General features: G+C 72.0%; 103 protein-coding genes (1 of these 103 only partly in view). 64 read left to right on the forward strand and 39 right to left on the reverse strand.

Annotation, left to right across the window (positions count from 1 at the left end; all coding sequences use genetic code 11):
• From JK363_RS22200 to JK363_RS22235, 8 genes are all read left to right on the forward strand, one after another.
• A partial coding sequence (locus tag JK363_RS22200) for a DNA-directed RNA polymerase subunit alpha C-terminal domain-containing protein (protein ID WP_307821825.1) occupies positions 1-361 on the forward strand: 361 nt, incomplete at its 5' end.
• A gap of 112 nt (positions 362-473) precedes the next feature.
• A complete protein-coding gene (gene rplQ, locus JK363_RS22205; protein WP_201876753.1) occupies positions 474-977 on the forward strand; it encodes a 50S ribosomal protein L17 in 504 nt (167 codons plus the stop codon).
• Positions 978-1,064: 87 nt separating this feature from the next.
• The gene (gene truA, locus JK363_RS22210; protein WP_201876754.1) at positions 1,065-1,940 is read left to right on the forward strand and encodes a tRNA pseudouridine(38-40) synthase TruA; all 876 of its coding nucleotides are present in this window, start codon (positions 1,065-1,067) and stop codon (positions 1,938-1,940) included.
• Between the two features lie 226 nt (positions 1,941-2,166).
• A complete protein-coding gene (locus tag JK363_RS22215) occupies positions 2,167-3,045 on the forward strand; it encodes an STAS domain-containing protein (protein WP_201876755.1) in 879 nt (292 codons plus the stop codon).
• Complete coding sequence (locus JK363_RS22220; protein WP_201876756.1) at positions 3,042-3,452, forward strand: STAS domain-containing protein; 411 nt, start codon at positions 3,042-3,044, stop codon at positions 3,450-3,452. The genes JK363_RS22215 and JK363_RS22220 overlap by 4 nt, the downstream gene beginning before the upstream one ends.
• The gene (locus JK363_RS22225) at positions 3,436-3,909 is read left to right on the forward strand and encodes an anti-sigma regulatory factor (protein WP_201876757.1); all 474 of its coding nucleotides are present in this window, start codon (positions 3,436-3,438) and stop codon (positions 3,907-3,909) included. The genes JK363_RS22220 and JK363_RS22225 overlap by 17 nt, the downstream gene beginning before the upstream one ends.
• Positions 3,906-4,931 carry a SpoIIE family protein phosphatase gene (locus JK363_RS22230; protein ID WP_307821826.1) on the forward strand — a complete coding sequence of 342 codons (1,026 nt, stop codon included), beginning with the start codon at positions 3,906-3,908 and terminating at the stop codon, positions 4,929-4,931. Before JK363_RS22225 ends, JK363_RS22230 begins: the two co-directional genes overlap by 4 nt.
• Positions 4,928-6,232, forward strand: a complete 1,305-nt coding sequence (locus JK363_RS22235; RefSeq protein WP_201876758.1) for a PP2C family protein-serine/threonine phosphatase — start codon at positions 4,928-4,930, stop codon at positions 6,230-6,232. The genes JK363_RS22230 and JK363_RS22235 overlap by 4 nt, the downstream gene beginning before the upstream one ends.
• Here JK363_RS22235 and JK363_RS22240 read toward each other — a convergent pair whose 3' ends face one another.
• Positions 6,233-6,889, reverse strand: a complete 657-nt coding sequence (locus JK363_RS22240; protein ID WP_201876759.1) for a hypothetical protein — start codon at positions 6,887-6,889, stop codon at positions 6,233-6,235.
• Positions 6,890-6,986: 97 nt separating this feature from the next.
• Entirely contained in the window at positions 6,987-9,101 is a 2,115-nt protein-coding gene (locus JK363_RS43865; protein ID WP_201876760.1) for a glycosyltransferase, read from the reverse strand.
• A gap of 240 nt (positions 9,102-9,341) precedes the next feature.
• On the opposite strand from JK363_RS43865, the gene JK363_RS22250 reads away from it, so the two are divergent.
• A complete protein-coding gene (locus JK363_RS22250) occupies positions 9,342-10,118 on the forward strand; it encodes a hypothetical protein (RefSeq protein WP_236076017.1) in 777 nt (258 codons plus the stop codon).
• A 14-nt stretch (positions 10,119-10,132) separates the two neighbouring features.
• Here JK363_RS22250 and JK363_RS22255 read toward each other — a convergent pair whose 3' ends face one another.
• On the reverse strand, positions 10,133-10,981 hold the full coding sequence (locus JK363_RS22255) for a hypothetical protein (RefSeq protein WP_201876761.1): 849 nt from the start codon (positions 10,979-10,981) through the stop codon (positions 10,133-10,135).
• A gap of 71 nt (positions 10,982-11,052) precedes the next feature.
• Between JK363_RS22255 and JK363_RS22260 the strand changes: the two genes are divergently transcribed.
• The 4 genes from JK363_RS22260 (at position 11,053) to glmM (ending at position 15,449) form a co-directional block, all read left to right on the forward strand.
• A complete protein-coding gene (locus JK363_RS22260) occupies positions 11,053-12,672 on the forward strand; it encodes an ABC-F family ATP-binding cassette domain-containing protein (protein WP_201876762.1) in 1,620 nt (539 codons plus the stop codon).
• Between the two features lie 277 nt (positions 12,673-12,949).
• Positions 12,950-13,393 carry a 50S ribosomal protein L13 gene (gene rplM / locus JK363_RS22265; protein ID WP_060945206.1) on the forward strand — a complete coding sequence of 148 codons (444 nt, stop codon included), beginning with the start codon at positions 12,950-12,952 and terminating at the stop codon, positions 13,391-13,393.
• Between the two features lie 41 nt (positions 13,394-13,434).
• Positions 13,435-13,938 carry a 30S ribosomal protein S9 gene (rpsI, locus tag JK363_RS22270; protein WP_201876763.1) on the forward strand — a complete coding sequence of 168 codons (504 nt, stop codon included), beginning with the start codon at positions 13,435-13,437 and terminating at the stop codon, positions 13,936-13,938.
• 152 nt (positions 13,939-14,090) lie between these two features.
• Positions 14,091-15,449 (forward strand): phosphoglucosamine mutase, encoded by a 1,359-nt coding sequence (glmM, locus tag JK363_RS22275; protein ID WP_201876764.1) that lies wholly within the window; start codon positions 14,091-14,093, stop codon positions 15,447-15,449.
• Positions 15,450-15,512: 63 nt separating this feature from the next.
• Here glmM and coaA read toward each other — a convergent pair whose 3' ends face one another.
• Positions 15,513-16,520, reverse strand: a complete 1,008-nt coding sequence (coaA, locus tag JK363_RS22280) for a type I pantothenate kinase (RefSeq protein ID WP_201876765.1) — start codon at positions 16,518-16,520, stop codon at positions 15,513-15,515.
• Between the two features lie 213 nt (positions 16,521-16,733).
• Between coaA and glmS the strand changes: the two genes are divergently transcribed.
• The gene (gene glmS / locus JK363_RS22285; RefSeq protein ID WP_201876766.1) at positions 16,734-18,581 is read left to right on the forward strand and encodes a glutamine--fructose-6-phosphate transaminase (isomerizing); all 1,848 of its coding nucleotides are present in this window, start codon (positions 16,734-16,736) and stop codon (positions 18,579-18,581) included.
• A 10-nt stretch (positions 18,582-18,591) separates the two neighbouring features.
• On the forward strand, positions 18,592-18,960 hold the full coding sequence (locus JK363_RS22290; RefSeq protein ID WP_201876767.1) for a holo-ACP synthase: 369 nt from the start codon (positions 18,592-18,594) through the stop codon (positions 18,958-18,960).
• A gap of 45 nt (positions 18,961-19,005) precedes the next feature.
• On the opposite strand, the gene bla is transcribed toward JK363_RS22290, so the two are convergent.
• A complete protein-coding gene (gene bla, locus JK363_RS22295; RefSeq protein WP_201876768.1) occupies positions 19,006-19,923 on the reverse strand; it encodes a class A beta-lactamase in 918 nt (305 codons plus the stop codon).
• A 183-nt stretch (positions 19,924-20,106) separates the two neighbouring features.
• Here bla and JK363_RS22300 point away from each other — a divergent pair, with 183 nt between their 5' ends.
• Complete coding sequence (locus tag JK363_RS22300; protein WP_372444826.1) at positions 20,107-20,970, forward strand: LysR family transcriptional regulator; 864 nt, start codon at positions 20,107-20,109, stop codon at positions 20,968-20,970.
• Complete coding sequence (locus JK363_RS22305; RefSeq protein WP_201876769.1) at positions 20,967-21,866, forward strand: serine hydrolase; 900 nt, start codon at positions 20,967-20,969, stop codon at positions 21,864-21,866. Before JK363_RS22300 ends, JK363_RS22305 begins: the two co-directional genes overlap by 4 nt.
• Positions 21,867-22,034: 168 nt before the next feature.
• On the opposite strand, the gene JK363_RS22310 is transcribed toward JK363_RS22305, so the two are convergent.
• Both JK363_RS22310 and JK363_RS22315 read right to left on the reverse strand, forming a co-directional pair.
• Positions 22,035-22,802 (reverse strand): maleylpyruvate isomerase family mycothiol-dependent enzyme, encoded by a 768-nt coding sequence (locus JK363_RS22310; RefSeq protein WP_201876770.1) that lies wholly within the window; start codon positions 22,800-22,802, stop codon positions 22,035-22,037.
• 253 nt (positions 22,803-23,055) lie between these two features.
• A complete protein-coding gene (locus tag JK363_RS22315) occupies positions 23,056-24,501 on the reverse strand; it encodes an NAD(P)H-hydrate dehydratase (protein ID WP_201876771.1) in 1,446 nt (481 codons plus the stop codon).
• An 83-nt stretch (positions 24,502-24,584) separates the two neighbouring features.
• Here JK363_RS22315 and alr point away from each other — a divergent pair, with 83 nt between their 5' ends.
• The 4 genes from alr (at position 24,585) to JK363_RS22335 (ending at position 27,884) form a co-directional block, all read left to right on the forward strand.
• A complete protein-coding gene (alr, locus tag JK363_RS22320; RefSeq protein WP_201876772.1) occupies positions 24,585-25,721 on the forward strand; it encodes an alanine racemase in 1,137 nt (378 codons plus the stop codon).
• Between the two features lie 20 nt (positions 25,722-25,741).
• Entirely contained in the window at positions 25,742-26,956 is a 1,215-nt protein-coding gene (locus tag JK363_RS22325; RefSeq protein WP_201876773.1) for an alpha/beta fold hydrolase, read from the forward strand.
• A gap of 15 nt (positions 26,957-26,971) precedes the next feature.
• A complete protein-coding gene (tsaE, locus tag JK363_RS22330; protein ID WP_201876774.1) occupies positions 26,972-27,472 on the forward strand; it encodes a tRNA (adenosine(37)-N6)-threonylcarbamoyltransferase complex ATPase subunit type 1 TsaE in 501 nt (166 codons plus the stop codon).
• A 217-nt stretch (positions 27,473-27,689) separates the two neighbouring features.
• Entirely contained in the window at positions 27,690-27,884 is a 195-nt protein-coding gene (locus tag JK363_RS22335) for a hypothetical protein (RefSeq protein WP_201876775.1), read from the forward strand.
• 28 nt (positions 27,885-27,912) lie between these two features.
• Here the strand turns inward: JK363_RS22335 and JK363_RS22340 are convergent, their stop codons facing one another.
• A complete protein-coding gene (locus tag JK363_RS22340) occupies positions 27,913-28,470 on the reverse strand; it encodes a hypothetical protein (RefSeq protein ID WP_201876776.1) in 558 nt (185 codons plus the stop codon).
• A 223-nt stretch (positions 28,471-28,693) separates the two neighbouring features.
• Here JK363_RS22340 and tsaB point away from each other — a divergent pair, with 223 nt between their 5' ends.
• From tsaB to JK363_RS22365, 5 genes are all read left to right on the forward strand, one after another.
• Complete coding sequence (gene tsaB, locus JK363_RS22345) at positions 28,694-29,368, forward strand: tRNA (adenosine(37)-N6)-threonylcarbamoyltransferase complex dimerization subunit type 1 TsaB (RefSeq protein WP_201876777.1); 675 nt, start codon at positions 28,694-28,696, stop codon at positions 29,366-29,368.
• 26 nt (positions 29,369-29,394) lie between these two features.
• The gene (gene rimI, locus JK363_RS22350) at positions 29,395-29,937 is read left to right on the forward strand and encodes a ribosomal protein S18-alanine N-acetyltransferase (protein ID WP_201876921.1); all 543 of its coding nucleotides are present in this window, start codon (positions 29,395-29,397) and stop codon (positions 29,935-29,937) included.
• Entirely contained in the window at positions 29,930-31,075 is a 1,146-nt protein-coding gene (gene tsaD / locus JK363_RS22355; RefSeq protein WP_201876778.1) for a tRNA (adenosine(37)-N6)-threonylcarbamoyltransferase complex transferase subunit TsaD, read from the forward strand. Before rimI ends, tsaD begins: the two co-directional genes overlap by 8 nt.
• A complete protein-coding gene (locus JK363_RS22360) occupies positions 31,072-31,335 on the forward strand; it encodes a hypothetical protein (RefSeq protein ID WP_201876779.1) in 264 nt (87 codons plus the stop codon). Before tsaD ends, JK363_RS22360 begins: the two co-directional genes overlap by 4 nt.
• Before the next feature lie 150 nt (positions 31,336-31,485).
• A complete protein-coding gene (locus tag JK363_RS22365) occupies positions 31,486-32,070 on the forward strand; it encodes a hypothetical protein (protein WP_236076018.1) in 585 nt (194 codons plus the stop codon).
• Positions 32,071-32,122: 52 nt separating this feature from the next.
• On the opposite strand, the gene JK363_RS22370 is transcribed toward JK363_RS22365, so the two are convergent.
• From JK363_RS22370 to JK363_RS22380, 3 genes are all read right to left on the reverse strand, one after another.
• Positions 32,123-32,464 (reverse strand): WXG100 family type VII secretion target, encoded by a 342-nt coding sequence (locus JK363_RS22370; RefSeq protein ID WP_201876780.1) that lies wholly within the window; start codon positions 32,462-32,464, stop codon positions 32,123-32,125.
• Between the two features lie 132 nt (positions 32,465-32,596).
• The gene (locus JK363_RS22375; protein WP_201876781.1) at positions 32,597-33,445 is read right to left on the reverse strand and encodes an arylamine N-acetyltransferase family protein; all 849 of its coding nucleotides are present in this window, start codon (positions 33,443-33,445) and stop codon (positions 32,597-32,599) included.
• Positions 33,446-33,560: 115 nt separating this feature from the next.
• A complete protein-coding gene (locus tag JK363_RS22380) occupies positions 33,561-34,304 on the reverse strand; it encodes a TetR/AcrR family transcriptional regulator (protein WP_201876782.1) in 744 nt (247 codons plus the stop codon).
• 77 nt (positions 34,305-34,381) lie between these two features.
• Between JK363_RS22380 and JK363_RS22385 the strand changes: the two genes are divergently transcribed.
• On the forward strand, positions 34,382-35,860 hold the full coding sequence (locus tag JK363_RS22385; RefSeq protein ID WP_201876783.1) for an MFS transporter: 1,479 nt from the start codon (positions 34,382-34,384) through the stop codon (positions 35,858-35,860).
• On the opposite strand, the gene JK363_RS22390 is transcribed toward JK363_RS22385, so the two are convergent.
• Both JK363_RS22390 and JK363_RS22395 read right to left on the reverse strand, forming a co-directional pair.
• Entirely contained in the window at positions 35,823-36,029 is a 207-nt protein-coding gene (locus tag JK363_RS22390; RefSeq protein WP_201876784.1) for a DUF397 domain-containing protein, read from the reverse strand. The genes JK363_RS22385 and JK363_RS22390 overlap by 38 nt on opposite strands.
• Positions 36,030-36,078: 49 nt before the next feature.
• A complete protein-coding gene (locus JK363_RS22395) occupies positions 36,079-36,930 on the reverse strand; it encodes a Scr1 family TA system antitoxin-like transcriptional regulator (protein WP_201876785.1) in 852 nt (283 codons plus the stop codon).
• A gap of 166 nt (positions 36,931-37,096) precedes the next feature.
• Here JK363_RS22395 and JK363_RS22400 point away from each other — a divergent pair, with 166 nt between their 5' ends.
• Entirely contained in the window at positions 37,097-37,618 is a 522-nt protein-coding gene (locus JK363_RS22400; RefSeq protein ID WP_201876786.1) for an ATP-binding protein, read from the forward strand.
• On the opposite strand, the gene JK363_RS22405 is transcribed toward JK363_RS22400, so the two are convergent.
• Positions 37,608-38,807 carry a class I SAM-dependent methyltransferase gene (locus JK363_RS22405; RefSeq protein ID WP_201876787.1) on the reverse strand — a complete coding sequence of 400 codons (1,200 nt, stop codon included), beginning with the start codon at positions 38,805-38,807 and terminating at the stop codon, positions 37,608-37,610. The genes JK363_RS22400 and JK363_RS22405 overlap by 11 nt on opposite strands.
• 77 nt (positions 38,808-38,884) lie before the next feature.
• On the opposite strand from JK363_RS22405, the gene JK363_RS22410 reads away from it, so the two are divergent.
• From JK363_RS22410 to groL, 3 genes are all read left to right on the forward strand, one after another.
• On the forward strand, positions 38,885-39,814 hold the full coding sequence (locus JK363_RS22410; RefSeq protein WP_201876788.1) for a polysaccharide deacetylase family protein: 930 nt from the start codon (positions 38,885-38,887) through the stop codon (positions 39,812-39,814).
• Between the two features lie 242 nt (positions 39,815-40,056).
• On the forward strand, positions 40,057-40,365 hold the full coding sequence (gene groES, locus JK363_RS22415) for a co-chaperone GroES (RefSeq protein WP_201876789.1): 309 nt from the start codon (positions 40,057-40,059) through the stop codon (positions 40,363-40,365).
• Positions 40,366-40,459: 94 nt separating this feature from the next.
• Positions 40,460-42,085 carry a chaperonin GroEL gene (groL, locus tag JK363_RS22420; protein ID WP_201876790.1) on the forward strand — a complete coding sequence of 542 codons (1,626 nt, stop codon included), beginning with the start codon at positions 40,460-40,462 and terminating at the stop codon, positions 42,083-42,085.
• 137 nt (positions 42,086-42,222) lie between these two features.
• On the opposite strand, the gene JK363_RS22425 is transcribed toward groL, so the two are convergent.
• Both JK363_RS22425 and JK363_RS22430 read right to left on the reverse strand, forming a co-directional pair.
• The gene (locus JK363_RS22425) at positions 42,223-42,996 is read right to left on the reverse strand and encodes an SDR family NAD(P)-dependent oxidoreductase (RefSeq protein ID WP_201876791.1); all 774 of its coding nucleotides are present in this window, start codon (positions 42,994-42,996) and stop codon (positions 42,223-42,225) included.
• Positions 42,997-43,205: 209 nt separating this feature from the next.
• Positions 43,206-43,907 (reverse strand): MOSC domain-containing protein, encoded by a 702-nt coding sequence (locus tag JK363_RS22430; RefSeq protein ID WP_201876792.1) that lies wholly within the window; start codon positions 43,905-43,907, stop codon positions 43,206-43,208.
• An 80-nt stretch (positions 43,908-43,987) separates the two neighbouring features.
• Here JK363_RS22430 and JK363_RS22435 point away from each other — a divergent pair, with 80 nt between their 5' ends.
• Entirely contained in the window at positions 43,988-44,896 is a 909-nt protein-coding gene (locus JK363_RS22435) for a LysR family transcriptional regulator (RefSeq protein WP_201876793.1), read from the forward strand.
• A 142-nt stretch (positions 44,897-45,038) separates the two neighbouring features.
• On the opposite strand, the gene JK363_RS22440 is transcribed toward JK363_RS22435, so the two are convergent.
• Complete coding sequence (locus JK363_RS22440; RefSeq protein ID WP_176181258.1) at positions 45,039-45,356, reverse strand: WhiB family transcriptional regulator; 318 nt, start codon at positions 45,354-45,356, stop codon at positions 45,039-45,041.
• Positions 45,357-45,764: 408 nt separating this feature from the next.
• Between JK363_RS22440 and JK363_RS22445 the strand changes: the two genes are divergently transcribed.
• The 4 genes from JK363_RS22445 to JK363_RS22460 all read left to right on the forward strand — a co-directional run bounded on the left by JK363_RS22445 (position 45,765) and on the right by JK363_RS22460 (position 50,124).
• The gene (locus JK363_RS22445; protein ID WP_003948568.1) at positions 45,765-46,376 is read left to right on the forward strand and encodes a response regulator transcription factor; all 612 of its coding nucleotides are present in this window, start codon (positions 45,765-45,767) and stop codon (positions 46,374-46,376) included.
• Positions 46,377-46,665: 289 nt separating this feature from the next.
• A complete protein-coding gene (locus JK363_RS22450; protein WP_215911180.1) occupies positions 46,666-47,277 on the forward strand; it encodes a sigma-70 family RNA polymerase sigma factor in 612 nt (203 codons plus the stop codon).
• 126 nt (positions 47,278-47,403) lie between these two features.
• Positions 47,404-48,906: an IMP dehydrogenase gene (guaB, locus tag JK363_RS22455; protein ID WP_201876795.1), complete on the forward strand. Its 1,503-nt coding sequence runs from the start codon at positions 47,404-47,406 to the stop codon at positions 48,904-48,906.
• A gap of 90 nt (positions 48,907-48,996) precedes the next feature.
• On the forward strand, positions 48,997-50,124 hold the full coding sequence (locus tag JK363_RS22460; protein ID WP_201876796.1) for a GuaB3 family IMP dehydrogenase-related protein: 1,128 nt from the start codon (positions 48,997-48,999) through the stop codon (positions 50,122-50,124).
• An 86-nt stretch (positions 50,125-50,210) separates the two neighbouring features.
• Here JK363_RS22460 and JK363_RS22465 read toward each other — a convergent pair whose 3' ends face one another.
• Entirely contained in the window at positions 50,211-50,864 is a 654-nt protein-coding gene (locus tag JK363_RS22465; RefSeq protein WP_201876797.1) for a hypothetical protein, read from the reverse strand.
• A 632-nt stretch (positions 50,865-51,496) separates the two neighbouring features.
• Here JK363_RS22465 and JK363_RS22470 point away from each other — a divergent pair.
• Together JK363_RS22470 and JK363_RS22475 are read left to right on the forward strand one after the other, a co-directional pair.
• A complete protein-coding gene (locus JK363_RS22470; RefSeq protein ID WP_201876798.1) occupies positions 51,497-52,654 on the forward strand; it encodes a rod shape-determining protein in 1,158 nt (385 codons plus the stop codon).
• 223 nt (positions 52,655-52,877) lie between these two features.
• Positions 52,878-55,097, forward strand: coding sequence for a DUF6049 family protein (locus JK363_RS22475; RefSeq protein ID WP_201876799.1), 2,220 nt, complete (start codon positions 52,878-52,880; stop codon positions 55,095-55,097).
• A 34-nt stretch (positions 55,098-55,131) separates the two neighbouring features.
• On the opposite strand, the gene JK363_RS22480 is transcribed toward JK363_RS22475, so the two are convergent.
• Complete coding sequence (locus tag JK363_RS22480; RefSeq protein WP_201876800.1) at positions 55,132-56,403, reverse strand: nucleotide sugar dehydrogenase; 1,272 nt, start codon at positions 56,401-56,403, stop codon at positions 55,132-55,134.
• Between the two features lie 200 nt (positions 56,404-56,603).
• On the opposite strand from JK363_RS22480, the gene JK363_RS22485 reads away from it, so the two are divergent.
• Complete coding sequence (locus JK363_RS22485) at positions 56,604-58,310, forward strand: glycerol-3-phosphate dehydrogenase/oxidase (protein WP_201876801.1); 1,707 nt, start codon at positions 56,604-56,606, stop codon at positions 58,308-58,310.
• A 14-nt stretch (positions 58,311-58,324) separates the two neighbouring features.
• Here JK363_RS22485 and JK363_RS22490 read toward each other — a convergent pair whose 3' ends face one another.
• Positions 58,325-59,479: a serine hydrolase domain-containing protein gene (locus JK363_RS22490; protein ID WP_236076019.1), complete on the reverse strand. Its 1,155-nt coding sequence runs from the start codon at positions 59,477-59,479 to the stop codon at positions 58,325-58,327.
• A gap of 200 nt (positions 59,480-59,679) precedes the next feature.
• Between JK363_RS22490 and JK363_RS22495 the strand changes: the two genes are divergently transcribed.
• Complete coding sequence (locus JK363_RS22495; RefSeq protein WP_201876803.1) at positions 59,680-61,770, forward strand: serine/threonine-protein kinase; 2,091 nt, start codon at positions 59,680-59,682, stop codon at positions 61,768-61,770.
• A gap of 145 nt (positions 61,771-61,915) precedes the next feature.
• Positions 61,916-64,426, forward strand: coding sequence for a serine/threonine kinase C-terminal domain-containing protein (locus tag JK363_RS22500; protein ID WP_201876804.1), 2,511 nt, complete (start codon positions 61,916-61,918; stop codon positions 64,424-64,426).
• Here JK363_RS22500 and JK363_RS22505 read toward each other — a convergent pair.
• Positions 64,423-65,979, reverse strand: a complete 1,557-nt coding sequence (locus tag JK363_RS22505) for an AMP-binding protein (protein WP_201876805.1) — start codon at positions 65,977-65,979, stop codon at positions 64,423-64,425. The genes JK363_RS22500 and JK363_RS22505 overlap by 4 nt on opposite strands.
• Before the next feature lie 160 nt (positions 65,980-66,139).
• On the opposite strand from JK363_RS22505, the gene JK363_RS22510 reads away from it, so the two are divergent.
• The 3 genes from JK363_RS22510 to JK363_RS22520 all read left to right on the forward strand — a co-directional run bounded on the left by JK363_RS22510 (position 66,140) and on the right by JK363_RS22520 (position 69,415).
• Entirely contained in the window at positions 66,140-67,303 is a 1,164-nt protein-coding gene (locus JK363_RS22510) for an acyl-CoA dehydrogenase family protein (RefSeq protein WP_201876806.1), read from the forward strand.
• Positions 67,304-67,310: 7 nt separating this feature from the next.
• Positions 67,311-68,369 carry an acyl-CoA dehydrogenase family protein gene (locus JK363_RS22515; RefSeq protein WP_201876807.1) on the forward strand — a complete coding sequence of 353 codons (1,059 nt, stop codon included), beginning with the start codon at positions 67,311-67,313 and terminating at the stop codon, positions 68,367-68,369.
• A 464-nt stretch (positions 68,370-68,833) separates the two neighbouring features.
• Complete coding sequence (locus tag JK363_RS22520) at positions 68,834-69,415, forward strand: ATP-binding protein (protein WP_215911196.1); 582 nt, start codon at positions 68,834-68,836, stop codon at positions 69,413-69,415.
• Between the two features lie 279 nt (positions 69,416-69,694).
• Here the strand turns inward: JK363_RS22520 and JK363_RS22525 are convergent, their stop codons facing one another.
• Positions 69,695-70,621 carry a cyclase family protein gene (locus JK363_RS22525; RefSeq protein WP_201876809.1) on the reverse strand — a complete coding sequence of 309 codons (927 nt, stop codon included), beginning with the start codon at positions 70,619-70,621 and terminating at the stop codon, positions 69,695-69,697.
• 97 nt (positions 70,622-70,718) lie between these two features.
• On the opposite strand from JK363_RS22525, the gene JK363_RS22530 reads away from it, so the two are divergent.
• The 4 genes from JK363_RS22530 to JK363_RS22545 all read left to right on the forward strand — a co-directional run bounded on the left by JK363_RS22530 (position 70,719) and on the right by JK363_RS22545 (position 75,571).
• Complete coding sequence (locus JK363_RS22530) at positions 70,719-71,645, forward strand: SDR family oxidoreductase (protein WP_201876810.1); 927 nt, start codon at positions 70,719-70,721, stop codon at positions 71,643-71,645.
• Positions 71,646-71,701: 56 nt separating this feature from the next.
• The gene (locus JK363_RS22535; RefSeq protein ID WP_201876811.1) at positions 71,702-72,901 is read left to right on the forward strand and encodes an acyl-CoA dehydrogenase family protein; all 1,200 of its coding nucleotides are present in this window, start codon (positions 71,702-71,704) and stop codon (positions 72,899-72,901) included.
• A complete protein-coding gene (locus JK363_RS22540; RefSeq protein ID WP_201876812.1) occupies positions 72,898-74,376 on the forward strand; it encodes an aldehyde dehydrogenase family protein in 1,479 nt (492 codons plus the stop codon). Before JK363_RS22535 ends, JK363_RS22540 begins: the two co-directional genes overlap by 4 nt.
• 142 nt (positions 74,377-74,518) lie before the next feature.
• Positions 74,519-75,571 (forward strand): Zn-dependent alcohol dehydrogenase, encoded by a 1,053-nt coding sequence (locus JK363_RS22545; protein WP_201876922.1) that lies wholly within the window; start codon positions 74,519-74,521, stop codon positions 75,569-75,571.
• Here JK363_RS22545 and JK363_RS22550 read toward each other — a convergent pair.
• The gene (locus JK363_RS22550; RefSeq protein WP_201876813.1) at positions 75,561-76,589 is read right to left on the reverse strand and encodes a GlxA family transcriptional regulator; all 1,029 of its coding nucleotides are present in this window, start codon (positions 76,587-76,589) and stop codon (positions 75,561-75,563) included. The two genes, JK363_RS22545 and JK363_RS22550, sit on opposite strands and share 11 nt — an antisense overlap.
• A 111-nt stretch (positions 76,590-76,700) precedes the next feature.
• Between JK363_RS22550 and JK363_RS22555 the strand changes: the two genes are divergently transcribed.
• On the forward strand, positions 76,701-78,059 hold the full coding sequence (locus JK363_RS22555; RefSeq protein ID WP_372444827.1) for an MFS transporter: 1,359 nt from the start codon (positions 76,701-76,703) through the stop codon (positions 78,057-78,059).
• Positions 78,060-78,083: 24 nt separating this feature from the next.
• On the opposite strand, the gene JK363_RS22560 is transcribed toward JK363_RS22555, so the two are convergent.
• From JK363_RS22560 to JK363_RS22575, 4 genes are all read right to left on the reverse strand, one after another.
• A complete protein-coding gene (locus tag JK363_RS22560; RefSeq protein WP_236076020.1) occupies positions 78,084-78,719 on the reverse strand; it encodes a flavin reductase family protein in 636 nt (211 codons plus the stop codon).
• A gap of 127 nt (positions 78,720-78,846) precedes the next feature.
• Positions 78,847-79,719: an enoyl-CoA hydratase/isomerase family protein gene (locus JK363_RS22565; protein WP_201876815.1), complete on the reverse strand. Its 873-nt coding sequence runs from the start codon at positions 79,717-79,719 to the stop codon at positions 78,847-78,849.
• Between the two features lie 88 nt (positions 79,720-79,807).
• Positions 79,808-82,057, reverse strand: coding sequence for an acetate--CoA ligase family protein (locus JK363_RS22570; protein ID WP_201876816.1), 2,250 nt, complete (start codon positions 82,055-82,057; stop codon positions 79,808-79,810).
• A 189-nt stretch (positions 82,058-82,246) separates the two neighbouring features.
• Positions 82,247-83,404, reverse strand: coding sequence for a flavin-containing monooxygenase (locus JK363_RS22575; RefSeq protein ID WP_201876817.1), 1,158 nt, complete (start codon positions 83,402-83,404; stop codon positions 82,247-82,249).
• A 178-nt stretch (positions 83,405-83,582) separates the two neighbouring features.
• On the opposite strand from JK363_RS22575, the gene JK363_RS22580 reads away from it, so the two are divergent.
• Genes JK363_RS22580 through JK363_RS22590 form a run of 3 tightly spaced genes read left to right on the forward strand, consistent with a single transcriptional unit; the run spans position 83,583 to position 85,115 of the window.
• Entirely contained in the window at positions 83,583-84,035 is a 453-nt protein-coding gene (locus JK363_RS22580; RefSeq protein WP_201876818.1) for a DoxX family protein, read from the forward strand.
• A gap of 41 nt (positions 84,036-84,076) precedes the next feature.
• Positions 84,077-84,559 carry a Zn-ribbon domain-containing OB-fold protein gene (locus JK363_RS22585; RefSeq protein ID WP_201876925.1) on the forward strand — a complete coding sequence of 161 codons (483 nt, stop codon included), beginning with the start codon at positions 84,077-84,079 and terminating at the stop codon, positions 84,557-84,559.
• A gap of 4 nt (positions 84,560-84,563) precedes the next feature.
• Complete coding sequence (locus tag JK363_RS22590) at positions 84,564-85,115, forward strand: GNAT family N-acetyltransferase (RefSeq protein WP_307821828.1); 552 nt, start codon at positions 84,564-84,566, stop codon at positions 85,113-85,115.
• Positions 85,116-85,165: 50 nt separating this feature from the next.
• Here JK363_RS22590 and JK363_RS22595 read toward each other — a convergent pair whose 3' ends face one another.
• The 3 genes from JK363_RS22595 to JK363_RS43870 form a co-directional block, all read right to left on the reverse strand.
• Positions 85,166-85,963, reverse strand: coding sequence for a pyridoxine/pyridoxamine 5'-phosphate oxidase (locus JK363_RS22595; RefSeq protein ID WP_201876820.1), 798 nt, complete (start codon positions 85,961-85,963; stop codon positions 85,166-85,168).
• 107 nt (positions 85,964-86,070) lie between these two features.
• Positions 86,071-87,246, reverse strand: a complete 1,176-nt coding sequence (locus JK363_RS22600; RefSeq protein WP_201876821.1) for a thiolase C-terminal domain-containing protein — start codon at positions 87,244-87,246, stop codon at positions 86,071-86,073.
• A 192-nt stretch (positions 87,247-87,438) separates the two neighbouring features.
• Entirely contained in the window at positions 87,439-87,564 is a 126-nt protein-coding gene (locus JK363_RS43870) for a hypothetical protein (protein WP_268981073.1), read from the reverse strand.
• A gap of 201 nt (positions 87,565-87,765) precedes the next feature.
• Here JK363_RS43870 and JK363_RS22605 point away from each other — a divergent pair, with 201 nt between their 5' ends.
• Together JK363_RS22605 and JK363_RS22610 are read left to right on the forward strand one after the other, a co-directional pair.
• On the forward strand, positions 87,766-89,058 hold the full coding sequence (locus tag JK363_RS22605; RefSeq protein ID WP_201876822.1) for an acyl-CoA dehydrogenase family protein: 1,293 nt from the start codon (positions 87,766-87,768) through the stop codon (positions 89,056-89,058).
• On the forward strand, positions 89,058-89,540 hold the full coding sequence (locus JK363_RS22610) for a nitroreductase family deazaflavin-dependent oxidoreductase (RefSeq protein WP_201876823.1): 483 nt from the start codon (positions 89,058-89,060) through the stop codon (positions 89,538-89,540). Before JK363_RS22605 ends, JK363_RS22610 begins: the two co-directional genes overlap by 1 nt.
• Positions 89,541-89,702: 162 nt before the next feature.
• On the opposite strand, the gene JK363_RS22615 is transcribed toward JK363_RS22610, so the two are convergent.
• A complete protein-coding gene (locus tag JK363_RS22615) occupies positions 89,703-90,350 on the reverse strand; it encodes a TetR family transcriptional regulator (protein WP_201876824.1) in 648 nt (215 codons plus the stop codon).
• 344 nt (positions 90,351-90,694) lie between these two features.
• Here JK363_RS22615 and JK363_RS22620 point away from each other — a divergent pair, with 344 nt between their 5' ends.
• From JK363_RS22620 to JK363_RS22630, 3 genes are all read left to right on the forward strand, one after another.
• Complete coding sequence (locus tag JK363_RS22620) at positions 90,695-91,552, forward strand: VOC family protein (RefSeq protein ID WP_201876825.1); 858 nt, start codon at positions 90,695-90,697, stop codon at positions 91,550-91,552.
• 197 nt (positions 91,553-91,749) lie between these two features.
• Positions 91,750-94,437 (forward strand): protein serine/threonine kinase AfsK, encoded by a 2,688-nt coding sequence (gene afsK / locus JK363_RS22625; RefSeq protein ID WP_201876826.1) that lies wholly within the window; start codon positions 91,750-91,752, stop codon positions 94,435-94,437.
• Positions 94,438-94,825: 388 nt separating this feature from the next.
• Positions 94,826-95,383 (forward strand): hypothetical protein, encoded by a 558-nt coding sequence (locus JK363_RS22630; protein ID WP_201876827.1) that lies wholly within the window; start codon positions 94,826-94,828, stop codon positions 95,381-95,383.
• A 100-nt stretch (positions 95,384-95,483) separates the two neighbouring features.
• Here the strand turns inward: JK363_RS22630 and JK363_RS22635 are convergent, their stop codons facing one another.
• Genes JK363_RS22635 through JK363_RS22645 form a run of 3 tightly spaced genes read right to left on the reverse strand, consistent with a single transcriptional unit; the run spans position 95,484 to position 97,850 of the window.
• Positions 95,484-96,251, reverse strand: a complete 768-nt coding sequence (locus tag JK363_RS22635) for an enoyl-CoA hydratase/isomerase family protein (protein ID WP_201876828.1) — start codon at positions 96,249-96,251, stop codon at positions 95,484-95,486.
• Complete coding sequence (locus tag JK363_RS22640) at positions 96,248-96,688, reverse strand: Zn-ribbon domain-containing OB-fold protein (RefSeq protein ID WP_201876829.1); 441 nt, start codon at positions 96,686-96,688, stop codon at positions 96,248-96,250. Before JK363_RS22640 ends, JK363_RS22635 begins: the two co-directional genes overlap by 4 nt.
• A gap of 10 nt (positions 96,689-96,698) precedes the next feature.
• Complete coding sequence (locus tag JK363_RS22645; RefSeq protein WP_201876830.1) at positions 96,699-97,850, reverse strand: lipid-transfer protein; 1,152 nt, start codon at positions 97,848-97,850, stop codon at positions 96,699-96,701.
• A gap of 127 nt (positions 97,851-97,977) precedes the next feature.
• Between JK363_RS22645 and JK363_RS22650 the strand changes: the two genes are divergently transcribed.
• The gene (locus JK363_RS22650; protein ID WP_201876831.1) at positions 97,978-99,564 is read left to right on the forward strand and encodes a FadD3 family acyl-CoA ligase; all 1,587 of its coding nucleotides are present in this window, start codon (positions 97,978-97,980) and stop codon (positions 99,562-99,564) included.
• Here JK363_RS22650 and JK363_RS22655 read toward each other — a convergent pair.
• The 5 genes from JK363_RS22655 to JK363_RS22675 all read right to left on the reverse strand — a co-directional run bounded on the left by JK363_RS22655 (position 99,539) and on the right by JK363_RS22675 (position 106,731).
• Complete coding sequence (locus JK363_RS22655) at positions 99,539-99,904, reverse strand: LLM class oxidoreductase (RefSeq protein WP_201876832.1); 366 nt, start codon at positions 99,902-99,904, stop codon at positions 99,539-99,541. The two genes, JK363_RS22650 and JK363_RS22655, sit on opposite strands and share 26 nt — an antisense overlap.
• A 295-nt stretch (positions 99,905-100,199) precedes the next feature.
• Positions 100,200-100,382 (reverse strand): hypothetical protein, encoded by a 183-nt coding sequence (locus tag JK363_RS22660; protein ID WP_201876833.1) that lies wholly within the window; start codon positions 100,380-100,382, stop codon positions 100,200-100,202.
• Between the two features lie 211 nt (positions 100,383-100,593).
• The gene (locus JK363_RS22665) at positions 100,594-100,869 is read right to left on the reverse strand and encodes a hypothetical protein (RefSeq protein WP_201876834.1); all 276 of its coding nucleotides are present in this window, start codon (positions 100,867-100,869) and stop codon (positions 100,594-100,596) included.
• Positions 100,870-101,079: 210 nt separating this feature from the next.
• On the reverse strand, positions 101,080-104,013 hold the full coding sequence (afsR, locus tag JK363_RS22670; protein ID WP_201876835.1) for an SARP-family global regulator AfsR: 2,934 nt from the start codon (positions 104,011-104,013) through the stop codon (positions 101,080-101,082).
• A 111-nt stretch (positions 104,014-104,124) separates the two neighbouring features.
• Positions 104,125-106,731, reverse strand: a complete 2,607-nt coding sequence (locus JK363_RS22675) for an ATP-binding protein (RefSeq protein WP_201876836.1) — start codon at positions 106,729-106,731, stop codon at positions 104,125-104,127.
• A 147-nt stretch (positions 106,732-106,878) separates the two neighbouring features.
• Here JK363_RS22675 and JK363_RS22680 point away from each other — a divergent pair, with 147 nt between their 5' ends.
• From JK363_RS22680 to JK363_RS22705, 6 genes are all read left to right on the forward strand, one after another.
• Positions 106,879-108,105 carry an amidohydrolase family protein gene (locus tag JK363_RS22680; RefSeq protein ID WP_201876837.1) on the forward strand — a complete coding sequence of 409 codons (1,227 nt, stop codon included), beginning with the start codon at positions 106,879-106,881 and terminating at the stop codon, positions 108,103-108,105.
• A gap of 85 nt (positions 108,106-108,190) precedes the next feature.
• Entirely contained in the window at positions 108,191-108,817 is a 627-nt protein-coding gene (locus JK363_RS22685) for a hypothetical protein (protein WP_201876838.1), read from the forward strand.
• Positions 108,818-108,946: 129 nt separating this feature from the next.
• A complete protein-coding gene (locus JK363_RS22690) occupies positions 108,947-109,909 on the forward strand; it encodes a TIGR03619 family F420-dependent LLM class oxidoreductase (RefSeq protein WP_201876839.1) in 963 nt (320 codons plus the stop codon).
• Between the two features lie 13 nt (positions 109,910-109,922).
• Positions 109,923-110,708, forward strand: a complete 786-nt coding sequence (locus JK363_RS22695) for an SDR family NAD(P)-dependent oxidoreductase (protein ID WP_201876840.1) — start codon at positions 109,923-109,925, stop codon at positions 110,706-110,708.
• Between the two features lie 101 nt (positions 110,709-110,809).
• Positions 110,810-111,937 (forward strand): LLM class flavin-dependent oxidoreductase, encoded by a 1,128-nt coding sequence (locus tag JK363_RS22700; RefSeq protein ID WP_201876841.1) that lies wholly within the window; start codon positions 110,810-110,812, stop codon positions 111,935-111,937.
• Positions 111,938-111,999: 62 nt separating this feature from the next.
• Positions 112,000-112,056 carry the 5' portion of an N-acyl-D-amino-acid deacylase family protein gene (locus tag JK363_RS22705; RefSeq protein ID WP_201876842.1) on the forward strand. The gene runs 1,686 nt beyond the window's last position, so 57 of the gene's 1,743 nt are visible here — the first part of the coding sequence; it begins with the start codon at positions 112,000-112,002; its stop codon lies off the right edge, out of view.

A 112,056-nucleotide genomic window follows, 5' to 3' on the forward strand; every position in this document is an offset into this window, starting at 1 on the left:
GGCCCGCGAGCTGAACGTGGACGCCGAGGGCATCGACATGGGCCCGTCCCCGACGGATGCCGCCCTGGCCGCCGATCTGGCGCTGCCGATCGAGGAGCTCGAGCTCACCGTCCGCTCGTACAACTGCCTCAAGCGCGAGGGCATCCACTCGGTGGGCGAGCTGGTGGCCCGCTCCGAGGCGGACCTGCTGGACATCCGCAACTTCGGCGCCAAGTCGATCGACGAGGTCAAGGCGAAGCTGGCCGGGATGGGCCTGGCGCTCAAGGACAGCCCGCCCGGGTTCGACCCGACCGCCGCGGCTGACGCCTTCGGCGCCGATGACGACGCGGACGCCGGTTTCGTGGAGACCGAGCAGTACTAGAACCTGCCGGTCCACTGTGGCTGAGGTCTTGTCCTCAATCGCCGGACGGGCTGGATTTTGTTCACTGACACCGGTACCTGACACGGCCGGTGCAGACACCTAGGAGAAACACATGCCGAAGCCCACCAAGGGCGCCCGTCTGGGCGGCAGCGCTGCGCACGAGCGGCTCATGCTGGCGAACCTCGCCACCGCGCTGTTCGAGCACGGCCGGATCACCACCACCGAGGCAAAGGCCCGCCGCCTGCGCCCGGTCGCGGAGAAGCTGGTCACCAAGGCGAAGAAGGGCGACCTTCACAACCGCCGTCTGGTGCTCCAGACCATCCGTGACAAGGGCGTTGTGCACACTCTCTTCACCGAGATCGCGCCGCGCTACGAGAACCGGCCGGGTGGCTACACCCGTATCACCAAGATCGGTAACCGTCGTGGCGACAACGCCCCGATGGCGGTCATCGAGCTGGTCGAGGCGCTGACCGTGCAGCAGGAGGCTGTCGGCGAGGCCGAGGCCGCCACCCAGCGCTCCGCCAAGGACGCTGCCGGTGACCAGGCGATCGCGGACCTGAAGAAGGACGAGGCCGAGGCCACCGAGGCTCCGGCCGAGGAGTCCAAGGACGCCTGAGCCGTCTGACGGCCATGGACGGGCCCGCCCCCAGCGACATCGGGGGCGGGCCCGTCCCGCATGTCCCGCGTATCGAGAGGAACTGTGGTGAGTGACGAGGCGGCGCCCGGCTTCGTACGGGTCCGGCTGGACCTGAGCTATGACGGCGCGGACTTCTCGGGCTGGGCGAAACAGCGGGAACGGCGCACCGTCCAGGGCGAGTTGGAGAGCGCGCTGCGTACGGTCACCCGCTCGTCCGAGACCTATGAGCTGACCGTCGCGGGCCGTACCGACGCGGGGGTGCACGCCCGTGGGCAGGTCGCCCATGTCGATCTGCCGGAGCCGCTGTGGGCCGAGCACCGGGACAAACTGCTGCGCCGCCTCGCGGGCCGGCTGCCGCACGATGTCCGCGTCTGGCGCGTCACCGAGGCACCCGCCGGTTTCAACGCCCGCTTCTCCGCGATCTGGCGCCGCTACGCCTATCGCGTCATCGACCACCCCGGCGGTGTCGATCCGCTGCTGCGCGGCCATGTGCTCTGGCACGACTGGCCGCTGGACGTCGACGCGATGAACGCCGCCTCGACACGGCTGCTGGGCGAACACGACTTCGCGGCGTACTGCAAGCGCCGCGACGGCGCCACCACCATCCGCACCCTTCAGCGGCTGAGCTGGGAGCGCGGCGCGGACGGCGTCATCACCGCCACGGTGCGCGCCGACGCCTTCTGCCACAACATGGTGCGCTCGCTGGTCGGCGCGCTGCTCTTCGTCGGCGACGGCCACCGCCCCCCGGACTGGCCCGGCACGGTGCTGGCCGCGGGTGTGCGCGACTCCGCCGTCCATGTCGTCCGCCCCCATGGACTGACCCTCGAAGAGGTCGGCTACCCCGCCGATGACCACCTCGCGGCGCGCAACCGCGCCTCCCGCAACAAGCGTTCCCTCCCGGGCGCGGCCACCGCGGTGGACCTGAACGCGGGGTGCTGCTGAATCCCCTTCCACCGCGGGCGGGTGTGAGCCGCGCGCAGGGGGGTACTCGGCGCCGCGTATGGCGTCGGGAGTCGGCTGAGCGCCGCGGCGGAAGGCGACGGAAGGCGGGGGAAAGCGGCGGGATGGGGACGGTGGGATGGGCGGGAATCGTCTTCCGGGGTATCTGGAAGATCGATAGCATTTGCCGTCCGACAACTGAGCGCAGGCTGCCGCGAAAGGGATGCGCGTGAGTACCAGTGAGGCCGCCGTACGGGAACGCCTGACCAGGGCTCTGCGTGAGCGGGACGCGGAAATCGCCGACCGCTGGGTGGAGTTGCAGCTGGAACAGGCGCTGCTGGGGACGGACATCAGTGAGGCCGAACTCCGCGAAGAGGCCGATGCGTTGATCGACGCGCTGGTGCCCGGGCTGGAGAGCGGGGCACCGGTGGACCGGGTCGTCACCTCCAACTCCGGTCTCCAGGAAGCGGTGGTGCGGCTGTCGATGCGCCGGGCGCGGGGCGGGGCCACCCCGACGGTGACCTCGCTCGCGGTGCTCGCGCTCAAGGAGGCGCTGCTCAAGGCGGTGCAGCGGGAGACCCGGGACGCCGAGGAGCTGTTCGCGTCGGCGGTGTTCATCAACCGGCTGCTGGATGTGGCCGGAGCGCTGTCGTTCGAGACCTATGTCGAGGGCCGCGAGGAGATCATCCGGCGGCAGAGCCAGCAGTTGATGGAGCTGTCGACGCCGGTGGTGCGGCTGTGGCGGCAGGTGCTGGCGGTGCCGCTGATCGGCACCCTGGACACCGCCCGGACACAGGTGGTGATGGAGAATCTGCTCCAGGCCATACAGGACCACGAGGCGCTGGTCGCGATCGTGGACATCACGGGTGTGCCCACGGTGGACACCGCGGTCGCCCAGCATCTGATGCAGACCGTCAACGCGGTACGGCTGATGGGCGCGGACTGTGTGATCAGCGGGGTCCGGCCGTCGATCGCGCAGACCATCGCCCAGCTCGGTATCGATCTGTCCGCCATCCTCACCCGGGCGACGCTGGCCGACGCGCTGGCAGCCGCGATCAAGCTCATCGACGGTCCGGGCCCCGACGGGGACGACGGAGAGGGCCGGTGACCGCGCCCCGCCCGGCGGGCGTGCCGATTCTGCGGCTGGGTGATGTGCTGGTCACCGGGCTGCTCAATGAGCTGGACGACGGGGCCGCCATCGCCTTCACCGAGGAGCTGACCGAGCGCATCTCGGCGGAGGGCGCCCGCGGGGTGCTCATCGACATCTCACGGCTGGAGATCATCGACTCCTTCGTGGCGCGCACCCTGATGGAACTGACCACGGTGGCGCGGCTGCTGGGCGCGCGGGTCATCGTGGCGGGGATGCGGCCGCCGGTGGCGATCACGCTGGTCGAGCTGGGGATCGAACTGGTCGGGGTGGAGACCGCGCTCAACCCCGAGCAGGGGCTGGCCGCGCTGGGGTGGCGGCAGGCCCAGCAGTCCGTGGAAGGGTCCCGGCGTGGCGCTGCCCGGTGAGTCCGCCCTGGCGTCGTGGGGGAGGGCGGTCCCCACGTCCGCGGAGGAGGGTGCTCCCGCACCGTCGGCCCATGTGGTGCGGACCGAGGAGGATCTGCTGACGGTCCGGCACGCGGTGCGCGCGGCCACGGTGGAGGTCGGCTTCGGCCTGGTGGACCAGACCCGGGTGGTCACGGCGGCGAGCGAGCTGGCCCGTAACGCGTATGTCCACGGCGGCGGCGGCACCGTCACCATCGAGTATCCGCGGCGGCCGGGCGCCCGGGGGCTGCGGCTGGTGGTCAAGGACGACGGGCCGGGTATCGCGGATCTGGACGCGGCGCTGACCGACGGCTTCACCACGGGCTCGGGCCTGGGCCATGGACTGGGCGGTGCCCGGCGGCTGATGGACGAGTTTACGGTGCAGACCGGGCCGGGTGAGGGCACCGTGGTGACCGCCACCCGCTGGACGGCCCGGTGATCCGTCACCGCGCGACCCCCACCGCCGCCGTACGGGTGGACCACCACAGCGCGGTGCAACTGGCCGCGGTGACCGCGCGCGGTGTGGCGCGGGACTGCGGACTGCCGGGCGCGCTGCCCGACCAGGCGGCGGTGATCGCCTCGGAGCTGGCGAGCAATCTCGACAAGCACGCCAGCGACGGCACGCTCTACATCCAGCCGACCCCGCTCGGCGCCGGAGTGGAGATCCTGGCCGCCGACCGCGGCCCGGGGATGCCGGAGCTGGAGCGCTGTCTGACCGATGGCTACACCACGGCCGGCACGCTGGGGGTGGGGCTGGGCGCGGTGAGCCGGATGGCCACCCACTTCACCATCCGCACCGGGACCGACGCCGGTGGCGGGACGTGGGCATGCGCCCGGCTCACCCCGCCCGGCGACCGCGAGACCGCGCTCCAGGACGTGGGCTCGGTGTGTCTGGCGGTGGAGGGGGAGGAGGACTGCGGTGACGCCCGCGCGGTGGTGCAGACCGGTGAGACCCGCACCGCCGCCGTCCTGGACGGGCTGGGCCACGGCTCGCGGGCGGCCGAGGCGGCCCAGGTGGCCCTGCGGTCCTTCCTCGCCGACCCCGGTCGGCCGCTGCCCGATCTGCTCACCGCGATGAACCGCGCCCTGCGCCGCACCCGGGGGGCCGCCGTCGGGCTGCTGCGGCTGCGCCCGGAGAGCGCCGACTACTGCGGTATCGGCAACGTCCGCGCGCTGACCCTCTCCCACACGGGGGTGCACCACCGGCTGACCGGGCAGCCCGGGGTGGTCGGCTGGAGCATGCCGACACCGCGCACCCACGGCTTTCCGGTGCCGCCGGGGGCCACCGTGGTGCTGTACAGCGACGGTATCGACTGCCGGTGGGCGCGTGAGCCGTCGCCGTCCCTGCTGCGCCTGCCCCCGTCCCTGCTGTCCGCGGCGCTCGCCCACGGCCACCGTCGCCTCCGTGACGACGCGACGGTCCTCGCGTCCAGATCCCCACAGACACCGAGGCTGCCATGACGACCCGGACCGCTGGATGCGCCACCAAGGCGGAGCTGTGCCGGGCCGTACGACGGCTGGCCCATGACCACGGCCTGGATCCCGCGCTCCGGGGCCGGCTGGTGCTGTCGGCGGCCGAGGTCGCGGCGGAGGCCGTACGTACCGCCGAGGGCACCAGCGTGACCTGGTCGTTCGAGCCGGACCGCAATGCGCGGGGCAGTGGTCTGGGCGTGCTCACGGTCACGCTGCGCACGGCCCGGCCCCCGGCCCCGCGGTCGGTGACGGAGCTGCCGCTGCCCGCGGACGCGGTGCACGGCCTGGATGTGGTGTGGCGGCTCCCGGCCCGCGCGGCGGCGACCGGACCGGTCGGGAACGGCGGCCCAGCAGGCGGCTCCGTCAACGGTGGCGGTTCGTCCGACGACGCCGCGCTCGCCGACGAGGAGTTGCGCGCCGTGATGGCCCGTGCCGACGCGCTCACCGCCGAGCACCGCAGGCTGAAGGACGAACTGGAGGAGACCAACAGCGGGGTTCTCGCCCTCTACGTCCAGCTCGACGAGCGCGACGAGCAGTTGCGCACCGCCCACGGCCAGACCCTGCGGGAACTCGAGGACGCGCTGCGCCCCTCCCCGCTGGAGGTCGAGGGGCTCGAACTGGCCGTCCACTACGCGCCGGCGGGCACCGACGCCCCCACCGGCGGGGATCTCTACGACTGGTTCGTCCTGCCCGACGGCACCGTCCACATCACCATCGTGGACGCCCTCGGACACGGCGTGACCAGTACGCGCAGCGCGCTCAATGTCACCCACGCCGTGCGCACCCTGACCCTGGAGGGGCATCACCTGGAGTCGATCGTGGCGCGGACCGACGAGATCCTGCTGCCCTTCGACCGGAGCGTGATGGCCACCGTGCTGCTGGCCCGGGTGAATCCGGCCTCCGGTGAGCTGCGGGTGGCCAACGGCAGCCATCCTCCCGCGCTGCTGCTGCGGGAGGACGGAACGGCCCGTTATCTGGAGGCCCGTGGGCGCGGGATCGGCTTTCCGATGCCCGGAAGCGACCGGCTGGTCGGCGAGCGGCTGGCCCCGGGCGACCTTCTGCTGCTCTACACCGACGGCCTCACCGAGAGCCGGAGGGACCCGATCGAGGGCGAGAAGCGGCTGATGGAGGCCGCGCGGAGCCACCGGGGCCGCCCGACGGAGGACATCCCCGGCGCGATCGCACGGGATATGCACACCGTGATCCTCCACCCGGACGACACCCTCGCCCTGGCTGTCCGGTTCATCGACGGCCGATCGCCGGATCGGCCGCCGACGGCTGACGGGTGATCACCGGGCGGGACCCAGCCGCTGCCCCGGGATCCGGCCGGGGCGCTGTCCGCCCCGGCTCTGCTGCGGCAGCACCGGCCGCCGCGAGGGGTGCCGACGGCGTAGGCCCCTGTCCTGGGGCTGGGCGCGGACCAGCTCCTCGAACAGGGAGCGGGCGGAGACCAGTGCCTCACGCATCCGCTCGGTCTCGACCTCGCCGCCACCTCGGGTCTGCGCGGCCATCAGATGCAGTCGGCGGTAGCCGTCGACGGTGTAGGCGTGGCGGACGGACATCGCGTCCATCTGCTCCTCGTGGGACGCCGAGGCGTAACCGCGCTCGACGGCCAACTCACCGAGCAGCCGGTCGGCTTCCCGCACCGCGTGGGCCGGGGCGTCGACGAACTGCTCCTGAAGGCCCGCCCACCGTGCCGCGTAGCTCTCACGGGCCTCCGGTGACAGGCGCTGTACCGGCAGATTGCCGTAGTGACGGACCCGCTCGCTCAGCTCCCACAGCGCGGCTTTCTCATCGCCGTTGTGCCGGGAGACGGCCCGGTCGTACTCGGGGCCGAACCGGTTCATGAGTCCGCCGCGGCCGCTCTGGCGGACCGACGGGGCGAACACCAGCGCCGCCATGGCCCCCAGGGCCGCCACCAGGATGATGAGCGCAACTGTTGACATCGTTATGCCTTCCGCAGAGGTTTCCTCGCTCGAGGCTGATATCACCGAGTGTTACCGAAGTCGCCCGGGCCAAACACACTCCGTTGGCTTCGGGGTCTCAATTCACCGTGGTGGGGCATGCGATGGCCAGGTCACCGGCCCGGGTGAGATACGGGCGCACCCCGTGGCCGACCGGGTGGAGATCGGTCCGGTCGCGGTCGAGGATGTCGCCGATGATCCGTCCGAGGGTGATCGGGGCGGTGGAATCGGGGGACTTACGGAGCGTCAGCTCCCACCGGGCGGATCCGGAGCGGCCGTCGCGGGCGGCGTGGATGCGCTCGTAGGGCAGGGTGAAGCGGAACCGTCCGCCGTCCAGGACGGCGACGTCCGCGTACAGGGCGCGGCAGGCGCCGCGCGGCGTGGCGACGGCCCGCGGGGAGGTGCCGGGTCCGAAGCGCACACCGTGCAGGGTGCCTTCGACGGTGATTCCGTCGTCGCCCGCATGGATCTCCCGGGCCTCGGCGTGGGACGGGCGGTGCCAGGTGCGCAGCGCGAGATGGCCGTCGACGGTGGGATAGGGGATCCACCAGCAGAACGGGGAGCCGGGCAGCGGCTCCAGGCCGAGCAGTCCGCGTCCTTCGGCGTAGCGGCTGAGGACACGGCGGCGGGCGCCGTCGGAGGGGCGTACGACATGCAGGTCCCAGCGGCCCTCGGCGAGGTCCAGGACGCCGCGGTCGAGGGTGGCCGTCCAGGGTCCGGCGGGCGCGGTCGGCGGGAGGAGCGGCACCCGGACCGGTTCGCTGCCGTCGTCGGCGTGGCGGCGGGTGAGGGTGAGCGCGAGTCCGCTGCCGTGCACGCCGTCGGGCTCGATCAGGAGCGACAGCCGGCCGTCGGGGGTGACCCGGCAGTCGGCGACGGGGCGCAGGGGTTTGCGGATCAGCGCTCTGACCGCGCCCTTGAGGGAGGCCAGCGGGGTGCCGGCCGGGTGTCCCGCCGCTCCCTGCCGTGGGATGCCCGGCATGAAGGCGCCGGTGCCATACCGGGTGGCGGCGGCAGCGGGGGGCGGGGTGCCGCGTGCGGCGTAGAGTTCGGCGAACAGTTCCTCGTACGCGGCGGCCACCCGCTCCGGTGCGTAACGCCGGGCGGACTCACGGGCCGCGGCGGCCATGGTGCGGCGCAGCGCGTTGTCCTCGATCAGGGTGAGCAGTCCCTTGGCGATGCCGTCGGCGTCACCGGGCGGGACGAGCAGACCGTCCCGGCCGTTGGTGATGATCTCGCCGGGACCGTGCGGGCAGTCGGTGGCGACGACGGGCACTCCGCAGTGCATGGCCTCCACGATCGTCATGCCGAAGGACTCCTCACGGGAGGTGACGGCGGCGATCGCGCCCTTGGCCCATTCGGTCTCGATGGGCGAGTGGGCGCCCATGAGGGTGATCCGCGCGGTCAGGCCGAGGTCGTCGATCTGGCGGCGCAGCGCGGGCTGTTGCGGACCGCGGCCGTAGATCCGCAGCCGCCAGTCGGGGTGTTCGGCCGCGACCGTCGCCCAGGCGCCGACCAGCAGGTCGTACCGTTTGACCGGGATCAGCCGCCCGGCGGCCACCACCAGTTTGGCCCGGCCGTCGGAGGGCTCGACGCCGGTGGCGGGCACGGCGTTGGGCAGGGCGGTCAGCCGCCGGGTGGGGATCCCGGGCAGCCGGGCGCGGTGGGTGGCCGCGTCCGCCTCGGAGACGGCGGTGTGCGCGTCGAGGCGGGCGATCGCGGTGTCGCAGGCGGCGCGGATCTCGGCCCGGTGGGTGCCGTAGAGCCGGTGCTCCTGGCCGATCCGCAGATAGCGGCCCTCCCGGCCCAGGGCCGCGAGAGCGATGACGAGGCCGGGGCGGGTGGCGATGACCACATCCGCGTCGGTGCCGTGGAGATGGGCGGCGATGCGTTCGTCGGTGAGGGCGTTGAAGTTGACCGTGCCCTGCGCCTCCGCGGCGGGGACATGGGCGCTGGGCCGCTCCAGCAGCGGATGGCCGAGGTCGGTCGATCTGCCCTCGGCGGCGGGGCGTTGGTCGATCAGAGGGCTGAGCCGGACGGCGGGGTGGAGGGGCAGACTCGGGGAGTCCACGGTACGGATGACGGAGACGATCTCCACGGTGTGCCGTGCCGCGAGAGCACCGGCCACATTGAAGGTCGACCGGATGGTGCCGCCGATCCCGTAGGCGTTGTGCAGCAGAAAAGAAATCTTCACGGTGATCGCCGTGCGGCCCGGTCCGGCCGCCGCGACTGCCCCCTTTCCGGATGCGCTCCGGTCGGTCAGTCGGTAAGACAGGCGCCGGTCGGAAAAGTTGCTTGTGCCTGTCGTCAAGGGACATGCGCCACAATGCGGGCGCGCCGTGCAACTGTCGGACGCTCCCGGCGGTCCGCGCATGGGGGGCGATACCGGATCGTGAGGGAAATCCCTTGGTGTGCCGCGCCCCACCGTTGTTGGATGACCTCGGACAAGAGGGCGGGGCATCGATCAGAGATGGACGGAATCGTGATGAAGTCTGGTACGCGTGTTGTCGTCGCGGCGGCAGTGGCCGCGACGCTCGGTCTGCTGACCGGGTGCGGCGGCGACAGTGACGATGCCAAGGGCAAGGGGGGCGGCGTCAAGGACGAGCGGACCGCGGCCGCCGCGCCGCTGTCCGCGGCGCAGTTGGAGAAGGCCGCCGTGACCAAGGCCGATGTCAAGGGCTTTGAGATCGAGAAGATGTCGGAGAAGGAGTTCTCCGACGGCGGGTCCGCCAAGGCCGAGAAGGCCGCATGCCAGCCGATCGCCCAGCTGATGGGGTCCTCGTTCGACCCCGCGCCGAAGGCGTCCGTCTACCGGACGTACGCCCAGTCCAAGGGCGGGAAGCTGGGCGGCTCCGGCTTGATCCGGCTCTCCACGTACGGCGGCGGTGACGCCGAGCGCACGGTCAAGGACCTGCGCGGCGCCGTGTCGGCCTGTCAGGGCGGGTTCGCCGCCAAGGACGGCTCCGGGAAGAAGTCCGATGTCGCCAAGGTGACTCCGCAGGCCGACCCCGGGCTGGGCGATGAGTCGCTGTCCTTCAGCCTGCTGGACGCGAGCAAGGACAAGGCCGTGGTGAAGTTCGCCGTGGTGCGCGCCGGTTCCCAGCTGAGCGTGTTCTTCGGGGTGAACCTCATGGACGCAAGCAAGTCCGATGTTCCGGCGGAGCTGTTGAAGGCGCAGACCACCAAGCTCGAGAAGGCGAACGCCTCCTGAGGACGGCGCGGGCGTCAGTCGGTGGCCGAGGCCGCCGCTGACGCCTGGGTGTTGCCGCGGGCCAGGATGCGGCGGAAGGCGTAGTCCGCGAGGTCGCGTCCGGCCCCCAGCGCCTTGGTGTCCGACGTGGTCACCGACTTTCCCGAGGTGTAGCCGGATATCGTGAAGTAGGCGTAGCGGCCGATGGCGTTGGTGGATCTGCGGCACACCGGGCCGTGGCAGAAGTTCACACCGCCCCCGGTCAGGGCCGCGACCCCGCCCTCGGCCTGCTTCTTCGCCTTCTCCGCCGCGGCCTTGGTGTCGAAGACGGCGACGCCGACGGTGACCGCGACCCCGTTCCGGGAGTAGGTCGCGCGGAACAGCTTGCGGCAGCCGTTGCCGCTGAGCGCCGGGGCGAGCCCGCCCTGAGCCACCGAGGCGCAGTTGGAGGCGGTGGACGTCGCCGCCTTCGTATAGCCGCGCCCCTGGGTGACCGCCTTCTTCTCCGGGAACAGGGTTCCCGCACTGAGCGGCGCCTTGTCCCGCTTCGCGCTGGAGATGATGTCCAGCGGCTTCGGCGGCGCCGGTGGGGCCACATTGGAGAAGGTGGGCTCGGGGGTGGATGAGCCGCTCGGCAGATCCTGCGGTGTGGGCAGCCGGCTCGCCGACGCGTTGGAGCCCGAGCCCTTGTTGTCGCCGCTGGTCACCGCGATGGCCACGATCGCGGCCACGGCGCCCGTCGCGAGCAGTCCACCACCGGCCAGCAGCCATGTGCGGCGCCTGCCGCGCGCGGCGGTGTCGTCCGCCAGCGCGTTCCAGTCCGGTGTCGGCGGCTGAGGCGCCCCACCCCCGGGCCCGTACGGTCCCCCTTGCCCAAAGCTCATGGCCCGCATCTTAATCCGCCCAGCTCATAAACCGGTTGGCCTGCCCGTGGCCACGAGGTCACAATCCGGGCATGGGTCATCTGGAGGCGGCACACCTGGAGTACTACCTGCCCGATGGACGGGCCTTGCTCGGCGATGTGTCGTTCCGGGTCGGGGAGGGCGCCGCGGTCGCACTCGTCGGGGCCAACGGCGCGGGCAAGACCACCCTGCTGAGGCTGATCGCGGGAGAACTCCAGCCGCACGGCGGATCGGTGACGGCTGGTGGCGGTCTCGGGGTGATGCCGCAGTTCGTGGGGTCCGTACGGGATGAGCGGACCGTGCGCGACCTGCTGGTCTCCGTCGCCCGGCCGCGGATCCGCCAGGCCGCGAAGGCCGTGGACGACGCCGAGTACGCGATCATGACGCGGGACGACGAGCCCGCCCAGATGGCCTACGCCCAGGCGCTCAGCGACTGGGCCGAGGCCGGTGGCTATGAGACCGAGACCGTGTGGGACATGTGCACCGCGGCCGCGCTCGGCGTCCCCTATGACCGCGCCCAGTGGCGCGAGGTGCGCACCCTCTCCGGCGGTGAGCAGAAGCGCCTGGTCCTGGAGTCGCTGCTGCGCGGCACCGACGAGGTGCTGCTGCTGGACGAGCCGGACAACTATCTGGACGTCCCCGGCAAGCGCTGGCTGGAGGAGCGGCTGCGGGAGACCAAGAAGACCGTGCTGTTCGTCTCCCACGACCGGGAGCTGCTGGCCCGCGCCGCCGAGAAGATCATCAGCGTTGAGCCGGGTCCGGCGGGCAGTGACGTCTGGGTGCACGGCGGCGGCTTCGCCACCTACCACCAGGCCCGCAAGGAGCGCTTCGCCCGTTTCGAGGAGCTGCGCCGCCGCTGGGACGAGGAGCACGCCAAGCTGCGCCGCCTGATGCTCACCTTCAAGCAGAAGGCGGCGTACAACTCGGACATGGCCGGGCGCTACCAGGCCGCCAAGACCCGGCTGCGGAAGTTCGAGGAGGCGGGCCCGCCGCAGGAGCCGCCGCGCGAGCAGGACATCCGGATGCGGCTGAAGGGCGGCCGCACCGGGGTGCGCGCCGTCACCTGCCGGGGGCTGGAGCTCACCGGGCTGATGCGCCCCTTCGACCTGGAGGTCTTCTACGGCGAGCGGGTCGCGGTGCTCGGCAGCAACGGCTCCGGGAAGTCCCACTTCCTGCGGCTGCTGGCGGGTGAGGACGTGGCGCACACCGGGGAGTGGAAGCTGGGCGCCCGGGTCGTCCCCGGCCACTTCGCCCAGACCCACGCCCACCCCGAGCTGGCCGGGCGCACCCTGGTGGACATCCTGTGGACCGAGCACGCCCGGGACCGGGGTGCCGCGATGAGCGCGCTGCGCCGCTACGAGCTGGAGCGCCAGGGCGACCAGCCCTTCGACAAGCTCTCCGGCGGACAGCAGGCCCGCTTCCAGATCCTGCTGCTGGAGCTGACCGGGACCACCGCCCTGCTGCTGGACGAGCCGACGGACAACCTGGACCTGGAGAGCGCGGAGGCGCTCCAGGAGGGGCTGGAGCGTTACGACGGCACGGTGCTGGCCGTCACCCACGACCGCTGGTTCGCCCGCTCCTTCGACCGCTTCCTGGTCTTCGGCGCGGACGGACGGGTCCGTGAGGTCACCGAGCCGGTCTGGGACGAGGCCCGGGTGGCGCGTAAACGCTGAGTGGCCGGGGTGTGCCCGAGTGGTGCCGGGTGTGTTTTGACCCGTCCGGGGGCGGACCGGTATTCTGCCAGTTCGTTATGCGTATTGGCTTGCTCGTTCTCACGTGAGAGGCCGTTACGCCGGTCCACCGGGCCGATGACCAGCGGCAATGCACCCGGATGCGTCACCGAGGTGCGGCCAGGGCTGTCGTGATCGTCCGGGTGGCCTTGTAAGGACCCGTCCCCTCGGTCCTAGCGGACCTGGGGAGACCCCACACTGAGAAGCGAAGGCTACGACCGTGCGTACGTACAGCCCCAAGCCCGGCGACGTCCAGCGTCAGTGGCACGTCATCGACGCCACCGACGTCGTTCTCGGCCGCCTGGCCTCCCAGGCTGCCACCCTCCTGCGGGGCAAGCACAAGCCCGTATACGCGCCGCATGTCGACGCTGGTGACTTCGTCATCATCATCAACGCCGACAAGGTGCACCTCTCCGGCAACAAGCGGACCCAGAAGATGGCGTACCGCCACTCCGGCTACCCGGGTGGTCTGCGTTCCATCCGCTACGACGAGCTGCTGGAGAAGAACCCGGAGAAGGCCGTCGAGAAGGCCATCAAGGGCATGCTCCCCAAGAACACCCTGGGCCGTCAGATGCTCTCGAAGCTGAAGGTGTACTCGGGTGACCAGCACCCGCACGCCGCTCAGCAGCCGGTCCCGTTCGAGATCACCCAGGTCGCGCAGTAGTCCCGGCCACCCCCTAAGACGAAAAGAATCTGAGGAGCATCGTGGCCGAGACCACCGCCGAGACCCCCCTCGAGGTCGAGGAGTACACCACCGAGAGCGTTGAGACGGTCGAGTCGGAGTACACCTCCGAGTCGCTCGCTTCCCGCTTCGGCGAGCCGCAGCCGGCCGCCGGCACCGGGCGCCGCAAGAACGCCGTGGCGCGTGTCCGCATCGTGCCGGGCAGCGGCCAGTGGAAGATCAACGGGCGCACCCTTGAGGAGTACTTCCCCAACAAGGTGCACCAGCAGGAAGTCAACGAGCCCTTCAAGGTGCTCGAGCTGGACGACCGCTACGACGTCATCGCCCGCATCTCGGGCGGCGGCGTCTCCGGACAGGCCGGTGCGCTGCGCCTGGGCATCGCCCGCGCGCTGAACGAGGCGGACGTGGACAACAACCGCGGCCCGCTGAAGAAGGCCGGCTTCCTGACGCGTGACGACCGCGCCACCGAGCGTAAGAAGGCCGGTCTGAAGAAGGCCCGCAAGGCGCCGCAGTACAGCAAGCGCTAATCCGCCCGAGCCCATCGGCCCAGCGGAATCGCTGTTCATTCGAACGCCCCGGCGGCACCACCAGTGCCCCGGGGCGTTCGGCTATCGCCGCCAGGGGGCGTATACCTACAAGCAAGCTCCTGCCCCCCAGCTCGCAATCTCGGAGGACACCAGTGGGACGACTCTTCGGTACGGATGGTGTGCGCGGTGTCGCGAACGCCGACCTGACAGCTGAGATGGCGCTCGGCCTGTCGGTCGCGGCAGCGCATGTGCTCGCCGAAGCGGGAACCTTCGAGGGCCACCGGCCGGTGGCCGTGGTCGGGCGGGATCCGCGCGCGTCCGGGGAGTTCCTGGAGGCCGCCGTGGTGGCGGGGCTGGCCAGTGCTGGGGTGGACGTGCTGCGGGTGGGCGTGCTGCCGACGCCCGCGGTCGCCCATCTCACCGGCGCGCTCGACGCGGACCTCGGGGTGATGCTCTCCGCCAGCCACAACCCGATGCCCGACAACGGCATCAAGTTCTTCGCCCGCGGCGGCCACAAGCTGGCCGACGAGCTGGAGGACCGGATCGAGACCACCTACCGCGCCCATGCCTCGGGCGAGCCGTGGGACCGGCCGACCGGCGCCGGGGTGGGCCGGGTCCGCGACTACGAGGAGGGCTTCGACAACTACGTCGCCCACCTGGTCGCCGCGCTGCCGGGCCGGCTCGACGGGCTCAAGGTCGTCGTCGACGGTGCCCACGGCGCTGCCTCCCGGGTCTCCCCGGAGGCGTTCGCCCGGGCCGGGGCCGAGGTCGTCACCATCGGCGCCGAGCCGGACGGGCTCAACATCAACGACGGCCACGGCTCCACCCATCTGGCGAAACTCCAGGCCGCCGTGGTCGAGCAGCACGCCGACCTCGGTGTGGCCCACGACGGCGACGCCGACCGCTGTCTGGCCGTGGATGCCACCGGCCGGGAGGTCGACGGCGACCAGATCCTCGCCGTCCTCGCGCTGGCGATGCGCGAGGCGGGCACCCTGCGCAACAACACGGTGGTCGGCACCGTGATGTCCAACCTCGGCTTCAAGCTCGCCATGCAGCGGGAGGGCCTGGAGCTGGTCCAGACGGCGGTCGGTGACCGCTATGTGCTGGAGGAGATGAAGAGCCGCGACTACGCGCTCGGCGGCGAGCAGTCCGGCCATGTGATCGTCCTCGACCACGCCACCACTGGTGACGGCACCCTCACCGGTCTGCTGCTGGCCGCCCGCTGCGCCGCCACCGGCCGCACCCTGGCCGACCTCGCGGCCGTCATGGAGCGGCTGCCGCAGGTGCTGATCAACGTCCCGGACGTGGACAAGTCCCGCGTGGCCTCCAGCGCCGACCTCGCCGCCGCGGTCGCCGAGGCCGAGCGCGAGCTCGGCGAGACCGGCCGCGTCCTGCTGCGCCCCTCCGGCACCGAGCCGCTGGTCCGGGTCATGGTCGAGGCCGCCGACATCGACCAGGCCCGCTCCGTGGCCGGCCGCCTGGCCGACGCGGTGAAGTCCGCCCTGGGCTGAGCGCCTGGGCTGAGCGGGAACGCATCGCGGAGGGGCTGCCGTACGCGGCCCCTCCGGCGGACCTCAGAGTTTGCGCAGGGAGAGCCGCTGCACCTTGTGGTCGGGCCCCTTGCGGAGGACGAGCGTGGCACGCCCGCGGGTGGGCTGCACGTTCTGCTGGAGGTTGGGCTTGTTGATGGTCCGCCAGATCATCCGGCCGTAGTCCAGCGCCTCCTCCTCCGAGACCTGGGTGTACTTGCGGAAGTACGAGGACGGGTCCTGGAAGGCGGTCTCGCGCAGCTTCCTGAAGCGGCCGAGGTACCAGCTCTCGATGTCCGCGGTGCGGGCGTCCACGTACACGCTGAAGTCGAAGAAGTCGGCGAGTCCGACCCGGGTCCGCCCGTCCTTCCCCGGCAGCGCCGGTTGCAGCACATTGAGTCCCTCGACGATCAGGATGTCGGGGCGGTGCACCGTGAGCCGCTCGTCCGGGACGATGTCGTAGATCAGATGCGAGTAGACCGGCGCGGAGACCTCCGCCTTGCCCGCCTTCACATCGGCGACGAAACGGGTCAGCGCCCGGCGGTCGTAGGACTCGGGGAACCCCTTGCGGGACATCAGCCCGCGCCGGTGCAGCTCGGTGTTGGGGTAGAGGAAGCCGTCGGTGGTGATCAGCTCGACGCGCGGATGCTCCGGCCAGCGGGCCAGCAGCGCCTGGAGCAGCCGGGCGGTGGTGGACTTGCCGACCGCGACACTGCCCGCCACCCCGATGACGAAGGGGGTGCCGGGCTGGGTGCCGCTGCCCTTCTTGGTGTCCCCGAGGAAGGTGTTGAGGGCGCCGCGCAGCCGTCCGGTGGCCGCGACGTAGAGGTTGAGCAGCCGGGACAGCGGCAGATAGACGTCCCGCACCTCGTCGAGGTCGATGACGTCGCCGAGCCCCCGCAGCCGCTCGACCTCCTCGGCGGTCAGCGGCAGCGGCGTCTTGTCCCGCAGTGCGCTCCACTCCGCGCGCGAGAGATCCACGTACGGGCTGGCCTCGCTCCGCCGCTGCGGTGCGCGCACGGTGCGCGCACCGCGCGCAGTTGACGTGATCACACCTTCATTGTCGGGGCTGGGCCCGGAACTGTGGGGCCCAGGCGGCGTGGAGTCGGTCACCCCCGGGAGCCACCCCCGGGCCACCACCGGGCCATGCCCGGGCCACCACCGGTCATCCCGGCAGGGCGCCGGCGCCGCCCGCGCACGCCGCGCGGCGTGCGCGACGCGCGGGCCGTCGTCCGTCCCCGAGGGGACGGGTCGTACGCTGCCTTCATGTGCGGAATCGTTGGTTATGTGGGAGGGCAGTCCGCCCTCGATGTTGTTCTGGCCGGTCTCAAGCGGCTCGAGTACCGCGGCTATGACTCGGCCGGGGTGGCCGTGCTCGCCGACGGCGGGCTGGCCTCCGCCAAGAAGGCGGGCAAGCTCGCCAACCTGGAGAAGGAGCTGGCCGACCGGCCGCTGCCCAGCGGCGGCACCGGGATCGGCCATACCCGGTGGGCCACCCACGGCGGCCCGACCGACGCCAACGCCCATCCGCACCTGGACAACGCGGGCCGGGTCTCGGTCGTCCACAACGGCATCATCGAGAACTTCGCGGTACTGCGCGCCGAGTTGGCCGAGCGTGGCCATGATCTCGCCTCGGAGACCGACACCGAGGTCGTGGCGCATCTGCTCGCCGAGTCCTTCTCCTCCTGTGGTGACCTGGCCGAGGCGATGCGCCAGGTGTGCCGTCAGCTGGAGGGCGCCTTCACCCTGGTCGCGGTGCACGCGGACGCGCCCGATGTGGTGGTCGGGGCGCGCCGGAACTCGCCGCTGGTGGTCGGGGTCGGCGAGGACGAGGCGTTCCTCGCCTCCGATGTGGCCGCCTTCATCGCGCACACCCGCGAGGCCATCGAGCTGGGCCAGGACCAGGTGGTCGAGGCCCGCCGCGACGTGGTGACGGTCACCGACTTCGACGGGGCGCCCGCCGAGGTCCGTCCGTACCACGTGGACTGGGACGCCTCCGCCGCCGAGAAGGGCGGCTACGACTACTTCATGCTCAAGGAGATCGCCGAGCAGCCGAAGGCGGTCGCGGACACCCTCCTCGGCCGGATCGACCTCTCCGGCAACCTGTGCCTGGACGAGGTCCGTATCCCCGCCTCCGTGCTGCGCGAGGTCAGCAAGGTCGTGATCGTCGCGTGCGGCACCGCGTACCACGCCGGGATGATCGCGAAGTACGCCATCGAGCACTGGACGCGGATCCCCTGCGAGACGGAGCTGGCGAGCGAGTTCCGCTACCGGGACCCGATCCTGGACCAGCGCACCCTGGTGATCGCCATCTCGCAGTCCGGCGAGACCATGGACACCCTGATGGCGCTGCGCCACGCCCGTGAGCAGGGCGCCAAGGTGCTGGCGATCTGCAACACCAACGGCTCGACGATTCCGCGCGAGTCCGACGCGGTGCTCTACACCCACGCCGGTCCCGAGGTCGCGGTCGCCTCGACCAAGGCGTTCCTCACCCAGCTGGTGGCCTGCTATCTGGTGGCGCTGTACCTGGGGCAGGTGCGCGGCACCAAGTGGGGCGACGAGATCATCTCGGTGATCCGCGAGCTGTCGGAGATCGCCACCCAGGTGGAGCAGGTCCTGGAGACGATGGAGCCGGTGCGCGAGCTGGCCCGCACCCTGGCCGACAAGAACACGGTGCTCTTCCTCGGGCGCCATGTGGGCTACCCGGTGGCGCTGGAGGGTGCGCTCAAGCTCAAGGAGCTGGCGTACATGCACGCCGAGGGCTTCGCGGCCGGTGAGCTGAAGCACGGTCCGATCGCGCTGATCGAGCAGGACGTCCCGGTGGTCGTCGTGGTGCCGTCGCCGCGCGGGCGGTCGGTCCTCCACGACAAGATCGTCTCCAATATCCAGGAGATCCGGGCGCGCGGTGCCCGCACGATCGTGATCGCCGAGCGCGGCGACGAGGCGGTGGCGCCCTACGCCGACCACCTGATCGAGATCCCCGCGACCCCGACCCTGCTCCAGCCGCTGGTGGCCACCGTGCCGCTCCAGGTCTTCGCCTGCGAGCTGGCGACCGCGCGCGGCAACGAGGTGGACCAGCCGCGCAACCTGGCCAAGTCGGTGACCGTCGAGTGATCGTGATCCCGTGATCATCGGTGTCGGTATCGATGTGGCCGAGATCGACCGCTTCGCCGATGCCCTGCGGCGTACGCCGGGGCTGGCGGAGCGGCTGTTCGTGGCGGACGAGCTGACGCTGCCGAGCGGCGAGCGGCGCGGGATCGCGTCGCTCGCCGCCCGGTTCGCCGCCAAGGAGGCGCTGGCCAAGTCGCTGGGCGCACCGGGCGGACTGCGCTGGACGGATGCCGAGATCGTGACCGAGGACTCCGGCCGTCCGCGGCTGACCGTCCGCGGCACGGTCGCGCAGCGCGCGGCGGAGCTGGGCGTCCGCGGCTGGCATGTCTCGCTGAGCCATGACGCGGGGGTCGCCTCCGCGGTGGTGATCGCCGAGGGGTGACCCGGCTCCCGGACCCTTGGCCCCTTCCGGACGGTCCCGTACCCGCTACCCGAGGGTGTCGGCCACCACCTCGGCGGCCTGCGCGAGCAGCCGGTCGTCGGGCTTGCCGTCCTCCGCGGTGCGGTTCGTCATGATCGCCACGACGATGGGGTCCGCACCGGGGCGCCACACCACCGCGATGTCGTTGCGGGAGCCGTAGGTGGCGCCGGTGCCGGTCTTGTCGCCGACCGTCCAGTTCTTGGGCATGCCCGCCCGGATGGTGGTCGCGCCCGTGGTGTTCCTCTTCAGCCAGTCGGCGAGCTGTGCGCGTTCGGGCTTCTCGAGCGTGTCACCGAGGACGAAGGAGCGCAGGTCCTTGGCGAACGCCCGGGGAGTGGTGGTGTCCCGGGTGTTCTTGGGGTTCCAGTCGTTCAGACCCGGTTCGTTCCGTTCCATCCGGGTGATGTCGTCGCCCATCTTCTCCAGATCGGCGTCGAGCGACTTGGGGCCGCCGAGTTCTTCGAGGATCAGATTGGCCGCGGTGTTGTCGCTGTAGCGGACGGCGGCGTCGCACAGCTCACCCAGGGTCATTCCGGTGTCCACATGCTTCTCGGTGATCGGGGACCATTCGATCAGATCGTCCTTGGAGTACGTGATCTTCTTGTCCATGCCGTCGAGCGAGCGCTCGCGCAGGATGGCGCCGGCGGCCATGGCCTTGAAGGTGGAGGCGAAGGGGAAGCGTGCGCCGTCGTTGTACGCCACCTCCCGCCCGGTTCCGGTGTCGATGGCGTAGACCCCCAGGCGTGCGTCGAACTTCTTCTCCAGGCCCTTGAACTCGTCGCTGAACGAGCGGGTGGCGGCGGGCTTCGCCGCCATGGAGGACGACGACGGCGGGGAGTCGTCCTGGCCGCAGGCCGCGAGCGGGACGAGGACGAGGGTGGTGAGCGCACCGCGAAGGGCGCGCCGGGCGCGGGTGTGCCGCATGGTCCGGTACCTCCTGATCTGCCCCGTATGACAGGACATACGGGGGATGGGATGCCTTCTGCGCACACCCTTGCCGCGTTCGGCCATACGGTCCAATACACTTCTGAGGGTTTCCATGCGGAAGTGGCATGACAGTGGTGTGGAGTGGCGGTTGTGGATCTGGTGGGAGCGTGTCGCGCGTTCGTGAGCGTGAGTGAGCGCGGCAGTTTCACCGTCGGGGCGGCCGCCGCCCGGATGTCCCAGCCGGTGGCCAGCCGCCGGATCGCCGCGCTGGAGGCGCACTTCGGGGAGCGGCTGTTCGAGCGCACCTCACGGCAGGCCGTTCTCACCCCCTTCGGCCGGGACCTGCTGCCCGCCGCCCGGCAGCTCGTCCTGGCGGCCGATGTGCTGCACCACGAGGCGGAGGCCGCCAAGCACAAGCCGTGGCGGCTGGCGATGCCCGGTATCTGCTCCACCGTCGACCTCGCCCAACTGGTGGCCGACGCGCGGGGGCACGGTGTCACCCTCGACCTCCGGGTCGCGCCGCCGCGCCGGCGGGAGGAGCTGGTCCGCTCCCAACAGGTGCGGGCCGCCCTGCTGCCGGTGCCGCCGGACGAGGCGCTGTGGTCGGTGCCGCTCGGGCTGGCCGGAGCCCGGAACCCCGGGGTGAAGCGCGTCTACCTGGAGACCCTGCGGATGGGCCGGGGCGCCCCCGAACCGCCCCGCCGGATCCGGATCCAGCCGGAGGACGACGTTCCGCACATCCGCGATCCGCTGACCCGGCTGCGGGACGCGCTCGGGCTGCGGCCCGCGCAGCTCGTGGTCGCCGACGACCTCACCACAGCCGCGGCGGACGTCCTGTGCTCCGACGATCTGCTGCTGTGCTCCCCCGCCCAGGCCCGTGAACTGGCCCTGAGCTGGCGGCCCATGGGCGAGCTCACCCTCGCCCGGGGCTACGCCGTCACGGCAGCCGCGGCCGGTAACCCCCGGCACATCCAGGCCCGCCTGGGCGACGCGATAGCGCGCTGCCTCGGCGCCGTACCGTCCACCGAAGGGGGCGTGACATGACCGAGACGCTGCTGCGCGAGATGCGCGGACAGCTGCGCGACGGCGGTCTGCGCGGCTATCTGCTGGTCCGGGATCTGCGTACCGGTGAGGAGCTGGGCATCGAACCGGATGCCCAACTGCCGTCCGCCTCCCTGGTGAAGGTGCCGCTCGCGCTGGCGACGGCCGAGCGCATCCGGCGCGGTGAACTCGACGGGGCGACCACACTGGAGGTGCGGCCCGGGGGGATCACCACCCCCGGCCCGACCGGGCTGAGCCGCTTCCGCCATCCCGCCCGGGTCGCCGTCGACGACCTGGTCTATCTGAGCACCTGCATCAGCGACGGAACCGCCGCCGACGCGCTGTTCGAGCTCACCCCGCCCGACCGGGTCACCCGGATCCTCCATGAACTCGGTCTGCACGGCATCACCGTCCGGCACACCGTGTACGAGCTGTCCGACACCCCCGAGGAACGCTTCGACGGCGCACAGGCCCATCTCGCCCACGCCCTCGCCATCGACGCGGGCACCTCCGGCCGCGGCCACCGGGTGCCGCAGCTCGACACCACCCGCGCCAACACCGGCAGCGCCCGCGCCTGGGCCGATCTGCTGCAAGCCCTGTGGACACCGTCGTCGATCCACTCGGAGGTGGCCGAGCGGGTACGCGGTCTGATGGCCCACAACCTGATGCGGCAACGCCTCGCCCCGGACTTCGCCTCGGACGCCGCCATCTGGTCCTCCAAGACCGGCACCCTCCTCAACCTCCGCCATGAGATCGGTGTCGTGGAGCACGCCGACGGCCAGAGCTTCGCCGTTGCCGTGCTCACCGAGTCCGTGGTGCCCGCCAGCCGCCAGCCCGGCGCCGAGGCGCTGATGGCCCGGGTCGCCCGGACCCTGCGAGACCACCTCCGCCAGCTCTAGGCCCCTTTAAACGACGGGCGTTGGGCCCTGGCCGTCGATCCCCGCGCGGAACCGTCCCGGTGCGTCGCCCCCTCTTCTGGGTGCTGATCGCGATCCTGATGAAGATCAGCGACCGGGCGCGCGGACCCGAGGGCATCGCGGCGGCCGGATAGCCGTACCCGGCCCCCGTCACTGCAACCAGAAGCCGGTCCGCGTCAGCCACAGCTCCAGCAGGGCGGTGTCCCCGAGGACGTCGACGCGGGGCGCGGGCCGCCGGTAGATCAGCAGCAGCAGTTCCGTCAGCGGACCGCGCACCGTCACGGCCGCCTCCTCGTCGGTACGGCACCAGACCGGGGCGGGCCCGGTGAGGTCGACCAGCCACCGCGCCCCGGTGTCCGTGGCCTGGAACCGGAGGGTCCGGCCGGGACCGAGCAGCGTGGGCTCGGACTCATAGGCCTCCGGCACCGTGCCGAAGTCCATCCACTCGTCCAGCGCGTCGGACGCCGGCTCCGCGTCGAGGGTGTACTCCACGCCGACGGCCAGGGCGGCGTCCGCCCGGTGCACGGCCGTCTCGTAGGCCATCCGGCGGGCCCAGAACATCGGGGTGCCGCCCGGCCCCGGCGTCCACACCGGTACGTCGGGCCCTGCCGCGCGCAGGGTCTCCGCCAGCCGGGCGGCACCGTCGGCGAGCTGGGCGTCCAGCGCCTCCGCGCTCTCGCCGTCGATCCGCGGGACGTCGTTGACCAGTTCGTCGGAGACCGGCTCCGTCGACCGGGAGCCGACCGCTCCCTGGGCCCAGCGGTGCGCACCGTTCAGATGGCGCAGCAGCTGGCCGAGGGTCCACTCCGGGCAGCTGGGTACCGGCGCGTGAAGGTCCGCGCCCTTGACGCAGTCCCTCAACCGCTCGGTCTGCGTGACGATTTCGGCGGCGTAGCGGTCCAGGCTCAGGGTGGTCATGCGGGCCAGGCTACGGACCGCCGCGCGGGGTGCCACCGGTTTTGCGCTCAGGCATCACTTCCGGCCACACCGCTGGGCGTTGTCCGGGCGCGCGGCCCTTCGCGAGCCCCGGCGACCGGGGCACGGGCGAAGGCGCGGCCGGGCAGTGGGCTCCCGTCGTGGTGCGGGGTGTTGGCTCGGGGACCGGACGGGGGACGAGGGGGCCACGCGGCCTCCCCTGCCGCCCGCCATCCGGTCAGCGCGCCGCGTGCCGTCAGGCCAGGACGTCCCGCCATGCCTCCGCGAGCGCCGTCGCCACGTCGTACGCCGCGATCGGCGCGCCGTGCGGGCCCGCCGCGCGGCGCGCCGCCAGGCCGTGGAGATAGCCGCCGACCGAGGCCGCGTCGAGGGCGCCGAGGCCCGCCGCCAGCAGGGAGCCGGTCAGCCCGGACAGCACATCGCCGCTGCCCGCCGTGGCCAGCCAGCCGGTGCCGGTGGGGTTCACCCGCACCGGACCCCCCTCGCCCGCGACCAGAGTGGTGGACCCCTTGAGGAGCACCGTGGCGCCATAGCGCCCGGCCAGCTCCCGTACCGCCGCCAGCCGCCCGGACTCCACCTCCTCGCGGGAGACCCCGAGCAGGGCCGCGGCCTCGCCCGCGTGCGGGGTCAGCACCGTGGGCGCCTCGCGCTTGCGCAGATCGCCGGGCGGCAGGAGGCGCAGCCCGTCGGCGTCGACCAGGACGGGGACATCGGAGCGGAGCACGTCCTCCAGCGAGTGCCGGGCCGCCGCGCCGTCGCCGAGGCCGGGGCCGACCACCCACGCCTGGACCCGGCCCGCCTTGGCCGGGGGACCGGAGTGCACCAGCGTCTCGGGGAAGCGCGCGATGACCGTGTCGGCCGCCGGGCCCACATAGCGCACCGCCCCCGCGCCGCCGCGCAGCGCGCCCGCGACGGCCAGCACCGCGGCGCCCGGGTAGCGGGCGGAGCCCGCCACCACACCGACCACCCCGCGCCGGTACTTGTCGCTCTCCGCCGAGGGCCGGGGCAGCAGCGCCGCCACGTCCTCGTGCTGAAGCGCCTCCGCGTCCGGTACGGGCGGCAGATACGGCTCCAGGCCGATGCCGATCAGCCGCAGCGCGCCCGCGTAGGTCCGGGCCGGGTCGATCAGCAGGCCCGGTTTGTACGTACCGAAGGTGATGGTGGCGTCGGCGCGCACCGCGGCGCCCTTGACCTCCCCGGTGTCGGCGTCCACCCCGCTCGGCAGGTCCACGGCGACGACCATGCCGCGCACCGCCCGCGTCAGCCGCTCCGCCTCGGTCCGCAGCCCGCCCTTGCCGCCGATGCCCACGATTCCGTCCACGACCAGTTCGGCGCGGGCCAGGGCCGGTTCGGCGCGGTCGTCATGGGCCGGTACGGCCCGTCCGCCCGCCGCGAGCAGCGCGCGCAGACCCCCCGGATGGGCCCGGTCCGGGGCGAGCAGCACCGCCGTGACCCCGGCGCCGCGCCGGGCCAGCCGGGCGCCCGCGTAGAGCGCGTCGCCCCCGTTGTCCCCGCTTCCCGCCAGCACGGCTACCCGGGCGCCGGACACCCGGCGCAGCAGATCGGCGCAGGCCGCGGCCAGTCCGGCCGCCGCCCGCTGCATGAGCGCTCCGTCCGGCAGCCGCGCCATCAGCTCCCGCTCCGCGGCCCGTACGGTCTCGACGCTGTAGGCAGTCCTCATGGTCACAGTCTCCCGAACGGAGGGCACTCCGTGCGGGAAAGCACACACTCCGGTCGGCCCACGGGCCTGAGAGACTGACCGGGATGGACGAGACACCGATGCGCGCCCGTGCCGTGGTCGATCTGGCCGCCCTGCGGGACAACGTTCGGGCGCTGCGCGCCGCGGCGCCCACCGCCGAGCTGATGACCGTCGTCAAGGCGGACGGCTACGGCCACGGCGCGCTGCCCTGCGCGCGCGCCGCCCGCGAGGCCGGTGCGAGCTGGCTGGGCACCGCCACGCCGGAGGAGGCGCTCGCGCTGCGCGCGGCGGGTGACACCGGCCGGCTGATGTGCTGGCTGTGGACGCCCGGCGACCCCTGGCGGGAGGCGATCGAGGCGGACATCGACGTCTCGGCCAGCGGTCTGTGGGCGCTGCGGGAGGCCGTCACCGCGGCCCGCGCCGCGGGCCGGACCGCCCGGCTCCAGCTGAAGGCCGACACCGGGCTCGGCCGCAGCGGCTGCCAGCCCGCCGACTGGCCGGAGTTGGTCGCCGAGGCCCGTGCCGCGGAGGCGGAGGGCACCGTACGCGTGACGGGTGTGTGGTCCCACTTCGCCTGCGCCGACGAGCCGGGCCACCCCTCCATCGAGGCCCAGCTGACCACCTTCCGCGAGATGGCCGGGCACGCCGAGCGGGCGGGGCTGCGGCCGGAGGTGCGTCATATGGCCAACTCCCCGGCCACCCTGACCCTCCCCGAGTCCCACTTCGACCTCGTCCGGACCGGTATTGCCACCTACGGCATCTCGCCGAGCCCCGAGGTCGGCCTGCCCGCCGATTTCGGGCTGCGGCCGGTGATGACGCTGTCCGCCCGGCTCGCCTCGGTCAAGCGGGTGCCGGGCGGACACGGGGTCTCCTACGGACACCGCTATGTCACCCCCGGCGAAACGACCCTCGCCCTGGTGCCGGTGGGCTACGCGGACGGCATCCCGCGCCATGCCTCGGGGACCGGCCCGGTGCTGGTCGCGGGGAAGTGGCGGACGGTCGCGGGCACGGTGGCCATGGACCAGTTCGTGGTGGACCTCGGCGGCGACAGCGCGGAGGAGGGCGAGGAGGCGGTGCTCTTCGGGCCCGGGGACCGGGGCGAGCCGACGGTCGAGGACTGGGCACGTGCCGTGGGCACGATCGCGTATGAGATCGTCACCCGTGTGGGTTCCCGGGTACCACGCGTTTATGTAGGTCATTAGGGGGGCACAGGGATCTGACCATGGGCGACGACAGCACGGCAGAGACGGCGACACGAGTCGTGGCGGGGGCCACAGCCGTGAGCTGGAGGCGCGGAGCCGGGTTCGCGGGCGCCGCGATCGGTGTCCTCGCGGCCGGAGCGGCGGCGGGCGTTGCCCTGGAGCGCCTCACGGTCGGCCGCGGCGTACGGCGCAAGGCACGGCTCGCGCTGGACGCCGAGGGCCCGTACGGCAGCCTGCGCGGCACCCCCGGCACGGCGGTGGCCGACGACGGCACCGAGCTGTACTACGAGGTCGAAGAGGTCCGGGAGCGCAGCGCGCCCACGCCGTCCCGGCGCAAGCGGCGGTTCGGCCGCAAGGCCGCGGCCGCCCCCGTCACCATGATCTTCAGCCATGGTTACTGCCTCGCCCAGGACTCCTGGCACTTCCAGCGCTCCGCGCTGCGCGAGGTGGTCCGCACCGTCTACTGGGACCAGCGCTGCCACGGCCGCTCGGCGCGCGGCTGTGCCCAGGCCGACGGCGACGCGCTCACCATCGACCAGCTCGGCCGTGATCTGAAGGCGGTCATCGACGCCGCGGCGCCCGAGGGCCCGCTGGTGCTGGTCGGCCACTCCATGGGCGGCATGACGCTGATGGCGCTGGCCGCGCAGTACCCCGAGCTGGTGCGGGAGCGGGTGGTCGGCGTGGCGTTCCTCGGCACCTCGGCGGGCCGTCTCGGCGAGGTCAGCTTCGGCCTGCCGGTCGTCGGGGTGAACGCGGTGCGCAGGGTGCTGCCGGGGCTGCTGAAGGCGCTGGGCTGGCAGGTGGAACTGGTCGAGCGGGGCCGCCGGGCCACCGCCGATCTCTTCGCCGGGCTGATCAAGCGCTATTCGTTCGGCTCGAAGGACGTGGACCCCGGTGTCGCGCGGTTCGCGGAGCGGCTGATCGAGGCCACCCCGATCGATGTGGTCGCGGAGTTCTATCCGGCGTTCCTCGCCCATGACAAGGCCGCGGCGCTGCCGCATTTCGACGGGCTGCCGGTGCTGGTGCTGGCGGGCGACAAGGACCTGATCACCCCGATGGAGCACAGCGAGGCCATCGCGGAGATGCTGCCCGGCGCCGAGCTGGTGATCGTCGAGGAGGCCGGTCATCTGGTGATCCTCGAGCACCCCGAGGTGGTCAACGGACATCTGACCGAACTGCTGGCCAGAGCGGTGGGCGGGGTCGACGGACGGGCCCGGCGCGGGGTGTCCGGCTGAGTACCATCGGCCGGTATGGACGTAGCGACACGTATCACCGTCACCTCCCCCGAGCAGATGCGGGACCTGGGCCGCAGGCTGGCCAAGCTGCTGCGCCCCGGCGATCTGGTGCTGCTCACCGGTGAACTGGGCGCGGGCAAGACCACGCTGACCCGGGGCCTGGGGGAGGGCCTGGGCGTGCGGGGCGCGGTCACCTCGCCGACGTTCGTGATCGCCCGCGTCCACCCCTCGCTGGGCTCCGGTCCGCCCCTGGTCCATGTGGACGCCTACCGTCTGGGCGGCGGTCTGGACGAGATGGAGGACCTCGACCTCGATGTGTCGCTGCCGGAGTCGGTGATCGCCGTCGAGTGGGGCGAGGGCAAGGTCGAGGGGCTGTCGGAGGACCGGCTGCATGTGGTGATCGAGCGGGCGGTGGGCGACGGCGCGGCCGGTGACCCGGACGACCCCCGCGACGTGGTGGTCACCGGGGTCGGTCCCCGGTGGGCCGGTGAGGACCTGGCGTCGCTGGCCGGATGACGGCGCGGGCCGCCCGGGGGACTTCTCCTGGACGGCACGGGTGAACGACAGGGATGAGGGGCGGCTCACGGGGTACATTCCGACAAGCCGTCGGCATGATGTTGCGCTGTGGGCATCAGCCGTGGTCACATGGGAGAGGGAGCATGGTTAGGCGTGCCTAACCACTGTCGGATTTTCCTTGTTCGTCCGAATGCCCCAGGACCCTCAGGAGGCATCCATGTCGGCCCATGAACCCGTCGTCGGGACAGACCGGCGCGACGATGGCCGTTCACCGTCGATGAGGGATCTGCTGGCGGCCTGTGCGGCGGCCAGCGCGGTGTCCACACCGCCGGCGGAGGAAGCCCGGCCCGCTGCCGAGCGGCAGGCGCCCGAGCCGGACGAACCCGTGCGTGAGCGCCGCGACGCCGCATAGGATCCCGCGGCGCGTCGGTCCCGACCGCCTACGCGATCACCACAACCGCTGTGCCGACCTGCGCGAACTCCCACATCGCCGATCCGTCGGCCCGGGACTCCCGCACCGCGCCGGTGCGCTTGCGGGCGTTCGGGTCGGGCATCGAGCCGTCCATGGCCGCGCTGAAACCGAACACCACGCCCCCTTCCGAGTGGAAGACGACGACGTGCTCGACCTGCACCCCGTCCGACCCCACCCCGCCCGCGTTCCGTGAGCTGACCTCGTACGTTCCGGGGTCCGGGCTGGCCGAGCTGGCGCCGACCTCGAAGGTGCGGGTGGCCCGTCCGTCCGCGCCGACCAGCCACACCCGCCGGTCCCCGAGCGCGTAGACGATCCGCGTACCCGTCCCCGACCCCTTGGGCAGGACCGTGGACTTCTTCTTCGCCTTCTTCGGCCGGTCCTTCGACGCGTCGGCGTGCGAGCCGGGCCGGGCCTGGGTGGGATGGTCGGGTGCGGTCGCCGCGGCCTGGTAGCCGAGGAAGCCGACGGCGCCGAGCGCGGCGGCGGTGAGAACGGCGACGGCGGGCGCGGTGCTGCTCCTCGGCACGGCGGACATCCTCTCCTGCGGTCAGTACGCGCTCACGGCCCGTAGATACGTATGCCGACCGTAGCACCGGCTCGGTGCACCGGTACGCGCTCACCGCGCCCCACCGCGGCCCTGTTGCGCCCTTGGTACGAATGCGCCCTTGGTACGCAAGAGAACGGCGGGGGCGGACGAACGCCGCCGTACACCGAAGAACGATCTTCCGGGGGCGCCGTAGGCTGTCCTCGTGCTGTTGCTCGCTCTTGATACCGCCACCCCCGCCGTCACGGTCGCCCTGCACGACGGCTCCGAAGTCCTCGCCGAGTCCGCCGACATCGACGCCCGGCGCCATGGCGAGCTGCTGCTCCCCGCCGTCCACCGGACCCTGCGGGCGGCGGGCACCGAGCTGGCCGAGGTGACGGAGATCGTCGTAGGGATCGGCCCCGGCCCCTACACCGGGCTGCGGGTCGGGCTGGTGACGGCCGCGACCTTCGGGTCCGTGCTCGGCATCCCCGTCCACGGGCTGTGCACGCTGGACGGCATCGCGTACGCCGCCGGGCAGGCCGGTCTCAACGGACCCTTCGTGGTGGCCACCGACGCGCGCCGCAAGGAGGTCTACTGGGCCCGTTACGACGACCCGCGGACCCGGGTGACCGAGCCCGCCGTGGACCACCCCGCCGACCTCACCGAGGCCGGGCCGGCCGCCGGGCTGCCCGCCGTCGGCGCGGGCGCGCTCCTGTACCCGGCCGCCTTCGCCGAGGTCCCGCCCGGGATGCCCGAGTACCAGTCGGCCGCCGCGCTGGCCTCGCTCGCGGCCGAGAAGCTGGCGCGCGGCGAGGAGCTGCCGCCGCCCCGGCCGCTGTATCTGCGCCGCCCCGACGCCAAGGTGCCCGCGAACTACAAGGTGGTCACCCCCAAGTGACCGGCACGACCGTGACGTTGCGCGAGATGCGCTGGTGGGACATCGAACCGGTGCTCGCGCTCGAGGAGGACCTGTTCCCCGACGACGCGTGGTCGCGCGGGATGTTCTGGTCCGAGCTGGCCCACGCCCGGGGCCGGGACGTCACCCGCCACTACGTGGTCGCGGAAGCGGGCGGCGCCGGGGCGGATCGGGGTGCGGAGCCGGGCCGCATAGTCGGCTACGCCGGGCTCGCGGTCTTTGACCACACCGGCGACGTCCAGACCATCGCCACCGCCCGCGACTACTGGGGCACCGGACTCGGTGCCCGTCTCCTCACCGATCTCCTCGGCGCCGCCACCGCCTTCGAATGCCGTGAGGTGCTCCTCGAGGTGCGCGTCGACAACATCCGCGCACAGCGCCTGTACGAGCGCTTCGGCTTCGAGCCCATCGGGCTCCGCAAGGGCTACTACCAGCCGGGCAATGTGGACGCCCTCGTCATGCGGCTGACCGATCCGGCCGCGCCCACCACCCCCTCCGCGGCCGCGGCCGTGCCGCCCTCCTCAGTACAAGGAACGAAGACCCATGGCTGACTCACGCAGCGAACCTCTCGTACTCGGCATCGAGACCTCCTGCGACGAGACCGGCGTCGGGATCGTCCGCGGCCACACCCTGCTCGCCGACGCGGTCGCCTCCAGCGTGGACGAGCACGCCCGCTTCGGCGGTGTGGTCCCCGAGGTCGCCAGCCGCGCCCATCTGGAGGCGATGGTCCCCACCATCCAGCGCGCCCTGAAGGAGGCCGGGGTCGCCGCCTCCGACCTCGACGGCATCGCCGTCACCGCCGGTCCCGGACTCGCGGGCGCCCTGCTCGTGGGCGTCTCCGCGGCCAAGGCGTACGCCTACGCCCTCGGCAAGCCGCTCTACGGCGTGAACCACCTCGCCTCGCACATCTGCGTCGACCAGCTGGAGCACGGCCCGCTGCCCGAGCCGACCATGGCCCTCCTGGTCAGTGGCGGCCACTCCTCGCTGCTCCTCGCCCCCGACATCACCTCCGACGTCCGCCCGCTGGGCTCGACCATCGACGACGCGGCGGGGGAGGCGTTCGACAAGATCGCCCGGGTGCTGAACCTCGGCTTCCCGGGCGGCCCGGTCATCGACCGCATCGCGCGTGACGGCGACCCCGGCGCCATCGCCTTCCCCCGCGGCCTCACCGGTCCGCGCGACGCCGCCTACGACTTCTCCTTCTCCGGCCTCAAGACCGCGGTGGCCCGCTGGATCGAGGCCAAGCGGACGGCGGGTGAGGAGGTCCCGGTCGCCGATGTCTCGGCCTCCTTCCAGGAGGCGGTCGTCGACGTCCTGACCCGCAAGGCCGTCCGCGCCTGCAAGGACGAGGGCGTCGACCACCTGATGATCGGCGGCGGCGTCGCCGCCAACTCCCGGCTGCGCGCCCTGGCCGAGCGCCGCTGCGAGGACGCGGGCATCACCCTGCGCGTTCCGCGCCCCAAGCTGTGCACGGACAACGGCGCGATGGTCGCGGCGCTGGGCGCGGAGATGGTCGCCCGCGGCCGCTCGGCCTCCGCCTGGGACCTGTCCGCCGACTCCTCGCTCCCGGTGACGGACCCGCACGTCCCCGACCCCGAGGCAGCCACCCACACCCACCCGCAGACCCACACCCACTCCCATGACCACGACCATGTGCACGAGCTGAGCCGGAAGAACCTCTACGCATGACCGTCGCCCTGATGTGGGAGGCCCGGGCCGTCGAGGGCCGCGGAGCCGATCTGCTCACCTGGGCCACCCACCAGCCCCTCGACCCGCCCCCACTGCGCCGCGAGACCTTCCGCGCCCCCGAGGACCGGGTCCTGGTCATCACCTGGTGGGACGCCGACTATCACACCCCCGGCCTCCCGGAACTCCCGGAACCGGGCGAGGACTTGGTCCGCCGCGCGGTCCACCGGTGGCGCTTCGAATCAGTCGCGGACGGGAGCTGACGCCCGCATAGGGACGGGGCGACGGCCCGGCCGCGCGCGCCGTTCCCGCAACGGGAAGACTGTGCCGTCCCCATGACGCCGTGCCCCATGGCGCCGTACCCCATGGCGCCGTACCCCATGACGCCGTGCCGTGCCAGGCGAAAGGACGCCATGCTCCCTGCCACCACCCTTCCACCACCGCCCCCGCCCGCACCGCCCCCGGGGGAACGGGCCGACCGGGCGGGGTTGCTCGAGGAGCGGGCGCGGGCGATGGGGATGCTGGCGCGCTGGTACCTGGCGCCGCAACGGGCGCTGCTGCTGTGGCTGGCGGCAGGCGTCTTCGCGCTGGGGTGGGTACTGGCCGTGTCCGGCTTCCAGTTCCTGGTGACGGGCCGGCTCGTCGAACAGGTCCTGGGCGTGATGTTCCTGGTCCTGGCGCTGGGCGCCACGATCCCGTCGAGCCTGGGCGTGGCCCACGGCATCCGGCGCGACGTCGTCGTGGGCGGGCGGCTCCGTGACTGGGCCAGGCTGGACCGCGACGCCCAAACCCTCCCCCTCTGGCGCGTCCCCGGCAGCGCGCTGCTGTGGCTGCTGCCGTCGGTCGTGCTGTGCAGCCTTGGGTCGGTGCTGGGGATGTCCACGGTGTTCTCCGGGACGGAGCCCGAGGGCTTCGGCATGCTGATGGGCGTCTCGGTGGTCTTCGCGGCCGCCGGTGGGCTGGGCCTGGCCAAGGCGATACCGCCTCGTCAGCCGTGAACTCACCCCCGATGCGGGGGCGGAGGACCGGTAGTCCGGTCCGGACGTCCGGTCAGGTGTCGTGCCCCTCCTCCGTGTCGTCCGCCGACGACCGCTGGAGGGACAGGAAGCGGTGGCGCAGTTCGAGGTAGGCCGGGCTCAGGCCGTCGCCGTGCCGCTTGGTGGCGTCCTCGATACGGGTCATCAGCTGTCTGATGCGGGCCGCGTCCATGTAGGCGTCGCGCTGAAGCTTCTTGTAGGCCGTGGCGGCGGGGCCCTTCCAGTCGGCGTCCAGCGAGTGGACCAGATGATCGAGGCGCTCGATCTTCCGCTCGAGGTAACTGATCATCTCCTCGAGGTCCTTGATGAGATCAGGAAGTTCCTGATCCGACACGGACAGCTTGTCTTGGCTCATCGTCCCGTCCCTGCCACCCTCCGATCGGCCCATTAGGGGGATGATCGTGCCATGCGGCCCGGCGGCGCGGAGCGGCACCCGGGGAATCCGGTGCATCCACGGTCCGGCGGGGGTGGCGGGGACGGGGGCGGCTCAGGCGGGCAGGACCGTGTCCGAGGGCAGATCGATGCCGAAGTCGGCGGCCAGGACGCGCAGGACCTCGTCGTTGTCGGTCAGTTCGCGCTCCTTGACGGAGCCGTCGGGGTGGGTCTCGGTCAACGTGCGGTGGATCAGCTGGAGGTGGCGGTCGGCGAAGGTGCGCTGGGCGCGCAGGGTGTGCTGGAAGGGGGAGCGAGGGTTGGTGGCCGTGTGCCAGTTGATGACCGCGTAGTCCTGCGGAAGGAAGGGCTCGCGGCTGAAGGCGTACTGGTCCTCCCAGACACCGTCCCGGAGCGCCTGGAAGACCCACAGGTCCTCGAGTCCGTCCGGGTGCGGTTCGCGGATGTAGCGGTGGTGGCGATTGCCTGCGCGGAACTCGGTGCCGGTGACGAACGGTACGGCTGCCAGCAGACCGCCGATCGCGCCGAAGCCCACATCGGCGATCCAGCGCTGTGTCTCGCCCGGGATCTCGACCAACAGCACCATATGGCTGCGCGGGCGGACGGCGCCGGGGGCGGCACCCGCGCGGACGCGGGCGGCGAGGCCGATGACGCCGTAGCCGAGGGCCCGCAGGGCGGCGGTGAGCAGGGAGTTCTGTTCGTAGCAGTAGCCGCCGCGCCGACTGCGGACCAGCTTGGCCTCCAGATCGGGCAGGGCGAGGGAGGGTACCGAGCCGAGGAGGGGCTGGAGGTTCTCGAAGGGGATGGAGGTCACATGCGCCAGGTGCACCGCGCGCAGCGTCTCCACGGTCGGGGCCGGCGGACGGGGGCCGGTCCAGCCGATACGGGTCAGATAGGCGTCGAGGTCCAGCTGAGGTGTGGTCTCGGTCGGTGCGTCGGTCATATGTCCGACGGTAACGCCGCGGGAGGTGGCGGGCCTCCTCCCCAGGGGCGGACCCCGACTCCTCCTCCGGACCGAGGACTTCGGGCCGATCAGCCGCTCCCGGGCCCCTGGCCGATCAGCCGCTCCCGGGCCCGGTGTCCCGGCCGAGCAGCCCCGCCACAACCGCCCGCAGCTCCTCCGACACGTCGTACGCGTCCGTGATCCCGTCCCAGCGGTTCGCGAGCGCGGCCAGCCGGGGCAGCTCGGAGGGGTCCGCGTCGGCCAGCAGCGCCGGGAACGCGGCCCGGCGGCCCGGGGCCTCCGCGCGGCGGGTGAGGGCGGCGCGGAAGACGAGCGTGCCGAGGACGTAGTGCCAGATCGAGCGGTAGGTGTGCACCGCCCGGCGCTCGTCCTGCCCGCAGGCCATGGCCGATTCGATGATCTCCTCGACCATCCACAGGGCGTCCCGGTCGGTGAGTTCGCCAAGGCTGAGCACCTCGACCACCCACGGCAGTTCCTCGAGCGTGCGATGCATGTACAGGGCCGCGGCGTACACCCGCTCGCGCGGGTCCCCGGGCAGTTGGGGGCGGGGCCGCGTCCGTGCCATACCGGACAGGACGAGCTGGAGCAGCTCGTCCTTGTCGCGGACGTGGCGGTAGAGGGCCATCGGTGTGGAGCCGACCTCCTTGGCCAGGCGCCGCATGCTCAAGGCCGCGGTGCCCTCCTCCTCGAGGATGCGGCGCGCGGTGGCGACGATCGTCTCCAGCTCCAGACGGCGGGGGCGGCCGCCGGTCCGCCGGGCCGGCCGGTCCTCCGCGGCCCCTGCCGCCGTCTCCGCCGCGTGGGTCTCGGTCTCCTTCGTCACCGGCTCATTGTCCATGCACGGGGTTGGTGTACGCGTTAAGTATACGCGTATACTAACGTCCTGGCCCCGGGGGGATCCGATGGAGGAGGACCATGAACGACCAACCGGAACGGACGGGTTGGCTGCTGGCCGTCGCACTCACCGTGCAGTTCGTCGTCGCGCTGGACATGTCCGTGGTGAATGTCGCGCTGCCCGGCATCCGTGACGACCTCGGCTTCGCGCCCGGCGGCCTGCTCTGGGTCGTCAACGCCTACGCCCTCGCCTTCGGCGGGCTGCTGATGCTCGGCGGCCGGCTCGCGGACATCGTGGGCCGGCGCACCACGCTGATGGCCGGGCTCGCGCTCTTCGGCGTCGCCAGTCTCGGCGGCGGGCTGGTGGGGTCGCCGGGATGGCTGATCGCCGCGCGAGCGGTGCAGGGGGTGGGCGCGGCGGCGCTCGCGCCGGTGGCGTTCACGCTGATCGCCGTCACCTTCCCGGCCGGACCCGCGCGGGCGCGGGCCCTGGGGCTGTGGGGGATGGCCGCGGCGGCGGGCGGCGCGGTCGGGGTGCTGGCCGGCGGGCTGCTCACCGAGTGGGCGGGCTGGCGCTCCGTTCTGCTGATCAATGTGCCGATCGTGCTCGCCGCGATGGCCGCGGCCCGCTTCTCGGTGCCGCCCGACCGGCGCGAGGGCCCGCCCGCCCGGCTGGACGCGGCCGGGGCGCTGCTGGTCACGGGGGGAATGACGGCCCTGGTGCTGGCGCTGGTGCACACCGGGACCCACTCCTGGGGTTCGGCGACCACCCTGACCGCCCTCGGCGTCGCGGCCGTGCTGCTGGTGGCGTTCGTCGTGGTGGAACAGCGGGTGGCGCAACCGCTGTTGCGGATCGGGCTGCTGCGGCAGCGCTCGGTGCTGGTCGCGAACCTCTTCGTCCTGCTGCTGTTCTCCGGCCAGTTCGCGGCCTTCTACTTCACCTCGCTCTATGTGCAGCAGATCCTCGGGTACGGGCCGATCAGGGCCGGGACCGCGTTTCTGCCCTTCTGCACCGGCATCGTGATCGGCTCGCTCACGGCGACCCGCACGGTGGCCCGGTTCGGGGTGCGTACGCTGCTGGTCGCGGGCGGGCTGCTGGGCGCCGCCGGGTTCGGCTGGTTCCGGCTGGCGGTCGGGGTGGACGGCGGATTCGCGGACTCGGTCCTCGGCCCCTCGCTCCTGGCGAGCGTCGGCATCGGGCTGTGCGTCGTCCCGATGGGCACGGCCGCGACGACGGGCGTGGCGGCGCGAGAGGCCGGTATGGCCTCCGGCCTGGTCAACAGCTCACGGCAGATCGGGGGTTCGCTGGGGCTCGCGGTCCTCGCGACGGTGGCCTCGCACACCACGGACGCCGAGGGCGGCAGCGGCCCGGCCGGCCCGTCCGCGCTCGTATCCGGCTACGCCACGGCCTTCGGAGTGGCGGGCGCGCTGCTGGCGGTGGCCGCGCTGAGCGCGGCGCTGCTGCTGCCGAAGCGTACGGAACCGGTGGTGGCGGGAGCGGCGGCGTCGGCCGAGTCCCCCGTCACGGCGCCGCGAGGTGATCGAACGCGCCTGCCTTGACGGCGTCGAGCAGTGCCCGCAGCCGCGCGGGAGTGGTGGCCAGGACGGTGTCGGGGTCGTCGCTCTCGCGCAGGGCGACCCCGCCGCCGGGTATGGAGGCGATCTCCACACAGGAACTGCCGTCCCCTTGGGTGGAGTAGGAGGACTTGCGCCAGGTGATCTCGGGCATGTGCGCGCTTTCGAATGATGTGTACGGGCGATGTGTGCGGGGCTGGTGGTCAGAGCTGCCGGATGATGCCGTGGATCAGGTCCCGCGACGGGGCCGCGGCCAGGCTCACCTTCGTCGTCCGGTCCAGGACCGCCCGGTGGATGGTCAGTTGGGTCTCGGCGTGCAGGAACATGGGCCCGTGCGCCGAATCCAGCTGCACGGTGTCCAGCTGCGGCACCGCGCCCGAGGCGTAGGTGACGGAGACGCCGGAGACGGGGAAGCCGCCCGCCTCGAAGGGGATCACCCGCACGGTGACGTTCTTCCGCGTGGACGCCTCCAGCAGGCTTTCCAGCTGGGCGCGCATCAGCTGCGGTCCGCCGAACCGCATCCGCAGGGACGCCTCGTGGACGAAGAAGGTGCACGGCGGCGGCTCGTCCCGGTCGAGGATGTCCCGGCGCTTCATCCGGTGGGAGAGCCTGCGCCGGAGCTCGGTCGGGGACCACGGCGGCACCGTCTCGTTGAGGACGGCGGTGGCGTACGCCTCCGTCTGCAACAGACCGGGCAGAAACATCAGCTCGACCACGCGCAGGCTCTCCGCGTAGTACTCCAGCTCGGCGAGGTCGAGTCCGCCGGTGGCGATATGGCCGCGGTACTCCTCCCACCAACCGCCCTTGCGCTCCCGGGCCATGGCGACGAGCGCGTCGACGTAGGCGCGGTCCGCACAGGCGTAGATCGAGGCCAGCGCGCGGACCCGCTCCTCGCTCACCCCGAAGCGCGCCAGCTCCAGGTTGGTGATGTGGGTGCGGTTGATGCCCAGTCGGCCGGCGGCGTCCTGGATGCTGAGTCCCGCCTTCTCGCGCATCCTCCTCAGCTCGGTGCCCAGCCGGAGTTGACGGGCGGTGGGGGCGCTTCTGGGGGGCATGCTCCTCCGTTGCTCTTTCGCCCGCAGGGGCCGAGTGTCGGGGAAATTAACCGGTGCCGTAGCAGATGTTTCCATATCTGCCCTACCGTGGGTGGCGGAACCGCTACCACCCGTTGATCGCCGCAACGGTACGCGCACCATCGGCCCCCTCGCTGGGAGTTGACCCATGGGTACCGACCACGAGTCCGAGGACCTCCCGCCGTCCGCGTCCGCCTCGCCGTCCCCGCGCGCCGCCGGACCCGGCTCCGGTTCCGCCGCGGCCGCCGCCTCCGGCGATCCGTACGTCTACACCCTGCGCGGCAGCCGCGGCCCCGCCTCGCCCAAGATCCTGCGGGACTTCGTCGCCTGCGTCCTGAACTGCACCGGCCGGCAGGCCCTGGTGGACACCGCGACCGTCTGCACCTCGGAACTGGTCACCAACGCCTGGCTGCACGCCGAGGGCGACGCGCTGATGCTGCGCGTGGTGATCGAGCCCCCGCGGCTGCGCGTGCTGCTCTACGACGGCTGCGCCGCGCTCCCGGTGCCCTCGCGCCTCCCGGACGGCGACCATCCGCACGGCCGGGGGCTGCGTGTGGTCGGCGCGCTCGCCGACGCCTGGGGGACGGCGGAGGGGGATCCGGCGGGCGCCTACGCCAAGGCGGTCTGGTTCGAGCTGCGGAGCCCGGAGGGGGCTTCGCTCACGGAATAGCCGGATCGGTCTCGGCCGGATGCCCCAGCAGCATCGTCGGGGCGCCGTCGGTGCGCGTGAGCAGGATGGTGCAGGAGTTCCGCCCGGCCAGGCGCAGCTTCTTGCGCAGCACCTCCGGCTCCACCGCCGAACCGCGCTTCTTGATCGTGGCGATGCCGATCTCCCGCTCCCGCAGCAGCGCCTTGAGCTTCTTGAGGTTGAACGGCAGCACATCGGTGATCTCGTACGCCGTGGCGTACGGCGTCGGGCGCAGCTCGTCCGCCGTGATGTAGGCGATCGTCGGGTCGATCAGACGGCCGCCGATGCGGGCCGCGACATCCGCCACCAGATGGGCGCGGATGACGGCGCCGTCCGGCTCGTACAGCCAGCGCCCCACCGGGCCGGCCGGCGGATCGGGCAGCAGCCGGGTGCCCAGGAGGGAGTGCGCGGCCGGGAGGAGGGTGGCGCGGCGCATCCCGGGGCGGGCCGTGCCGAACCACAGCACGGCCTCCTTCACATGCCCGTGGTCCGAGATCCACTCGGCCTCCGCGTCCTCCGGTACCGCCTCGTGGGGAACGCCCGGGGCGATCTTGAGGGCGGCGCGCCCAGTGGTGCGGGCGGTCTCGATGGCCCAGGAGAGCGGCGGTGAGTACGCCTCGGGGTCGAAGACCCGGCCCCGGCCGCCGCGCCGGGCGGGGTCGACGAAGACCGCGTCGAAGGGGGCGGTGTCGATCTCGGTGACATCCGCGCAGCGGACCTCGATGAGGTCGGACAGGCCCAGCGCCTCGGCGTTGGCGCGGGTCACCGCGCAGGTCAGCGGATCCCGGTCGACGGCCAGCACGGAGATCCCGGCCCGCGCGAGCGCGATGGCGTCGCCCCCGATGCCACAGCACAGATCAGCGACGCTGCGCGCCCCGAACCCGGCGAACCGCTCGGCGCGGTAGACGGCCACGGAGGTACGGGTGGACTGCTCGACACCGTGCGGCGTGAAGTACATCCGGTGGGCGTCCTCGCCGAACTTGGCGACCGCCCGCTGGCGCAACTGGGCCTGTGTCAGCGCCGCCGAGACCAGCGCGGCCGGATGGTCCCGGCGCAGCCGGGTCGCGGTGGCGAGCTCGTCCGCGGGGTCGTGGTCCCGGAGCGCGGTGAGCAGCGCCTGCCCCTCGTCGCCGAGCAGTGAGTCGAAGGCGTCAACGTCCACATGGCCCATTCTCCCCGCTCCGGCGGGCGCATTCGTACCAGCGCGGCGCGCGCTTCCCCACATTCCGACTGAAGATCGGTTATGTGATGATGATCAAGAATGGGTTTTCGAGGTATCTGGTTCTGGCCGCCGCGGCGGCCGTGTTCACGGGCTGCGGAAGCCTCGACGGTCCGCTCGCCCGCACCGCCGAGGACGCCGGCCAGGCGACGGCGTCCTCCACGTCACCGTCCGCGGAGCGTTCCCCCTCCGCGCGGCCGGTTCCCCCGGGATCGCAAGGGGCCTCGGGTGCGCCCTCCTTACCGCCCGCGGCCCCCGCGGGCATCCCCGGGGCGTACCACCGGTGGGGTCTGGACCGGCCGCTGGACAAACCGCCGCCCGCGCCCGCCGCCAAACCGCTGCTCGCCCCGGTGGAGCCGTCCGGCGAGGGGCTGCCGCCGGTCATCCGGCGGGTGCGGACCAACGATCGGGTGGTCTTCCTGACGATCGACGACGGCATCGAGAAGGATCCGCGCTTCGTGGAGCAGGCCCGCGACCTCGGTCTGCCGTTCACCGGCTTCCTCACCGACAACGTGATCGGCGACCACTACGACTACTTCGACGAGCTCCAGCGGCTCGGCAACTCGATGGGGAACCACACCCTCACCCACCCCAGCCTGGCCGGTCGCGACTACGACAGTCAGCGGCAGGAGATCTGCGGCCAGCAGGAGAACCTCCGCAACCACCTCGGCCGCCAGCCGCGGCTGTTCCGCCCGCCCTACGGCGCGTACGACGACACGACGCTCCGCGCGGCGGCCGACTGCGGGGCGCAGACCGTGGTGCTGTGGCGCGCCGAGATGGAGCCGGGCGGGCTGGCGTACCGGTCCGGCGGCAGTCTCCAGCCGGGGGACATCGTGCTCGCGCACTTCCGCGGCCCGGAGCAGCTGGAGGGGAAGTCCATGACCGACATGATCACGGAGCTGGTGCGGTCGATCCAGGAGCAGGGGTTCACGGTCGCGCGGCTGGAGGACTACGTCTGACCGGGCCGACGACGGGGCCCGGCGGGGGCGGCGGCGCGGTGGCGGGCGTCAGCCGCCCCCGCGTCGTTTGGCACTCTAGTTGACTGAGTGCTAACCGCGTCATAATGTCGTGGCTGGCACTCGGCACTGCGGAGTGCCAGCCACACAGCGACGGGCAGGTCCGGCACCCGCGACGACGGATCCACCTGGTCGCCACCTCAGACAGTTAACCCCGTGAGATCTCCGAAGGGGGAGGTCGGATCGTGACGACCACCAGCTCCAAGGTTGCCATCAAGCCGCTCGAGGACCGCATCGTGGTCCAGCCGCTCGACGCCGAGCAGACCACGGCTTCCGGTCTGGTCATCCCGGACACCGCCAAGGAGAAGCCCCAGGAGGGCGTCGTCCTGGCCGTGGGCCCGGGCCGCTTCGAGGACGGCAACCGTCTTCCGCTCGACGTCGCCGTCGGTGACGTCGTGCTCTACAGCAAGTACGGCGGCACCGAGGTGAAGTACAGCGGCGAGGAGTACCTCGTCCTCTCGGCTCGCGACGTCCTCGCGATCATCGAGAAGTAATCACCGAAGTTTTGCCTATGAGCCGCGCCCCGGTGCCCGTGTCACAGATACCCGGGGTCGGGGCGCGGTTCGTTTGAGAGGACATACGCAACTCATGGCGAAGATCCTGAAGTTCGACGAGGACGCCCGTCGCGCCCTCGAGCGCGGCGTCAACAAGCTGGCGGACACGGTCAAGGTGACCATCGGCCCCCGTGGCCGCAACGTGGTCATCGACAAGAAGTTCGGCGCGCCGACCATCACCAACGACGGTGTCACCATCGCCCGTGAGGTCGAGGTCGAGGACCCGTACGAGAACCTCGGCGCCCAGCTCGTCAAGGAGGTGGCGACCAAGACCAACGACATCGCGGGTGACGGCACCACCACCGCCACCGTGCTGGCCCAGGCGCTGGTCCGCGAGGGCCTGCGCAACGTGGCCGCCGGTGCCTCCCCGGCCGCCCTGAAGAAGGGCATCGACGCCGCGGTCAAGGCCGTCTCGGACGACCTGCTGGCCACCGCCCGCCCGATCGACTCCAAGTCCGACATCGCCGCCGTGGCCGCGCTGTCCGCGCAGGACAAGCAGGTCGGCGAGCTCATCGCCGAGGCGATGGACAAGGTCGGCAAGGACGGCGTCATCACCGTCGAGGAGTCCAACACCTTCGGTCTGGAGCTCGACTTCACCGAGGGCATGGCCTTCGACAAGGGCTACCTCTCGCCGTACATGGTGACCGACCAGGAGCGTATGGAGGCCGTCCTCGACGACCCGTACATCCTGATCCACCAGGGCAAGATCGCCTCGATCCAGGACCTGCTGCCGCTGCTGGAGAAGGTCATCCAGGCCGGTGCCAGCAAGCCGCTGCTGATCATCGCCGAGGACGTGGAGGGCGAGGCCCTGTCCACCCTCGTCGTCAACAAGATCCGTGGCACCTTCAACGCCGTCGCGGTGAAGGCCCCGGGCTTCGGTGACCGCCGCAAGGCGATGCTCGGCGACATGGCGACCCTCACCGGCGCCACCGTCATCGCCGAGGAGGTCGGCCTCAAGCTGGACCAGGCCGGTCTGGACGTGCTGGGCACCGCCCGCCGTGTGACCGTCACCAAGGACGACACCACCATCGTCGACGGTGGCGGCAAGCCCGAGGACGTCACCGGCCGGATCGCCCAGATCAAGGCCGAGATCGAGGCCACCGACTCCGACTGGGACCGCGAGAAGCTCCAGGAGCGTCTGGCGAAGCTGGCCGGCGGTGTGTGCGTGATCCGCGTGGGCGCGGCCACCGAGGTCGAGCTCAAGGAGAAGAAGCACCGTCTGGAGGACGCCATCTCCGCGACCCGCGCCGCGGTCGAGGAGGGCATCGTCTCCGGTGGTGGCTCCGCTCTGGTCCACGCCGCCAAGGTGCTCGAGGGCAACCTCGGCCTGGACGGCGACGAGGCCACCGGTGTCGCCGTGGTCCGCCGCGCCTCCGTCGAGCCGCTGCGCTGGATCGCCGAGAACGCCGGTCTCGAGGGCTACGTCATCACCGCGAAGGTGGCCGAGCTCGAGAAGGGCCACGGCTACAACGCGGCCACCGAGGAGTACGGCGACCTGGTGAAGGCGGGCGTCATCGACCCCGTCAAGGTCACCCGCTCCGCGCTGGAGAACGCCGCGTCGATCGCCTCGCTGCTGCTCACCACCGAGACCCTGGTGGTCGAGAAGCCGGCCGAGGAAGAGCCGGAGGCCGCGGGCCACGGCCACGGTCACGCGCACTGACGCGCGCCGTACGCCACGAAGGCGCGGTCACCCCGGTCGGGGTGACCGCGCCTTCGCGCTGCACGGGGGCGCGTTCGCTGCGCCTTCGCTGAGCCTTCGCTGGGCCTTCACGCTGAGGGGCGACTGCTGCGGGCGCGTTACCGGCGGGCGTAGTTGCGGCCGACCCGGTGGGAGACCGCGGACACCGCGGACCTCGGGACCAGCTTCGCCAGCCCCGTCATCGTCTTGTAGCGCGGGTCCGGAATCGACAGCGACTTCCCGCGCGAGAAGTCCTTCAGCGCCGTCGCGACCAGCCGGTCGGCGTCCAGCCACATCCAGCTCGGCACGCTGTCCGGCTTGATCCCGGCCCGCGCGTGGAACTCCGTCCGTACAAAACCGGGGCACAGCACCATCAGCCGGACACCCGCACCGGCCAGGTCCTTCGCCGCGCCCTGGGTGAACTGCACGACCCACGCCTTGCTCGCGCCGTACGTCCCGCGCGGGAAGAACGCCGCGATCGACGCCACGTTGATCACCCCGCCGCGGCCCCGGGTGCGCATCGTCTCGCAGGCCGCGCTGGTGAGCCGGAGCACCGCCTCGCAGTGGAGTTTGAGCATCCGCAGCTCATCGGTGAGCGGCGCCTCCAGATAGCGGCCGCGGTTGCCGAACCCGGCGTTGTTGACGAGCAGATCGACCGGGTGTGTGCGATCGGCGAGCCGGGCCTCGACCGCCGCGATGCCGTCCTCCTCGGACAGGTCGGCCCGCAGCACCTCGGCCTCCACGCCGTGCCGGTCGTGCAGATCCGCCGCCTGCTCGTGCAGCCGCTTCTCGTCGCGGGCGACGAGCACCAGGTTGTGCCCGTCGGCGGCAAGCCGGCTCGCGAAGGAGGCGCCGATGCCCGCCGTGGTCCCGGTAATCAGTGCAGTCGTCATAGGCGCACGTTATCGGCAGGGGAGCGACCGGGCGGGCCGTGCGGCGATCTCGATCGGTCTTGGCCGGAACGAATGCTTCCGTCGGGGCGCGGGTTCCCGTGGCGTTCCCCCGCGTTCCCCTGTGTTCCTCCGCGTTGCGTTCCCCTGAGCTCCGCTGCGTTTCTCCGTGGTGGCCCGGAGCGGTTCCTCGGCGTCCGCGGGAGGGCTCGTCAGCGGTCGGTGTCGGCGCCCCGCCGCCGCTCGGCCTTCGCCAGGTAGTCGAGAGCCTTCTCCCGCGCCTCGGGGTGCAGAGCGTCACCCGCGGCCAGCACCCGCGGCAGCAGCACCCGTTCGGTGGTCTGGGCGCGGAACAGGAAGGAGACGGACACCTCGTGGTCGGGCCGGTGCACGATCTCGACGCGGTCGCCGGAGCGGACCTCACCCGGTTCGAGCACCCGCAGATAGGCGCCGGGGACGGCGGCCAGGGTGAACCGCTTCAGCCAGCCCCGCTCGCCCAGCCAGCCCGCGAACGTCCGGCAGGGGATGCGCGGCGAGGTCACCTCCAGCAGCAGATCGCGGCCGATCCGCCAGCGCTCGCCGACCAGGGTGCCGGAGACATCGATCCCGCGCGTGGTGAGGTTCTCGCCGAAGGCGCCGTTGTGCAGCTCACGGCCCAACTCGCGCTCCCAGAGGTCGAGGTCCTCGCGCGCGTAGGCATAAACCGCCTGGTCGTCGCCGCCGTGGTAGCGGGTGTCGCAGACGGCGTCTCCCGCCAGACCGCTGCCGCCGATGCCCTTCGGTCCGGGAGCCGTCACCCGCACCGGGCCGTCGACCGGCCGCTTGTCGATACCGGTGCCGGTGGGGCAGTCGGTGTAGTCGACCATCATCGCGCGCCCGACGTTCACGGTGAGCACGCCCGCGAATTGCACCATGCTCGAACGGTAAACGACCAAGACCAAAGCGTCGACGCGATAGTGCGGTTCGTGTCCAAGGGTCGCTTATGCTCAAAGACATGATCGAGGCCCGTCATCTCAGGGTGCTGCGCGCGGTGGCCGCCACCGGCTCCTTCTCCGCGGCGGCGCGTGAGCTGGGCTGCACCCAGCCGGCCGTCAGCCAGCAGATGAAGGCCCTGGAGGGAGCCGCGGGCACCCCGCTGCTGATCCGTACCGGCCGGGAGATGCGGCTGACCGAGGCGGGCGAGGCCCTGGTGCGGCACGCCGCGGGCATCCTGGCCGGGCTGACCGCCGCCGAGGAGGAGGTCGCGGCGATAGCCGGGCTGCGGGCGGGCCGGGTGCGGCTGGTGTCGTTCCCCAGCGGCAGTTCGACGCTGGTGCCGACCGCGCTCGCCGAGATGCGCGCCGCTCACCCAGGGACCCGGGTCTCGCTGGTGGAGGCCGAACCGCCGCGCTCGGTGGAGATGCTCCGGGCGGGTGACTGTGAGATCGCCGTGGCCTTCCGCTATCCGCAGGTCGATGGCGCGGCGGAGGCGGGTCCGGGCTGGGAGGACCTGGTGGCCCGGCCGCTGCTGAGCGACCGGCTGGTGGTCGTGGTCCCGCGGGAGCACCGGCTGGCGGGGACCGGGACGGTGGGGATGGCGGAGCTGGCGGAGGAGCCGTGGATCGCGGGCTGCCCGCGCTGCCGCCGTCACCTGGTGGAGGTGTGCGAGTCCGAGGGCTTCACCCCGCGGATCGACTTCGCGACGGACGACTACCCGGCGGTGATCGGCCTGGTGGCGGCCGGGCTCGGGGTCGCGGTGCTGCCGGAGCTGGCGCTGGAGTCGGTGCGCGCCAAGGGGGCGGTGACGCTGGAGGTCAAGCCCGCGGTGCGGCGTGAGGTGGTGGCGCTGACACTGCCGGACCTGGCACGGGTGCCCGCGGTGGCGGCCACGCTGGACCGGCTGGAGCGGGCGGCATGCCGCTGAGGGGCGCGTCGGGCCGGGGGCCTGCGCGGTGAGAGGCGTTGAGAACCCGCGCCGTACGGACGGAAATCCGCAGCTCGTCGTCTCCGGATGCGGCCGGATGGGTGATGGAACGTTTCTTCAGTCGGTCGGGTGGGGCCTGCCGTCAGGATCCGGGAGGTCCTGACGAGGTGGCCACCGCGCGGTGGCGCGCCCGCCCCATGAGCTCCTCGCGTTCGTCCTCGGTCAGTCCGCCCCACACGCCGTACGGCTCGCGTACGGCGAGTGCGTGAGCCGCGCACTGCGCCCGTACCGGGCAGCGCATGCACACCTCTTTCGCCGACATCTCCCGCGCGCTGCGGGCCGCGCCGCGCTCTCCCTCCGGGTGGAAGAAGAGCGAGCTGTCGACCCCGCGACACGCGGCCAGAAGCTGCCAGTCCCACAGGTCGGCGTTCGGACCGGGAAGACGGGAGAAATCTGCCATTGCCTTGTCTCCTCGAAGCGATCGGCTGCGGACGCTGTGTCCTGGGTCGTACACCTACGGTGTAAGTAGATGTAAATATGACTCATTGCGAATCTAGCCACACAGCTCGGCAAATTGGAAGCAAGGTCGCCAAATGCCACCGAAGGGGATGACCTGGGGAGGACCGATGGGGGAGAGGCACTGCGGCGCGACCGGCGCGACGAAGCAGCTCTGTATCCGTCCCCTCACGTAGAGTGTCGAAGGTGGCCGCCGAACCCCGTAACTCTTTCGGGTGACCGTCGTTGAGAGTGCGGAGGCGGTTGATGGGTAAAGCTCTCGGACAGATATCCGGGGCTGTCAATCGCACAGGTGACGATATGTACCAGCCTGGAGGCTCAAGGTGACGCGCATCAGCTGCGGAGGGCGGCCATGACATCCGTCCTCGTCTGCGACGACTCCCCGCTTGCCCGAGAAGCACTGCGCCGCGCGGTGGCGACCGTGCCCGGTGTCGAGCGTGTGACGACAGCGGCCAACGGCGAGGAAGTCCTCCGCCGCTGGGGTGCCGACCGCTCGGATCTGATTCTGATGGACGTACGGATGCCCGGTCTCGGCGGAGTCGAGACCGTGCGGCGGCTGCTGTCCGCCGACCCCGGCGCCCGGATCATCATGCTCACGGTGGCCGAGGATCTCGATGGAGTGGCGCTGGCGGTGGCCGCCGGCGCCCGTGGCTATCTGCACAAGGACGCCTCGCGCGCCGAGTTGCGGGCCACCGTGACCCAGGCGCTGGCCGACCCCACGTGGCGGCTGGCGCCGAGGCGGCTGCGGTCCGCCGAGATGGGCGCGGCGCCCACCCTCACCGCGCGGGAGATCCAGGTGCTGGAGGGCATGAGCCACGGCCGGTCCAACGCCGAGATCGGCCGTGAGCTGTTCCTCTCCGAGGACACGGTCAAGACGCACGCCCGCCGGCTGTTCAAGAAGCTCGGTGCTTCGGACCGGGCGCATGCGGTGGCCCTCGGGTTCCGCTGGGGGCTGGTCCGCTAGCGGACCAGCCCATCGTCGACGTGCTGCGCAGCGGGGGCGCGACGGTCCCCGCCCGCCGGGTGGCGGGCGGGGCGAGAGCGGGTGCGGCGGGTGCTGTGGCAACGGCTTGTATCAGTTCCCCGCGCGATGCCGCATCCTTGATGGTGTGGAGTTCCTCGGGGACGAGTCGGTAGGGCGTGAGGGGAGAGCGCAGGACGTGACGACAGCCGGCGCACCTGCTCATAACGCTTCAGCGCACAACCAAGGACGCGGTGCCACGGAGCCTCCGGGCCCAAGGCACCATGGACGGATGCGCGACGACGAGAGGCCAGGGCTGCCCAAGGGCGGTGCCCCGGGGGCCACCGGGGCGATCGGTGCCCTGGTCGGGCGCGCCGTCGAAGGGGATGAGCAGGCCACTCATGACCTGCTCGCCCATGTGCATCCGCTGGCCCTGCGCTACTGCCGTACGCGGCTGTCCAGACTGCCCGGGGACGCCCGGCACTTTGTGGACGACCTCGCGCAGGAGGTCTGTCTCGCGGTGCTCTGCGCGCTGCCGCGCTACCGCGACACCGGCAAGCCCTTCGAGGCGTTCGTCGTGGCCATCGCCGCGCACAAGGTCGCGGATCTCCAGCGGGCCGCCATGCGTCACCCGGGGAGCACCGCCGTGCCCTCGGACGAGATGCCGGAGCAGCCGGACGACTCCCTGGGGCCCGAGGAGCGGGCGCTGCTCAGCAGTGACGCGGAGTGGGCCAAGAAGCTGCTCGCCAATCTCCCGGAGAACCAGCGCGAGCTGGTGCTGCTCCGGGTCGCGGTCGGGCTGACCGCCGAGGAGACCGGACAGATGCTCGGGATGTCGCCCGGAGCGGTACGGGTCGCGCAGCACCGCGCCCTCAGCAGGCTGCGCGCGCTCGCCGAGCAGTAGCCATGGGCCCGGCCTGAGCTGCGGCATTGTGCGGGTGCGCACAGTTGTCCACAGGGCGGGATGGGGCACCTGGGAAGGCCGTTAGCATGGGAGTCCGCGCTGGGGCAAGACCATTGGAAGGGTGTCATGACTGACAACGTCGACGGAGTGCCTGAGAAGTTCGCGATGCTCGGGCTGACGTACGACGACGTGCTGCTGCTGCCGGGCGCCTCCGAGGTGCTGCCGAACGCGGTCGACACCTCGTCCAGGGTCTCTCGGAACGTCCGGGTGAACATCCCGCTGCTGTCCGCCGCGATGGACAAGGTCACCGAGTCCCGGATGGCCATCGCCATGGCCCGGCAGGGCGGCGCGGGTGTGCTGCACCGCAATCTGTCCATCGAGGACCAGGCCAACCAGGTCGATCTGGTCAAGCGCTCCGAGTCCGGCATGGTGACCGACCCGATCACGGTCCGCCCGGACGCCACGCTCCACGAGGCGGACGCGCTGTGCGCGAAGTTCCGCATCAGCGGTGTCCCGGTGACCGACGCGGCGGGGAAGCTGCTCGGCATCGTCACCAACCGTGACATGGCCTTCGAGGTGGACCGCGGCCGTCAGGTCCGCGAGGTGATGACCCCGATGCCGCTGGTCACCGGCAAGGTGGGGATCTCCGGCGAGGACGCGATGCAGCTGCTGCGCCGCCACAAGATCGAGAAGCTGCCCCTGGTGGACGACGCCGGGGTGCTCAAGGGCCTGATCACGGTCAAGGACTTCGTCAAGGCCGAGCAGTACCCCCACGCTGCCAAGGACGCCGAGGGCCGGCTGGTCGTGGGCGCGGCCGTGGGTGTCGGCGACGAGGCGTTCGACCGGGCCCAGGCGCTGGTCGAGGCCGGGGCCGACTTCCTGGTGGTGGACAGCGCCCATGGCCACAGCCGGGGCATCCTCGACATGATCGCCAAGGTGAAGTCCAATGTCGCGGTCGATGTGGTGGGCGGCAATGTCGCCACCCGGGACGGCGCCCAGGCGCTGATCGACGCCGGTGTGGACGGGGTCAAGGTCGGCGTCGGTCCGGGCTCCATCTGCACCACCCGCGTGGTCGCGGGTATCGGTGTGCCCCAGGTGACCGCGATCTACGAGGCGGCGCAGGCGTGCCACGCGGCCGGTGTGCCGCTGATCGGCGATGGCGGGCTCCAGTTCTCCGGTGATATCGCCAAGGCCATCGCGGCCGGTGCCGACACGGTGATGCTGGGCAGCCTGCTGGCCGGGTGCGAGGAGTCGCCGGGCGAGATGGTCTTCATCAACGGCAAGCAGTTCAAGTCCTACCGGGGCATGGGGTCGCTGGGCGCCATGCAGTCGCGCGGCCAGGGCCGTTCCTTCTCCAAGGACCGCTACTTCCAGGACAATGTCCTCTCCGAGGACAAGCTGGTCCCCGAGGGCATCGAGGGCCAGGTGCCTTACCGCGGCCCGCTGGCCTCCGTCGCCCATCAGCTGGTGGGCGGTCTGCGGGCGTCCATGGGCTATGTCGGCTCGGCCGATGTGGCGGAGCTGAAGGACAAGGGCCGCTTTGTGCGGATCACCGCGGCCGGTCTCAAGGAGAGCCACCCGCATGACATCCAGATGACCACCGAGGCGCCCAACTACTCCGGCCGCTGACGCCCATGCCCCGCGCGACCCCGGGCCACGGGGCCCGCGCGGCGGGCAGGGATACTGATAGGGCAGATTCAGGCAGCGAAAGGCACCCACGTGACTGAGATCGAGATCGGGCGCGGCAAGCGCGGCCGCAGGGCGTATGCGTTCGACGACATCGCCGTTGTGCCGAGTCGTCGTACCCGGGACCCGAAGGAGGTCTCGATCGCCTGGCAGATCGACGCCTACCGCTTCGAGCTGCCGTTCCTGGCCGCGCCGATGGACTCGGTGGTCTCCCCGCAGACCGCGATCCGCATCGGTGAGCTGGGCGGACTCGGCGTTCTCAACCTCGAGGGGCTGTGGACCCGCTACGAGGACCCCGAGCCGCTGCTGGCGGAGATCGCCGAGCTGGACGAGCGCACCGCCACCCGGCGTTTGCAGGAGATCTACGCAGAGCCGATCAAGGAGGATCTGATCGGCCAGCGCCTCAAGGAGGTGCGCGATTCGGGTGTGGTGACCGCCGCCGCCCTGTCGCCGCAGCGCACCGCGCAGTTCTCCAAGGCCGTGGTGGACGCCGGGGTCGACATCTTCGTGATCCGCGGTACGACGGTCTCCGCCGAGCATGTGTCGGGCGCCGCCGAGCCGCTGAACCTCAAGCAGTTCATCTATGAGCTCGATGTGCCGGTGATCGTGGGCGGCTGCGCCACGTACACCGCCGCGCTGCATCTGATGCGCACCGGCGCGGCCGGTGTGCTGGTCGGCTTCGGCGGCGGCGCCGCGCACACCACCCGCAATGTGCTGGGCATCCAGGTGCCGATGGCCACCGCGGTGGCCGATGTCGCCGCCGCCCGCCGGGACTACATGGACGAGTCCGGCGGCCGCTATGTGCATGTGATCGCCGACGGCGGTGTCGGCTGGAGCGGCGATCTGCCGAAGGCCATCGCCTGCGGTGCGGACGCCGTGATGATGGGCTCGCCGCTGGCCCGCGCCACCGACGCGCCCGGCCGGGGCCACCACTGGGGCATGGAGGCCGTCCATGACGAGGTGCCGCGCGGCAAGCGGATGAACCTGGGCGCGGTGGGCACCACCGAGGAGATTCTGCTCGGCCCCTCGCACACCCCGGACGGTTCGATGAACTTCTTCGGCGCGCTGCGCCGGGCGATGGCCACCACCGGTTACTCGGAGCTCAAGGAGTTCCAGCGGGTCGAGGTCACGGTCGCGCCGTCGCAGCACGACCAGCGCTGAGCGTTCCGCGCCGGAGGTTCCACAGCGAAGGGGAAGGCCCCGACCGCATCGCGGCCGGGGCCTTCCCCTTCGTGCGTGGTGTGGCGTCAGTCGTTGTTGCTGAGGCGGAAGGCGGAGCTGACGGCGGCGATCGGAGCGAGGGCCATGAAGATGTACGTCAGCGGCTCGGCCTCCTCCTTCCACGTGTCGAACAGGTCGCTGAAGTGGTCGAAGAAGATCTCGTTCGAGGACAGGACGGAACTGGCGTCGCCGCCCATCTTCTCGGCCATGTTGCTGGTCGTGTCGTGAATGATCAGGGCGTAGCCGTAGAGCTCACCGACGAACACCGCGGCGATGGCCAGCAGCGCGCCGACCACCCAGAGACCGGGGTTGCGGCCGCCCAGCTTGGCGACCACGAATCCGATGAGCGCACCGACGGCTACACCGGTGTAGGCGAACTGCGTAATCTTCGGCTCGCCACTGTCCGTGTCCGCGAGCGCGAGCAGCAGGAAGGCGTAGACCAGCGCACCGACGATGGCGGCCCCGAGTGCCGCACCGACGGCCAGCAGCGGGTTGCCCGGTCGGCCCTGCGGCACGGGCGGCGGGAAGCCGCCGCCGAACTGCGGCTGCGGCGCACCGTACTGCGGCTGCGGAGCGCCGTACTGCGGGGCCTGCGGCTGCTGCGGGTAGCCGTAGCCCGCCGGCTGCTGGGGCTGCTGCGGCTGCTGGGGCTGCTGTGGCTGCTGCCAGTTCTGGCTCATGGAGATCCCCCGGGGATGAAGGTGGAAATCCGCGTTCCGGGGACAGCCCTGACCTGCGGTGCGGTGGGCTGGGAACGCGGACGAATAGTTCGCGCCATAAAACTAACAGCAGGGCATGACAAAGGGACAAGTCGTGTCTGGCGTCCGTGACATGGCTGGGACCGGACGGAGACACGGTGTCCCGGCATATATGGATATCCCGGGTGCTCTTCAGCGATCCGCTGCGCCACGAGGTAACTTTCCGCCCCCGCCACGGCGTAGAACGTGATGTCGTTACGGCCCAGGACCTCTCCGCGCCAGTGGTCGGCCACCAGCCCGAAGTGGTCGATCAGGGTATCCGGGGTGGGTCAGGGAACTCTCGTCCCCCATCTGCACCGCGACGCCGATCAGTTCCGCGAAGCACATGCTCACCAGGGCCAACGGTACGCCGATCAGCGCGAGAAGCGGAGCGCGGCCGCCCAGCGCGCCGAGCGCGGCGCCGGCCAACAGCCCGATGCGCAGGGCCCAGTAGCCGACCTCCTGACCGCCCTGGCCGAATTTCCCCTCTACCTCCCCGAAGACCAGTGGCCGAGCAGTCCGGCCGCGATGCCCGCGGGGAGGACAGAATCCGGCATAAGCAATAATGTCAACTTATGGCGCAGAACAAGTCGTTCACAGGACGAGACATGGGCATCGACCTGGGCACCGCGAACACGCTGGTGTACGTCCGGGGCAAGGGAATCGTGCTCAACGAGCCGTCGGTCGTGGCCGTCAACACGCTCGACGGCAGTGTGCTGTCGGTGGGTTCGGCGGCGAAGGAGACCATGGGGCGGACACCGACGAACATTGTCGCCGTCCGTCCGCTGCGCGATGGCGTGATCGCCGATTTCGAGATCGCGGAGCGGATGCTGCGGTACTTCATCAAGAAGGTTACGGGCAGCCGCCGTCTCGCCCGTCCCCGTGTTGTCGTCTGTGTGCCGTCCGGTATCACCGGCGTGGAGCGGCGCGCGGTGATGGAGGCCGCCGCCCAGGCCGGTGCGCGCCAAGTGCACCTGGTCGAGGAGCCGATCGCGGCGGCCATCGGGGCGGGGCTGCCGGTGAGCGAGCCGACCGGCTGCATGGTGGTGGACGTCGGCGGCGGGACGACGGAGGTCGCGGTCGTCTCGCTGGGCGGCATTGTCACCGCCCGTTCGGTGCGGGTGGCGGGCGATGCGATGGACACCGCGATCAGCGCGTATGTGAAGAAGCACTACGCACTCGCGATCGGTGAACGGACCGCCGAGGAGATCAAGGTGAGCATCGGCTCCGCCGCACCGGGCGGTTCGCAGTCGACGCCGCGCGTCGCCGCGGCCGTCCGGCGGGCGGAGCGGAATGTGGAGGTCGTCCTTCGGGGCGACAGCGGCGATCCGGAGGACACCCAGGCGCTGTTGCCGCCGGACCGCTGCACCATCCGCGGCCGTGACCAGGCCACCGGACTGCCCAAGGTGCTCGAACTGACCGCCGACGAGGTGCGGCATGCGCTGGGTGAACCGGTGGACAGCATCGTGGCCGCGGTCCGGTCCACGCTGGACGAGACCCCCCCGGAGCTGGCGGGCGACATCATGGATCGCGGCATCGTGCTGACCGGCGGCGGCGCATTGCTGCGCGGACTGGATGTCCGGCTGGCCCGTGAGTTGGACATCCCGGTACTGGTGGCCGACGACCCGCTGGACTGCGTGGCCACCGGCACCGGCCGCTGTGTCGAGGACTTCGCGTCCCTGCGGACCGCCATGGAGGCCCGCCCCAGGCGCCACGACACCGTCCGGGTCTGATGGCCCGCGCGGGGCCCTCGTGCCCGTCCGCCCGTGGCGGACGTGCCCGTACGGCCCGCGGCCGTGCGGCGTACCCCCCGCACCGGTCCGGCGGGCTCGGTACGGGGTCTCCGCGCCGGACCCTCGGTCGGTGTGTCCGGACGTGCGGCGGTGCGGCGGCCGTGGTGGGCTGGTGGCACCGCGTCCCGTGCGACGCGGGCGGACGGGAGGTGCGGGCGTCGAGGTGACGGCAGTCGAGCGCGGGGCCCACAGGCGAGCGGTCGTCGTGACCGTCGCCGTCCTGGCCGCGATCGCCTCCCTGCTGCCCTCCGCCGTCGCCCGTACACCGCCCCCGAGCGCCCGCGCGCCGTCCGCCCACGGCCCCGGCACCGCACCCGGCCGGTCCGCCGGACCACGGTCCGTCAGCCGGGTGCCGTATCCCACCTCCGTCGAACTGGAGTCGCTGAACCCCTCGGTGGTGCGGGAGGGCGGGGAGCTGAAGATCAGCGGGACCGTCACCAACACCTCCGGCCGCCGGGTCGGTGCCACCCGCCTCGAGGTGCGGATCGGGGGACCGGGGGCGATCGACACCCGCAGCGGGCTCGCCGCCGTGGCCGGGCGTACCGCCCTGGGCCGCGCCGACGGCCCGCCCGTGCCGGGCCGCAACGCCGCCGTCGCCGCGCTCGCCCCCGGCGCCGCGCACCGCTTCCGGCTCACCGTGCCCGTACCGGACCTGGGCCTCGACGGGCCCGGGGCGTTTGCGCTCACGGTGGACGTGGCCCGCCGGGACGGCAGCGGCACCGTCACCGTCCTTGGGGTGACGCGCGGTTATGTGTGCGCCTATCCCGACGGCGCCGATCTGGAGCCGCTGCACACCACCGTCCTGTGGCCGATCACCGATGTGCCGCATATGGAGGCGCTGACCCAGCGCACCCGCGACCGTGTGCTGCCGGTCTTCCGCGACGATGCGCTGAAGGCCGCCTTCGGGCCCGGCGGACGGCTGCGGCGGCTGGTCGAGATGGGCCAGGACCAGCCGGTGACCTGGGTGATCGACCCCGATCTCGTCGCCCAGGCCCAGGCCATGGCCGAGGGCTACCGGGTCGCCAGGACCCCCGGTGGCGCCGATCCGCAGGACGCCACCGACGGCGAGGGCGGCGACGTGGCGGCGGACTGGCTGGCCGCGCTGCGCAGGGCGGTCCACGGACGGGACGTCATCGCGCTGCCGTACGCGGACCCGGATCTGGCCTCGCTCGCGCGCGGCGACGCGTCCCTGGCCGGGCTGCTGCGCAGGTGGTCCCGGGTGGGCCGGACGGTGGTGGACCGGGCGCTGGACACCCACGCCCGCGCCGATGTGGCCTGGCCCGCGGGCGGCGCGGTGGACGGTGCGATCGCCGCGTACACCCGGCGGCTCGGCCTCGGCACGGTGCTGGCCTCCGGCGGCACGGTCGGCCCGTCGGCCGCGCTGGTCGCAGGAGGAGCGACGGACGACGGCGCGGTGTCCCTCGGCGACGGAACGACCGCGCTGACCTTTGACACCACGCTCGCCGCCCTGCTCTCCCAGGGTTCCCGCGGCAGGTCCGCCGCCGGAGCGCCCGCCCGGCTGCGGCTGCGGCAGCGGCTGCTCGCCGAGACGCTGACGGCCGTACGGGAACTGCCGTACGTCCGCCGCGATCTGGTGGTGGCGCCGCCGCGCCGGATGTCGGTCGCGGTGGCGGGCGTACTGCTCGGGGCGCTGGCCGACGGCCAGAAGGCGGGCTGGCTGGCGCCCGCCCGGTTCGAGGTGGCGCTGCGCGAGCCGGAGCCGGGGGAGTTGCGGAGCTTTGAGGGCTATCCGGCGGCGCTGCGCGCCTCCGAGCTGCCGCCCGCCCGGCTCGCGGCGGTCGCCCGGGACCGGCGGCGGCTGCGGGCGCTGGCGAAGGTGCTGTCGGACGCGCGGGCCACCGCCGCGTCCGTACGGGCGGCGATGGCGCGCTCCCTGTCGACCGCCTGGCGCGGTGACGCGGAGGCCGCCGGTGCCTACCAGCGGGGTGTGGCCCGATATCTGAGCGCTTCGATGGCGTCGGTGCGGCTGGTGCCCAAGTCGACGGTGGTGGTGGCCGGGGGCTCCGCGACCATCCCGGTCACCGTCGACAACGGGCTTCAGCAGGACCTCACCGGGGTCGAACTGCGGGTGCTCTCCAGCCGGCCGGAGCGGCTGAGCACAGTGGAGCGGTCGGTGGAGGTACGGGCGTCCCGGGCGGTGAGCCGGACGGTACGGGTCAGGGTGAGCGCCTACGCCAACGGCCCGGTGCGGCTGACCGCCCGGCTCTACACCACCTCGGACGGCGAGCCCTGGGGCGAGCCGATGACGTTCACCGCGCAGGTGCGGTCGGTGCCCTCGGGGGCCATCGCGTTCGTCGGGGGCGGGGTGCTGCTGATCATGCTGGCCGCCGCGGTCCGGCTGCGCCGCACGCGCCGGGCGTGACGGACGGCCACCGCGCCCGGCGCCCGGGCCGCCGTCAGAGCCGGTGCGCCGTTCCCGCCGGGCTCGCCCCCCTGGTGTCCAGCAGCAGTTGGGCCTTCACCGCGAGCCCTTGCAGGTCGTACGCCCGGTGGTGTTGCAGCAGCACCGTCAGGTCCGCGTCGGCCGCCGCCTCGTACAGCGCGTCCGTGCGCTCCACCCGCCGTCCCCGCACCCGCCACTGCGGCACATACGGGTCGTGGTAGCTGATCTCGGCGCCCAGCTCCATCAGCCGGGACGCGATCTCCCGGGCGGGTGAGCACTCCTCGTCGGCGATGTCGGGCTTGTAGCCGACGCCCAGCAGCAGGATGTGCGCACCGCGCGCGGACTTGCCGTACTCGTTGAGCAGGGCCGTGCACCGCTGGGTGACATAGCCCGGCATCCGCCCGTTGACCTGCTGCGCCAGCTCGACCATCCGCAGCGGGAGGCCGAGCCCGCGCTGCTGGTAGGCCATGTGGTCGTGGTCGACGGGCACACCGTGGCCGCCGACGCCGGGCCCGGGGCGGAAGGACTGGAAGCCGAAGGGCTTGGTCTCGGCGCACCGGACCACGTCCCACAGGTCCACGCCCAGGTCGTGGCAGTACACCGCCATCTCGTTGACCAGGGCGATATTGACGTGGCGGTAGTTGGTCTCCAGGACCTTGACGGTCTCGGCCTCGCGCGGGCCGCGGGCGCGCACCACCTTCTCGGTGAACCGGCCGTAGAACGCGGCGGCGGCCTCGGTGCAGGCGGGGGTGAGACCGCCGATCACCTTGGGGGTGTTGGCGAGGCCGTGGGCGCGGTTGCCGGGGTCGAGGCGGCAGGGGGAGTAGGCGAGATGGAAGTCGCGTCCGGCCCGCAGTCCGGACCCCTCCTCCAGGACCGGACGCAGGAATTCCTCGGTGGTGCCGGGGTACACGGTGGATTCCAACAGGACAGTGGTGTGCGGGCGCAGCCGCGCCGCAAGCGTACGGGCCGCCTCGGCGACCGCCGACAGATCGAGCTTCCGGTCCTCGCCCAGCGGGGTCGGGGCGCAGATCACGGCGGTACGGACGCGGCCCAGCTCGGTGGGGTCGGCGGTGATCCGGAAGCCACCGGCCACCATCCGGCGCAGCTCGGCGGCGGACAGCCGGCCGTCACCGGCCCCGGAGGGCAGCCGGCCGGCCCGCAGATCGCCGATGGCGCGCGGATCGGGGTCGTAGCCGACGGTGGTGATGGCCGCGGCGGTGGCGGCCTGGGCGAGGGGGAGACCGAGATGGCCGAGTCCGATGACGGCGAGATCTGCGGGCATGACTGCGAGCCGTCCTTCCCGAGGCGATTCCGGATGGCGCAAAGGCAGACTAAGCGGAAATATGACTCGTATTCAGTATTGGTGGGGGGTGTTGGCCCGGTGTTGCGGCAGTGGGCGGAGCAGCGCCATGGCACGGCGAGGAGAAAGCCAGGAAAATCTCTGCACGTGCGACGTGATGTCGATCACAACGGGAGGCAGCGGTGAGGACACCGGCACTGGGACCGTCCGAGCGAGGCGAGGCGCTGGCCCGGATGGCGGACCGTGAGCTGGACGTGCTGGTCGTGGGCAGCGGAGTGGTCGGCGCGGGCACCGCGCTGGACGCCGCGACCCGCGGTCTGGAAACCGGCCTGGTCGAGGCGCGCGACTGGGCCTCGGGCACCTCCAGCCGGTCCAGCAAGCTGGTCCACGGGGGGCTGCGCTATCTGGAAATGCTGGACTTCGCCCTCGTCAGAGAGGCGCTGAAGGAGCGCGGACTGCTGCTGGAGAGGATCGCTCCGCATCTGGTGAAGCCGGTGCCGTTCCTCTATCCCCTCAAGCACCGGGGCTGGGAGCGGCTCTACGCGGGGGCGGGGGTCGCGCTCTACGACGCGATGTCGGTCTCCTCCGGACACGGCCGCGGGCTGCCCGTCCACCGCCATCTGACCCGGGGCCGTGCGCTGCGGGTGGCTCCCTGTCTCCGCAAGGACACCCTGGTCGGGGCGTTGCAGTACTACGACGCCCAGGTGGACGACGCCCGCTTCGTCACCGCGCTGGTGCGCACGGCCGCCCGCTACGGGGCGTATGCCGCCAACCGGGCGCGGGTGGTCGGCTTTCTGCGGGAGGGGGCGCGGGTGGTCGGCGCCCGGGTGCACGATCTGGAACAGGGCGGGGAGTTCGAGGTCCGCGCCCGCCAAGTGGTGAACGCCAGCGGGGTGTGGACGGACGAGACCCAGGCGCTGATCGGGGAGCGTGGCCAGTTCCACGTCCGCGCCTCCAAGGGCATCCACCTGGTCGTGCCCCGCGACCGGATCCACTCCACGACCGGGCTGATCCTGCGCACCGAGAAGAGCGTGCTGTTCGTCATCCCCTGGGGCCGCCACTGGATCGTCGGCACCACCGACACCGACTGGGACCTGGACAAGGCCCATCCGGCCGCCTCCAGCGCCGATATCGACTATCTGCTGGAGCATGTCAACGAGGTGCTGGCGGTGCCGCTGACCCGCGACGACGTGGAGGGGGTCTACGCCGGGCTGCGCCCGCTGCTGGCCGGGGAGTCGGACGCCACCAGCAAGCTCTCGCGCGAGCACACGGTGGCCCACCCCGTGCCGGGGATGGTGGTGGTCGCGGGCGGCAAGTACACCACCTACCGGGTGATGGCCAAGGACGCGGTGGACGAGGCGGTGCACGGCCTCGACCGCCGGGTCGGGCCGTGCGTGACCGAAGAGGTGCCGCTCATCGGCGCCGTGGGCTACAAGGCCCTGTGGAACGCACGGGCCCGGATCGCCCGGCGGGCCGGACTCCATGTGGCGCGGGTGGAGCATCTGCTGAACCGCTACGGAGCGCTGGCCGACGAGGTGCTGGAGCTGATCGCCCAGGACCCCTCCCTCGGCGAACCGCTGCCCGGGGCCGAGGACTATCTGCGCGCCGAGATCGTCTACGCCGCGTCCCATGAGGGCGCCCGCCATCTCGACGATGTGCTCACCCGCCGCACCCGCATCTCCATCGAGACCTTCGACCGCGGTACGCGCAGCGCGCGCGAGGCGGCCGAGTTGATGGCCGGGGTGCTCGGCTGGGGCCAGGAGCAGGTCGACAAGGAGGTCGAGCACTACGAGAAGCGGGTGGAGGCCGAACGCGAATCACAGCGGCAGCCGGACGATCTGACGGCGGACGCCGCCCGGCTGGGCGCGCCGGACATCATCCCCCTGTGAGCCGGTGAGCGTGGCTATCCGCCCGAGCAGAACGCGGCCTTGAGCAGAGCCGACTCGGCGGCGGCGGAGGGCCGGGCGCCGCTGTTGAGGCGGTAGGCGAGACTGCGGCGCCCGTCGGGTGTGGAGACGGCCAGCGCGTAGGAGCCGGTGATCTCCCCGTTGTGGCCCCAGAGCCGCACCCCGCAGGGCAGCCGCACCGGGAACAGCCCCATGCCGTACCGGCCGTGGGACGCCGAGGTGTCCCGCATGGCGCGCAGCCCGGCGCGGTCCGTTGCCCGGCCGCGCTGGAGGCCGGAGACCAGCCGGGTCAGATCGTCGAGGGTGGAGACCATCTCGCCCGCGGCCCCCGCCGCCGAGGGGTTGAGGTCGGTGACGTCCCGTCGGGCGCCGTCCTCGCCGGAGTACGCGCGGCCGTGCGGTGCCGGAAGCGTGCTGCGGGTGCCCGGGAAGGTGGTGGCGTCCAGGGCGAGCGGACGCAAGCCCAGCCGCCGCGCCGCCTCGGCGTACGGGCGGCCGGTGACCCGCTCGATCACCATGCCCAGCAGGACGTAGTTGGTGTTGGAGTAGCGCCAGCCGGAGCCGGGCCGGAAGTACGGGCGGTGGGAGACGGCGGTGCGGACCAGCGAGGCCGGGGTGCGGGTACGGGTGTCGGCCGCGTTCAGCTGCCGGGCCAGCTCCGGATCGGCGGTGTAGTCGTACAGACCGCTGGTGTGGTTGAGCAGCTGACGGAGGGTGATGCGCCGCCCGTCGTTCCCCTGACCGGCCACCAGCCCCGGCAGATGGCGCGCGACGCGGTCGTCGAGACGCAGCCGCCCCTGGGCGGCCAGCCGCAGCGTTGTCGCCGCGATCACGGTCTTGGTGAGGCTTCCCGCGCGGAAGTGGTCGTTCCGGCGGATCCGCCGCCCGGTGCGGATATCGGCGACCCCCGCCGCCGTGAACCGCGTATTGCGCCCGTCCCGGACCAGCACCGCGGCCCCCGGCGCGGCGCCGTCCGCCACCAGCGCGCGGACCGCCGTACGCACCGCCGCGTCCCGCGACGCCGCCGCGCTCGCCCGTGTCTCCCCGCCCGCACCGCCGTTCGCGCCCGGACCGCAGCCGGACAGCGCGACCGTCAGCGCGGCCGTCAGCGTCGCCGTCAGCGCGGTCGGCCGAGCGAGGGCGGTCGGCATACGGCTCCGCCTGTGCCATGGTAGGGCGGAGATGGGCATGACACGGACCTTTCCTTCCTGCGTATACACCGATGTTCGCAGGTGTCACGGAGGGCGGCACGCCGCGCCGTGGACCCCGGACTACCGCGGGTCTGCGGATGAGAGACAATGGTCGCTCTCCCAGGGTGGGTTCAGGGTGGGTTGATTTACAGAGGGGTCGCATGTCGGAGGCGGAGCAGACGCAGGGTTCGACTGGGCGCCTCCTCGCCGGGCGGTACCGGCTCGGGGAGATGCTCGGTCAGGGCGGCATGGGAACGGTCTGGCGCGCGAGCGACGAGACCCTCGGCCGTACGGTCGCGGTCAAGGAGCTGCGCTTCCCGTCCAGCGTCGACGAGGACGAGAAGAGACGGCTCATCACCCGTACGCTGCGCGAGGCGAAGGCGATCGCCCGGATCCGCAGCAACGGGGCCGTCACCGTCTACGACGTGGTCGACGAGGACGACCGGCCCTGGATCGTCATGGAGCTGATCGAGGGCCACTCCCTCGCCGATGTGGTCCGGGACGACGGACCGCTCACCCCGCGCCGCGCCGCCGAGGTCGGGCTCGCCGTCCTCGATGTGCTGCGCGCCGCCCACCAGGCGGGCATCCTGCACCGCGATGTCAAGCCGTCCAACGTCCTGATCTCCGACGACGGCCGGGTGGTGCTCACCGACTTCGGTATCGCCCAGGTCGAGGGCGACCCGTCCGTCACCTCCACCGGCATGCTCGTCGGCGCGCCCTCCTACATCTCGCCCGAGCGCGCCCGCGGCCACAAGCCGGGCCCGCCCGCCGACCTGTGGTCGCTGGGCGGTCTGCTGTACGCGGCGGTGGAGGGCGTACCGCCCTACGACAAGAGCACGGCCATAGCGACGCTCACCGCCGTGATGACCGAGCCGGTGGAGCAGCCGAAGAACGCGGGCCCGCTGGAGGAGGTCATCTACGGCCTGCTCGACAAGGACCCCGAGCGGCGGCTCGACGACGCCGGTGCGCGGGCGCTGCTGGAGGACGCGCTGAGCGCCCCGGAGGGCTCCGCCACCCCGCCCCCCGTCGACGCCACCCGCACCATGAGCCTGCCGCCGGCTCCCTCGGCGGAGGAAGAGGCCGCCGCCAAGGCCAAGGAGTCGGCCGCGTCGGAGCGCAGACGGGGCGCGCTGCGCTCGGTGCGCAACGCGGCTTCGGCAGCCGTGTCGGCGAAGCGGTCGGAGGCCGCGCAGAAATCGGGTTCCGGGGCGGGCTCGTCGGGTTCCGGTTCCGGTGCGAAGGCTGCCGGGGGTTCGGGGCAGAAGTCGTCGGAGTCGGGGGCGGGTTCCGGCTCCGGTGCTGGTTCCGGGTCCGCTGCCGCCGCGAAGAAGTCCGCCGCGAAGAAGTCCGCCGCGAAGAAGCCCGCGGCGAAGAAGGCCGCTTCCGCGTCGTCCCGGTCCCCGGTCAACCCGGAACCGCCCCAGCCGCCCCGCGCCTCGCTCACGGATGTGGTGCCCAGGCGCACGCTGATCATCATCGCCGTGGCCGTGGTCCTCGCCATCCTCACCGTCGTTCTTGTCATCGTCCTCAACAGTGGTGACAGCAGCGACGGCGCCAAGGGCTCGTCCGGCGGCGACAAGGCCGCTTCGGCCGGTGCGGCGGGCCATGTGAAGACCGAGAAGGGCGACGCGAAGAGGCCCGAGGGCTCGACCAAGAAGTCCCCGGGCACCGAGGTGTCCGGCGGTGGGTCGGACCAGGAGGACGAGGACTCCGGCAAGGGCAAGGGCTCGGACGGGAACGGCGGCAAGGGCGAGGACGCCGGGGGCAAGGGCGGCGGCAAGGAGGGCGGTTCGCTGCCCGACGGGTACGAGACGGTCAAGAGCTCCGACTTCCCCTTCACCATGGCGATGCCGAAGGGCTGGTCCGCCCACCGGATGGACGGCTACGACGGCGGCCGGAAGTACTACGGCGGGTCCACCCTTCCGCGTATCCAGGTCGACTTCACCAACTCCCCCCGGGACGACGCGGCGGCGGACTGGCGCAAGAGCGAGGCGAGTGCCCCGGGGCGGATGACCAACTACAAGGGGCTGGGCATCAAGGCGATCGACTGGCACGGCTACCCGACGGTCGCGGACTGGAAGTTCGAGTACAACACCGGGGGCAAGCGGGTCCGGGCGATCAACCGCGGCTTCAAGGTGGACAGCACGCACGGCTTCGCCATCGTGGTCACCTGCGAGGCGTCCACGTGGGACGACAACGAGTGCAAGACCCTCCGGGAGACCGCCTTCAGGACCTTCGACGTCTCGGACTGAGCGCTCCTGTCGGCGAAGCGCCGCGCGGGCACGTATCGTGAGAGGCCCTGGACCGTGCGCAGCCGTATGGACCGGAAAAATGACCGTACTTGACGGTTTCAGGCTGTGCTGATGAGCGTGTGGAGCACGCGCTCGGGGAGGCGTCGTGGACGAGTACGCCGGTCGGGTGCTGGCCGACCGCTATCGCCTGCCCCTGCCACCTGCCGACGAGTACGAGTTCGTCGAGACCCGGGCCTTTGACACCTACAGCGCGCAGGAAGTCCATCTGCGGCAGATACCGCTTCCGGAGGTCGTCGACGCCGAAGTCGTCGACGACGAGGCGCGCTTGGGCGGGCCCCGCTCCGGCGGCCCGGGAAGGGCGGGCGGAGGCGGGGCGGACGGTACGGCCGGAGGCGGCGACCCGGCGGTACGGCGTGCCATGGTCGCGGCGACGGCCGCCGCCCAACTCCCCGACCATCCGCGGCTGGGACAGGTCTTCCATGTCTTCGCCGAGTCCGGAAGCCTGTGGATCGTCAGCGAACTGGTCGCCGGACGTCCGCTCGCCGCGCTCCTCGCGGAGGGCACGCTCTCCCCGCACCGCGCCGCCGAGATCGCCAATGACATCCTGACCGCCTTGCGCGCCCTGCACGCCCACGGCTGGACGCATCGCAACATCACCACGCGCACGGTCCTGTTGTGCGAGGACGGCCGGGCGATGCTGACGGGGCTGGCGGCCGGGGCGGCCGAGGAAGCGCTGTGCGGCTACGACCCGGTGCCACCCCCCTCCGGGGCGGACGAGGACGACGGTCCGGCCGAGGAGCCCACCCCGACCCCGGTGCCGACCCCGGTGCCGACCCCGGCGCCGGCTCCGGTCGCGACGGAACGGAGCGCCGGACCGCGCTACCACGACCAGGGTGCGGCCGGTGGCTTCCCCGGCCCGCGGACCGCGCCTGAGGCGGACACGGCGGGCGGGAGCGGCAGAACGGGCGTACCGGGCGGGTCCGGTGGGCCGGGCCGGGAGCCGGGCGTGCCGTGGGTGCCGGGTGCGCGGGAGGGCGAGCCGGATGGCCGTACGGCGGATCCGCAGGGCGCGGGCGAGCGTGCCGCGCGCGCCGGCGCCATCGCCGCGTACGCGGCGGGAGCACGCGCCGCCGCGCGGGCGGGCGGCGAGTCCGCGGACGCGTACGCGGACCCGTACGACGAGCACGACATCGATCCCGCATCCGACGAAGATCATGACCAGGACCTCGTCACCGGCGGTGCGTCCTGGCCCGGAACACCGGAGCCCGGCCCGCGCACCGGCGGCGATGGCTGGGATGCCGACAGCGCCCCGGGCGGCACCACCGGCCGCGGTCCCGGAACCGCGCTGGCCGCCGAACGGGCCCGGCAGGCACGGATCGTCGTCGTGGGCGCCGTCAGCGAGCGGTGGGCGCCCGAGCAGGCGGTCCCGGTCCACGAGAACTGGCGGCTCGCGCCGCCGGTCGGCCCCGCCGCCGACCTGTGGGCGCTCGGCGTGCTGCTCTTCCGCGCCGTCCAGGGCCATGCCCCGTACCCGGAGGACAGCGCCGCGGAGCTGGTCCAGCTGGTGTGCGCGGAGGCGCCCGCGTACGCGGAGGAATGCGGTCCGCTGCGTCCCGTCGTCGAGTCCCTGCTGCGCCAGGACCCCACCGAGCGGCCGGACTTCGAGGAGCTGCGGGGCTGGCTGCGGTCGCTGATCCGGTCCGCGCCCGAACCCGATGTGGGCAGCCGTACGGTCACGGTGCCGTCGATCGGGCCGGGCGGGACGTCCGACCCCCGGCGGCTGCCGGTGGTGCGCCGCCGCGGCTGGCTGGTGCGCAGGGGCCGGGGCCGCCCCGCCCCGTCGGCCGCCGCGCACGGACGGCATAAGCGCGCCAAGCAGCCGCGGCAGCCCAGAGCGCCGCGCGTCGACCGGACGGCGCCACAGCGGCCGCTGACGTCCACCGGGGCGGCGGGGGAGGAGCGCGAGCCGCGCAGACTGGGCCGGGTGCTGTTGCTGCTGATACTGCTGGCGCTGGTGGCGGCAATGCTGTACGCGATGATGTTCATGCCGCGGGACAAGGAGAACGGCGGCCAGGACCGTACGGGTTCGGCCGGTGCGCAGAGCGCGGCGCCCAGCGCACCCCACGACCCGGCCTCCGGAACCACCTCCTCCGATGGCGAAGGGGAGTCGCCGGAGGCGCAGTCCACCCGTCCGGCGGGAGTGGCGAAGGGCTTCGTGGTCCGCAAGGACCCCAAGGGCTTCAAGGTCGCCGTGGACGAGGACTGGACCCGCCGGGGCGAGAACGAGCGCGGCCAGATCCGCTACCTCGGCGGGGACTTCGAACTGCTGGTGGTGGCCGGGCGGGACAAGGCGTCGGAGTTCGGCGACGACCCGATGGCCTACCAGCAGAACCGGGAGTCGGAGCTCGCCGCCTTCCGCGGCTCCTCCTGGGCCTCCTCGTCGGGGCTGCGGCGGATCGACGTCGGGCGGACGGCGATGGCGGAGGGCGCGTTCAGCTGGCGGGACAGCAGCGGGCGCGATGTCTACGCCCGGAACCTCGCGATGCTGATCGACGGCCGGTACCACGTGGTGCTGGTGATCGGCCCGTCCGACGAACGCCGCGCGGTCGCCCGCTACTTCGAGCAGGCGACCGCGACGTACAGCACCACCGGCTAGCCCTTCGGGGCCGGGGCATCGCCGAACCGCTCGCGCAGCCGGTACTTCAGCACCTTCCCCAGCGTCGGATTCCGTGGCAGCGCGTCCACCACCTCCAGCCGCTCCGGGAGCTTGTGGACGCTGAGTCCCGCGTTCCGCAGATGCGCGGTCACGCCGTCGAGGGTGAGCGGCCGGGCCCGCGCGGGCTGTTCGACCACGGCGCAGACCATTTCGCCGCGTACCGGGTCCGGCAGTCCGATCACCGCCGCGTCAGCCACGTCCGGGTGCTCGTACAGCAGTTGCTCGATCTCCTTGGCCGAGATGTTCTCGCCCTTGCGGATGATGATGTCCTTGGCCCGCCCGGTGAGGACGAGATGGCCGCTTTCGGTGAGCCGGCCGAGGTCACCGGTGCGGAAGAAGCCGTCCTCGTCGAACGCCTCCCGGGTCTGGGCTTTGTCCAGATATCCGGCGCAGACGGCTTCGCCGCGCAGCCGTACCTCCCCGTCCACCACCCGGATCTCCATGTCCGCCGGGGGGCGTCCCTCGGTCGTCGCGAGCAGTTCGTCGGGGTCGTCCGGCGCACCCATGGTGATCATGGGGGCTTCGGTCATGCCGTAGCCGTGGGTGAGCACACAGCCCAGCTCCCGGGTGACCTCGTAGTACAGCTCGGGTGGTTTGGGGGCGCCACCGCCCGCGAGGAGCCGCAGGGTGGGGAGGAGCGGCTGTGCCGGGTCCTTGCGCTGTTCGGCCAGGAACATCGAGTAGAAGGCGGTGCTGCCGCCCGCGGTGGTCACCCCGTGCCGCCGGTACGCGGCGAGCGAGCCGGGCAGCGCGAAATGCTCCAGCAGGATCGCGGGGAAGCCGTAGAGCAGCATCATCACGGTGTAGTCGGGCCCGGCGACATGGGCGTAGGGGAAGGCCATGGAGCCGACGTCGTCCGGGCCGAGCCGCAGCGCGTGGGCGAGACAGGCGCCCGCGGCGATGAGGCTGCGGTCGGTGTGCAGCACACCCTTGGGGTCGGAGGTGGTACCCGAGGTCCAGTAGATCCAGCGCACTTCGGTTCCGTCGGCCGGGGGCGGCGGCAGCCGTACGGTCGCCGGGTCGGCCTCCGGCAGGGTGTCGTACGCCTCGAGGACCAGCGGTGGTTCGGGCAGTTCGGCGGCGAGCCGGTGAGCCAGCGCCGTGTGGTCGAAGCCGCGCCAGCGCCCGGGGACGGCGAAGAAGCGCGCCCCGGACTCGCGGAGCGCGAACCCCACTTCGCGGTCGCGGTAGGAGGGGATCAGCGGGGACTGGACCGCGCCGAGGCGGGCCAGCGCCATGGCCAGGACGACCGTCTCGACACGGGTGGGCAGCTGCCAGGCGACCCGGCTGCCGGGGCGTACGCCCAGCTCGTGGAGGCCGGCGGCGGTCCGCTCCGCGCGACGGCGCAGGGCGCGGAAGGTCAGCCGCCGGTCGTGGCGGGGGGAGTCGGCGGCCTGGATCAGGGCGGGGCCGTCGGGGGTGAGGACGGCGCGCCGCTCCAGCAGCTCCCACAGCGTCGCCGATCGTCCGAGGTCATGCGCGGTGTCGGTCATCCCGGCCTCCCGTGGCACGCGCTCGCCATAGCTGACGGACAGTCAGATCGTGCCCGGAAGCGTAAGGCCCCGGGCCTTGTCGGTCCAGGGGGTGCGGGTTAGCCTTCCGATGTCACGCTGATCTGACGCTCCATCAGAAATGAAGGGCGGACGGTGACCGATGGATCTCTCCTGCACGGAGGACGAGGAGGACTTCCGGCACCGGCTGCGCGCCTGGCTCGCCACGGCGCTGCCCACGCTGCCGCCCCGCCCGGACCCGGCCGACTGGCCCGCCCGCCGCGCCTACGACTGCGGCTGGCAGCGCATGCTGTACGACGCCGGATACGCCGGGCTGCACTGGCCGGAGGACGCCGGAGGCCAGGGTGCCACCCCCACCCAGCACCTGATCTTCCTGGAGGAGACGGAGCGCGCCGGTGCGCCCTATGTGGGCGCCAACTTCGTGGGGCTGCTGCACGCGGGCCCCACCATCGCCGCCGAGGGCACGGCCGCGCAGCGGGCACGCTGGCTGCCGCCGATCCTGCGCGGGGACGAGGTCTGGTGCCAGGGCTTCTCCGAACCCGAGGCCGGATCCGACCTGGCGGCGCTGCGCACGCGGGCGGTACGGGACGGTGACACCTACGTCGTCAGCGGCAGCAAGATCTGGACCTCGCACGCGGAGGTGGCCGACTGGTGCGAACTCTTGGTGCGCACCGCTCCGGTAAACGCGGACACCCCGAAGCATCGGGGCATCTCCTGGCTCGCTCTGCCGATGGACGCGCCGGGGGTGACCGTACGGCCGCTGCGTACCCTCGCCGGGACCGCGGAGTTCGCCGAGGTGTTCCTGGACGAGGTGCGGGTGCCGGTCGACCACCGGGTCGGCGCGGAGAACGACGGCTGGCGGGTGACCATGGTGACCCTCTCCTTCGAGCGCGGCACCGCCTTCGTGGGCGAGGTCGTCGCCTGCCGCCGGGTGCTGGAGTCGCTGGCCCGGACGGCGAAGGCCAACGGCCGTTGGGACGACCCCGTGCTGCGGAGGAGGCTGGGGCGGCTCGCGGCCCACTGCGCCGCGCTGTGGCGGCTCACCCAGTGGAATGTGAGCGAGGCGCAGCGCACCGGCGGGGTGCCGGGCGTCGGCGGCTCGGTCTTCAAACTGCGCTTCTCGCAGGTACGGCAGGAGCTGTACGACGCCGCCGCCGAGGTGCTGGGGCCGGACGCGCTGGACGCGGGGGAGGAGTGGGTCGTGGGCCGCCTCGCGTCGCTGTCGTACACGATCGCGGCCGGGACCTCGCAGATCCAGCGGAACATCGTCGCCGAGCGGATCCTCGGCCTGCCGAAGGGGCGGTGACCTGGCCGTGGACTTCTCGCTCACCGAGGACCAGCGGGCGCTGCGAACGGGTATGCGCACGCTGATGGAACGGCGCTTTCCGCGCGCGGCGCTGCGGGCGGTGGTGGACGCGGAGGGGGAGGCCGCGGTCGATCGATCGCTGTGGCGGGAGCTGGGGGCGGCCGGATTCTTCGCTCTGCGGCTGCCGGAGGCGGCGGGCGGGGTGGGGCTCGGACTGCCGGAAGCGGTACTGGCCTTCGAGGAGGCCGGCCGGGCGCTGCTGCCGGGCCCGCTGGTCACCACACATCTGGCGGCGGGCCCTTCGGCGGCGGGCTTTTCGGCGGCGGGTGCGGCCGAGGGGGAGGCCGTGGTGACGGGGCTGGACGCACCGGGTGCGCTGGGTGCGTCGGGCGTGTCAGTTGTGACGCAGGGGACGGGCGGGGTGCTGGTTGAGCATCTGGCGTCCGCCGACGCGGTCCTGGTGCTCGGCGCCGAGGATGCCGAGGTGTGTCCGGCGAAGGAGGTCATGCCCTCGGCCGAGGCCATACGGTCGGTGGACCCGGCAACACCGCTGCACCGGGTGCGCGGTGGCGGAGTGCGGAACGGGCTGCGGAGCGGGGGGTGGTCATCCCGGGGGCGCGGGATCGCCGCCCGGCTCCGGCGGGAGGCCGCGCTGCTGACCGCCGCGCAGCAGCTCGGCAGTGCGGCGCGGACGGTCGAGATGGCGGTGGCCCATGCCGGGGGGCGTGTGCAGTTCGGCCGGGCGATCGGCGCATTCCAGGCAGTTCAGCATCTATGCGCGTCCATGTTGGTACGCGCGGAAACAGCCAGAAGTGTGGTGTATGCGGCCGCGATCACAGAAGACCCGGGTGATATCGCCGCCGCCACGCTGCTGGCGGACGAGGCGGCTATCCGTAATGCCCGAGATTGTCTGCAAGTCCACGGCGGGATGGGCTTCACCTGGGAGGCTGATGTCCATCTGCACCTCAAGCGGGCCTGGGTGAGGGCCGAGCAGTGGCAGACCGTGGCCGCGGCGGAGGAGGAACTCGCCGCTCGTCTGATGTCGACCGGTGCGCCATGTTTGTAGCCGAGCTCAGGGGATACGCCTGAATTGTTGGGATGTCGCAATCTCTGGGGTAGCGCCCTGGGCTTTGAGGTGACCGAGCGTTGATACCGGGTTGTTTCCTAGGCGTGACTCGTCACAGGGGGGAGTCGGGCTCGAGCTCGGGTACTCTCCGTTGGGTGCGAGCGCTTTTGGGGTGCGGTGAACCCGGTGTTGCCCGTGGGGCGACTCCGGGCATGCCGATGTGCCCCGGTCGCGCGGGGTGTGCGGCGGTTCGGGCTCGGTGTTCGAGTCCGTGTACCGCGCGTCGCACAGTATGCCCCACGCATACTCCTTGGCGCTGGAATATGACCGAAGCGCTTGTTGGGGTGACTGTACGTCAACCATGCTGTCTCGCAAGTGAGTCACGGTCCGTGACCTCTTGGAGGTACGAGGCGATGTGTCCGCCAGTTCGGATGGTGTGAGCGGTGCAGGTGCTTCAGATGCAGATGGAGGTCAGGCCAGACCCCGCGGAGGTGAGCCGGGCCCGCCGGTGGGCGCGCTCGCGTCTCGCCGGTACCGGGATCGCGGCCGATGAGGCACTCGCCGATACGTTGATCCTGCTGATTTCCGAGCTTGTCACCAATGCCGTGGTGCACACGGGCTGTCCCGCGGTGCTGCGCATGCTCTTGCCCGAGCAGTCCGCCGCGGGCGGCGGTGCCGGAAGCGGCGGAGGTGTCGGGAGTGGTGTCGGAAGCGGTGGCGGTGGCGGTGGTGCGGTCGGTGGGGGTGGATCGTTCGCGGGCAAGGGGCCGGGCTTCGGGACCGTCCGGGTCGAGGTCGCGGACACCAGCACCCGTGCGCCCCGGCAGCGCTGTGCCGATGAAGAGGCCACGAACGGCCGCGGTCTGGAGCTGGTTGACGGACTTGCCGACCGCTGGGGCTGGCAGCCGGAGGGCGCGGGCAAGCGCATCTGGTGCGAGATCGACCGCGAGAAGCGCGAAGATCCCTTTCTGGCCGCCCGCGGTACCGCTCATGCCCCATCACAAATAGGGCGAACTCGACAAAGTCCAGACCAGGTGTTGACGTGACGTGGTCGGTTGATCACTCTAGGATCAGCGATTCGTCGTGAGGGGACGTCGAGGGCGTTGATGGCTCTGTGGGCTCTGAGTTCAGAGAGTCGTTCCTCGGCGAGTGCGGGTCGCGGCCCGGTGGCTGAACAGGGCTCAGCGCCGGAGCCGGGTGGCGGTGCGCGGTGCCGTGCTCGGGGTGTGCATGTGCGCACCGCCGCCCGATGACCCGCTCGTCCCCTCGCGCCGTTCGGCGCCGCTTGGCCGCCCGGGGGCGGTGGGGGCGCCGGTTGTGCGGGGTCAGAGGATCGCCACGGGGGCGACTGGGGAGCCCGTACCGCCGGTGAACGGCTCGGGTGTGGCCGACAGCAGAAACGCCCAGCGACCCTCGTCGGCGCACACCGCCGCCAGCTCCTCCAGGTTCCAGTTCTGGCCCTGCATCATGCCCATCTCGACAAGGTCCAGGGCGTGTACGGGCAGCCACAGATCCTCGATCTCCGGTGGGAAGATCTCGAAGGTGAGCGTGTCATTGGCGACCGCGGCCACATCGCGTGCGTGGAACCACTCCGGGGTGCGGACCGACAGCCCGGGTGAGGGGAACGCGTACGCCTCCTTCTCGCCCGCCAGGCAGCGTTGGATCTGACCGGTCCGGATGAGCACGATGTCGCCGGAGCGCACCTTCACTCCGGCCAGCTCCTCGGCCGCGTCGAGGTCTTCGGGGGTGACCGGGCGCCCCTCGGGCAGCCGGTCCGCGCCGTGGGCGCGCGCCACATCGAGGAGCACGCCCCGGGAGACGATATGGCGCGCCTTCTCGATACCGCTGAACGCGGCGCGGGTGTGGGCGGTGATGGAGTCGGCGGGGCGGCCGTTGTAGATCCTGCCGGAGTGCGAGACATGGCCGAGCCCGTCCCAGTGGGTGCCCGCCTGGAGGCCCATGGTCACGGCGTCGTCGCTGGTGGCGACGGTGCCCGGGCCGAACACCTCCATATTGACGGCGACCATGGTGTGCAGGGGGTTGACCCGCCCGGGGATCATTCCGGTCTGGATGCCGTCCTGGTGCAGCGGGACCGCGAGCGGGACGCGGCGACCGGTCCGTAGCGTCGCCGCGGCCTCCCGGACCACCTCGTCGGTGATCAGGTTGAGGGTCCCGATCTCATCCGCGGCCCCCCAGCGGCCCCAGTTGTTGACGCGCTTCGCGATCTCGTGGAACTCGGCCGGCAGCGACATGGCGTCTCCTTCGTGGTTTCCGTTCGAGGGCTTGTACTCGGGCCGCCTCTGCTCAAAAATCTAACGGACCGTCAGAAACTCCGGGAGGGGACGCGACGTGGGCAACTTCTTGGACGGCAAGGTGATCGCCGTCACCGGGGCCGGGCGTGGCATCGGACGAGCCGTGGCCCTCGCCTGCGCGGCCGAGGGGGCGAAGGTCGTCGTCAACGACTATGGGGTCTCGATCGAGGGAGCCGAGCCGACCAGCGAGGTCGCCGAGGCCGTGGTCAAGGAGATCGAGGCCAAGACGGCGACGGGGTCGGGCGGTGCGGCGGTCGCGGTCGCCGACGATGTCTCGACCATGGCCGGTGGCCAGCGGATCGTGGACACCGCCCTCGCACGGTTCGGTCGGCTCGACGGCGTTGTCTGCGTCGCCGGGATCCTGCGTGAGCGGATGCTCTTCAATATGACCGAGGAGGAGTGGGACCCGGTGGTTGCCACCCACCTCAAGGGCACGTTCACGGTCTTCCGGGCCGCGGCGGCCGTGATGCGGGGGCAGCGCTCCGGCACTCTGATCGGCTTCACCAGCGGCAATCACCAGGGAAGCGTCGCCCAGGCCAACTACGCCTCCGCCAAGGGCGGGATCATTTCGCTGGTCCGAAGTGCCGCGCTGGGCCTGCACAAATACGGGGTCACCGCGAACTGTGTGGCCCCGGTCGCCCGCACCCGGATGTCCGCCAACGTTCCGATGGAGCTCAAGGAGATCGGCGAACCGGAGGATGTGGCGGCACTCGTGGTCTACCTGCTGAGCGAACGCGCCCGCGCGGAGCGGATCACCGGGCAGGTCTATACGGTCGCGGGTCCCAAGATCGCGGTCTGGGCCCAACCGCGGGAGCTGCGCGCCGGGTACGCGGACGGCGCTTGGACCCCCGAGAAAATTGCCGACTTCCTCCCGGGCACGGTCGGCACCGACCCGATGCCGATGCTGGCACAGCTGGAAGCGATGGCGCGGGCGGCGGCCGGCAACCAACGCCCCAATGCCTGACGCCACCGGGGACCACTCCGCCGTCGGGAACGGCCGTATGGGAGAGGGGAGAGGCTGTGGACTTCGCTTTCGGGGCGGACGACGAGCGGTTTCGCGGTGAAGCGCGGGCCTGGCTGGAGGAGCATGTCGCCGGTCCGTTCGCGTCCCTGCGCGCGCTGCCGCCCGGGCAGGACGGCCGGGCGGCGGCACACCGGAAGTGGGAGCGCGCGCTCGGCGGTGGCGGCTGGATCGGCCTCGGCTGGGACCGCACGCACGGGACCTACGGGAACCGGGCCGCCACCCTGACCCAGCAGGTTGTCTGGGCCGAGGAGTACGCCCGCGCCGGGGCGCCCGCACGGCTTGGGCACATCGGCGAGAACCTCCTCGCGCCCACCCTGCTCGCCTACGGCAACACCGCCCAGCGCGCCCGTTTCCTGCCCGCCATCGCGCGCGGCGAGGAGCTGTGGTGCCAGGGCTACAGCGAACCGGACGCGGGCTCGGACCTCGCCGGGGTGCGGACCCGCGCAGTCCGCGACCCGCGCGAGGACACCTACCGCATCACCGGGCAGAAGATCTGGACCTCCCTCGCCCGGGAGGCGGACTGGTGCTTTGTGCTGGCGCGCACCGAGCGGGACTCACAGCGCCACCATGGACTCTCCTTTCTGCTGCTGCCGATGGACCAGCCGGGCCGGATCGAGGTGCGGCCGATCCGGCAGATGACCGGGACCGCGGAGTTCAACGAGGTGTTCTTCGAGGGGGCCGTGGCCCGCGCCGAGCACCTCGTCGGCGGCGCGGGCCACGGCTGGCAGGTGGCCATGGGCCTGCTCGCGGTGGAGCGCGGGGTCTCCACCCTTGCCCAGCAGATCGGCTTCGCCCAGGAGCTCGGCCGGGTCGTGGAACAGGCCCTGGAGACCGGGGCCGCCCGTGAACCCGTGCTGCGCGACCAGCTGGTACGGCAGTGGGCCGAGCTGAAGGTGATGCGCTGGAACGCCCTGCGGACGCTCGGCGCCGCACAGGATCCGGGCGCGCCCAGTGTCGCCAAGTTGCTGTGGGGCGGCTGGCATCAGCGCCTCGGCGAGCTGGCCGTGCAGGTCAGGGGTGCGGCGGCCGCACTGGGCCCAACGTGCTGGACCGCGGAACACCCCTATGAACTCGACGCTTCCCAGCGTCTCTTCCTCTTCTCCCGCGCCGACACCATCTACGGCGGCTCGGACGAGATCCAGCGCAACATCATCGCCGAGCGGGTACTTCACCTCCCCAAGGAATCACGCCGATGACCACAGACCGGCAGAGTGCGTACGGACACTGGATCGGTGGCGCCTGGCAGGCGCCCGGCCAGGGGCACTACCCCGTGGTCAATCCCGCCACCGAGGAGACCGTCGGCCATGCCCCCGAGGCGGCCGAGGCGGATGTCGATGCCGCGGTCCGGGCCGCCCGCGCCGCGTACGACGGCTGGTCGCGCACCGCCCCACGGGAGCGCGCCGCCGTACTCGATCGCGTGGCCGCCCTGCTGGCCGAGCGCTCTCCGGACCTGGTGCCCCTCCTCCAGGCGGAGACCGGCGCGACGCTGCGCGTCACCTCGGCGCTGCAAGTGCCCCCGGCCGTCGACCGCTTCCGCCGCTATGCGCGCGGCGCCGTCGAACCGGACACCCTTCCGCTCGCCCCGCTGCCCGTGGCCGCCACCCCGCTGGCGGCCGGTGGGCTCATCGGGGCGGCCGCGGTCCGCCGCCCCCTGGGTGTGGTCGCCTGTATCACCTCCTACAACTTCCCTCTCGCGAATCTTGCGGGCAAGGTCGCCCCGGCCCTGGCCATGGGCAATACGGTCGTGGCCAAACCGGCCCCGCAGGATCCGCTGTGCTGTCTTGAACTCGGCCCGCTGCTGAAGGAGGCCGGGCTCCCGGACGGTGCCTTCAATGTCGTCACCGGCTCGCGCGCGGTGGTGGGCGAGGCGCTGGTCGCCCACCCCGGCGTCGACATGGTCAGCTTCACCGGATCCACCACCGTGGGGAGGAAGATCGCCGAATCCGCGGGGCGGTCGATGAAACGCACCCTGATGGAACTCGGGGGCAAGGGCGCGGCCATCGTCCTGGGGGACGCCGACGAGCGAGTGATCGCGTCGGCGGTCGGGGCGGTCGGTTCGACCTTCTCCTTTCACAGCGGGCAGATCTGCACGGCGCCGACCCGCGTGCTCGTCCATCGATCGCTGTACGAGAAGGTCATCGCCGCACTCACACATTACGCACGGTCACTCAAGATCGGTGACCCTGTGGATAACTCCACGATCGTCGGCCCGCTGATCTCCGCGGCCCAGCGCGACCGCGTCGAGGCGTATCTCGCCGGAGCCCGTGAACAGGGCGCTCGTGTGGTCGTGGGCGGTGAACGCCCCGCCCTCACACCCGGCTTCTACGCCGCCCCCGCCCTCGTCGCCGACGCCGACCCCGCGATGGCCATTGCGCAGGAGGAGGTGTTCGGCCCGGTCGTCGTGGCCCTGCCGTTCGACGACGAGGACGAGGCGGTGCGGATCGCGAACGGGACCCCGTATGGCCTCTACGACTACGTCTTCAGCGCCGACGCGGGCCGCGCCTGGTCCCTCGCCGCCCGCCTGCGCAGTGGAAATGTCGGCATCAACACCGTCCAGCGCCACCCCGAGACCCCGTTCGGCGGGTTCAAGGACAGCGGAGTGGGCCGCGACGGCGGCTCGTTCGGCCTGCACGCGTACAGCGAACTCCAGTCGGTCGTCTGGGTCTCATGAGAGCGGTGAGAGCGGTGAGAGAGCGGCGAGCAGCGAGAACCGTGCGAGCCGTGCGAACCGTGCGAGCCGTGAGAGAGCCGAGGCGCCCGGGACATCCACGGAACGCCAACGCCAACGCCAGGGATCGGGGAGTGTGATGAGGATGCGAGGCGTCGTCTTCGACGGCACGGAGCCACGGGTCGTCGACGACCTGGAGATACGGGACCCCGGCCCCGGCGAGGTGCTGGTGCGCGTCGCTGCCGCCGGGCTCTGCCACAGCGATCTGTCGGTCATCGACGGCACCATCCCCTTTCCCGTCCCGGTCGTCCTCGGCCACGAAGGGGCGGGTGTGGTCGAGGCGGTCGGCCCCGGCGTCGGCCATGTGACCCCCGGCGACCATGTCGCGCTCTCCACCCTCGCCAACTGCGGGACCTGCCCGGACTGCGACCGCGGCCGCCCCACCATGTGCCGTGCGGCCATCGGCCGGCCGTCCCGGCCGTTCTCCCGCCCCGGCGGTGAGCGGCTGTTCAACTTCGCCTCGAACTCGGCCTTTGCCGAACGCACTCTGGTCAAGGCCGTTCAGGCGGTGAAGATTCCCGAACAGATTCCGCTCACCTCGGCCGCCCTCATCGGCTGCGGTGTCCTCACCGGCATCGGCGCCGTGCTCAACCGTGCCCGGGTGGACCGCGGTGAGTCCGTCGTGGTGATCGGTGCCGGGGGGATCGGGCTCAATGTGCTCCAGGGCGCCCGTATCGCCGCGGCCTCCACCGTTGTGGCCGTCGACTCCAACCCCGCCAAGGAGCCCCTGGCCCGGCACTTCGGCGCGACTCACTTCGTCCCGTCCGCCGAAGCCGCCCGGGAGATCCTGCCGTCCGGCGCGGACCACGTCTTCGAATGCGTCGGCTCCACCCAGCTCATCCGGCAGGCCGTCGATCTGCTCGACCGGCACGGCCAGGCGGTGCTGCTCGGCGTTCCGCCCGCCGACGCCGAAGCGTCCTTCCAGGTCTCCTCGCTCTATCTGGACAAGTCCATCCTGGGCTGCCGTTACGGCTCCTCCCGTCCCCAGCGCGACATCGCCGTGTACGCCGATCTCTACCGGCGGGGCAGACTGCTGCTGGATGAACTGATCACCCGCAGGTATCCGGTGGAGGACTTCGCCAAGGCCGCCGACGACGCCCACCACGGGCGGGTGGCACGGGCCGTGCTCACCTTCTGACCTCCGTCTCCAGCGAGGCGGTGGAAGCCACGGCCCCGCTGCGGAAGGTGCGCCGGTAGACCGTCGGCGAGACACCGAGCGCCGCCTGAAGGTGCTGGCGCATCGACGCGGGGGTGCCGAAGCCCGCGTCCCGCGCGATCCGGTCCATGGACAGATCGGTGTCCTCCAGCAGCTGCCGCGCGCGTTCGATCCGCTGCGCCGCCAGCCACCGGCCGGGGCTGACACCGGTCTCCTCGCGGAAGCGCCGGGTGAAGGTCCGTACGCTCATCGACTCCTGGGCGGCCAGCTCGCGCAGCGAGATGGGGCGGTCCAGGCGTCCCAGGGCCCAGGCACGCGCCGCCGTCGTGGTGGCCTGCTGGGGCTCGGGGAGCGGACGGCGGATGTACTGCGCCTGGCCGCCGTCGCGGTGGGGTGGCACCACACTGTGCCGGGCGACCTCGTTGGCCACGGCCGTGCCGTGGTCGCGCCGCACGATGTGCAGACACAGATCGAGACCGGAGGCGACACCGGCGGAGGTGAGCACATCGCCGTCGTCCACGAAGAGCACGTCCGGGTCGACCGTGACGGCCGGGAAGAGCCGCTGGAAGTGGTCGGCGCTGTGCCAGTGGGTGGTGGCCGGGCGGCCGTCGAGCAGACCGGCCGCCGCCAGCACGAAGGAGCCCGTGCAGATGGACACCCAGCGGGTGCCGGGGCGGGCATGGGCGAGCGCCGCGGCGAGCGACGCGGGCAGTCTGCCCTCCTCGAAGACCGGCCCGAGTCCGTACGAGGCGGGCACCACGACGGTGTCGGCCTCGGCCAGGGCCTCCGGGCCACGCTCCACGGTGATCGGGAAGTCGGCGTCGGTCCGCACCGTCCCGGGCTCGGGGGTGCAGGTCACCACGTCGTAGAGGGCGTGGCCCTCGGGGGAGCGGGCCTTGCCGAAGATCCGGTAGGGGATGCCGAGTTCGAAGGGGATCACGCCGTGCAGGGCGAGCACCACAACACGGTGGGGCCTTACGGCAGTCTCCGGCTGGGACATCCGCCACCTCCAGAGCGAAACAGAGCGCGGGACACGGGCCTGGCCCGATCCTAACGAATGCTGTCCCGCGGGCCACTCGCTCGTTCCGGCCACCGTGCGGATCCTGGTCCGGTGACACAGACAACCGGACTCCCCGGAGCCTCAGAACAGGATGAGCGTCGGCCCGAGAGGGCCCCGCGGCGGGCGCCTCGCGTACGCCTCCCCCGTCGCGCCCCGCACCGGGCATGGCTGGTCGCCGCCGTCGGGTTTGTGACGATCATCGGGGCGGCCGGTTTCGCCTCGCTGCCCGGTCTGCTGATTGATCCGCTCCATGAGAAGTTCGGCTGGTCGCGCGGCACGATCGGATTCGCGGTCTCCGTCAACCTCGCCCTCTATGGGCTCACCGCGCCGTTCGCGGCCGCCCTGATGGATCGCTTCGGCATCCGTAAGGTCATCGCCGGCGCGCTGATCGTGATCGCCACGGGCGGCGGGTTGACGGTTTTCATGACCGCCGCATGGCAGTTCATCCTCTGCTGGGGCGTGCTGGTGGGACTCGGCAGCGGCTCCATGGCGCTCGCGTTCGCCGCGACCATCGCCAACCGGTGGTTCGTCGCCCGGCGCGGGCTGGTGACCGGCATCCTCACCGCGGGCGGTGCCTCCGGGCAACTGGTCTTCCTGCCGCTGCTCTCCTGGATCGTCGAACACCACGACTGGCGCGCCGCCGCCGTGACCGTCGCGCTCTCCGCCCTCGCGATCGTGCCGTTCGTCTGGCTGCTCATGCGCGACTACCCCTCGGACGTGGGGCTCACCCCCTACGGCGCCGACGGCCCGCCCCTCCCGCGGCCCGCGCCACGGCGGGGCGCTGCCCGCCGCGCGGTCACCGCGCTGACCTCCGCGGCCCGCGGCGGCACCTTCTGGCTGCTCGCCGGGACCTTCGCGATCTGCGGCGCGTCGACCAACGGCCTGATCAAGACGCACTTCGTCCCCGCGGCGCACGACCACGAGATGCCGGTGGTGGCCGCCGCGAGCCTGCTCGCGGTCATCGGGGTCTTCGACATCCTGGGGACGGTGGCCTCCGGCTGGTTCACCGACCGCTTCGACGCGCGGCGGCTGCTGGCCGTCTACTACGCGCTGCGCGGGATCTCGCTGATGTTCCTGCCGATCCTGCTGGCCGACGCGGTGCATCCGCCGATGATCTTCTTCATCGTCTTCTACGGGCTCGACTGGGTCGCCACCGTGCCGCCGACCATGGCGCTGTGCCGGGAGCGCTACGGCGAGGACAGCGCGATCGTCTTCGGCTGGGTGCTGGCCTCCCACCAGGTGGGGGCGGGGCTCGTGGCCTTCCTGGGCGGCGTGGCGCGCGACACGTTCGGATCCTACGACGTCGTCTGGTACGCGTCGGGGGCACTGTGCGCGGTGGCCGCCCTGATGGCGCTGGTGATCCGGCGGTCCGGGCCGGTCGCGGCCGAGCCGGTGCCGTCCGCCGCCTGAGGGGCGGAGCCGGGTTGCCAGTTGCTAGGACGCGGGGGTGAAGGCGCCGAACTCGCCCCGGTGGAAGAGCAGCGGCCCCGTCCGCGCCGCCGTCTCGTCCGTGCCGAGCGCACCCACCCGGCCGACGACGACCAGGTGGTCGCCACCGGTGTGCACGGCGTGCACCGTGCAGTCGATCCAGGCCGGAACGCCGGTGAGCCGGGGGGAGCCGGTGGCCGGGGACGGTTCATGGGCGACGCCCGCGAACTTGTCCGGCCGTACGGACGCGCTCACCGCGAAGCCCCGGCACAACTCGCCCTGGTCCGCGCCGAGGACATTGACGCAGAAGACCCCGGCGCGGGCGATCCGCGGCCAGGTGGTGGACGAACGGGCGACCATGAAGGCGATCAGCGGCGGAGCCAGGGACAGCGAGGTGAACGACTGGCAGGCGAAGCCCGCCGGGCCGTCCTCGTCGACGGTCGTGATCACGGTGATGCCGCTCGCGAAGTGCCCCAGCACCCGGCGGAATTCGGCCGGACCGAACGGAACGCGCTCGCCCGCCCGGACGCAGCGCAGCTCGGGCGGGGGCAGCGGATCCACCGCGCGTGGGGCGGAGGTCGGTGAGCCGACCGCGCGCAGATAACGGACGGCGGTGGCGGCCATCCCGGCATGTCCCATCATGCGCCCCAGTGAATCTGATGGAACGTCAGATTGGAAGTGAGGTGACCACGGTTTTCGCACCCGATCCGCCCTGTCCGCCCGGTCCGCGTGCCCGACCGGACCCGATCGCCGACCGCTCATCGACCGCTCATCGGCCGCGGTAGGCGGGGGAGCGTCGTTCGGCGAACGCGCGGATGCCCTCACCCGCGTCCGCCGTGGTCATGTTGATCTCCTGGGCTGTCGCCTCGGCGGCGAACGCGGCGGCCCGGCCCGATTCGAGCGAGGCGTTCACCAGCGCCTTGGTGAGGGCGATGGCGCGGGTGGGGCCGGTGGCCAGGCGTTCGGCCCAGGAGCGGGCGGTCGCGACCAGTTCGGCGTCCGGGACGACGCGGTTGACCAGGCCGAGCCGTTCGGCCTCGGCGGCGGGCAGCCTGTCCCCGAAGAACATCAGCTCCTTCGCCCGCTGCGGACCGGTCAGCCGGGGGAGCAGATAGGCCCCGCCGCCGTCCGGGACCAGCCCGCGGCGGATGAACACCTCGATGAAGGTGGCCGATTCGGCGGCCAGCACCAGATCGCAGGCGAGGGCGAGGTGGGCGCCGAGCCCGGCCGCCGTGCCGTTCACGGCGGCGATGACCGGCTTCTCGCAGTCGAGTACGGCGGCGATCAGCCGCTGCGCCCCCGCCTGGATCAGTCGTGCCACATCGCCGGGGATCCGCTCGTCCGGCCGTCCGTTCGCGGCCATGCCCTGCTGTCCGTTCGCCGTCTCGCCCGGCTGTCCGTTCGCGGAGGGACCGCGCAGATCGGCGCCCGCGCAGAACCCCTTGCCGGTGGCGGTGAGCACGACCGCCCGGACCGCCGGGTCGGCGGAGGCGTCGTCGAGCAGGGAAATCAGCCTTTCCCGCTGGTCGGGGGTGATGGCGTTCAGCGCGGCCGGGCGGTTGAGGGTGATCCACGAGACGCCGTTGTCAGTGGCGTGCCGTACAACGGAGTCGAGGGAGTCTTCGGGGGAGGGAGACATCATGGGGGAGCTCCGGACATCGGTGTGCTCGGCGGGGTGGACGCGCCCGGCGGGGCGGAGGAGGCCGGGTGGAGGGACGAGCGCGGCGGGCTCAGCGGCAGATCGCGAGTGCGTCGAGGGCCACCGCGCCCTGGCCGCGTTCCAGCACCATCAGGGGGTTGACGTCGAGTTCGGCGAGGTCGTCGCCGAGTTCCAGGGCCATGCGCTGGACCCGCAGCACCACCTCGACCAGGGCGTCCACATCGGACGGGGGAGCGCCGCGGACGCCGTCGAGGAGGCCGCGGCCGCGCAGTTCGTCGAGCATCGCGCGGGCGTGGTCCTCGCCGAACGGGGGGACGCGTACGGCGGTGTCCTTCAGGACCTCGACGAGCACACCGCCGACACCCACGGTCACGGTGGGGCCGAAGAGGGAGTCGTGGCTGAGGCCGACGACCATCTCCACACCGCGCTGGACCATCTGGCAGACCAGGACACCGTCGAGTTCGACTCCTTCGTAGCGGGCGATGTCGGTCAGCTCGCGATAGGTGTCGCGGACCTGGCTGGCGGAGGTCAGCCCCAGCCTGACCAGGCCGAGTTCGGTCTTGTGGGCGAGCTGCGGGGCGGACGCCTTCATCACGACCGGGTAGCCGACCAGCCCGGCGGCGCGGACGGCCGCGGCGGCGCTGGTCACCAGCTGCTCGCGCGGCACCCGGATGCCGTACGCCCGCAGCAGCTGCTTGGCCGCGTGCTCGCTCAGCCGCTGGCCGGGCCGCAGCAGACCGCGCACCTTGCGCACCGCGGGGGAGGGGGTGCGCGGGGCGTCGTCGAAGGGGGAGCGGTAGCCGGCGGTGAAGCGGTGGTGGCCCAGATAGGCGCGGACGGCCGTGATGCAGTTGGCGAAGGTGCGGAAGGTCGCCACCCGGGAGGAGCCGAGCAGGGTGGTGCGATAGGCGTCCTCGGTGCCCACCGGGGAGCCCCACACCACGCACACCAGCTTGTCGGTCTGCTCGGCCGCGGCCACCAGGTCCTGGGCGAGACGGTCGCTCATCGGCGGGAAGGGGCCGGTGATGGGGCAGATCAGCACCCCTACGGCCGGATCGGCGAGGATCGCGTCGACGATCTTCCGGCCGCGCCAGTCGCCGACCGGATGGCCGCCGTTGTCGACCGGGTTGGCCACGCTCAGATCGGCGGGTATCCACTGGTGCAGTTCGGTCTGCTTCTCGGCGGAGAGAGTGGGCAGGGGGAGTCCGGCCGCGGTGGCGAGGTCGGCGAAGTGGGCGCCGGTGCCCCCGGAGATCGAATACACCACCACGCCCTCGGCGCGCGGGGGCCGGGCGCGGGCCAGTAGCGCGGCGGTGTCCTGCAACTCGTCCAGGCCGTCCACCCGGATCACGCCGAACTGCCGCATGGCCGCGTCCACCACCGCGTCCGAACCGGTCAGTTTTCCGGTGTGGGAGGCGGCGGTGCGGGTGCCGGTCTCGGTGCGGCCCACCTTCACGGCCACGACGGGCACCTTGGCGCGGGCGGCCCGGTCGGCGGCCAGCAGGAAGCCGCGTCCGTCCTTCAGCCCCTCCGCGTACAGGGCGATGGCTCCGACCTCGGGCCGGGTGGCGAAGTAGGAGATGAAGTCGGCCGCCTCCAGATCCGCTTCATTGCCGGTCGGGGCCCAGTGGCTGAGCCGGATGCCGAGCTCCTGGAGGGTGAAGACGGGGCGGCCCTGATGGCCGGACTGGGTGATCAGGGCGATGGCGGGCCCCTCGAGGTCGTCGCGGAACTCCTCGAAGGCGTTGAGGTTGGTGTTGGGACCCAGCAGCCGCAGCCCGGCGCGGCGGGCCGCGGTGGTCAGCCGTGCCTGGGCGGCGGCGCCCTCGGGGCCGGTCTCGGCGAAGCCGGAGGCGAAGACGACGGCGAACTTCACCTTGGCCTCGCCCAGTTCCTCGATCAGCGGGAGCGGGTCGCGGACGAGGAGTACGGCGAGGTCGACCGGTTCGGGCAGGTCGGCCACGGACGGGACACAGGGGATGCCGAAGACGGACGGACGGGAGGGATGTACGGGGTGCAGCCGGGCGCCGACCCGCTCGGCCCAGGCCACGAGCTGCCGGGTGATACCGGTGTTGGGGCGGCCCTCGGCGTCGGAGGCGCCGACGAGCGCCATCGACTCGGGGCGGAAGAAGCGGTCCAGGTCGGGCACGTCGGCGTGCAGCGGACGGCCGCTGACGTCCCTGTCCTCCGCCTCCTCGGCGCTCCCGGCCCCCGCTGAGCCGGTGTGGACATGGACGGTGGGGCCGGGGGCCCGTCCGCAGGCGACGGCGCGGGCGTGACGGGAGTTGGTGGTGAGGGTGCCGTGAGTCGATCCAAGCATCGGTGTCCGCCACTCCTGCTCGATGGCCAATAGTCAAATATCTGACGACCAGTCAAATTACTCTCTAGTCAGGCTACTGAAGCGATGGCGTGTCAGGAATCCTCGATGCGCGGATAACACGCACCGTGACGGCCGGGGGCGGCCGGAGCGGGTGGAGCGGGGGTGGCCAAGCAGCGAAAAACGGGGCGGTCAGGACGTGGTGCGGGCTACGGTCTTCGCGATCTTGCGGGCGTCGATGGCCAGTTCGCGCAGCATGCCGCTGATCGGGTTGGTGTAGCCGGTGAAGTGCAGTCCCGGGGCGGACTTCAGAGTGCGCCTGCCGTGGGCGAGGGGGCGGCCGCGGGTGTCGAGTACGCCCAGGTGGCCGACCAGCTCCTCCAGTCCGCGCCGGTAGCCGGTCGCCGCGATGACGACCTCGGGTCCGATCCGGGCGCCGTCCGCCAGTACCACCTTGTCCTGGTCGAAGGAGTCGACCGCCGTCACCACCTCCACCGTGCCCCTCCGCACCGCGTCGACGAGCCCCACGTCCTGCACCGGGATGGCGCCCTGCCGTACCCGGGTGTAGAGCCCGGTGTCCGGCCAGGGCAGCCCGCGTTCGGTCAGATCCGGCATGCTCACCCGGCAGATCACCCGCGCGGCCCGGTCCACCACCGGCCGCGGCAGCCGCCGCACCAGGATGCCGGTGCGCTGCGTGGGCCAGCCCGCCGTCGAGCGGCGCAGGATGTGCGGTGGGGTGCGGACCGCGAGCCGTACCCGCTCCGCGCCGCCCTCGACCAGATCGACCGCGATCTCGGCGCCCGTGTTGCCGACCCCGACCACCAGGACGTCCTTGCCCGCATAGGGGCGGGCGTTGCGGTAGTGCGCGGCGTGCAGCAGTTCGCCGGTGTAGGTGTCGCGGCCCGGCCAGTCCGGCAGCCGCGGAGTGTGGTTGAAGCCGGTCGCGACCACGACCACCGGCGAGGTCAGCACCCGGCCGCCCGTGGCTCGCAGCATCCACTCCGTGTTGTCCGCCGTCCGTTCGATCCGGGAGACCTCCACCCCGGTGACGACCTCCAGCCGGTGGTGTTCGGTATAGCGCTCCAGATACCGGATGACGTCGTCCCGGGCGACCCACCGTCCGAACGGCCGGGGTATCGCGAGCCCGGGGAGCGCGGACAGCCGGCGGGTGGTGTGCAGACGCAGCCGGTCGTAGTGGTTGCGCCAGGAGGCGGCGACCGCGTCGGACTTCTCCAGGACCACGGCGTGGATCCCGCGTTCGCGCAGCGTGGCGGCGGTGGCGAGTCCGCCCGGTCCGCCGCCGATCACATACACCGGTGAGGACTTCGGAGAGGAACTGTCGACTGCCATGCGGGCGAGCGTAGTCGGGTAATTGACGGGTTTCGGTCAAATGGATTCCGAATCGATTGCGGAAAGGTCACGGCATGTACCGCCACCCCTACCCCTTGCGCACAGCTCGTCCGTCCCTTGAAACTGACGTACCGTCAGAATCGAGATGGGGATCAGCCGGGCAGGAGGTGGGGACACCATGCGCACGATCTGGCTCAGCGGCCCCGAATGGCTCGCGGTGCTGCGTATCGGACTCGGGCTGTGGTGGCTGGAGAGTTGGCGGCACAAGGACAAGAAGAGCTGGTTCCGGAGCGGCAGCGGTATCGCCTGGGCGAAGGGGGTGGCGGACGAGCATCGCTGGACGTTCGTCCGGCGCGGTTTCGACACCGTCGTCACACCGAGGCCCATGGCCATGGCGTATGTGGTGGTCTATGCCGAACTGGCCCTCGGTCTCGGGCTGATCCTCGGCCTGCTGACCCCCATCGCCCTGATCGGCGGTCTGCTCCTCAACCTGATGTACTTCCTGCTCATGATCCACGACTGGGCCGAGCAGGGGCAGAACAGCATGATGATGCTGATCTCCCTGGTCGGGCTGGCCGGTATGAGCTGGCAGACCTGGTCGCTGGACGAGGCATGGGGGCTGTTCCTGTGAGCGCCGGGTCGAACGCCGCGCCGGGCGCCGGGGCCGGCGCCGTGCCGGGCGGCGCGGCCGGAGCGGCGCACACCAGCACCGGCCCGCCACCGGCTCCGCGCTTCGATCTGCCCGAGCCCGATGCCTTCACCCGCCCCTACTGGGACGCCGCCGCCGAGGGCCGGTTGCTGATCCGCCGCTGTGCCGCCTGCGGACGCGCCCACCACTACCCCCGCGAATTCTGTCCGCACTGCTGGAGCGAGGACGTGGCGTGGGAGGAGGCGAGCGGTGACGCGACCCTCTACACCTGGTCCGTGGTGCACCGCAATGACCTCCCGCCGTTCGGCGAGCGCGTTCCGTACACCGCCGCCGTCGTCGATCTCGCCGAAGGGCCTCGGATGATGACCGAACTGGTCGACGGCCCCACGGGTGATCCGCACCACGGGACCGGGCTGTGGATCGGGATGCCGCTCCGCGCCGCCTTCCGCGCCCCGCGCGACGGCGCCGCGCCGCCTGTTCCCGTCTTCCGGCCGCTGCTTGAATGATCGGGTGCTGAAACCGGTGGAGCTCCAGGCCCCTGGATTGCGGCTGCGCCCGTGGGAGAACACGCCGGGCGACCGCCGGGCCGCCCTGCGCGGGCTGGCCGACCCCGACTTCCGCCGGTGGAACACCCCGGTGGCCCTCGTCGACGGCGAGGAGGACGCCCGGGCGTGGACCCATGGCCGGGTCGACGGCTGGCGGCGCGGTGACACGGCGTCGTTCGCGGTCCTGGAGGACACCGAGATCCGCGGCCATGTTTCCCTCAACGTGATCGACTACGGGGCGCGGAGCGCCCGCGTCGGCTACTGGGTGCTGCCCGAGGCCCGCGACCGCCGGATCGCCTCCCGCGCCGTCCAGGCGGTCACCGGCTGGGCCTTCCACGATCTCGGTCTGCACCGTCTGGAACTCCGGCACGACATCGGCAACGAGGTGTCCTGTCGCGTCGGTCTCCGCTGCGGTTACGTCCCCGAGGGCGTGATGCGCCAGGCGCGCTTCGACCTCGGCGGGGCGCCCCACGATGTCCATCTGCACGCCCGCCTGGCCGTCGACGGCCCGCCGTAACCGACCAAGCCGGTCACGGCAGCCGTCACCGACCAGGCCCGTCCCGGCCTTCAGGGCCAGAGCAGCTCCCGCCGCCAGCCGCCGGGCTCCTCCGGGGCGCGCCGGTAGCGGACCCGTACGTGCCGCCGCCGCGCCTCCTCCTGGTAGAACTCCACCTCGTCCGGCTCCAGTACGTACAGCGTCCAGCTCGGGGCGGTGGCGTCCGGCTCCCGTTCGGCCCGCTCGTACGCCGCCTCGAAGGCGCGCACCAGCTCCTGGTACGAACCGAGCACCTCGCTCTGACGCCCGGCTCCGGCCAGCGCGGCCGCGAGCGCGGCGGGGGACCGGCCGCGCAGATCCGCCGCGCTCTCCTCGGCCCCGGCCTCGTGGACCCGGCCGCCGATCCGCACCTGACGTCCGGTGCGCGGCCAGTGGAACGCGAGCGAGGCGTACGGGCGCTCGGCCAGCTCCCGGCCCTTGCGGCTGGTGCGATGGGTGCCGAAGTGCCAGCCGCGGGCGTCGGCGCCGTGCAGCATCACGGTGCGCTGGGACGGGCGGCCGTCGGCCCCGGCGGTGGCCAGCATCATGGTGTGCGCGGCCGGTTCGTCCGACCCGGCGGCCTCACGCAGCCAGCGCCGGAACAGCGGAAGCGGTGCGTCCGGAGCCATGTCCGGGTCGAGGACCGGCAGTTCGCCGCCGTGGCGCACCCGCAGCCCGCGCAGCAGCTCCTGGAAGGACGCGTCGCTGTCAACCGCGTCGGTGTCAACCGCGTCGCTGTCACCGACCGTGTCGGTCTCACCGACCGCGTCGCTGTCACCGGCCGCACCGGCCCCCGGCGCCCCGGGCTCGTTCTCCTCGGCTCCGCTCATCGGACGTTCTCCGCCTCCCGCGCCCGCGCACTCCGCGCACGCTCGCCTGCCCCTCGATTCCGGCCATCCGATCATCCGGACCCGGCCGGGGCAAGCGCGGCGGGCCGTCAGCCGCGGCCCAGCACCACCGTGCCCGACGAGCAGAACCAGCCGCCCGTGCCCGATGCCACGGCCAGCTCCGGCAGTTGTCCGTCCGCCCTGCGGACCTGGCGTTCGCCCGCCTCCCCGCGCACCTGCCGTACCGCCTCGACCAGCAGGAACAGCCCGCGCATCCCGGGGTGGCAAGCCGAGAGGCCCCCACCGTCGGTGTTGGTGGGCAGATCGCCGCCGAGCGTCAGCCGTCCCTTCGCCGCGAACGCCCCGCCCTCGCCCTTGGCGCAGAAGCCCAGGTCCTCAAGGGTCACCAGGGTCATATAGGTGAAGGCGTCGTACAGCTGCGCCACATCGATCTCCGACGGGCGCACCCCCGCCCGCTCGAACGCCGCGCGCCCCGAGACCGCCGCGGGGGAGACCGTGAAGTCGTCCCACTCGGACATGGTGGTGTGCGAGAGGGCGGTACCGGAGCCGAGCACCCACACCGGCGGCGCGGCCGTGTCCGGCACATACTCCTCGCCCGCCAGCAGCACCGCGCAGCCGCCGTCCGAGCGGATGCAGCAGTGCAGTTTGGTGAACGGGTCGGCGATCATCGGCCCGCTCAGGACGTCCTCGACGGTGATCGGATCCCGAAACATCGCATCCGGATTGTGTGCGGCGTTGGCACGCGCCTGAACGGCGATGTCCGCGAGCTGCTCGAGTGTGGTGCCGTACTCATGCATATGACGACGGGCGGCCATCGCGTACTTGGCGATGAGCGTATGGCCGTAGGGCGCCTCGAACTGGAGGGGGCCACGCGCCCCGAAGGAGAGGTTGGCGGTGCGGCGGCCGGACCGGATGTCGGCGCGGGCGGTCGAGCCGTAGACCAGCAGCACGGCCCGGGCGCGGCCGGCGGCGATCGCGTCCGCGGCGTGGGCGGCCATCACTTCCCAGGTGGAGCCGCCGACGGCGGTGGAGTCGGCCCAGGTGGGACGCAGCCCCAGATACTCGGCGACCTCCAGTGGCGCGAGCGTGCCCAGCCCGGCGGAGGCGAAGCCGTCCACGACCGAGCGGTCGAGCCCGGAGTCGGCGAGCGCACGGCGCGCGGCCTGGGCGTGCAGCGCGTAGGGGGTGGCCGTGTCGACACGGCCGCAGTCGGAGAGGGAGACGCCGACGACGGCAACCTTGCGGGTGCGCTTCGCTGCGGGCATGGATCTGACGGTACATCAGATAGCCCGAGACCGGGGCAGGGCTGTACGGGCCATGGCATCGAGATGAGGTGCGGCAGCGGTGCATGGGCAGGCGGCAGCGCCGTGCGGTGGGGGCCCGGACGCCCTCGTAGTCGCACTCTCGCCGCCGTCGGCGGTCGAGCGTGGTCCCCGTCCGGACCTCAGGTGCGGCGGCTACTGCAGGAACTGCGCCGCGCACGCGGCGATCGCCACCAGAAGGCTCAACAGCCCGATCGCGACCTGCCACTTGTCAGGGCTGGTCCACCGGCCGTCCGTCTCCTGCGTGTCCCGATCGTCCATCACCCCTCCTCGCTCCTCCGACAGGCCCCGGAGGACAGGGCCACCGCCGGTTTCGAACTCCGGCGGAGCTGAAGGGAGGAACGTGGTGGGGCGGCGCCCATCCTACAAAGGGCGGCGGGCGGAAGGGGTGGGAAAGTGTGGATTGCCTCTCTAGTATGACGGCCCGTCAGAAACGGCCGGTCGGAGACGGAGGGCTCGCCGATGGACGCCGCGTTCACCGAGGAACAGGACCAGATCCGCCGTACGCTGCGGGCACTGCTGCGGGAGCGGTGCGACGCGCACGCGGTCAAGGCGGCGGTCCGCACCGCGCCCGGCCATGACGGTTCGCTGTGGCGGCTGCTCGCCCGGCGTCCGGGCCTCCCCGGGCTGGCCCTGCCCGAGGCGTACGGCGGTGTCGGCTGCGGATCCGTCGAACTGGCCCTGGCCTGCGAGGAGGCCGGACGGGCGCTGCTTCCCTCGCCCCTGCTGGCCACCGCCGTGCTCACCGCGCCGCTCCTCGCCCGGCTCGGCACCGACGCCCAGTGCGCCGAACTGCTGCCGCGGATCGTCAGCGGGGAGCTGACGGCGGCGCTCGCGGTGCCGGGTGGTGCGCTGCCGGAGGCGCTCGGGCTGACCGGAACGCGCGCGGAGGCCGCCGGGGGAACGCGGAACGGCTGGGCGGGCGGCGGACGCGCGGGCGGGGTGCAGGCGCGTCATGACGGCGAGGCAGGGTGGCGGCTGTACGGACAGGTGGAGCAGGTGCTCGACGGTCACAGCGCGGGGCTGCTGCTGGTCGCGGCCCACGCCGGGGGCTGTACGCGCGGCCGGACCCTGCTGTTCCTGGTCCGGGGCGAGGCGGCCGGACTCACCCGCACCCGGCTGACCGCGCTCGACGAGACGCGGCCGCAGGCCCGTATCGAGCTGCGGGACGTGGCGGCGCAGCCGCTGGGCGGCGACCCCGGCCGTGCCGCGGACGGGGACCCGGAGCGGGCAGTGGACGGGCTGGTCCGGCTGGGCGTCACGGCCGCGGCTCAACTCGCCGCCGAGGCCGTGGGGGTGGCCGACGCGGCGCTGGCGCACACGGTCGCGTACGTACGGGAGCGGGAGCAGTTCGGCCGTCCCATCGGCTCCTTCCAGGCGGTCAAGCACCGGCTGGCGGATGTCTATGTCCGGGTCCAGGCGGCCCGTTCGGCGGCGTACTACGCGGCCTGGGCAACGGACCGGACGGACGCCCCGGACCGGCGGCGGGACGACCACGAGGCGGCGGTCGCGGGCGGCCTGGCGCTTGCCCAGGCGCTGGAGGCGCAGCGCGCGGCGGCGGCCGAGGCCGTACAGCTCCACGGCGGTATCGGCTTCACCTGGGAGCACGACGCCCATCTCGCCTTCAAGCGGGCGGCTTCGGACGAACTGCTCTTCGGCCCTGTCCACCGGCTGCGGGCGTGCGCGGCGGAGCGGGACGGGCTGTTCGGCGTCGCGTCGCCCTCGGCGGCCTCCCGGACGGCGGTGGCGGTCTGATGGCCGGTCACGGTGTGCGGCTGGTGCGGAAGGTGTCGTCGACCCGCGCGTTCGCGAAGGTCGCACCGCATGTGATCCCGGTGTTCGACCGCACCGTCCACCGGCTGACCCGCGGCCGGGTGCTGCCGAGCGCGCTGATGCTGCCCGGGGTGATCCTCACGGCCCGGGGCGCGCGGACGGGACAGCCCCGCCGTACACCGCTGGCGTGCATGCCGGAGGAGGGCGGCAGCTGGATCCTGGTCGGCAGCAACTTCGGCCGCCCGGGGCATCCGGCGTGGACCGCGAATCTGCTGCGGCATCCGGACGCGGAGATCAGCTGGCAGGGCCGGGACATCGTGGTGCGGGCACGGCTGCTGGAGGGGCCGGAGCGGGAGTCGGCCTGGGCGGCGGTGCTGGCCTTCTGGCCGCCGTACGCGAGCTATCAGGCGCGGGTGGAGCGCCGGATCCGCCTCTTCCGGCTGGAACCGGACTCGCGCGACTGAGCGGAAACCTTCCTTCTGTCCCGGATGCCCCTCCGTTCCCTGCGGCCCCCGCCCCGTTCCGGGGAACGGCAGCGGCGGACCACTCGGGTCGAGTGGTCCGCCGCGGCGTGACAGGACGTGCTGGCCCGCCGGTCGGCCGGACCGGCGCGCGGTACTACCCGGCTATTTCGCCGGCTTACGGCCGGTGACGCCCAGGTGCACGATGTGGGCCAGGCTCGGCTTGAGCTCGGCCTGCTTCACACCCCAGCTCTGGAAGCCCTTCTGGTGCGCGGCGACCGCGGCCAGCATCGCGACGAGCGAGCCCGCGACCGCCGCGGCGCTGATGTGCTTGTCGATCCGGCCCTTCGCCTGGAGGTCCTTGACGGCGTCCGTGAGGGAGTTGGTCACGGCGTTGAGGATCTTCATGCGGATTTTGTAGAACCGCTTGTCGCCCTCGGCCGCACCCAGGTCGACCACCCGCAGGATGGCGTCGTGTTTGCGCCAGAACGAGAGGAAGCCGTCGACCAGGTCCTCCGCGGCCTGTGCCCCGGACTTCCCGGCCCAGGAGCGCCCGGCGACCAGATCGGTCAGCGCCGCGCCCTCCTTCGCCATCTCCTCCGCGAGCTCGAGGACGGCGCCCTCCACATCGGGGAAGTATTGGTAGAACGTCGCAGGCGAGGTCCCTGCCTTGCGTGCGACATCGATGACCTTGACATCTCGGTACGGGGATGAGCTGAGCATCTCGCTGAGGCAGTCGAGCAGCTTCTGCCGCGTCGCCTGCCCGCGGCGACCGGCCACCCGCCCGTCGACGGTGCGTACTTGTCCTGTCATGCCGTCAGCTTACCGAGGGGTGATCAGAGCGCGATTCGGCTGCGTGCAAATGGGTTTAGCGAGGGATGAGAGGGTTTGTCGGGCCTCCCGAGCAGGTCGGAATGGCTTATTCCGGCTGTTGTCGACCCGCGGAACCCGATCCGAGAGCACTCACCCACCTGAGTGATTCATGTTATCAACAGCCTGTGGATAACAATGGTGGATGAGCTGCCGGGGACCCGGAGGCGATGGTGCAGGATTGGCCGAAAGGTGAGAATTCCGGAGCGGGCGCGGGGGGCGATCCCCCGTTAGCGTGGCAATAGGGAAGAACGCTCCCTACAGGAGGACGCGGGAGGATCCGGGACATGGCCGCATTCGCCGAAGGCGTGCCCTGCTGGGCGGACGCGATGCTTCCCGACCTCGAGGCGGGCAAGCGCTTCTATGGCGAGCTGTTCGGCTGGACCTTCGAGGAGCGCGCCACGGACTACGGCCTGTACACCCGCGCGCTGCTCGGCGGAAAGGATGTCGCCGGGCTCGTGCCCAAGCCCGACGGACGGATGCCGACCGTCTGGAACATCTACTTCGCCACCAGGGACGCCGCCGCGACCGCCGCCCGGATCCGTGAGGCGGGCGGCCGGGTGATCGCTCCCCCCGTATGGATCGACGACTCCTGTGTCATGGCCACGGCCGCCGACCCGGGCGGCGCGGTCTTCGGGCTCTGGCAGGCGGGCAGCCACTCCGGCTTCGCCCGGCGCGGAACCCCGGGCTCGTACGGCTGGACCGAGGTCCACACCCGTCAGCCCCGTCCGGTGGACGCCTTCTACCGGGCGGTCTTCGGATACGACATGGAGCCCGTCACCCTGCGCGAGTCCGGTGCCGCCGCGGCGCCCGGGCCCCGGGACGCCGCCGCACCCGATCTTGTTCTCTGGTCACCGCGCGGCGGGCCCACCGGGCCCCGGTACGCGATCGGTGGACGGGTGGTGATCGACGACCGGTACCCGGCCGAACTGCCCGCGCATTTCCTCACGTACTTTGTGGTGGCGGGCTGCGACCAAGCGCTGCGCACGGCCCACCGGCTGGGCGCGCGAGTTCTCAATGACCCCGAAGATACGCCGTACGGGCGTTTCGCGGTCCTTGCGGACAATCAGGGCGCGGTCTTCGCCGTCATCGACACCTCGGCGACGGCTCCTTCCGCGGCGGAGAGCAGGGCGGGGCCGGGCTGAGAGCGCGGTGACGGCCGCGCCGTCGAACCGGGTGGTGTCCGGCTCCGTATCGCCCGATGACACGACGATTCGCCCCCGGGTTCGCAACCGCCGCCTTCGCCAGAGAGAATGCGGGATGCGTGCCGCCGGACGGTTTGTCGGTGAGACGCTGCACGGGGCTGTATTTTTTCAAGCCCCCACGGGGAGGTGGCAGGCAAGTGGTGGAGCAGCTGACGCAGCACGATCCGAGGCGGATCGGCCCTTTCGAGGTGCTCGGTCGGCTCGGCGCGGGCGGCATGGGGCTGGTCTATCTGGCCCGCTCGGCATCGGGCCGACGGGTCGCGATCAAGACGGTGCGGACCGAGCTCGCCGAGGACCAGCTGTTCCGCGTCCGGTTCACCCGTGAGGTGGAGGCGGCCCGCGCGGTCAGCGGCTTCTACACGGCCGCGGTGGTCGACGCCGATCCACGGGCGGCGGTGCCCTGGCTGGCCACGGCGTACGTCCCCGCGCCCTCCCTCGAGGAGATCGTCAACGAGTGCGGACCCATGCCCGCCCAGGCGGTGCGCTGGCTGGCGGCCGGGGTCGCCGAGGCGTTGCAGTCCATCCACGGCGCGGGGCTGGTCCACCGGGATCTGAAGCCGTCGAACGTCCTGGTCGTCGAGGACGGCCCGCGCGTGATCGACTTCGGTATCGCCTCCGGTGTCTCGAACACCCGGCTGACGATGACGAACGTCGCTGTCGGCACCCCCGCCTACATGTCGCCCGAGCAGGCGCGTGACTCGCGCAGTGTGACCGGCGCCAGCGACATCTTCTCGCTCGGCTCGACCCTGACCTTCGCGGCCACCGGACATGCGCCCTTCCACGGCGCGAACCCGGTGGAGACCGTGTTCATGCTGCTGCGCGAGGGCCCGGATCTGGCCGGGCTGCCCGATGAGCTGCGGCCGCTGATCGAATCGTGCATGCAGATGGAGGCCGACCGCCGCCCCTCCCCGGCCGACCTTCAGGCGCAGCTGGCCCCGCATCTGTTCGCCTCCAACGCCGACGACAGCGGTACGGCCTCGGCCTGGCTGCCCGGGGGCGCCGTCGCGCTCATCGAGCGCAAGCGCAGCGGGCGCAACCAGGTGCGCGGCGCCTCCGGCTCGCGCCCCGCGCCCGGTGGCGGCGGCCGCTCCTCCCAGGGCGCCTCCCCGGGCGCCTCCCCGGGCGGTGGAAGCGGCGGCGCCGGGCGTGCCTCGGCCCCGCTGCCGCCGGAGCGCCCGCCCACACCGCCGCCCTCCTACGCGCAGCCGGCCGGCGCCGGAGCCGCCACCGGGGACGGCCCCGGCGGCCGCCACGGCGCGTCGTCGCCCGCCGGTGCGGGCGGCTGGGAGCCGGTGGGCGTGGGTGACCCGCGCGGCGGTCTGCGCGCCCCGGAGGCCGCGAGCCCGCCGAGCGCCCTGGGCTCCATCGGACCGGGCCGGCATGCCGCCCCCGCCGGGCCCCCGTCCGCCGTACCGTCCGCGCCCCTGCCCGCCGCGGCCGACGGCCCGGTGCAGTTGCCCGGCTCGAAGGTGCCGATCGGGCCCGGGATGCGGGCCGCGGACACCCGTGAGCCGCAGCCGCGGCAGGACACCGGCCCCGCCACGGGCTGGGTGCGCCCGCCCAGCGGGCTGACCACCGGCGGGGCGAACGGCGGTGAGGCCGCGGCCACGGGCGCCGTGCCGCCGCCCTCCCCCGACGTGTCCGCCGACGCGGCCGACGGGCCGGGCGGCGCGGGCGGCCAGGGCCGCTGGCGGCCCTGGCGGTTCCGGATGTCCAACGACGTCTGGGGCACCCCGGCCGTCGCCGACGATCTGCTCTACGTCACCTCCTTCGAGGTGCACGCCCTGGATGTGGCCACCGGGCGGCGACAGTTCAAGACCCGCGACGTGGCCTGGGCGATGGCCGTGGCCAACGGGCGGATCCACGCCTCCGACGGCCCGACGCTCTACGCGCTGGACGCGGAGGACGGCGCCGAGCGCTGGCGGCTGTCGACCGACGGCTGGGTCTACTCGCTCACGGTGGACCGCGGCACGGTCGTCACCGGTACCCGCGGCGGTGGCGTCCAGGCGTGGGAGGCGGCCAACGGCGAGCTGCTGTGGGAGAAGCAGGGCCTCCAGACGGACTTCGAGACGCCCGAGTCCGGGCCGGTCATCCACGACGGCACGGTCTTTGTGTGGGCGGAGGGGCGGCTGCGCGCCCTGGAGGCGCGCACCGGCGCGGAGCGCTGGTCGTACCCGATCGGCGACGCGGCGGCCTGTGGCGGGGTTCCGATGCGGTTGCTGTCGGCCCCCGATGGGGTCGTCTATGTCACCGCCGGTACCCGGGTGCTGGCGATCGACATCGCGCGCGGCGATGTGCGGTGGCGTTTCGAGGCGCCCGCCGTCTTCCTGTGCGCGCCCGCGTACGCGCCGGGGCCCGCGGTGACCGGCGGCGGTATCTACATCGCCGACTACCTCGGCACGGTCTACGCCCTGGACGCGGCGAACGGACGCGACCGCTGGCGGATCGCCACCGAGTCGCGCCAGTCGATCGAACCGGTGCTGGTGGCGGACGGCTCGGTGCATCTGGGCAGCGGCAGCGCGCTGTACACGCTCGACGCGGTCACCGGCACCCCCAAGTGGCGTTTCGCCGCGGGCGGCGAGGTCATCGGCTCCCCGGTCGTCGCGGACGGACGGGTCCACTTCGGCTCGGCCGACCACTGTCTCTACACGGTGGACGCGGCGGGCGGACAGCTGCGGTGGAAGCTGGCCACGGGCGGTGAGATCACCGGGTCCCCGGTGGCCGCCGGGGGTGTGGTGTACGCGTGCAGCAAGGACCGCTGTGTCTACGCGCTGGACGCGGTCAAGGGCACCGGGCAGTCGCGCCCCTCCAGCAACCGCCCCTGACGGACGGGTCGGTCCGGGCTGCGCTCCCGGGCCGACGGCGGTGCTCCTGACAACTCCTGCTACCGTTGCGCGCGTTCAGCGACCTCCCGGGGGAGCACGGGAGGTCGGTGGACCGGTTTGAGGAGTTCCCTTCCCGAAGGCGCCGGGACCGGGCTCCGTTTCCCCCATCCGCCGCGTTCGCGGAACCTCGACGCCGTCCGGAACCGCGGTGACGGGTGAGGTCGTCTCCGCCTACTGAGAATCCGGGCTACTGAAGGATCCGGGCTACTGAGGATCCGGGCCGACCCCGATGTGACTTTGGGGTAGGGAGTGCCGTTGCTAGGGTGGCGTGCACTTGTCAACTGGCTTGTAGTTGGCTCGTTTGTGTCTTTCAACGGGGGAGAATTCCATGCATCGCCGTTCTGTACGCCTGCTTGCCGTCACCCTCATCGGACTGATGGCGCTCACCGGATGCGGAAAGAAGGGCAGGAGCCACGGCGGCGGCTTGGGCGGCCTCGGCTCGGGCGGCAGCGGCGGTGACTCCCCGGCGTCCGACCCCAGCGGTCTGCCCAGCGGCGTGCCCACCGATCTGCCCTCGGGCGCCCCCTCGTACACCCCGGGCTACCCGACGCCCTCCAGCTCCTACAGCTACTCGGCGCCGCCCACCTACAACCCGGACGCCACGAACGAGACCAGCGGCACCAACTGCCGCTACGACCAGTCCACCGGGCAGTTCAAGTACGACGTGAAGGTCACCAACACCGACTCCAGCCGGAGCTTCCGCTACTCGATCAGCGTCAAGTGGAACGACTACGCGGACGACGGACTGCTCGGCTACGACAGCCAGGACGTGACCGTCCTGCCCGGCCAGAGCGAGACCTTCACCGCGACCGCCGGCTACACCATCACCAAGCGGACCCAGTACACCTGCCAGATCAGTCTGGCCAGTAAGTACACCACCAGCTGAGCCGGCCCGGGGGGGACGGTGAGCGCGAGGGTCCGCGGGGCTTCTCCCTCGAGCGGCCCGGAGAGCTGACGCACTACCACTGAGCGGGGCCGACCGGTGTTCAGCGCAGCCGGAAGCCGGGCGTACGGGCCGCGAACCGCGCGGCCTGGCGTTCCGGCGGCAGATTCCCCAGCGCGATCAACTGCGGGGCCTGGGCGAGCGCCTGGGTCAGTGCCGCCTCCTTCGCCGTCCACAGCGCCCGTACCGTCCCCTGCACCGCCTCCGTCGGGTACGACGCCATGACGGAGGCGGCGCGCACGGCGGCCGCCGTGGCCTCTCCGGCCGGAACCACCTCGCTCACCAGGCCCGTCTCATACGCCCGCCGGGCCGAGACCCGCTCCGCGGTGCCCATCAGCGCCATCCGCGCGACCTCGCCGAACGGCATACGCTGCGCCATGTAGATGGCCTCGTAGGCGCTGACCATCCCATAGGTGGTGTGCGGATCGAAGAAGGTCGCCTGCTCGTCGGCAACGATGAACTCCGCCTCGCCCAGCAGGTAGAACGCCCCGCCGCAGGCCATTCCGCCCACCGCCGCGACCACCGGCTTCCACAGGTCGTTCGCCTTCGGCCCGACCGTGCGCAGCGGATCGTCGAGGGCGTACGGCGACGAGGGCTGGGGCACCTCCACCGAGCGGTCGACCCCGGTGCAGAAGGCCCGTTCGCCCGCGCCGGTGAGGACCACGGCCCGGACCGAGTCGTCCCGGCGGAAGCGGCGCCAGACGGCGATCAGTTCGTCCGCGGTCTCCAGGTCGATGGCGTTGTGCCGCTCGGGCCGGTCGAGGGTGACCACGGCGACGCCGCCCTCCTCGGTCCTGACGCGCACCGTCATGGCCGCTCCAGCAGCCAGCGCAGCACGGTGGGTCCGTCCGCGGGCTGGTGGAAGACCGCCTTCACCGGGGCGCCGATCCGGATCCGGTCGGGGGCGACGGAGTTCAGCGGGGCGTCGGCGGACTCGACGAGATTGCCCACCAGCCGGATCCGCGGATGCTCGGCCAGCTCCACCAGGACCACGTTGTACGGGGCCTGGGCGGCGTAGCCGGGCAGCAGTGGTGGATGGGGCAGGACGTACGACCAGATCCGGCCACGGCCGTTGGTCCTTTTCCACAGGTGCTCGAAGGACTGGCAGGACGGACAGCAGGGCCGGGGCGGGAAGCGCGGTTCGGCGCAGGCGGCGCAGGTCTGGACGCGCAGCTCCCCGCGGGCGGCGTAGGTGAAGAAGGGGGCGCCGTCCTCGTCGGGGACGGGCTGGAGCAATGCCGTTGTCATGTCGGTCGACTCAACTCCTCAGGAGCAGGGCGGATGTGGGAACCCCCTCGCCCGCCGTGACCAGGCAGGTGGTGGCGCCGGGGACCTGTGCGGTGCTGGTGCCGCGCAGCTGGCTGACCCCCTCGGTGATCAGGTTGAAGCCGTGGACGTACGCCTCGCTGAGCCCGCCGCCGCTGGTGTTGAGCGGCAGCCGCCCGCCGATCTCCAGGGCGCCCCCCTCGGTGAACGCGGCGCCCTCGCCCCGCGCGCAGAAGCCGTAGCCCTCGAGCGACAGCGGGATCAGGGCGGTGAAGGCGTCATAGATCTGGGCCACGTCCACGTCCTGGGGTCCGAAGTCGGCGGTCTTCCACAGCTGGCGGCCGGCGGTCCAGGAGGGTCCGGAGAGCGGATCGTCGTTCCAGTAGTTGACCATCCCGTGGTGCTGGGACGGCAGCCCCTGGGCGGCGGAGTGGATGTAGACAGGCCGCCGCCGGCAGTCGCGCGCCCGCTCGGCGGAGACCACTACACAGGCGAGCGCGCCATCCGTCTCCAGGCAGTTGTCGAACAGGCACAGCGGTTCGCTGATCCAGCGCGCGGTCATGTACATCTCGCGGGTCAGCGGGCGTTCGTACATCATCGCTGCCGGGTTCTGGTTGGCCCGGTTGCGGCAGGCGAGGGCCACATTGAAGAAGTGGTCGCGGGTGGCGCCGTACTCGTGCATATAGCGCCGGGCCAGCATCCCGATCTCATCGGCGGGGCGCAGCAGTCCGTAGGGCCGGGTCCACTGGGCCGGAGTGGGCAGCTGGACGCGGGTGTTGGTCCAGGGGCGCGGCCCGCTGCCGCGTTTGCGGGAGCGCCAGGCCACCCCGACGCTCGCCTGCCCGGTGGCGATGGCGGCGGCGAGATGGGCGACGGTGGCGCAGGAACCTCCGCCGCCGTATCCGGCCTTGGCGAAGAAGGTCACGTCCCCGGCGCCGATGGCCTTGGCGACCTCGACCTCGTCGGTCTCCTCCATGGTGTACGAGGCGAAGGCGTCCACCTCGGACGGGGCGATCCCGGCGTCGTCCAGCGCGGTGAGGATCGCGCGGCAGGCGAGGGCCTTCTCGGACTCGGGGAGCCGTTTGGCGAAGGGGGTCCGGCCGATTCCGGCTATCGCCGTCGCGTCTTTCAGGGTCGCCGCCATCGCCACCTCCGTGGTCGAGGTCCCCGGTGCCCGTGGCCACCGGTGCTGACAGCGGGGAAGGCTACCGCTAATCTGACGGACAGTCAGCTAGTGCGTACGGGCGGGCGAACCCGGCGGGAGGCGGCACATGGCGGAGGACACCATCCCGGCGCTGGTGCGGGCGGCGGCCGGGCGGTACGGCCCGACCGAGGCCGTGGTCGAGGGCCGCTCCCGGATCTCCTACGCGGAGCTGGGCGCGCGGATCGAGCGGGCCGCCGCGGCCTGTCTCGCCTCGGGCGTGGTGCCGGGCGACCGGATCGCGGTGTGGGCGCCCAACACCACCGACTGGATCGTGGCGGCGCTGGGCGCGGTCACCGCGGGCGGGGTGCTGGTCCCGCTCAACACCCGCTTCAAGGGTGCCGAGGCCGCGTACGTCCTGCGCCGGACCCGCGCCACCCATCTGTTCATCACCGGCACCTTTCTGGGCACCTCGTATGTGGCCTCGCTGCGCAGGGCCGTGGGGGAGGGGCCGGGCCCCGGCCCGCTGCCGGGGCTGTCGCGGCTGCGCGAGGTGGTCGTCCTCGCCGACGACGCCCCGGACGACTTCCGCACCTGGAAGGAATTCCTGGCCGCCGGTGCCGCCGTACCGGACTCGGCGGTACGGACCCGGGCCGACGCGATACGTCCCGACGACCCCTCCGACATCACCTTCACCTCCGGCACCACCGGTGACCCCAAGGGCGTGGTGATCACCCACGCCCAGACCGTGCGGGTCTACGACACCTGGAGCGAGATCACCGGACTGGTACGGGGCGACCGCTACCTCATCGTCAATCCGTTCTTCCACACCTTCGGCTACAAGGCCGGGATCATCGCCTGTCTGCTGCGCGGCGCCACGATGGTGCCGCAGCCGGTGTTCGGCGTGGAGACCGCGCTCGCCAACATCGCGGCCGAGCGCATCAGCGTGCTGCCCGGACCGCCCACCCTCCACCAGTCGCTCCTGGACCATCCGGCGCGCGCCGCCCACGACTTGTCCGCGCTGCGTCTGGTCGTCACCGGCGCCGCCGTCGTCCCGCTGGAGCTGGTGGACCGGCTGCGCGGCGAACTGCGGATCGCCACCGTGCTGACCGCCTACGGTCTGTCGGAAGCCTCCGGCACGGTCAGCATGTGCCGCCGCGGCGATCCGCCGGAGGTCGTCTCGGGATCCTCCGGGCGCGCCATCCCGGACACCGAGATCAAGGTCGTGGGACCGGGCGGCGCCACCCTGCCGCCGGGCACCCCGGGCGAGGTCCTCGTCCGCGGCTACCACGTGATGCGGGGCTACTTCGAGGACGAGGCGGCCACCGCGCGGGCGATCACCCCGGACGGCTGGCTGCGGACCGGTGACATCGGCGTTCTCGACGCGGAGGGCAATCTGCGGATCACCGACCGGGTCAAGGACATGTTCATCGTGGGCGGGTTCAACGCCTATCCCGCCGAGATCGAGCGGCTGATCGCCCGCCACCCGGATGTGGCCGATGTCGCCGTGATCGGCATCCCCGACCCACGGCTGGGGGAGGTGGCCAAGGCGTACGCCGTCCGCCGCCCCGAGTCCACGCTGACCGCGGACGATCTGATCGCGTGGTCGCGGCGGGAGATGGCGAACTACAAGGTGCCACGGCAGGTGGAGTTCCTGCCCGAACTGCCGCGCAACGCCGGCGGCAAGGTGCTCAAGACCGCGCTGCGGGCGCGCTGAGGCCCACCGCCCCGGCCAGGACCCGCATCCGCCGCGCCACCTCGCCCAGCTCCCCCGAGGAGACGGCGAGACGCCCGGCCCCGACGGCGCGCCACGCCCCCACCTTCGCCCCTGCCTCGTCCGCGTCGCGGCCCTCGCCGTCCCAGGCGATCCGCGCCCCGGCGTTGACCGGCCGACCGCCGCTCAGCTCGTCCAGCCGCGCGCGGTGCCCGGCGAACGTCTCCGGGGTCAGCATCACCCCTTGCCACCAGTCGCCCAGCTCGGCGGCCCGGCGCGGCGCGGCGGGGGAGTTGCCGCCGACGAGGAACGGTACCGGGCGCTCCGGAACGGGCTGGAACACCGCCCGCTCGTCGAAGGAGTGCTACGCGTCCCGGTACGCCCCGCCGCCGTTCTCAGGGCCCTGGTGGAGATGGCGGATCAGCCGCAGGGCACGGGTCGTGCGGGGCGCGGCGGTCGGCGAAGTCGAGCCCGGCGGCGTCGAAAAGGACGACGTGCAGCCGCATGGGGGCTCCTGTGACTCCGGTGGATCGAATGGCCCCTTTCCAAGGCGTGACATCGATGTGAGGGCAACACCGGGCCTGGCAAAGGAACGGGCCGAGCCTTTCGGCCCGGCCCCCGTGTGAGGTGATGAGGTCCTAGTGAGGTACGGGCGCGGGGAAGTGCTCGTCCGCGAGGGAGTAGTGGGCGGTGGCCCCGTTGGACTGGGACAGGGCCGGGTGCGCAGGGTCACCGGTGGATGCCAGTGCCGGGGCGGCGATGCCCACGGCGGCGGCGGCCGCGACGGCCACGGTTATCAGGGTCTTTTTGGCGCGAGTCATTCCAGCTCCTCCGGGCGGGGGGTTGAGATTCCCACTTTGTATAACAAATGCCCATACAATGGGTGCATATGTTCGGTCATCCGGCTTGAAAATGGCGGGTATTGGCCAAAAGAGAGGTCCCGCGACACAACAAGGGCCGACGCCGACGGCTTCCCCTCCCCGCCGTCGACGTCGGCCCTGGGTATTACCTCAGTGGGCTGTGGCGCCGCCCCTACTCGCCGTCCTTGGCGGCGGGCTCGTTCTTCGCGGAGAGAACCTTGGGCGGCGCCGGCATGTGCTCATCCGCGGTCTGGATGGTGCTGGGGTCGACTCCGGCCCCCTCGGCACCGCCGGAACGGACCTTCGGCGGCGCGGGCATGTGCTCGTCGGCGCGGAGTTTGGGCGGCGCAGGCATGTGCTCGTCCTGCGTGGCGAGCTGAGGCGGCGCGGGCATGTGCTCGTCCATCGGCCGGAAGGCGTCGGACTGGGGCTTCTTGTCTTCGGACATCGCGATCATTCCTCACAGCTGTGGTTGGCAGGATGTGCGACGCCCGCCCGGCGACTCCCCCGTGGGTCGCCGGACGAGCGTCTCAGAGCCGCATCACCATACGGTGGGGGCCTGACAACCGACCCGCCTGCCCCCCGCGGGGACGGATCGACTGCATTAAGAGTGCCGGGCGGCGATAAACGATTGATGAACGGTCAGGAGCGCGCGCGGCTATGCGGCCGCGGCCGGCGCCAGCAGGCGGCGCACCTCGTCGGCCTCGGGCGCGCTCAACTGCTCGTGGATGCCGAGGGCTTCCCGCCAGCAGGCCTCGGCGCGACCGCTCTGGCCAAGCTCCATGAGCGCCTTGCCGAGCACCGTCAGGACGATGGCACGACGCCATTCACCGCCGATTCCGCGCAGGGCGAGGGCCTGTTCGGCATGGGTGGCGGCCTGGGCGGGACTGTGCATCGTCAGGTGAACTTCCGCCAGGCGCTGGTGCGTCATCCCTTCCCACAGGGGCTGGCGGCTCTCACGGAACAGCGCGAGCGCCTCGGTCAGCTCCTGAAGCGCCTCGAGCCCCTTGGCGGCCTGCGTCAGAGCCATGCCGAGCGCGTACTTCCCATTGGCCAGGCGCAGGACGTGCCCCAGGCTCTGGTAGATGTACACCCCTTGCTGCGCGAGCTCCACCGCGCTGTCCGTGCGGTCCAGCCGGAGATGGACGCGGGACAGGTTGCACAGCGCGCTCGCTTCGCCGGGGCGATTGCGATCGTTCCGGAAGGCGTCGATGGCCGCCAGGAAGCAGGTCTCCGCCTCGTCGGGACGCTTCAGGTGCAGGGCGTAAATGATGCCGCGCTGGTTCGGGATACGGCTGAGGGGCACCGGATCCTGCCCGGCCAGGCCCACGTCCATGGCGCGCTGCGCCTGCTGGTCGGCCTTCTCGTACCGTCCGGCCAGGCTGAGCGCATGCGTCAGGAAGGTGCGTGCGCGGCCCTCCGCCTGGAGGTCCCCCGCCACATGCGCGGCGCTGCTGATCGACGAGGCGACGATCTCGTACCGGCGGGAGTTGGCGCCGGACTCCGCGAGGTCCACCGAGGCCATGAGCAGATCCGCGGCACGCCGCAGCGTGGCCCCGGAGGCGGATTGCTGGGCACAGGCCAGCAGACAGTCCGCCTCGGTGAAGAGCCAGTCGAGCGCCGCGTCCTGGTCCGGGAAGTCCAGCCCCGGCTGCTCGGTCGGTGCCAGATGGTCGACCAGACGGTCTCCGGGACGTTCCATCGCGTAGACCCGTCCCGCCGTGGCGAGATAGAAGTCGAGCAGGCGCGACAGCGCCGCGTCGCAGTCGGCCTTGGGCTGATCGCGCTCCGCGCAGTCACGCGCGTAGAGCCGCACGAGATCGTGGTACCGGTAGCGACCCGGGGCCGCGGATTCCAGCAGTGAGGCGTCGACGAGCGATTCGAGCAGTTCCTCGGCGGCGAAGGTGTCCATATCGAGGGCGATGGCCGCCGCGGCCAGGGAGATGTCCGGGCCGTCGGCGAGGCCCAGCAGACGGAACGCCTGGGCCTGGGCGGGTTCCAGCTGTCCGTAGCCGAGCTCGAAGGTGGCTTCGACCGCGAGGTCCCCGGCGCGCAGCTCCGCCAGTCGCCGCCGCTCGTCCGCGAGCTTGCGCGCGAGTACGGCGACGGTCCACGTCCGGCGTGAGGCGAGCCTGGAGGCGGCGATGCGGATGGCCAGAGGAAGGAAGCCGCACGCCGCCACCACGTCCATGGCGGCCTTCCGCTCCGCGCCCACCCGCTCGTCGCCCACTATCCGGGTGAAGAGGGCCAGCGCCTCCTCCGGGCTCATCACATCGAGGTCGACCAGATGTGCGCCTTCCAGGTCGACCATGCGATTGCGGCTGGTGATGAGGGCCGCGCAGCCTTCCGCGCCGGGCAGCAGGGGCCGCACCTGTGCCGCGTCCCGGGCGTTGTCCAGCAGCGCCAGGACACGGCGTCCGTCCAGTGTCGACCGGTACAGCGCGGCGCGCTCCTCGACGCCGTCGGGAATGGCGGAGTCAGGGGTTCCCAGAGAACGGAGGAACGCGCCCAGGACCGCGTGGGGTTCGGCCACGACCGGGCCTGCGCCCTGTAGATCGACGTAGAGCTGACCGTCGGGGAAGTGATGGCGCGCGGCGTGTGCCACATGGACGGCGAGCGTGGTCTTGCCGACGCCGCCGATGCCCGCCACCGCTGACAAGGCCATGACATCCTGGCCAGTTGTGGAGAGCTGGTCGCTCAGTTCATTGACAAAAGAGACACGGCCGGTGAAGTCCGGCACTGTCGCCGGGAGCTGTGCGGGCCGCACGAAGGTGGGCCCGGTCGGCCCGAGCCCGCTGGCTGCCGCGGCGGGGCTGGCCAGCTCCGCGTCGGCCTGAAGGATGCGTTGTTGAAGCTCGGAGAGCTCGGCGCACGGGTCGACGCCCAACTCCTCGGCGAGCAGTTCGCGGGTGTCGGCGTACACGGCCAGTGCCTCGGCCTGACGACCGCTGCGGTACAGGGCCAGCATCAGGAGCATGCGCAGATGCTCGCGCAGGGGATGGGCGGCGGTCAGGGCGGTGAGCTCGGATACCGCCTCCGCGTGGTGGCCGAGCTCCAGATCCAGGTCGAGGCGCGACTCGATCAACGCCAGATGGCGCTCCTCGAGCCGGATGCGCTGTGCCTCCGCGTACGGACCGGGAACTCCGGCGAGCGGTTCACCGGCCCACAGGTCCAACGCCTTTGTGGTCAGCTCATGAGCCAGGGCACGGTCTCCGGACTGCTGTGCCTTCTCCGACTCCGCGACCAACTGCTCAGCGACATCGGCATCCAGGGCGTCCATGCCCGCGCGGATCGCGTAGCCGCCCGATTCGCTGATCAGTACGTCCGAGTCCGGCCCGAACGCCTTGCGGAGCCGCGAGGCGTAGGTCCGCAGCGCGGCCACCGCGGCGTCCGGCGGGTCCTCCCCCCACAGACCGTCGACCAGCTCCGGTGCGGTCACCGTGCGTCCGCCGCGCAGCAGCAGGGCGGCGAGCAGCGCGCGCTGCTGTGGCGAGCCCATGCTGAGCTGTGTCTCACCCCGCCAGGCTCGGACCGGTCCGAGCACGGTGAAGCGCAATTGCTGCCCCTGCACCCGCTCTGTGTCGCCGGCCATGGTCTCCCCCTGCCTGAGCTTCCTGGTCGCAGGGGTCAGTTTGCCTTGTCGACACCCCCTACGTCAGTAGGGACCTGGTGTCTCCACAAGGCCCACCACACTTGTCCGAAGTCACGAACCCGACGGATCGTCAGTTCCGCTCAGTGCTTTCAGCCATGGATACGTCTCGTGAAGGGAGCTCCGATGGCCGAGAGTATGCTCCGGGGCCGTCCGTGCTTCCGGGGTGGCGTCGGCGAGCAGCGCAAGGGTCTCTTCCAGCTCCGGCGCCCCCAGCCGCTCGTAGATGGACCGGGCCTCTCGCCAGCACTCGCGGGCCCGGCCCCGTTGCCCCACCCTGATCAGCGCCTTGCCCAGCACGGTGAGAAAGGAACCGCGACGCCATTCGCCGCCGAGGCCGCCCAGCGCGAGTGCTCGTTCGGCATGTTCGGCCGCCAGGGCCGGACGGCCCGCGGCGAGATAGGTTTCGGCCAGCCGGATATGAGTCATGCCTTCCCACAGCGGTTGGCGGTTCTTTCCGAAAATATCGAGCGCCTCCGTCAGTTGGGCGACCGATTCCTCCAGCCTTCCGGTGCGAAGGAGCGCGATACCGAGGACGTACATCCCGTTGGCGAGCCGGAGCGACGTACCGAGCCGCCGGTAGATGGCGAGGGCCTGCTCGGCGAGTTCGACCCCGGCCTGGGTGCGCCCCGTGTTCAGGTGGACCCGTGCGAGGTTCGACAGGGCGCTCGCCTCGCCGGGCCCGTTGGCGTCGGCGCGGAAGGCGGCCAGTGCCTGCCTCAGGTGCTCCTCCGCCTCGATGTGACGGCCTTGGTAGAGAGCGATGATGCCGCGCTGGTTCGGGACCCGGCAGGACAGGATGGCGTCACCGACCATCGCCCCCAGTTGCAGTGCGCGACGCATCTCCGCCTCCGCCCGGCCGAATCTGCCGGTGGAGTGGTAGAGATGGCCGAGAGCTAAGCGGGCATGGCCCTCGGCCCGTTCATCGCCGGCCGCCTGTGCCGCTTCGCTGATCGCCTTTGCGGCGCTCTCGTACTGCCCCGACTTGATCCCCGACTCGGCGAGGTCGAGCGCCGCCATCAGGAGGTTCGCGGCACGCTTGCGCACGCCGTCTCCGGTGCAGCGGCGTGCGCAACTGATCAGGCACTCGCCTTCGGTGAACAGCCAGTCCAGGGCGTCGGCCGAGGTTTCGAAGGTCAGCCCGGCGTGGCCGGTGGGCTCCAGGTGATCGACCGTCCGGTCTCCGGGCCGCTCGATGGCGTACACACGTGCGGCCGTTGCCAGATAGAAGTCAAGGAGTCTCGACTGAGCGGCCTCACGCTCCGACACCGGTCGTTCGTCCCGTTCCGCGCACGCCCGCGCGTAGAGCCGCGCGAGGTCGTGGAAGCGATAGCGCCCCGGCACACAGCACTCCAGGAGCGAGATGTCCACGAGGGAGGAGAGAAGCCCTTCCGTCTCGTCGGTCCCCAGGTCGAGCGCGGCAGCGGCGGCCGTGAGCGAGATGTCCGGGCCCCCCACCAGCCCCAGCAGCCGGAACGCCCGTGCCTGCCGCGGCTCCAGCTGTTTGTAGCCGAGCTCGAAGGTCGCCTTCACGGCCAGGTCACCGGCCCGCAGTTCGTCCAGTCGCCGCCGTTCGTCGGCCAGCTTGCGAGCCAGTGTGGAGACGGTCCATGTGCGGCGGGCGGCGAGGCGCGACGCCGCGATGCGTATCGCGAGCGGCAGGAAGCCACAGGACGTCACCACGTCCATGGTTGCCTCGTACTCGATAAGGGCCCGCTCTTCTCCCGCGATGCGCGCGAAGAGGGTGAAGGCCTCGCTCGGGCTCATCACGTCCAGGTCGACGAGATGCGACCCCTCCAGGCCGGCCATGCGCGTGCGGCTGGTGATCAGCGTCACGCAGCTTTCTCCGTCCTCGGGCAGCAGCATGCGGACCTGCGCCGAGTCGCGCGCGTTGTCGAGGAGGACCAGAACGCGGCGTCCACGCAGCGCGGAGCGATACAGCGCGGCGCGCTCCTCGAGTCCATCGGGCACAGCGGAGTCGGGCATGCCGAGGGCCCGCAGGAAGGCGCCCAGCACCGCTTCGGGTTCGGCGGGGGAGGGGCCCGCACCGCATAGATCGGCGTAGAGCTGGCCGTCGGGGAAGTGGCGGCGTGCCGCGTGCGCGACATGGACGGCCAGGGCGGTCTTGCCGATGCCGCCGGTGCCCGCGACGGCCAGGACAGGGGGTGCGTCGCGTCGCGGCGAGACGAGACGGGTGTGTAACGCGTCTACGACGTCCGAACGGCCGGTGAAGTCGGCTACCGAGGCGGGCAGTTGCGCCGGCCGGACAAAAGCCACTCCGTCGACGGTGGCGGTACGGGCGGCGAGTTCGGCGTCGTCCTGGAGGATGCGGTGCCGGAGGTCGGTGAGAGCGGGGCCTGGCTGGGCGCCCAGTTCGTCGGCGAGCAGCTGCTGGGTGTCGGCGTGGACCGCCAGTGCCTCGGCCCGGCGACCGCCTCGGTACAGGGCCAGCATGAGCAGCTCACGCAGTCGCTCGCGCAGTGGGTGCGTCGTCGTCAGTGCGGTGAGCTCCGAGACGACCTCGGCGTGACGCCCGCATTCCAACTCCAGTTCGATGCGGGTCTCGGTGAGCGCGAGATCCGCCTCCTGGCCGGGCCGGGGCCCGACCGGTCCGGGCGCTGCGCCTCCCCCTTGCTGTCCAAGCCGTTTGTCGCCCTCCATGCTGCCCCCCGCACATGCTTCCCGCTGTACAGCCAGTCTGCCGTGCGCATGGCTCGTACGTCAGCAAAGCGCGCGACGTGTCTGTGGATACTCATAGGCTGACGAGGGGAGCTGACGCCCTGTCAGATCAGCGCTACCGTGACACCCATGGAGAGCTTCCCCAAGATCATCTCGGTGGACGACCACACGGTTGAACCCCCTCACGTCTGGCAGGACCGCCTCCCGTCGAAGTACCGCGACACCGCCCCGCGGATCGTCCGCGCGCCGCTGAAGGAAATGACCTTCGTCGGTGGCCGGTTCGCGCCGAAGATGGGTGCACCCGGCGACGACGGGCCGCTCGCGGACTGGTGGGTGTACGAGGAGCTGCGGCGGCCGCTGACCCGGCTGGACACCGCGGTCGGATACGCCAGGGACGAAGTCCGGCTGGAGGCCATCACCTACGAGCAGATGCGGCCGGGCTCCTACTCGGTGCCCGAGCGGCTCGCGGACATGGAGGTGAACCATGTGCAGTCCGCGCTCTGCTTCCCGACCTTCCCCCGGTTCTGCGGGCAGACCTTCACCGAGGCCCGCGACCGTGAGCTGGGGCTGCTGGGGGTGCGGGCGTACAACGACTGGATGGTGGAGGAGTGGTGCGGCCCCGAGGCGCGGGGGCGGCTGATCCCGCTCATCATCATCCCGCTGTGGGACGCCGAGTTGGCCGCCGCCGAGGTGCGGCGGAACGCGGCGCGCGGGGTACGGGCCGTCTGCTTCTCGGAGATACCCCCGAACCTGGGGCTGCCCTCCGTCCACACCGACGACTGGGATCCGTTCTTCGCGGCCTGCGACGAGACCGGCACGGTCGTCGCCATGCACATCGGCTCGTCCTCGCGGATGCCCTCGACCTCCGCGGACGCGCCTCCGGCGGTCGGCTCCACCATCACCTTCGCCAACTGCTGCTTCTCGATGGTCGACTGGCTGATGAGCGGGAAGTTCGAGCGCTTCCCGAACCTCAAGGTCATGTACGCCGAGGGGCAGATCGGCTGGATCCCCTACATCCTGGAGCGCGCCGATGTGGTCTGGGAGGAGAACCGCGGCTGGGGCGGAGTGGCCGACAAGGTGCTGCGGCCGCCGTCGGAGCTGTTCGCGGAGCATGTGTACGGGTGCTTCTTCGACGACGCCTTCGGGCTGCGGAACCTGGACGCGATCGGGGTGGGCAACGTCCTGTACGAGACGGACTATCCGCACTCCGACTCCACCTGGCCCAAGTCCAGGGAGGTCGGCGAGGCGCAGATGGGCCATCTGGCGCCGGATGTCGTCGAGCGGATCGTCCGCGGCAATGCCATCGAGCTGCTGGGGCTGACGGACGACGGGCTGTGGCCGGGGCCGGGAGCCTGAGGCGATGGAGCGGTGAAGCGGTAAGGCGGTGAGGTGGTAAGGCGGGCCCGGGGCGTTGTCGGTGGCGGCCGGTAGCGTCCCGGGTATGGCGATGATGGTGCTGCCCCTCGACGACGCGTGGCTCGACCGGATCCTGGAGTTCGCGGAGCTGCCGTGGAGCCGCCAGGCCCATGACGACCTGTTTGTGCGCAACGGCTGGCATCTGGAGGGCGAGGACGGCGAGCCCGTCGTCCACTGGGTCGACATATGGCCGCTGGCCGAGGACTTCGACAAGGGCTGGCACATCTCGCTCGGCGAGTACCCCGGCTGCGATGAGCGGGACGCCGCGCCCACCGTGGTGTGCGACCACCCGGAGTGCCGTAAGGACTGTTCGGTGATGCTGCCCGTCGCCTACAGCGCGTTCGGGGTCGTCGACCACGACGATGTGCCGGTACCGCCGGAGGAGTACTGGGACCTGGACTCCATGGGCGGCGGTACCTGGCTGCCGGAGGCCGTGGAGGACGACTGGGAGGCCGAGTACCGGCGGGTGGAGGCGTGCGTGCGCGGGCGGCTGGGCGAGCCGTCGGGGCTGGAGCCGGCGGAAATGCTGGACGCGGAGCGGGGGATGGTCTGGGAGCGGGGCGCCTATCTGGTGACGCTCTTCTGCGGGCCCGAGTGGTACGCGTACGGCAGATACGAATGGATCGGCATCGAGGTGCGCCCGCGGGGCTGAAACACCCTGCGGGCGGCATGCTCCGGTACCGCCCCGCCCGCTGTTCCGGTGCGGGCGGGGTCTTGGCGAGGGCTTGTCTGATGGACCGTCAGATACGACGATGGCGGTCCACCGACAAGGAGGCACGCCATGCGCGTCCTGCCCTCGGGGCGGCTCAGTTACGGAATGCAGCTGCCGATCCAGTCGCAGAGCACCCTCTACGCCGAGCCATGGGAGGCGGCGGCGGGCCCGGCCGATCTGCTGGCCCTCGCCCGCGCCGCCGACCGGCTCGGCTTCGCCTATCTCGCCGTCTGCGACCATGTCGCGATCCCGCGGCGGCTGGCCGGTGCGATGGGCACCGTCTGGTACGACCCGGTGGCCACCCTCGGCGCTCTCGCCGCGGCCACCGAGCGGGTCCGGCTGCTCAGTCATGTCGCGGTGGCCGCGCTGCGCCATCCGCTGCTCAACGCCAAGCAGTACGCGACCTTGGACCACCTCTCCGGCGGTCGGCTGATCCTCGGGGTCGGGGCCGGCCATGTGCGCGAGGAGTTCGACGCGCTCGGGGTGGACTTCGCCGCCCGCGGGCCGCTGCTGGACGAGTCGATCGACGCGCTCAAGTCCCTGCTGGGGCCGGAGGAGTTCCCGTCGTTCCACGGTGAGCGGTTCACCTTCAGCGATCTGGCGGTGGCTCCGCGCCCGGTCCAGACGCCACGTCCCCCGGTGTGGGTGGGCGGCTCCTCGCCCGCCGCGGTGCGCCGGGCCGCGGTCCGCGGCGACGGCTGGCTGCCGCAGGGCGATCCCCGGGAGCTGCTGCCGGGCCAGATCGCCCGGCTGCGCGCGCTGCGTGAGAAGGCCGCCGACCACGACCCCAGCTGTGCGGAACCGCTGGAGATCGGGGCCATCACCGAACCGCTGTACGTGGGCGAGCCCGGCTGGGAGGTCGGGCGGCGGACGCTGACCGGGGCCCCGGACCGGCTCGCCGCATCGCTGCGCGCGTTTCCGGCCATGGGGGTGGATCAGATCCAGGTGCGGTTCCGCAGCCGTGGCCGCGCCGAACTCCTCGACCAGATGGCGGCGTTCGCCGCCGACGTCGTTCCGCACCTCAACGACTGACCAGGAGGCAGAAGTGGGCAAGCTCGACGGGCGGGTTGTCATCATCACCGGTGCGGCGCGCGGACAGGGGGAGCGGGAGGCGCGGCTGTTCGCCGCCGAGGGCGCGCGGGTCGTGCTCGGCGATGTGCTGGACGCGCAGGGCGAGGCGCTGGCCAAGGAGCTGGGCGAGGAGCGGGCCCGCTATGTCCATCTGGACGTGGGCCGCGAGGAGGACTGGACGACGGCCGTCGCCGCCGCCAAGGACGCCTTCGGCTCGGTGGACGGACTGGTCAACAACGCCGGAATCCTCCGCTTCAACGAGCTGACCGGCACCCCGCTGGAGGAGTATCTGACCGTGGTGCGGGTGAACCAGGTCGGGGCGTTCCTCGGGATGCGGACGGTCGCCCCGGAGCTGGAAGCCGCGGGGGGCGGCACGATCGTGAACACCGCCTCCTACGTCGCCCTGACCGGGATGGCCTTCCTCACCTCGTACGCCGCCACCAAGGCAGCCATCGTGGGGATGACCCGGGTGGCGGCGATGGAACTGGCGGATAAGGGGATCCGCGTCAACGCGATGTGTCCGGGCGCGATCGACACCGCGATGACCAACCCCGCCCAGCTCGACCCGGACGCGGACCCGGCGGAGGCGTCGGCGGCGGTGGACGAGCTGTACCGGAAGCTGGTGCCGATGGGGCGGATCGGACGCCCGGAGGAGGTGGCGAGGCTGGCGCTCTTCCTCTCCTCGGACGACTCCTCGTACATCACCGGCCAGCCGTTCGTGGTGGACGGCGGCTGGCTGGCCGGGGTGTCGGTCTTCTAGACGCTGCCCTTGACGCTCCACCCTCACGGTGCCAGAGTCAATCAAAATCTGACGATCCGTCAGATCGATGTGGCGGGCGATGCCAGAGGCGGTGAACCTCCATGGAATTCGGATTGTTCGTGCAGGGGTACGTACCGGAGCGACGGCGCCGCGCCGACCCGGAGGCCGAGCACCACGCGCTGCTCGAGGAGACCGAGTACGTCATCCAGGCCGACCGGTCCGGCTTCAAGTACGCCTGGGCCTCCGAGCACCACTTCCTGGAGGAGTACTCCCATCTCTCCGCCAATGACGTCTTCCTCGGCTATCTCGCCCACGCCACCGAACGCATCCACCTCGGCTCCGGAATCTTCAACCCGCTGCCGCAGGTCAACCACCCGGTCAAGGTGGCCGAGAAGGTCGCCATGCTCGACCATCTCTCCGGCGGACGGTTCGAGTTCGGATCCGGGCGCGGCGCGGGCAGCCACGAGATCCTGGGGTTCATTCCGGGTGTGACCGATATGAACCACACCAAGGAGATCTGGGAAGAGACCATCGGCGAGTTCGCCAGGATGTGGCTCCAGGACGAGTACCCGGGCTTCGACGGCAGGCACTGGTCGCTGCCGCCGCGCAAGGTGCTGCCCAAGCCGTACGGACCCGGGCACCCGGCCATGTGGTACGCGGCCGGATCGCCCCCCTCGTACGCGATGGCGGGCGAGAAGGGGCTCGGTGTGCTCGGCTTCTCCATCCAGAAGGTCTCCGACATGGAGTGGGTGCTCGACTCGTACAAGACCGCGGTCGAACGGGCCGAGCCGGTCGGCGGCTTCGTCAACGACAACGTGATGGTGACCTCCACCGCGATCTGCGCGGAGACCCACGCCAAGGCCGTCGAGATCGCGGTCGGCGGCGGACTCAACTACCTCCAGTCGCTGCTGTTCCGCTACCACGACACCTTCCCCCGGCCCGACGGCATCCCGGAGTGGCCGGAACTGCTACCGGACTACACCGAGGAGATCATCGAACTCCTCATCGCCGAGGAGCTGATGATCTGCGGCGACCCGGACGAGGTGTTCCGGCAGTGCAAGCGGTGGGAGCAGGCCGGGGCCGACCAGCTCTCGTTCGGACTGCCGATCGGCATCGGCTACGAGGACACCATGAACACCATCAAGCTCATCGGTGAGCATGTGATCCCCAAGATCGACACCGATCCCGTCCACCGCACCACGCGCTTCCGCCGGACGGCGGCCCGTTAGGCCCTAGGCCCTGTTCTGCCCGGCCTCGCCGTCCTGCCGCCGAGACGAAGGGATCTCCAGCCGTGCTCGACCATCTGATCAAGGGCGCCACCGTGGCGGACGGCACGGGCGCGCCGTCC

The organism is Streptomyces coffeae (assembly GCF_016741875.1).
GTDB classification, from domain to species: domain Bacteria; phylum Actinomycetota; class Actinomycetes; order Streptomycetales; family Streptomycetaceae; genus Streptomyces; species Streptomyces coffeae.

Excerpts from the sequence above, each read along its gene's own strand:
- rplQ (WP_201876753.1), top strand. The coding sequence starts at position 474 with ATGCCGAAGCCCACCAAGGGCGCCCGTCTGGGCGGCAGCGCTGCGCAC.
- JK363_RS22235 (WP_201876758.1), top strand. The coding sequence starts at position 4,928 with ATGACGACCCGGACCGCTGGATGCGCCACCAAGGCGGAGCTGTGCCGG.
- JK363_RS22240 (WP_201876759.1), bottom strand. The coding sequence starts at position 6,889 with ATGTCAACAGTTGCGCTCATCATCCTGGTGGCGGCCCTGGGGGCCATG.
- JK363_RS22250 (WP_236076017.1), top strand. The coding sequence starts at position 9,342 with ATGACCTCGGACAAGAGGGCGGGGCATCGATCAGAGATGGACGGAATC.
- JK363_RS22255 (WP_201876761.1), bottom strand. The coding sequence starts at position 10,981 with ATGAGCTTTGGGCAAGGGGGACCGTACGGGCCCGGGGGTGGGGCGCCT.
- JK363_RS22260 (WP_201876762.1), top strand. The coding sequence starts at position 11,053 with ATGGGTCATCTGGAGGCGGCACACCTGGAGTACTACCTGCCCGATGGA.
- glmS (WP_201876766.1), top strand. The coding sequence starts at position 16,734 with ATGTGCGGAATCGTTGGTTATGTGGGAGGGCAGTCCGCCCTCGATGTT.
- bla (WP_201876768.1), bottom strand. The coding sequence starts at position 19,923 with ATGCGGCACACCCGCGCCCGGCGCGCCCTTCGCGGTGCGCTCACCACC.
- JK363_RS22305 (WP_201876769.1), top strand. The coding sequence starts at position 20,967 with ATGACCGAGACGCTGCTGCGCGAGATGCGCGGACAGCTGCGCGACGGC.
- JK363_RS22310 (WP_201876770.1), bottom strand. The coding sequence starts at position 22,802 with ATGACCACCCTGAGCCTGGACCGCTACGCCGCCGAAATCGTCACGCAG.
- JK363_RS22315 (WP_201876771.1), bottom strand. The coding sequence starts at position 24,501 with ATGAGGACTGCCTACAGCGTCGAGACCGTACGGGCCGCGGAGCGGGAG.
- alr (WP_201876772.1), top strand. The coding sequence starts at position 24,585 with ATGGACGAGACACCGATGCGCGCCCGTGCCGTGGTCGATCTGGCCGCC.
- JK363_RS22325 (WP_201876773.1), top strand. The coding sequence starts at position 25,742 with ATGGGCGACGACAGCACGGCAGAGACGGCGACACGAGTCGTGGCGGGG.
- tsaE (WP_201876774.1), top strand. The coding sequence starts at position 26,972 with ATGGACGTAGCGACACGTATCACCGTCACCTCCCCCGAGCAGATGCGG.
- JK363_RS22335 (WP_201876775.1), top strand. The coding sequence starts at position 27,690 with ATGTCGGCCCATGAACCCGTCGTCGGGACAGACCGGCGCGACGATGGC.
- rimI (WP_201876921.1), top strand. The coding sequence starts at position 29,395 with ATGCGCTGGTGGGACATCGAACCGGTGCTCGCGCTCGAGGAGGACCTG.
- tsaD (WP_201876778.1), top strand. The coding sequence starts at position 29,930 with ATGGCTGACTCACGCAGCGAACCTCTCGTACTCGGCATCGAGACCTCC.
- JK363_RS22360 (WP_201876779.1), top strand. The coding sequence starts at position 31,072 with ATGACCGTCGCCCTGATGTGGGAGGCCCGGGCCGTCGAGGGCCGCGGA.
- JK363_RS22365 (WP_236076018.1), top strand. The coding sequence starts at position 31,486 with ATGCTCCCTGCCACCACCCTTCCACCACCGCCCCCGCCCGCACCGCCC.
- JK363_RS22370 (WP_201876780.1), bottom strand. The coding sequence starts at position 32,464 with ATGAGCCAAGACAAGCTGTCCGTGTCGGATCAGGAACTTCCTGATCTC.
- JK363_RS22375 (WP_201876781.1), bottom strand. The coding sequence starts at position 33,445 with ATGACCGACGCACCGACCGAGACCACACCTCAGCTGGACCTCGACGCC.
- JK363_RS22380 (WP_201876782.1), bottom strand. The coding sequence starts at position 34,304 with ATGGACAATGAGCCGGTGACGAAGGAGACCGAGACCCACGCGGCGGAG.
- JK363_RS22385 (WP_201876783.1), top strand. The coding sequence starts at position 34,382 with ATGAACGACCAACCGGAACGGACGGGTTGGCTGCTGGCCGTCGCACTC.
- JK363_RS22390 (WP_201876784.1), bottom strand. The coding sequence starts at position 36,029 with ATGCCCGAGATCACCTGGCGCAAGTCCTCCTACTCCACCCAAGGGGAC.
- JK363_RS22395 (WP_201876785.1), bottom strand. The coding sequence starts at position 36,930 with ATGCCCCCCAGAAGCGCCCCCACCGCCCGTCAACTCCGGCTGGGCACC.
- JK363_RS22400 (WP_201876786.1), top strand. The coding sequence starts at position 37,097 with ATGGGTACCGACCACGAGTCCGAGGACCTCCCGCCGTCCGCGTCCGCC.
- JK363_RS22405 (WP_201876787.1), bottom strand. The coding sequence starts at position 38,807 with ATGGGCCATGTGGACGTTGACGCCTTCGACTCACTGCTCGGCGACGAG.
- JK363_RS22410 (WP_201876788.1), top strand. The coding sequence starts at position 38,885 with ATGATGATCAAGAATGGGTTTTCGAGGTATCTGGTTCTGGCCGCCGCG.
- groL (WP_201876790.1), top strand. The coding sequence starts at position 40,460 with ATGGCGAAGATCCTGAAGTTCGACGAGGACGCCCGTCGCGCCCTCGAG.
- JK363_RS22425 (WP_201876791.1), bottom strand. The coding sequence starts at position 42,996 with ATGACGACTGCACTGATTACCGGGACCACGGCGGGCATCGGCGCCTCC.
- JK363_RS22430 (WP_201876792.1), bottom strand. The coding sequence starts at position 43,907 with ATGGTGCAATTCGCGGGCGTGCTCACCGTGAACGTCGGGCGCGCGATG.
- JK363_RS22435 (WP_201876793.1), top strand. The coding sequence starts at position 43,988 with ATGATCGAGGCCCGTCATCTCAGGGTGCTGCGCGCGGTGGCCGCCACC.
- JK363_RS22440 (WP_176181258.1), bottom strand. The coding sequence starts at position 45,356 with ATGGCAGATTTCTCCCGTCTTCCCGGTCCGAACGCCGACCTGTGGGAC.
- JK363_RS22445 (WP_003948568.1), top strand. The coding sequence starts at position 45,765 with ATGACATCCGTCCTCGTCTGCGACGACTCCCCGCTTGCCCGAGAAGCA.
- JK363_RS22450 (WP_215911180.1), top strand. The coding sequence starts at position 46,666 with ATGCGCGACGACGAGAGGCCAGGGCTGCCCAAGGGCGGTGCCCCGGGG.
- guaB (WP_201876795.1), top strand. The coding sequence starts at position 47,404 with ATGACTGACAACGTCGACGGAGTGCCTGAGAAGTTCGCGATGCTCGGG.
- JK363_RS22465 (WP_201876797.1), bottom strand. The coding sequence starts at position 50,864 with ATGAGCCAGAACTGGCAGCAGCCACAGCAGCCCCAGCAGCCGCAGCAG.
- JK363_RS22470 (WP_201876798.1), top strand. The coding sequence starts at position 51,497 with ATGGCGCAGAACAAGTCGTTCACAGGACGAGACATGGGCATCGACCTG.
- JK363_RS22480 (WP_201876800.1), bottom strand. The coding sequence starts at position 56,403 with ATGCCCGCAGATCTCGCCGTCATCGGACTCGGCCATCTCGGTCTCCCC.
- JK363_RS22490 (WP_236076019.1), bottom strand. The coding sequence starts at position 59,479 with ATGCCGACCGCCCTCGCTCGGCCGACCGCGCTGACGGCGACGCTGACG.
- JK363_RS22495 (WP_201876803.1), top strand. The coding sequence starts at position 59,680 with ATGTCGGAGGCGGAGCAGACGCAGGGTTCGACTGGGCGCCTCCTCGCC.
- JK363_RS22505 (WP_201876805.1), bottom strand. The coding sequence starts at position 65,979 with ATGACCGACACCGCGCATGACCTCGGACGATCGGCGACGCTGTGGGAG.
- JK363_RS22510 (WP_201876806.1), top strand. The coding sequence starts at position 66,140 with ATGGATCTCTCCTGCACGGAGGACGAGGAGGACTTCCGGCACCGGCTG.
- JK363_RS22520 (WP_215911196.1), top strand. The coding sequence starts at position 68,834 with ATGGAGGTCAGGCCAGACCCCGCGGAGGTGAGCCGGGCCCGCCGGTGG.
- JK363_RS22525 (WP_201876809.1), bottom strand. The coding sequence starts at position 70,621 with ATGTCGCTGCCGGCCGAGTTCCACGAGATCGCGAAGCGCGTCAACAAC.
- JK363_RS22540 (WP_201876812.1), top strand. The coding sequence starts at position 72,898 with ATGACCACAGACCGGCAGAGTGCGTACGGACACTGGATCGGTGGCGCC.
- JK363_RS22545 (WP_201876922.1), top strand. The coding sequence starts at position 74,519 with ATGCGAGGCGTCGTCTTCGACGGCACGGAGCCACGGGTCGTCGACGAC.
- JK363_RS22550 (WP_201876813.1), bottom strand. The coding sequence starts at position 76,589 with ATGTCCCAGCCGGAGACTGCCGTAAGGCCCCACCGTGTTGTGGTGCTC.
- JK363_RS22560 (WP_236076020.1), bottom strand. The coding sequence starts at position 78,719 with ATGATGGGACATGCCGGGATGGCCGCCACCGCCGTCCGTTATCTGCGC.
- JK363_RS22565 (WP_201876815.1), bottom strand. The coding sequence starts at position 79,719 with ATGATGTCTCCCTCCCCCGAAGACTCCCTCGACTCCGTTGTACGGCAC.
- JK363_RS22570 (WP_201876816.1), bottom strand. The coding sequence starts at position 82,057 with ATGCTTGGATCGACTCACGGCACCCTCACCACCAACTCCCGTCACGCC.
- JK363_RS22575 (WP_201876817.1), bottom strand. The coding sequence starts at position 83,404 with ATGGCAGTCGACAGTTCCTCTCCGAAGTCCTCACCGGTGTATGTGATC.
- JK363_RS22580 (WP_201876818.1), top strand. The coding sequence starts at position 83,583 with ATGCGCACGATCTGGCTCAGCGGCCCCGAATGGCTCGCGGTGCTGCGT.
- JK363_RS22595 (WP_201876820.1), bottom strand. The coding sequence starts at position 85,963 with ATGAGCGGAGCCGAGGAGAACGAGCCCGGGGCGCCGGGGGCCGGTGCG.
- JK363_RS22600 (WP_201876821.1), bottom strand. The coding sequence starts at position 87,246 with ATGCCCGCAGCGAAGCGCACCCGCAAGGTTGCCGTCGTCGGCGTCTCC.
- JK363_RS43870 (WP_268981073.1), bottom strand. The coding sequence starts at position 87,564 with ATGGACGATCGGGACACGCAGGAGACGGACGGCCGGTGGACCAGCCCT.
- JK363_RS22605 (WP_201876822.1), top strand. The coding sequence starts at position 87,766 with ATGGACGCCGCGTTCACCGAGGAACAGGACCAGATCCGCCGTACGCTG.
- JK363_RS22610 (WP_201876823.1), top strand. The coding sequence starts at position 89,058 with ATGGCCGGTCACGGTGTGCGGCTGGTGCGGAAGGTGTCGTCGACCCGC.
- JK363_RS22615 (WP_201876824.1), bottom strand. The coding sequence starts at position 90,350 with ATGACAGGACAAGTACGCACCGTCGACGGGCGGGTGGCCGGTCGCCGC.
- JK363_RS22620 (WP_201876825.1), top strand. The coding sequence starts at position 90,695 with ATGGCCGCATTCGCCGAAGGCGTGCCCTGCTGGGCGGACGCGATGCTT.
- JK363_RS22630 (WP_201876827.1), top strand. The coding sequence starts at position 94,826 with ATGCATCGCCGTTCTGTACGCCTGCTTGCCGTCACCCTCATCGGACTG.
- JK363_RS22635 (WP_201876828.1), bottom strand. The coding sequence starts at position 96,251 with ATGACGGTGCGCGTCAGGACCGAGGAGGGCGGCGTCGCCGTGGTCACC.
- JK363_RS22640 (WP_201876829.1), bottom strand. The coding sequence starts at position 96,688 with ATGACAACGGCATTGCTCCAGCCCGTCCCCGACGAGGACGGCGCCCCC.
- JK363_RS22645 (WP_201876830.1), bottom strand. The coding sequence starts at position 97,850 with ATGGCGGCGACCCTGAAAGACGCGACGGCGATAGCCGGAATCGGCCGG.
- JK363_RS22650 (WP_201876831.1), top strand. The coding sequence starts at position 97,978 with ATGGCGGAGGACACCATCCCGGCGCTGGTGCGGGCGGCGGCCGGGCGG.
- JK363_RS22660 (WP_201876833.1), bottom strand. The coding sequence starts at position 100,382 with ATGACTCGCGCCAAAAAGACCCTGATAACCGTGGCCGTCGCGGCCGCC.
- JK363_RS22665 (WP_201876834.1), bottom strand. The coding sequence starts at position 100,869 with ATGTCCGAAGACAAGAAGCCCCAGTCCGACGCCTTCCGGCCGATGGAC.
- afsR (WP_201876835.1), bottom strand. The coding sequence starts at position 104,013 with ATGGCCGGCGACACAGAGCGGGTGCAGGGGCAGCAATTGCGCTTCACC.
- JK363_RS22675 (WP_201876836.1), bottom strand. The coding sequence starts at position 106,731 with ATGGAGGGCGACAAACGGCTTGGACAGCAAGGGGGAGGCGCAGCGCCC.
- JK363_RS22680 (WP_201876837.1), top strand. The coding sequence starts at position 106,879 with ATGGAGAGCTTCCCCAAGATCATCTCGGTGGACGACCACACGGTTGAA.
- JK363_RS22685 (WP_201876838.1), top strand. The coding sequence starts at position 108,191 with ATGGCGATGATGGTGCTGCCCCTCGACGACGCGTGGCTCGACCGGATC.
- JK363_RS22690 (WP_201876839.1), top strand. The coding sequence starts at position 108,947 with ATGCGCGTCCTGCCCTCGGGGCGGCTCAGTTACGGAATGCAGCTGCCG.
- JK363_RS22700 (WP_201876841.1), top strand. The coding sequence starts at position 110,810 with ATGGAATTCGGATTGTTCGTGCAGGGGTACGTACCGGAGCGACGGCGC.